At 71.4% G+C, this 112,699-nt stretch carries 100 protein-coding genes and 1 pseudogene (2 of these 101 cut by a window edge); 48 read left to right on the plus strand and 53 right to left on the minus strand.

What is annotated here, in order from left to right; translation table 11 throughout:
• The 4 genes in view from ACZ39I_RS07945 to ACZ39I_RS07960 are tightly spaced (at most 59 nt apart) and all read right to left on the minus strand, a layout consistent with a single transcriptional unit that may run on beyond the window.
• Positions 1–1,176, minus strand: the 5' portion of a protein-coding gene (locus ACZ39I_RS07945; RefSeq protein WP_467243598.1) for a benzaldehyde dehydrogenase. The gene continues 261 nt to the left of window position 1, outside the view; 1,176 of the gene's 1,437 nt are visible here — the first part of the coding sequence; it begins with the start codon at positions 1,174–1,176; its stop codon lies beyond the left edge, outside the window.
• Positions 1,177–1,206: 30 nt separating this feature from the next.
• Entirely contained in the window at positions 1,207–2,385 is a 1,179-nt protein-coding gene (locus tag ACZ39I_RS07950; protein ID WP_467243599.1) for a 4-hydroxybenzoate 3-monooxygenase, read from the minus strand.
• 16 nt (positions 2,386–2,401) lie between these two features.
• Complete coding sequence (locus ACZ39I_RS07955; protein ID WP_467243600.1) at positions 2,402–3,430, minus strand: LacI family DNA-binding transcriptional regulator; 1,029 nt, start codon at positions 3,428–3,430, stop codon at positions 2,402–2,404.
• Positions 3,431–3,489: 59 nt separating this feature from the next.
• Positions 3,490–4,170, minus strand: a complete 681-nt coding sequence (locus tag ACZ39I_RS07960) for a TetR/AcrR family transcriptional regulator (RefSeq protein ID WP_467243601.1) — start codon at positions 4,168–4,170, stop codon at positions 3,490–3,492.
• 100 nt (positions 4,171–4,270) lie between these two features.
• On the opposite strand from ACZ39I_RS07960, the gene ACZ39I_RS07965 reads away from it, so the two are divergent.
• Complete coding sequence (locus ACZ39I_RS07965; protein WP_467243602.1) at positions 4,271–4,834, plus strand: NAD(P)H-dependent oxidoreductase; 564 nt, start codon at positions 4,271–4,273, stop codon at positions 4,832–4,834.
• Between the two features lie 76 nt (positions 4,835–4,910).
• On the opposite strand, the gene ACZ39I_RS07970 is transcribed toward ACZ39I_RS07965, so the two are convergent.
• On the minus strand, positions 4,911–5,792 hold the full coding sequence (locus ACZ39I_RS07970; protein ID WP_467243603.1) for an LLM class F420-dependent oxidoreductase: 882 nt from the start codon (positions 5,790–5,792) through the stop codon (positions 4,911–4,913).
• Between the two features lie 109 nt (positions 5,793–5,901).
• Positions 5,902–6,870 carry a TerC family protein gene (locus ACZ39I_RS07975; protein ID WP_467243604.1) on the minus strand — a complete coding sequence of 323 codons (969 nt, stop codon included), beginning with the start codon at positions 6,868–6,870 and terminating at the stop codon, positions 5,902–5,904.
• 146 nt (positions 6,871–7,016) lie between these two features.
• On the opposite strand from ACZ39I_RS07975, the pseudogene ACZ39I_RS07980 reads away from it, so the two are divergent.
• Positions 7,017–7,800: pseudogene (locus ACZ39I_RS07980) on the plus strand (PucR family transcriptional regulator); the annotation flags it as partial.
• Between the two features lie 15 nt (positions 7,801–7,815).
• Here ACZ39I_RS07980 and ACZ39I_RS07985 read toward each other — a convergent pair.
• The gene (locus tag ACZ39I_RS07985; protein WP_467243605.1) at positions 7,816–8,169 is read right to left on the minus strand and encodes a hypothetical protein; all 354 of its coding nucleotides are present in this window, start codon (positions 8,167–8,169) and stop codon (positions 7,816–7,818) included.
• A 147-nt stretch (positions 8,170–8,316) separates the two neighbouring features.
• Here ACZ39I_RS07985 and ACZ39I_RS07990 point away from each other — a divergent pair, with 147 nt between their 5' ends.
• The 3 genes from ACZ39I_RS07990 to ACZ39I_RS08000 all read left to right on the plus strand — a co-directional run bounded on the left by ACZ39I_RS07990 (position 8,317) and on the right by ACZ39I_RS08000 (position 10,495).
• Positions 8,317–8,775 (plus strand): MarR family winged helix-turn-helix transcriptional regulator, encoded by a 459-nt coding sequence (locus ACZ39I_RS07990; protein WP_352384669.1) that lies wholly within the window; start codon positions 8,317–8,319, stop codon positions 8,773–8,775.
• 129 nt (positions 8,776–8,904) lie between these two features.
• On the plus strand, positions 8,905–9,171 hold the full coding sequence (locus ACZ39I_RS07995; protein WP_352384667.1) for a hypothetical protein: 267 nt from the start codon (positions 8,905–8,907) through the stop codon (positions 9,169–9,171).
• A 130-nt stretch (positions 9,172–9,301) separates the two neighbouring features.
• Positions 9,302–10,495 carry a CaiB/BaiF CoA transferase family protein gene (locus ACZ39I_RS08000; RefSeq protein ID WP_467243606.1) on the plus strand — a complete coding sequence of 398 codons (1,194 nt, stop codon included), beginning with the start codon at positions 9,302–9,304 and terminating at the stop codon, positions 10,493–10,495.
• An 18-nt stretch (positions 10,496–10,513) separates the two neighbouring features.
• Here ACZ39I_RS08000 and ACZ39I_RS08005 read toward each other — a convergent pair whose 3' ends face one another.
• Complete coding sequence (locus ACZ39I_RS08005; protein ID WP_467243607.1) at positions 10,514–11,221, minus strand: SDR family oxidoreductase; 708 nt, start codon at positions 11,219–11,221, stop codon at positions 10,514–10,516.
• Positions 11,222–11,324: 103 nt separating this feature from the next.
• Here ACZ39I_RS08005 and ACZ39I_RS08010 point away from each other — a divergent pair, with 103 nt between their 5' ends.
• Positions 11,325–12,170 carry a helix-turn-helix domain-containing protein gene (locus ACZ39I_RS08010; RefSeq protein ID WP_467243608.1) on the plus strand — a complete coding sequence of 282 codons (846 nt, stop codon included), beginning with the start codon at positions 11,325–11,327 and terminating at the stop codon, positions 12,168–12,170.
• A 35-nt stretch (positions 12,171–12,205) separates the two neighbouring features.
• Here ACZ39I_RS08010 and ACZ39I_RS08015 read toward each other — a convergent pair whose 3' ends face one another.
• The gene (locus ACZ39I_RS08015; protein ID WP_467243609.1) at positions 12,206–13,057 is read right to left on the minus strand and encodes a hypothetical protein; all 852 of its coding nucleotides are present in this window, start codon (positions 13,055–13,057) and stop codon (positions 12,206–12,208) included.
• Between the two features lie 217 nt (positions 13,058–13,274).
• Here ACZ39I_RS08015 and ACZ39I_RS08020 point away from each other — a divergent pair, with 217 nt between their 5' ends.
• Positions 13,275–13,952 carry a LuxR C-terminal-related transcriptional regulator gene (locus ACZ39I_RS08020; RefSeq protein WP_467243610.1) on the plus strand — a complete coding sequence of 226 codons (678 nt, stop codon included), beginning with the start codon at positions 13,275–13,277 and terminating at the stop codon, positions 13,950–13,952.
• A gap of 287 nt (positions 13,953–14,239) precedes the next feature.
• Here the strand turns inward: ACZ39I_RS08020 and ACZ39I_RS08025 are convergent, their stop codons facing one another.
• The 6 genes from ACZ39I_RS08025 to ACZ39I_RS08050 all read right to left on the minus strand — a co-directional run bounded on the left by ACZ39I_RS08025 (position 14,240) and on the right by ACZ39I_RS08050 (position 20,635).
• Entirely contained in the window at positions 14,240–15,346 is a 1,107-nt protein-coding gene (locus ACZ39I_RS08025; RefSeq protein WP_467243611.1) for an NAD(P)/FAD-dependent oxidoreductase, read from the minus strand.
• A gap of 148 nt (positions 15,347–15,494) precedes the next feature.
• Positions 15,495–15,902, minus strand: coding sequence for a DUF3224 domain-containing protein (locus ACZ39I_RS08030; protein ID WP_352384656.1), 408 nt, complete (start codon positions 15,900–15,902; stop codon positions 15,495–15,497).
• 50 nt (positions 15,903–15,952) lie between these two features.
• The gene (locus ACZ39I_RS08035; RefSeq protein ID WP_467243612.1) at positions 15,953–16,867 is read right to left on the minus strand and encodes a YceI family protein; all 915 of its coding nucleotides are present in this window, start codon (positions 16,865–16,867) and stop codon (positions 15,953–15,955) included.
• Between the two features lie 43 nt (positions 16,868–16,910).
• Positions 16,911–17,978, minus strand: coding sequence for a maleylacetate reductase (locus tag ACZ39I_RS08040; RefSeq protein WP_467243613.1), 1,068 nt, complete (start codon positions 17,976–17,978; stop codon positions 16,911–16,913).
• Positions 17,975–18,844, minus strand: a complete 870-nt coding sequence (locus tag ACZ39I_RS08045; protein WP_467243614.1) for an intradiol ring-cleavage dioxygenase — start codon at positions 18,842–18,844, stop codon at positions 17,975–17,977. Before ACZ39I_RS08045 ends, ACZ39I_RS08040 begins: the two co-directional genes overlap by 4 nt.
• Positions 18,845–18,895: 51 nt before the next feature.
• A complete protein-coding gene (locus ACZ39I_RS08050; protein WP_467243615.1) occupies positions 18,896–20,635 on the minus strand; it encodes an FAD-dependent oxidoreductase in 1,740 nt (579 codons plus the stop codon).
• Between the two features lie 169 nt (positions 20,636–20,804).
• Here ACZ39I_RS08050 and ACZ39I_RS08055 point away from each other — a divergent pair, with 169 nt between their 5' ends.
• Both ACZ39I_RS08055 and ACZ39I_RS08060 read left to right on the plus strand, forming a co-directional pair.
• Positions 20,805–22,517 (plus strand): helix-turn-helix domain-containing protein, encoded by a 1,713-nt coding sequence (locus ACZ39I_RS08055; RefSeq protein WP_467243616.1) that lies wholly within the window; start codon positions 20,805–20,807, stop codon positions 22,515–22,517.
• A gap of 96 nt (positions 22,518–22,613) precedes the next feature.
• Positions 22,614–23,735 (plus strand): PP2C family protein-serine/threonine phosphatase, encoded by a 1,122-nt coding sequence (locus ACZ39I_RS08060; RefSeq protein ID WP_467243617.1) that lies wholly within the window; start codon positions 22,614–22,616, stop codon positions 23,733–23,735.
• Between the two features lie 6 nt (positions 23,736–23,741).
• Here ACZ39I_RS08060 and ACZ39I_RS08065 read toward each other — a convergent pair whose 3' ends face one another.
• Positions 23,742–24,659 (minus strand): LLM class F420-dependent oxidoreductase, encoded by a 918-nt coding sequence (locus ACZ39I_RS08065; RefSeq protein WP_467243618.1) that lies wholly within the window; start codon positions 24,657–24,659, stop codon positions 23,742–23,744.
• 494 nt (positions 24,660–25,153) lie between these two features.
• Between ACZ39I_RS08065 and ACZ39I_RS08070 the strand changes: the two genes are divergently transcribed.
• From ACZ39I_RS08070 to ACZ39I_RS08080, 3 genes are all read left to right on the plus strand, one after another.
• Complete coding sequence (locus ACZ39I_RS08070) at positions 25,154–27,262, plus strand: sensor histidine kinase (protein WP_467243619.1); 2,109 nt, start codon at positions 25,154–25,156, stop codon at positions 27,260–27,262.
• Positions 27,263–27,327: 65 nt separating this feature from the next.
• Positions 27,328–27,831 carry a MarR family winged helix-turn-helix transcriptional regulator gene (locus ACZ39I_RS08075; RefSeq protein ID WP_467243620.1) on the plus strand — a complete coding sequence of 168 codons (504 nt, stop codon included), beginning with the start codon at positions 27,328–27,330 and terminating at the stop codon, positions 27,829–27,831.
• A gap of 44 nt (positions 27,832–27,875) precedes the next feature.
• On the plus strand, positions 27,876–28,229 hold the full coding sequence (locus ACZ39I_RS08080) for a VOC family protein (RefSeq protein WP_352384636.1): 354 nt from the start codon (positions 27,876–27,878) through the stop codon (positions 28,227–28,229).
• 18 nt (positions 28,230–28,247) lie between these two features.
• Here ACZ39I_RS08080 and ACZ39I_RS08085 read toward each other — a convergent pair whose 3' ends face one another.
• Both ACZ39I_RS08085 and ACZ39I_RS08090 read right to left on the minus strand, forming a co-directional pair.
• Positions 28,248–29,333 (minus strand): ABC transporter substrate-binding protein, encoded by a 1,086-nt coding sequence (locus ACZ39I_RS08085; protein WP_467243621.1) that lies wholly within the window; start codon positions 29,331–29,333, stop codon positions 28,248–28,250.
• An 83-nt stretch (positions 29,334–29,416) separates the two neighbouring features.
• Entirely contained in the window at positions 29,417–30,850 is a 1,434-nt protein-coding gene (locus ACZ39I_RS08090) for a GH1 family beta-glucosidase (RefSeq protein WP_467243622.1), read from the minus strand.
• 29 nt (positions 30,851–30,879) lie between these two features.
• Here ACZ39I_RS08090 and ACZ39I_RS08095 point away from each other — a divergent pair, with 29 nt between their 5' ends.
• Positions 30,880–31,404 (plus strand): beta-xylosidase family glycoside hydrolase, encoded by a 525-nt coding sequence (locus tag ACZ39I_RS08095; RefSeq protein WP_467243623.1) that lies wholly within the window; start codon positions 30,880–30,882, stop codon positions 31,402–31,404.
• On the opposite strand, the gene ACZ39I_RS08100 is transcribed toward ACZ39I_RS08095, so the two are convergent.
• From ACZ39I_RS08100 to ACZ39I_RS08120, 5 genes are all read right to left on the minus strand, one after another.
• On the minus strand, positions 31,395–32,366 hold the full coding sequence (locus ACZ39I_RS08100; protein WP_467243624.1) for an aldo/keto reductase: 972 nt from the start codon (positions 32,364–32,366) through the stop codon (positions 31,395–31,397). The two genes, ACZ39I_RS08095 and ACZ39I_RS08100, sit on opposite strands and share 10 nt — an antisense overlap.
• 67 nt (positions 32,367–32,433) lie before the next feature.
• On the minus strand, positions 32,434–33,450 hold the full coding sequence (locus tag ACZ39I_RS08105) for a LacI family DNA-binding transcriptional regulator (RefSeq protein ID WP_467243625.1): 1,017 nt from the start codon (positions 33,448–33,450) through the stop codon (positions 32,434–32,436).
• A 188-nt stretch (positions 33,451–33,638) separates the two neighbouring features.
• Entirely contained in the window at positions 33,639–35,297 is a 1,659-nt protein-coding gene (locus ACZ39I_RS08110; RefSeq protein ID WP_467243626.1) for an NAD-dependent malic enzyme, read from the minus strand.
• 118 nt (positions 35,298–35,415) lie between these two features.
• Positions 35,416–37,068, minus strand: coding sequence for an amidohydrolase (locus ACZ39I_RS08115; protein ID WP_467243627.1), 1,653 nt, complete (start codon positions 37,066–37,068; stop codon positions 35,416–35,418).
• Positions 37,069–37,089: 21 nt separating this feature from the next.
• A complete protein-coding gene (locus ACZ39I_RS08120) occupies positions 37,090–38,595 on the minus strand; it encodes an APC family permease (RefSeq protein ID WP_467243628.1) in 1,506 nt (501 codons plus the stop codon).
• A 164-nt stretch (positions 38,596–38,759) separates the two neighbouring features.
• Here ACZ39I_RS08120 and ACZ39I_RS08125 point away from each other — a divergent pair, with 164 nt between their 5' ends.
• The 3 genes from ACZ39I_RS08125 (at position 38,760) to ACZ39I_RS08135 (ending at position 41,946) form a co-directional block, all read left to right on the plus strand.
• Positions 38,760–39,482: a TetR/AcrR family transcriptional regulator gene (locus tag ACZ39I_RS08125; RefSeq protein WP_467243629.1), complete on the plus strand. Its 723-nt coding sequence runs from the start codon at positions 38,760–38,762 to the stop codon at positions 39,480–39,482.
• A 92-nt stretch (positions 39,483–39,574) separates the two neighbouring features.
• Complete coding sequence (locus ACZ39I_RS08130; protein ID WP_467243630.1) at positions 39,575–40,777, plus strand: hypothetical protein; 1,203 nt, start codon at positions 39,575–39,577, stop codon at positions 40,775–40,777.
• A 251-nt stretch (positions 40,778–41,028) separates the two neighbouring features.
• Positions 41,029–41,946: an SCO2400 family protein gene (locus ACZ39I_RS08135; protein ID WP_467243631.1), complete on the plus strand. Its 918-nt coding sequence runs from the start codon at positions 41,029–41,031 to the stop codon at positions 41,944–41,946.
• A 24-nt stretch (positions 41,947–41,970) separates the two neighbouring features.
• On the opposite strand, the gene ACZ39I_RS08140 is transcribed toward ACZ39I_RS08135, so the two are convergent.
• From ACZ39I_RS08140 to pgm, 3 genes are all read right to left on the minus strand, one after another.
• Positions 41,971–43,092, minus strand: coding sequence for an SGNH/GDSL hydrolase family protein (locus tag ACZ39I_RS08140; RefSeq protein ID WP_467243632.1), 1,122 nt, complete (start codon positions 43,090–43,092; stop codon positions 41,971–41,973).
• A gap of 292 nt (positions 43,093–43,384) precedes the next feature.
• Positions 43,385–44,284: an amidohydrolase family protein gene (locus ACZ39I_RS08145; RefSeq protein WP_467243633.1), complete on the minus strand. Its 900-nt coding sequence runs from the start codon at positions 44,282–44,284 to the stop codon at positions 43,385–43,387.
• Between the two features lie 5 nt (positions 44,285–44,289).
• A complete protein-coding gene (gene pgm / locus ACZ39I_RS08150; RefSeq protein ID WP_467243634.1) occupies positions 44,290–45,930 on the minus strand; it encodes a phosphoglucomutase (alpha-D-glucose-1,6-bisphosphate-dependent) in 1,641 nt (546 codons plus the stop codon).
• Between the two features lie 392 nt (positions 45,931–46,322).
• On the opposite strand from pgm, the gene ACZ39I_RS08155 reads away from it, so the two are divergent.
• Both ACZ39I_RS08155 and ACZ39I_RS08160 read left to right on the plus strand, forming a co-directional pair.
• The gene (locus tag ACZ39I_RS08155; RefSeq protein ID WP_467243635.1) at positions 46,323–46,589 is read left to right on the plus strand and encodes a hypothetical protein; all 267 of its coding nucleotides are present in this window, start codon (positions 46,323–46,325) and stop codon (positions 46,587–46,589) included.
• Positions 46,590–47,108: 519 nt separating this feature from the next.
• A complete protein-coding gene (locus ACZ39I_RS08160; protein WP_467243636.1) occupies positions 47,109–47,483 on the plus strand; it encodes an STAS domain-containing protein in 375 nt (124 codons plus the stop codon).
• A gap of 51 nt (positions 47,484–47,534) precedes the next feature.
• On the opposite strand, the gene ACZ39I_RS08165 is transcribed toward ACZ39I_RS08160, so the two are convergent.
• On the minus strand, positions 47,535–48,731 hold the full coding sequence (locus ACZ39I_RS08165) for a PP2C family protein-serine/threonine phosphatase (protein WP_467243637.1): 1,197 nt from the start codon (positions 48,729–48,731) through the stop codon (positions 47,535–47,537).
• A gap of 171 nt (positions 48,732–48,902) precedes the next feature.
• Between ACZ39I_RS08165 and ACZ39I_RS08170 the strand changes: the two genes are divergently transcribed.
• The 5 genes from ACZ39I_RS08170 to ACZ39I_RS08190 all read left to right on the plus strand — a co-directional run bounded on the left by ACZ39I_RS08170 (position 48,903) and on the right by ACZ39I_RS08190 (position 57,432).
• Positions 48,903–49,664, plus strand: coding sequence for a ZIP family metal transporter (locus ACZ39I_RS08170; RefSeq protein WP_467243638.1), 762 nt, complete (start codon positions 48,903–48,905; stop codon positions 49,662–49,664).
• Between the two features lie 214 nt (positions 49,665–49,878).
• Entirely contained in the window at positions 49,879–50,238 is a 360-nt protein-coding gene (locus ACZ39I_RS08175; protein ID WP_467243639.1) for a hypothetical protein, read from the plus strand.
• 99 nt (positions 50,239–50,337) lie between these two features.
• Positions 50,338–52,029 (plus strand): rhamnogalacturonan lyase B N-terminal domain-containing protein, encoded by a 1,692-nt coding sequence (locus tag ACZ39I_RS08180; protein WP_467243640.1) that lies wholly within the window; start codon positions 50,338–50,340, stop codon positions 52,027–52,029.
• A 120-nt stretch (positions 52,030–52,149) separates the two neighbouring features.
• Complete coding sequence (locus ACZ39I_RS08185; RefSeq protein WP_467243641.1) at positions 52,150–55,881, plus strand: nSTAND1 domain-containing NTPase; 3,732 nt, start codon at positions 52,150–52,152, stop codon at positions 55,879–55,881.
• 123 nt (positions 55,882–56,004) lie between these two features.
• Positions 56,005–57,432, plus strand: coding sequence for a polysaccharide deacetylase family protein (locus ACZ39I_RS08190; RefSeq protein ID WP_467243642.1), 1,428 nt, complete (start codon positions 56,005–56,007; stop codon positions 57,430–57,432).
• A 234-nt stretch (positions 57,433–57,666) separates the two neighbouring features.
• On the opposite strand, the gene ACZ39I_RS08195 is transcribed toward ACZ39I_RS08190, so the two are convergent.
• On the minus strand, positions 57,667–58,260 hold the full coding sequence (locus ACZ39I_RS08195; protein ID WP_467243643.1) for a dihydrofolate reductase family protein: 594 nt from the start codon (positions 58,258–58,260) through the stop codon (positions 57,667–57,669).
• 69 nt (positions 58,261–58,329) lie between these two features.
• Here ACZ39I_RS08195 and ACZ39I_RS08200 point away from each other — a divergent pair, with 69 nt between their 5' ends.
• On the plus strand, positions 58,330–58,908 hold the full coding sequence (locus tag ACZ39I_RS08200) for a TetR/AcrR family transcriptional regulator (RefSeq protein WP_467243644.1): 579 nt from the start codon (positions 58,330–58,332) through the stop codon (positions 58,906–58,908).
• 426 nt (positions 58,909–59,334) lie between these two features.
• Here ACZ39I_RS08200 and ACZ39I_RS08205 read toward each other — a convergent pair whose 3' ends face one another.
• The 3 genes from ACZ39I_RS08205 to ACZ39I_RS08215 form a co-directional block, all read right to left on the minus strand.
• Positions 59,335–60,201 (minus strand): alpha/beta fold hydrolase, encoded by an 867-nt coding sequence (locus tag ACZ39I_RS08205; protein WP_467243645.1) that lies wholly within the window; start codon positions 60,199–60,201, stop codon positions 59,335–59,337.
• A 163-nt stretch (positions 60,202–60,364) separates the two neighbouring features.
• A complete protein-coding gene (locus ACZ39I_RS08210) occupies positions 60,365–60,955 on the minus strand; it encodes a TetR/AcrR family transcriptional regulator (protein WP_467243646.1) in 591 nt (196 codons plus the stop codon).
• A 403-nt stretch (positions 60,956–61,358) separates the two neighbouring features.
• Positions 61,359–61,826 (minus strand): winged helix-turn-helix transcriptional regulator, encoded by a 468-nt coding sequence (locus ACZ39I_RS08215; protein WP_467243647.1) that lies wholly within the window; start codon positions 61,824–61,826, stop codon positions 61,359–61,361.
• Positions 61,827–61,931: 105 nt separating this feature from the next.
• Between ACZ39I_RS08215 and ACZ39I_RS08220 the strand changes: the two genes are divergently transcribed.
• Complete coding sequence (locus ACZ39I_RS08220; RefSeq protein ID WP_467243648.1) at positions 61,932–62,432, plus strand: PaaI family thioesterase; 501 nt, start codon at positions 61,932–61,934, stop codon at positions 62,430–62,432.
• Between the two features lie 167 nt (positions 62,433–62,599).
• Here the strand turns inward: ACZ39I_RS08220 and ACZ39I_RS08225 are convergent, their stop codons facing one another.
• Entirely contained in the window at positions 62,600–63,073 is a 474-nt protein-coding gene (locus tag ACZ39I_RS08225; RefSeq protein ID WP_467244357.1) for a winged helix-turn-helix transcriptional regulator, read from the minus strand.
• 140 nt (positions 63,074–63,213) lie between these two features.
• Here ACZ39I_RS08225 and ACZ39I_RS08230 point away from each other — a divergent pair, with 140 nt between their 5' ends.
• Positions 63,214–64,227, plus strand: a complete 1,014-nt coding sequence (locus ACZ39I_RS08230; protein WP_467243649.1) for an NADP-dependent oxidoreductase — start codon at positions 63,214–63,216, stop codon at positions 64,225–64,227.
• Between the two features lie 46 nt (positions 64,228–64,273).
• On the opposite strand, the gene ACZ39I_RS08235 is transcribed toward ACZ39I_RS08230, so the two are convergent.
• The gene (locus ACZ39I_RS08235; protein ID WP_467243650.1) at positions 64,274–65,290 is read right to left on the minus strand and encodes an enoyl-CoA hydratase/isomerase family protein; all 1,017 of its coding nucleotides are present in this window, start codon (positions 65,288–65,290) and stop codon (positions 64,274–64,276) included.
• A gap of 173 nt (positions 65,291–65,463) precedes the next feature.
• Between ACZ39I_RS08235 and ACZ39I_RS08240 the strand changes: the two genes are divergently transcribed.
• From ACZ39I_RS08240 to ACZ39I_RS08255, 4 genes are all read left to right on the plus strand, one after another.
• Entirely contained in the window at positions 65,464–67,767 is a 2,304-nt protein-coding gene (locus ACZ39I_RS08240) for a beta-L-arabinofuranosidase domain-containing protein (protein ID WP_467243651.1), read from the plus strand.
• 208 nt (positions 67,768–67,975) lie between these two features.
• A complete protein-coding gene (locus tag ACZ39I_RS08245; RefSeq protein WP_467243652.1) occupies positions 67,976–69,487 on the plus strand; it encodes a glycoside hydrolase family 43 protein in 1,512 nt (503 codons plus the stop codon).
• A gap of 38 nt (positions 69,488–69,525) precedes the next feature.
• Entirely contained in the window at positions 69,526–70,815 is a 1,290-nt protein-coding gene (locus ACZ39I_RS08250) for an SDR family NAD(P)-dependent oxidoreductase (protein WP_467243653.1), read from the plus strand.
• 87 nt (positions 70,816–70,902) lie between these two features.
• Positions 70,903–72,123 carry a metallophosphoesterase gene (locus ACZ39I_RS08255; RefSeq protein ID WP_467243654.1) on the plus strand — a complete coding sequence of 407 codons (1,221 nt, stop codon included), beginning with the start codon at positions 70,903–70,905 and terminating at the stop codon, positions 72,121–72,123.
• A 33-nt stretch (positions 72,124–72,156) separates the two neighbouring features.
• On the opposite strand, the gene ACZ39I_RS08260 is transcribed toward ACZ39I_RS08255, so the two are convergent.
• The 7 genes from ACZ39I_RS08260 to ACZ39I_RS08290 all read right to left on the minus strand — a co-directional run bounded on the left by ACZ39I_RS08260 (position 72,157) and on the right by ACZ39I_RS08290 (position 81,153).
• A complete protein-coding gene (locus tag ACZ39I_RS08260; protein WP_467243655.1) occupies positions 72,157–72,561 on the minus strand; it encodes an ATP-binding protein in 405 nt (134 codons plus the stop codon).
• 216 nt (positions 72,562–72,777) lie between these two features.
• On the minus strand, positions 72,778–73,788 hold the full coding sequence (gene ppk2, locus ACZ39I_RS08265; protein WP_467243656.1) for a polyphosphate kinase 2: 1,011 nt from the start codon (positions 73,786–73,788) through the stop codon (positions 72,778–72,780).
• A gap of 64 nt (positions 73,789–73,852) precedes the next feature.
• Positions 73,853–74,095, minus strand: a complete 243-nt coding sequence (locus ACZ39I_RS08270) for a DUF6411 family protein (protein WP_467243657.1) — start codon at positions 74,093–74,095, stop codon at positions 73,853–73,855.
• An 87-nt stretch (positions 74,096–74,182) separates the two neighbouring features.
• Positions 74,183–75,946 (minus strand): thiamine pyrophosphate-dependent enzyme, encoded by a 1,764-nt coding sequence (locus ACZ39I_RS08275; protein WP_467243658.1) that lies wholly within the window; start codon positions 75,944–75,946, stop codon positions 74,183–74,185.
• A gap of 17 nt (positions 75,947–75,963) precedes the next feature.
• On the minus strand, positions 75,964–77,547 hold the full coding sequence (locus ACZ39I_RS08280) for an FMN-binding glutamate synthase family protein (RefSeq protein ID WP_467243659.1): 1,584 nt from the start codon (positions 77,545–77,547) through the stop codon (positions 75,964–75,966).
• Between the two features lie 95 nt (positions 77,548–77,642).
• Positions 77,643–79,622 (minus strand): APC family permease, encoded by a 1,980-nt coding sequence (locus tag ACZ39I_RS08285; protein ID WP_467243660.1) that lies wholly within the window; start codon positions 79,620–79,622, stop codon positions 77,643–77,645.
• Between the two features lie 151 nt (positions 79,623–79,773).
• Positions 79,774–81,153 (minus strand): glycoside hydrolase family 43 protein, encoded by a 1,380-nt coding sequence (locus ACZ39I_RS08290; protein ID WP_467243661.1) that lies wholly within the window; start codon positions 81,151–81,153, stop codon positions 79,774–79,776.
• Between the two features lie 254 nt (positions 81,154–81,407).
• Between ACZ39I_RS08290 and ACZ39I_RS08295 the strand changes: the two genes are divergently transcribed.
• The 3 genes from ACZ39I_RS08295 (at position 81,408) to ACZ39I_RS08305 (ending at position 84,699) form a co-directional block, all read left to right on the plus strand.
• On the plus strand, positions 81,408–82,856 hold the full coding sequence (locus tag ACZ39I_RS08295) for an amidase (RefSeq protein WP_467243662.1): 1,449 nt from the start codon (positions 81,408–81,410) through the stop codon (positions 82,854–82,856).
• 2 nt (positions 82,857–82,858) lie between these two features.
• Positions 82,859–83,077: a hypothetical protein gene (locus ACZ39I_RS08300; RefSeq protein WP_467243663.1), complete on the plus strand. Its 219-nt coding sequence runs from the start codon at positions 82,859–82,861 to the stop codon at positions 83,075–83,077.
• A 131-nt stretch (positions 83,078–83,208) separates the two neighbouring features.
• A complete protein-coding gene (locus ACZ39I_RS08305; protein ID WP_467243664.1) occupies positions 83,209–84,699 on the plus strand; it encodes an SPFH domain-containing protein in 1,491 nt (496 codons plus the stop codon).
• A 51-nt stretch (positions 84,700–84,750) separates the two neighbouring features.
• Here the strand turns inward: ACZ39I_RS08305 and ACZ39I_RS08310 are convergent, their stop codons facing one another.
• Positions 84,751–85,179, minus strand: coding sequence for a hypothetical protein (locus ACZ39I_RS08310; protein ID WP_467243665.1), 429 nt, complete (start codon positions 85,177–85,179; stop codon positions 84,751–84,753).
• A 50-nt stretch (positions 85,180–85,229) separates the two neighbouring features.
• On the opposite strand from ACZ39I_RS08310, the gene ACZ39I_RS08315 reads away from it, so the two are divergent.
• Entirely contained in the window at positions 85,230–85,676 is a 447-nt protein-coding gene (locus tag ACZ39I_RS08315) for a type II toxin-antitoxin system PemK/MazF family toxin (RefSeq protein ID WP_352384534.1), read from the plus strand.
• A gap of 39 nt (positions 85,677–85,715) precedes the next feature.
• Here ACZ39I_RS08315 and ACZ39I_RS08320 read toward each other — a convergent pair whose 3' ends face one another.
• Positions 85,716–86,555, minus strand: a complete 840-nt coding sequence (locus tag ACZ39I_RS08320) for a TIGR02452 family protein (protein ID WP_467243666.1) — start codon at positions 86,553–86,555, stop codon at positions 85,716–85,718.
• 288 nt (positions 86,556–86,843) lie between these two features.
• Here ACZ39I_RS08320 and egtA point away from each other — a divergent pair, with 288 nt between their 5' ends.
• Genes egtA through egtD form a run of 4 tightly spaced genes read left to right on the plus strand, consistent with a single transcriptional unit; the run spans position 86,844 to position 91,199 of the window.
• Complete coding sequence (egtA, locus tag ACZ39I_RS08325) at positions 86,844–88,133, plus strand: ergothioneine biosynthesis glutamate--cysteine ligase EgtA (RefSeq protein ID WP_467243667.1); 1,290 nt, start codon at positions 86,844–86,846, stop codon at positions 88,131–88,133.
• Positions 88,130–89,461, plus strand: a complete 1,332-nt coding sequence (gene egtB, locus ACZ39I_RS08330; protein ID WP_467243668.1) for an ergothioneine biosynthesis protein EgtB — start codon at positions 88,130–88,132, stop codon at positions 89,459–89,461. The genes egtA and egtB overlap by 4 nt, the downstream gene beginning before the upstream one ends.
• Entirely contained in the window at positions 89,461–90,240 is a 780-nt protein-coding gene (gene egtC / locus ACZ39I_RS08335; protein WP_467243669.1) for an ergothioneine biosynthesis protein EgtC, read from the plus strand. The genes egtB and egtC overlap by 1 nt, the downstream gene beginning before the upstream one ends.
• Positions 90,237–91,199 (plus strand): L-histidine N(alpha)-methyltransferase, encoded by a 963-nt coding sequence (gene egtD, locus ACZ39I_RS08340; protein WP_467243670.1) that lies wholly within the window; start codon positions 90,237–90,239, stop codon positions 91,197–91,199. The genes egtC and egtD overlap by 4 nt, the downstream gene beginning before the upstream one ends.
• Before the next feature lie 39 nt (positions 91,200–91,238).
• On the opposite strand, the gene ACZ39I_RS08345 is transcribed toward egtD, so the two are convergent.
• A complete protein-coding gene (locus ACZ39I_RS08345; RefSeq protein ID WP_467243671.1) occupies positions 91,239–92,423 on the minus strand; it encodes a MalY/PatB family protein in 1,185 nt (394 codons plus the stop codon).
• A gap of 58 nt (positions 92,424–92,481) precedes the next feature.
• Here ACZ39I_RS08345 and ACZ39I_RS08350 point away from each other — a divergent pair, with 58 nt between their 5' ends.
• Positions 92,482–92,697, plus strand: coding sequence for a dodecin (locus ACZ39I_RS08350; protein WP_403654397.1), 216 nt, complete (start codon positions 92,482–92,484; stop codon positions 92,695–92,697).
• A gap of 8 nt (positions 92,698–92,705) precedes the next feature.
• On the opposite strand, the gene ACZ39I_RS08355 is transcribed toward ACZ39I_RS08350, so the two are convergent.
• On the minus strand, positions 92,706–93,197 hold the full coding sequence (locus ACZ39I_RS08355; RefSeq protein ID WP_467243672.1) for a phosphatase domain-containing protein: 492 nt from the start codon (positions 93,195–93,197) through the stop codon (positions 92,706–92,708).
• Positions 93,198–93,300: 103 nt separating this feature from the next.
• On the opposite strand from ACZ39I_RS08355, the gene ACZ39I_RS08360 reads away from it, so the two are divergent.
• The 3 genes from ACZ39I_RS08360 to rpmF all read left to right on the plus strand — a co-directional run bounded on the left by ACZ39I_RS08360 (position 93,301) and on the right by rpmF (position 95,206).
• Entirely contained in the window at positions 93,301–94,500 is a 1,200-nt protein-coding gene (locus ACZ39I_RS08360; protein ID WP_467243673.1) for a right-handed parallel beta-helix repeat-containing protein, read from the plus strand.
• 52 nt (positions 94,501–94,552) lie between these two features.
• Entirely contained in the window at positions 94,553–94,963 is a 411-nt protein-coding gene (locus ACZ39I_RS08365; RefSeq protein ID WP_467243674.1) for a (2Fe-2S) ferredoxin domain-containing protein, read from the plus strand.
• A gap of 72 nt (positions 94,964–95,035) precedes the next feature.
• Positions 95,036–95,206, plus strand: a complete 171-nt coding sequence (rpmF, locus tag ACZ39I_RS08370; RefSeq protein ID WP_467243675.1) for a 50S ribosomal protein L32 — start codon at positions 95,036–95,038, stop codon at positions 95,204–95,206.
• 35 nt (positions 95,207–95,241) lie between these two features.
• Here the strand turns inward: rpmF and ACZ39I_RS08375 are convergent, their stop codons facing one another.
• A complete protein-coding gene (locus ACZ39I_RS08375; protein ID WP_467243676.1) occupies positions 95,242–95,913 on the minus strand; it encodes a nucleotidyltransferase domain-containing protein in 672 nt (223 codons plus the stop codon).
• 84 nt (positions 95,914–95,997) lie between these two features.
• Here ACZ39I_RS08375 and ACZ39I_RS08380 point away from each other — a divergent pair, with 84 nt between their 5' ends.
• Together ACZ39I_RS08380 and ACZ39I_RS08385 are read left to right on the plus strand one after the other, a co-directional pair.
• On the plus strand, positions 95,998–96,996 hold the full coding sequence (locus ACZ39I_RS08380) for an LLM class flavin-dependent oxidoreductase (protein ID WP_467243677.1): 999 nt from the start codon (positions 95,998–96,000) through the stop codon (positions 96,994–96,996).
• 10 nt (positions 96,997–97,006) lie between these two features.
• Complete coding sequence (locus tag ACZ39I_RS08385; RefSeq protein WP_467243678.1) at positions 97,007–99,355, plus strand: ATP-binding cassette domain-containing protein; 2,349 nt, start codon at positions 97,007–97,009, stop codon at positions 99,353–99,355.
• Positions 99,356–99,435: 80 nt separating this feature from the next.
• On the opposite strand, the gene ACZ39I_RS08390 is transcribed toward ACZ39I_RS08385, so the two are convergent.
• The 5 genes from ACZ39I_RS08390 to ACZ39I_RS08410 all read right to left on the minus strand — a co-directional run bounded on the left by ACZ39I_RS08390 (position 99,436) and on the right by ACZ39I_RS08410 (position 104,662).
• Entirely contained in the window at positions 99,436–100,239 is an 804-nt protein-coding gene (locus tag ACZ39I_RS08390; RefSeq protein ID WP_467243679.1) for a lysophospholipid acyltransferase family protein, read from the minus strand.
• Positions 100,239–101,009, minus strand: coding sequence for a GNAT family N-acetyltransferase (locus tag ACZ39I_RS08395; RefSeq protein ID WP_467243680.1), 771 nt, complete (start codon positions 101,007–101,009; stop codon positions 100,239–100,241). The genes ACZ39I_RS08390 and ACZ39I_RS08395 overlap by 1 nt, the downstream gene beginning before the upstream one ends.
• A gap of 286 nt (positions 101,010–101,295) precedes the next feature.
• Complete coding sequence (locus ACZ39I_RS08400) at positions 101,296–102,045, minus strand: succinate dehydrogenase/fumarate reductase iron-sulfur subunit (RefSeq protein ID WP_467243681.1); 750 nt, start codon at positions 102,043–102,045, stop codon at positions 101,296–101,298.
• Positions 102,042–103,988, minus strand: coding sequence for a fumarate reductase/succinate dehydrogenase flavoprotein subunit (locus ACZ39I_RS08405; RefSeq protein WP_467243682.1), 1,947 nt, complete (start codon positions 103,986–103,988; stop codon positions 102,042–102,044). Before ACZ39I_RS08405 ends, ACZ39I_RS08400 begins: the two co-directional genes overlap by 4 nt.
• A 2-nt stretch (positions 103,989–103,990) precedes the next feature.
• Complete coding sequence (locus tag ACZ39I_RS08410; protein ID WP_467244358.1) at positions 103,991–104,662, minus strand: succinate dehydrogenase; 672 nt, start codon at positions 104,660–104,662, stop codon at positions 103,991–103,993.
• A 119-nt stretch (positions 104,663–104,781) separates the two neighbouring features.
• On the opposite strand from ACZ39I_RS08410, the gene ACZ39I_RS08415 reads away from it, so the two are divergent.
• Together ACZ39I_RS08415 and ACZ39I_RS08420 are read left to right on the plus strand one after the other, a co-directional pair.
• Positions 104,782–105,669 (plus strand): LysR family transcriptional regulator, encoded by an 888-nt coding sequence (locus ACZ39I_RS08415; RefSeq protein WP_467243683.1) that lies wholly within the window; start codon positions 104,782–104,784, stop codon positions 105,667–105,669.
• 41 nt (positions 105,670–105,710) lie between these two features.
• Positions 105,711–106,940, plus strand: coding sequence for an outer membrane protein assembly factor BamB family protein (locus ACZ39I_RS08420; protein ID WP_467243684.1), 1,230 nt, complete (start codon positions 105,711–105,713; stop codon positions 106,938–106,940).
• 12 nt (positions 106,941–106,952) lie between these two features.
• On the opposite strand, the gene ACZ39I_RS08425 is transcribed toward ACZ39I_RS08420, so the two are convergent.
• The 3 genes from ACZ39I_RS08425 to ACZ39I_RS08435 all read right to left on the minus strand — a co-directional run bounded on the left by ACZ39I_RS08425 (position 106,953) and on the right by ACZ39I_RS08435 (position 111,168).
• Complete coding sequence (locus tag ACZ39I_RS08425; protein ID WP_403654369.1) at positions 106,953–109,097, minus strand: putative bifunctional diguanylate cyclase/phosphodiesterase; 2,145 nt, start codon at positions 109,095–109,097, stop codon at positions 106,953–106,955.
• The gene (locus tag ACZ39I_RS08430) at positions 109,094–109,915 is read right to left on the minus strand and encodes an SAM-dependent methyltransferase (RefSeq protein ID WP_403654367.1); all 822 of its coding nucleotides are present in this window, start codon (positions 109,913–109,915) and stop codon (positions 109,094–109,096) included. Before ACZ39I_RS08430 ends, ACZ39I_RS08425 begins: the two co-directional genes overlap by 4 nt.
• A gap of 284 nt (positions 109,916–110,199) precedes the next feature.
• Positions 110,200–111,168, minus strand: coding sequence for an SCO0930 family lipoprotein (locus tag ACZ39I_RS08435; protein ID WP_467243685.1), 969 nt, complete (start codon positions 111,166–111,168; stop codon positions 110,200–110,202).
• 714 nt (positions 111,169–111,882) lie between these two features.
• Between ACZ39I_RS08435 and ACZ39I_RS08440 the strand changes: the two genes are divergently transcribed.
• Both ACZ39I_RS08440 and ACZ39I_RS08445 read left to right on the plus strand, forming a co-directional pair.
• Positions 111,883–112,098, plus strand: coding sequence for a hypothetical protein (locus tag ACZ39I_RS08440; protein ID WP_451477055.1), 216 nt, complete (start codon positions 111,883–111,885; stop codon positions 112,096–112,098).
• Between the two features lie 21 nt (positions 112,099–112,119).
• On the plus strand, positions 112,120–112,699 hold the 5' portion of the coding sequence (locus tag ACZ39I_RS08445) for a bestrophin-like domain (protein ID WP_467243686.1). It continues 185 nt past the right edge of the window; the window shows 580 of its 765 coding nt (coding positions 1–580); it begins with the start codon at positions 112,120–112,122; its stop codon lies beyond the right edge, outside the window.

Genomic DNA, 112,699 nt, shown 5'->3' on the forward strand with positions numbered 1-112,699 from the left:
CGCGGCCGCCTCGTCGACCGAGCTGAAGGACCGTACGGGCGCGACGGGTCCGAAGACCTCCTCGGCGTAGGCGGGTGTGCTGTCGTCGAGGCCCGCGAGGACCGTCGGGCGGTACAAGAGCCTGTCGTGCGTGCCGCCGGCGGCCAGCTTGGCGCCCTGCGCGGTGCTGGCCTCGACCAGGCCGTGCACCTTGGCGAGTTGGTTGTCGTCGATGATCGGTCCGAGGTGGACCTGTTCGCGGTTCGGGTCGCCGACGGCGAGCGAGTCGGCCTTGGCGGCCAGGCGCTCCACGTACTCCTCGTACAGTGACGCGTGGACCAGGTGCCGGCCCGTCGTCATGCAGATCTGGCCCTGGTGGAAGAAGGATCCCCAGGCCGCCGTGGAGATGACGGCCTCGATGTCGGCGTCCTCCAGGACGATCAGGGCGGAGTTGCCGCCCAGTTCCAGGTGGGCGCGCTTGAGGTGGCGTCCGGCCGCCTCGCCGACCGCTCGGCCCGCCGCGGTCGAGCCGGTGAAGGAGATGACGGGGATCCGCGGGTCGGCGACCAGGGCCTGCCCGACGTCCGGGCCGCCGGGCAGGACATGGAACAGTCCCTCGGGCAGCCCGGCCTCGGCGAAGACCGCGGCGAGCGAGAGGCCGCCGCAGACCGCGGTGCGCGGGTCGGGCTTGAGGATCACGGCGTTGCCGAGGGCGAGGGCCGGGGCGACCGAGCGGATCGAGAGGATCAGCGGGGCGTTGAAGGGCGAGATCACGCCCACCACGCCGACCGGGATCCGGCGCGTGTAGGACAGCCGGGGCGCTTCGCTGGGCAGGACCTGGCCCGCGGGGCGGGAGGCGAGGGCGGCTGCCTCGTAGCACTCCTGAGCGGCCACGTGCAGTTCGAAGTCGGCCTTGCCGGGGATGGACCCGGACTCCCGGACGAGCCATCCGCGCAGTTCGTCGGCGTGCGCGGCGAACAGGTCACCGGCCTTGCGCAGTACCCCGGCGCGGACGAAGTGCGGGAGCCTGGCCCACTCGGCCTGGGCGGCGCGGGCTGCCTCGGCGGAACGCTCCACGTCGGCGCCGGTGGCCAGGCCGACGGTGGCGAGCGTGTCGCCGGTGGCGGGTTCGGTGACCGCGTACTCGGGTCCTGAAAGGGGGTGGGGCTGCCAGCTCTTGGGGTCGAGCAACGACATGACGGCTCTCCGTTCGATCACCGGTGGGACTCACACGGGGAGCGGTAGTCCCGTGTAGTTCGCGGCCAGTTCGGCGGCCGCATGGCGGGATGCGGTGATGCGGCGCAGCCGTGCGAGCTGCATCCGGCTCTCGAAGGCATCCCCATTTGGTTGAGCATGCAACATCCTAGTCATGTCATCCGAGAACCGGGTGGCCTGCCACACACGAGAAAGACACAACTCCGAATAATTGTCGATCAGTTGTGTCGATCCTGTGCGGTGCAGACCGATCAGGGCCCGGGCCAGGAGGGACACGTCCGACACGGCGAGGTTGAGGCCCTTCGCTCCGGTCGGCGGCACGATGTGCGCGGCGTCGCCGGCTAGCAGAAGACGGCCGTGCCGCATCGGTTCGTGGACGTAACTGCGCATGGGCGTCACGGACTTGGCGGTGATCGGACCTCTCGCGAGGGTCCAGTCGGCGTCGATCGCGAAGCGGGCGGCGAGCTCGTCCCAGATCCGCTCGTCGGGCCAGTCGTCCGGGTCGGTGCCGTTGGGGACCTGGAGGTAGAGCCGGGAGACCGCGAGCGAGCGCATGCTGTGCAGGGCGAAGCCCCGCTCCCCGCGGGCGTAGATCAACTCTTCGCAGGACGGGGCGACATCGGCCATGATCCCGAGCCAGGAGTACGGGTGGTCGCGCTCGTACGTCCGGCTCGTCGCCGTCGGGAACGCCCCGCGCGAGATGCCGTGGAAGCCGTCGCAGCCGGCGACCCAGTCGCAGGTCAGGGTCTGTTCGCGGCCCTCGTGCCGGAACCGCACCACCGGGGTGTCGCTCCCCGGCTTCTCGACCGCCAGGGCCTCCGCCCCGAACAACAGTGGCGGCCCCTCGGCCAGGTGGAGCGCGACGAGGTCCTTCACGATCTCGGTCTGGGCGTAGACGGTGACCGTGCGGCCGCCGGTGAGGACGGGGAAGTCGAGGTGGTGCCGCTCCCCGGCGAACCGCAGCTCGATGCCCTGGTGGACCAGTCCCTCCGCGTCCAGCCGCGCGGCGGCGCCGGCCGCGCGCAGGGCGTCGACCGTGCCCTGCTCCAGCATCCCGGCGCGCTGGCGGTGCTCGACGTACTCCCGCGTCCTGCTCTCCAGGACCACGCAGTCGATGCCGGCCAGGTGCAGCAGGCGGGCGAGGAGCAGTCCGGCGGGGCCGCCGCCGATGATCCCGACCGTGGTGCGCATGGCAGACCCTTCCGCGTCAGCTGGAGTCGCGGTGCACGACCGTGGCCCCCAGCACCGTGTGCGTCTCGGTCGCGGCGCCCGGTTCGCGCACCGCGCGGTCGACCAGTTCGGCGAGGTCACGGCCGGACGGGAGCTCGAGGTGGACCGTGCTCAGCCGGGGCCGCAGCAGCCGGCCGAGGAGCAGGTCGTCGGCGCCGATCACCGCCGTGTCCTCCGGGATGCGCACACCCTCGTCCTGGAGGGCACGCATTAACAGCATCGCGTACTCGTCGTTGTAAGCGAACACGGCGTCGAGGTCGAGTTCCCGCCAGCGGGCGGCGAGGCCGGCCGCGGCCTGCTCCTCGTAGGCGAGGGACAGCTCCGTCAAGGTGGCGTCCGTGCCGTCCAGAGCCCTGCGCACCCCGGCCAGACGGGGCAGCGAGAAGGCATCCAGGCCGGCCTCGGCGGGCACCACGACCCCGATGCGGCGCCGGCCGCGGGCGTACAGGTGGGCGGCGGCGCTGTGGCCGACGCCCGCGTGGTCCATGAGCAGGGCGTGGGCCCCCTCGACCGCCTCGGGACCGAGGGTGACCACCGCGCGGGCACCGGAGCGCCGCAGCAGGGCCACGCCCTGCGGGCCGAGCCCCGCGCCGGGCACCAGGACGGCGACCGGGCGCAGCTCGGCCCAGGCACGCGCCGCCTCGTCGCCCTGGAGGCCGACGCTGCCGTACTGCACGACGGTGTAGTCGAGTCGACCCAGGGCCCACTGGAGATCGCTGATGAACTGGCTGTAGAGCGGGCCGACCGGAATCGCCGGGGCGGGCATCAGGACCATCCGGCTGTGGCCGGCGCGCAGGCTGCGGGCGGCGGCGTGCGGGACGTAGCCGAGTTCCTTGGCGGCCGCGTGGACACGGCGGCGCGTGGGCTCGCTGATCCGGACGGCGCTGGTGTTGTTGAGGACGTAGGAGACGGTCGCACGCGAGACGCCGGCCAGGCGGGCCACATCGGCGCTCGTGGGAACCGGGCGCCTGACGGAGGACGCGGACGTGTTCTGTATTTGCACCATGACGACCGTCATCTTTGCAGAAGCTGTGAAGGTGCTCACATGGGGGTTGCCGCTTTCGCTCAGCGCGAGGCGTCGGTGCCGGTCACCCGGGAGACGAGGTCGTTCCAGCCGGCCTCCAGGCGCTCCAGCGGCATTCCGCACTGCCGGGTGAGGTGGTGGATGAGGGCCGGGTCGAGATACCCCATCAGCGTGTGGGCCAGGAGGTCGCAGTCGGCGTCCGGGAGGATCTGCCGCAGCAGCACGGTGGCGTGCATGTGCAGCGCCCGGGTCGACGGGTGGGAATGGCGGCGGGTGGGCTCCGCCTGCGCGGCCAGCTGCAGGTCCAGCTGTTCGGCGGAGCGGTACAGCACGGCCACGCCGAGCGCCCGCAGCCGGTCCGCCGGAGGGGCGCCGGGACCCAGCGGCGGCGGGCCGCCGAGGAAGTCCGCCTGGAGCGAGCGCTCGGAGTGGTCCAGCAGTGCCATGAGCAGTCCGGTGCGGTCGCCGAAGCGGCGGAAGACCGTGCCCTTGCCGACGCCGGCCGCCGTGGCCACCGCCTCCATGGTGACTCCCGTCACCCCGTGCTCCGCGATCAGCCGGGCCGCGGCCTCCAGCAGACGGGCGCGGTTGCGGGCCGCGTCGGCGCGCAGGCAGGGCTCGTCGAGGGCGGAACCGACCTCCAGAAGCTGCGGCTCGTCGAAGGGCTCCTGAGGCGTCGGGAACGGGGGCAGGGTCGCGGACATGAAGCCAGCGTAAAGCATCGGGAAGAAAACTGGACCTCGGTCCGGTTAGGGTGTTAGAACATAAACGGACCCCGGTCCGGAAGATTGCCGCAGTGTTTCAGCATCCTTGGAGTTACGCATGTCTGTTCGCATTCTCGCGCTCGTCGGATCCCTCCGCGCCGGTTCGACCAACCGCCAGCTCGCCGAGGCGGCCGTCAAGCACGCCCCCGAGGGCGCGGAGGTCGTGCTCTTCGAGGGCCTCGGCGACATTCCCTTCTACAACGAGGACATCGACGTGGAGGGCAGCGTCCCCGCGGCCGCCGCCAAGCTGCGTGAGGCCGCGCATGCCTCCGACGCGTTCCTGTTCTTCTCCCCCGAGTACAACGGCACCATCCCGGCGGTGCTGAAGAACGCCATCGACTGGCTGTCGCGCCCCTTCGGCGCCGGCGCCTTCGGCGGCAAGCCGGTCGCCGTGGTCGGTACCGCGTACGGCCAGTTCGGCGGCGTGTGGGCGCAGGACGAGACCCGCAAGTCGGTGGGCATCGCCGGCGGCAAGGTGCTCGAGGACGTCAAGCTGTCCATCCCGGGTTCGCTGGTGCGCTTCGCCGAGACCCACCCGGCCGACGACGCCGAGGTCGCCGCGCAGCTGGCCGAGGTCGTCGCGCAGCTGCACAGCAACACGGGTGAGACCGCCGCGGCCTGACCTGCCGCGCGGTAAAGGGGCCGGAGTTCTTGAACTCCGGCCCCTTTACCGTGTCCGCCGGCCCGCGGCACCGGCCCTAGTCCAGTTCCGCGAGCCGCTGTACGGCGGGTGCCGTGAAGCGTTCGATCCACTCGGCGGGGGCGCCGGTGCGCGGGGCGAGGATGACCGTGTCGATACCGAGCTTGGTGTAGCCGGTGATGTCCCGGGTGAAGGCGTCCAGGTCGCCGCCGTCGGCTCCGTCCGGCGTGTAGGTCATCGTCCTGCGGATCTCGTCGTAGTCACGCCCCTCGGTGTCGCAGTGCCGGCGCAGCACGTCGAGCTTGTGCGTGACCTCCTCGGGCGAGGTGGCGAAGAGGTTGCAGGCGTCGCCGTAGCGGGCGACCAGGCGGAGCGTCTTCTTCTCGCCGCTGCCGCCGATCATGATCTCGGGGCGCGGAGTGCTGACCGGGGCCGGTACGCACAGGGTTTCGGCGAGCCGGTAGTGGGTGCCCTCGAAGGGGCCGTTCGCCGCCGGGTCCCACATCTGGAGGCAGATCCGCAGGGTCTCCTCCAGCCGCTCGAAGCGCTCCGCGAGGGGCGGGAACGGCACGCCGAGCCCTTCGTGCTCCCGGTCGTACCAGGCGGCCCCGATGCCGAGGGCGGCCCGGCCGCCGGAGAGCACGTCGAGCGTGGTGGCGATCTTGGCGAGCAGGCCGGGATGACGGTACGTCACTCCGGTCACCAGCGCGCCGAGCCGGACCGTCTCGGTGTGGGCCGCGAGGAAGCTCAGGGTCGTGTACGCCTCCAGCATGGGGTCCTCGGCGCCGCCGTTGAACTCCATCTGGAAGTAGTGGTCCATCACCGACAGCCAGCTCACCCCGGCCGCCTCCGCCGCGGCACCCGCGGCGGCGAGCTCGGCACCGAGGGCGGGTGCGCCCGCCGGGTGGTTGAACCGGTTGATGTGCACGCCCACACGCATGGCCGTCTCCGTTCACGGGACCTTCATCGACCCTGCCGACGCTAGAGCTTGAAGTGCTCTCGAAGTCAAGGGCGGATTGGTTCGAGAGACGCGCGGGGCTGGGTTCCCGTCACGCCACGGGTTCCGCCTCCGCCTGCTCCTGCTTCTTCGCGGCGCGCAGGCTCGTCAGGGTGGTGACCGCCAGGACGAGGACGATGAAGCCGAGGGAGAAGGGGATGCCGATCTCGGGGACGTGGACCCCCGACTCGTGCAGGGCGTGCAGCACCAGCTTGACGCCGATGAAGCCCAGGATGATCGACAGGCCGTAGCTGAGGTGGACCAGCTTCTTCAGCAGGCCGCCGATGAGGAAGTACAGCTGGCGCAGGCCCATCAGGGCGAAGGCGTTGGCGGTGAAGACGATGTACGGGTCCTGGGTGAGGCCGTAGATCGCGGGGATCGAGTCGAGCGCGAACAGCACGTCGGTCGAGCCGATGGCGAGCATCACGACCAGCATCGGGGTCATGACCCGCTTGCCGTTCTGCTCGATCCACAGCTTGGTGCCGTGATAGCGGTCCGCCACGCCGAAACGCTTCTCCACCATCTTCAGCAGCTTGTTCTCCTCGTACTCCTCGTCATGTGCGTCCTTGCGGGCGTCCTGGACGAGCTTCCAGGCGGTCCAGATCAGGAAGGCGCCGAAGAGGTAGAACACCCAGGAGAACGCGGAGATGATCGCCGCTCCGGCCGCGATGAACCCGGCGCGCAGCACGAGCGCCATCACCACGCCGACCATCAGCACCCGCTGCTGGTACTGCGAGGGCACCGCGAACTTCCCCATGATCAGGACGAACACGAAGAGGTTGTCGACACTCAGGGACTTCTCGGTGACGTATCCCGCGAAGAACTCGCCCGTGGGCTTCCCCCCGCCGAAGAGGAACAGCCCGAGTCCGAAGAGACAGGCCAGCACGACCCAGACGACGGTCCAGATGCCGGCCTCCTTGACCGACACGTCGTGGGGTCTGCGGCCGATGAAGAAGTCGGCGCCGACCAGGACGCACAGGGCGACGACGGTCAGCAGCCAGACGGTGAGCGAGACGTTCACTGGTTCTCCTGTGCATGGGGGGCACCGACAGCGTTGCCATCACAGGGGATCCTTTCCACCTACAAAAGGTGAACAACAGGTCACGCGATGGCAAGGAACCGCAGGTCACGCCGGAACACGGCAGAATCTCCACGCTCGCCACCCGCGTGCCGGCCGGCGTGCCTGCGCGGCTGGTCGATGCCGAGCGGCGGGTGCAGGTGCGGGTCGAGGCCGCTGGGACGCGCCGGGACTCCGGGACGGCGCCGAAACCCCGGCTGGCCCTACGCCGCCCTGACCCCCGGCGGGGACGCCGCGCTCTGACTGGAACGGGCCGGGCGGCGACCCAGTGTGGTCGACGCGGTGATCCTGGAGCGGGCCGCGGGGGCCGTACGGCTCGTGCTGGACCGTAAGCGGGGACGCGCGCCCGCCGATGATCCCGCGCTGGTCGAGGCCGTGCTGGTTGCCGCCGCCCCCGAGGCCGCCCGGCTGCACGCGGCACGCGGCACGCGGGCTCGGACTGCCGCGGCCACCGCTCGTGCGCTGGCCCCGCTCGACGGGCGGCCCCGGGTCGTGGCCGGGCGGGCGGACGCCGAACTGCCCGCCGGGCGGGTCGAGGTGGGCCCCGCCGTGCCCGTGCTCGATCTGCCGCGGTCCTGGGCGGGCGCCCGCACCGCGCTGCGGTTCACCGCGGAGGGCACGGCTCGGGACCCTGACCGACGGTCGTCCACGCCGACGAACTGGGCGGCGTCGCGCTGCCGGCCGGCCTCGTCGCACCGGGCGCGGAGCCGCCGCTCGACGTCCAGGTGTCTCGACGACCAGCCTGCGGGCGGTTGTCACCGAGATCAACGTCCACCCCACGCTGAGCATCTGCTGGGCCGGCCGCTGCGCACACCTCAGGGGCGACTGCGGCTGCAACTGGCCCTCGCGATGCGGCACTTGGCACGGCCGTAATGGAGAGTCAGGGAGTCAGCGGAACTCGTGCACGACTTCGATCCGGCCGACGATGTGCGCGTTGAAGTCGTCCAGCTCCTCGGCCGGGACCCACAGTTCGAGGATCGTGCGGCCGCCCGCCTGCTGGACGGGATAACGGCTCAGGAAGTCCGTCTCGACCTCGAAGCGGGTCACGAAGCCGGCGCCGTCGTGCTTGACGTTCCAGTCCCTGGCGATCCTGATCGCGTAGTCCTCGTTGAGGACCGGGTAGAAGATCGGCTGCTCGGGCAGCCTCGGTGGCCAGGCGCGCCAGTCGAGTTCCCGGACCAGGTCGAGTTCCTTGGGGCCGGTCGGGCGCCAGAGGGTCGTGGTGGAGGGCCGGGTGGTCATCGGAGACGCTCTCTGGGGGGCGGACGCGTACGGGGCAGGCGATAGTTGCGCGCGCACTATAGAAGCAGACGCTGAAAGTTTCAGCGATGCAATATCCTGGGCCCATCCGTATCGGACGTCCGTATCGGGACGGAGGAAGCAGGCCCCATGACCGCCACAGACCCCGCGCTGACCGCCCTCGCCCAGGGGTGGTGCGCGCTCTCCCTGCTGCACGGGCGGATCGAGGCGCACATCGAGAAGGCCCTGCAGTCCGCCCACGACCTCAGTGTGCGTGAGTACTCCCTGCTCGACGTCCTGGGCCGCCAGCACGACGGCGAGGGCGGGCACCTGCAGATGAAGCAGGTCGCCGACGCCGTCGTCCTCAGCCAGAGCGCCACCACCCGCCTGGTCACCCGTCTGGAGGACCGCGGCCTGCTCGCCCGCTACCTCTGTCCCACCGACCGCCGCGGCATCTACACCGACGTCACCGACGCCGGCCGCACCCTCCTCGAACAAGCCCGCCCCACCAACGAGAAGGCTCTGCGCGAGGCCCTCGATCAGGCTGCCGCCAACCCCGAACTCGCTCCCTTGGTAAGAGCTCTGGAAGCCCACGGCGTACCGGCCTGAGCCATTCCCCGCTCATCGGCCCGGCCCGACTGCGTCTCCCGGGAATTGTCGACAGCCGCCATGGGCAAGGTCTTCAGGGACCAGCGGTGAAGGAACGCGACACATTCCGCGCAGAGAACGGAGACCAGCGTGACGGCGAGCCAGGCCACCACCCCCGACGAAGACATGTCACTCACTCGGATAGAGCGTCTCGACGAGGAGATCATCGCGCTGCTGGCGCGCCGTCGTGAGATGGCTCAGGAGCTCCCCGCCCCGGCCAGGGCCCGCGCCGTCGACCCGGGCTTCGTGGAGGCCGTACGGGAGATCACCGACCGCTACCGCCAGGAACTCGGCGGGGCCGGAGAACTCGTCGCACGCGCGGTCATGGTGCTCTGCCACCCGGGCCGCGAGAACTGAGCGCCGGGCCGAAAGGGCCGTAGAAAGGGGCTCGGGCGACCTCGGCGGGACGTCGTGGGGTGGCGAACGCACAGGTCGCAGGGGCCGGCCGTCGTTGACACCCTCTCGGATCGGGCCGTACAAAGGCCGCATGAGCGTGCCGCAGCTACCCCTGTCCGGGATCACGGTGGTCAGCCTGGAGCAGGCGGTGGCCGCGCCCTACGCGACCCGCCAACTCGCCGATCTCGGCGCCCGGGTGATCAAGGTGGAGCGACCGGGCGAGGGTGACTTCGCCCGTCGCTACGACACGACCGTGCACGGCCACTCCAGCTATTTCGTGTGGCTCAACCGGTCCAAGGAGTCGCTCACCCTGGACCTGAAGGACCCGCGCGGCCTCGAGATCCTCAACCAACTCCTCGACGGCGCCGACGTGTTCGTCCAGAACCTCGCTCCGGGCGCGGCCGACCGGCTGGGCCTCGGCGTGGACGTCCTCGCCGAGCGCCGGCCGCGGCTGATCCCGTGCACGATCTCCGGGTACGGCACGGACGGGCCGTGGGCCGACCGGAAGTCGTACGACCTGCTGGTGCAGTGCCAGACGGGCCTCGTGTCGTTGACCGGGACCGCCGAGGAGACCGCGCGGGTCGGAATCTCCGTCGCCGACATCGCGGCCGGGATGTACGCCTACAGCGGCATCCTGACCGCCCTGTACACCCGCGCCACCACCGGCAGGGCCCACCCGGTGGAGGTGTCCCTGTTCGAGGCACTGGCCGAGTGGATGAGCCAGCCGGCCAACTACACGCGCTACGGCGGCAGCCAGCCACCGCGTCTGGGCACCCAGCACGCCACGATCGCCCCGTACGGCGCCTTCACGGCGGCCGACGGCAACGACGTGCTCTTCTCCATCCAGAACGAACGCGAGTGGACGGTTCTGTGCGCCGATTTCCTGCGGCGGCCCGAGCTGGCCGGGGACCCGCGCTTCGCCACCGGCTCGGCCCGGGTCGCCCACCGCGAGGAGATCAACGCCGTGGTCGCCGAGCGGATCGCACGCTTCGAGGCCGCGCAGGTCCTGAAGGACCTGGAGGGCATCGGTATCGCGTGTGCCGGGGTCAATGACGTCGCCGCGTTCCTCGACCACCCGGTCCTGGCCGCCCGCGGCCGCTGGCACGAGGTCGCCGTCCCCGGCGGGGCCACGGTGGAGGCGCTGCTGCCCCCGGCCGACCTGGCGGGGCTGCCCGCCCGCATGGACCCGGTGCCGGGGGTGGGCGAGCACACCGAGGCGATCCTCACGCAGCTCGGCCGTACCGGCGAGGACATCGCGGCGCTGCGTGCGGACGGAGTCGTCTGACTCCCGCTTCACCCGGGTTCACCAAGGCAGCGGGCCCTTGGCGTCGAAGTAGCCGCCGGTCGGGCCGTCCGGGGCGACCTGTGCCATACGGACGATGATCTCGGCGCCCTCCGCCACGGTCTGCGTGCCCGTGTTGCCGTTCAGGTCGGTCTTGGTGAAACCGGGCTCCACGGCGTTGATCCGCATGGCCGGGAACGCCTTCGCGTACTGCACGGTGAGCATGTTGATCGCGGCCTTGGACGTCGGGTAGGCGATACCCGGATAGAAGTGCGCGGGGCTGTCCGGGTCGGAGAGGTGGGTCAGCGAGCCCAGTCCGCTGCTGACGTTGACCACGACGGGGGCGGCCGAGCGCTGGAGCAGCGGCAGGAAGGCGTGCAGGACGCGGACGACGCCGAAGACGTTCGTCTCGAAGGTGGTGCGCATGTGGTCGGCGGTCACGGTCTCCGCGACCGGCACGCTGTTGTCCTCGGTCCGGGCCTCGATGCCGGCGTTGTTGATCAGGACGTCCAGGCCGCCCGCGGCCTGAAGGGTCTTGGCCGCGGCCTCGACGGATGCGTCGTCGGTGACGTCGAGCTGGACGAACCGTGCCCCGAGCGCGTCGGCGGCACGCCGGCCGCGCTCGACGTCACGGGCGCCGACATGGACGGTGTGCCCCGCGGCGACGAGTCGGCGGGCGGTCTCGAAACCGAGACCCTTGTTCGCTCCGGTGATGAGTGTTGTCGTCATGCCGACCAGGTTGCTGGAGCGCGGCGGGGTCAGCCAGAAGACCCTTCTTCCTGGGACCGGCGGTACCAGGCACGTCGGCGGCCGGCGGTGTTCACTGAGGAGCATGGCGGCAACAGAACTGGGACAGGCGCTGCGGCGCTGGCGCGACCGGGTCGCCCCGGACGCGGCGGGGCTCTCCTCGGGGGGCCATCGGCGGGCGGCCGGGCTGCGGCGCGAGGAGCTGGCCCTGCTGGCCGGCATCTCGGTCGACTACGTCACGCGTCTCGAACAGGGGCGCGCGGCCAACCCGTCCGTGCAGGTGGTCGAGGCGTTGGCCCGGGCACTGCGGCTCTCGGCGGACGAGCGGACGTACCTGTTCGGTCTCGCGGGACTGGTACCGCCGGGCCCTGAGGTCGTGCCCGCTTTCATCACGCCCAGCGTGCAGCGGCTGCTGGACCGGCTGGTGGACACTCCCGTCGCGGTCTCCGACGCGGCCATGACGCTGCTGCTGGCCAATCCGATGTACGCGGCCCTGATGGGCGATCCGTCCGTCCTGCGCGGTTTCGAACGCAACGGCGTGTGGCGCAACTTCACGGGCATGCCGACCCGGGTACGGCACACCCCGGAGGAACGGCGTGACTTCGAGGCGGGCATGGTCGCCGAACTGCGCGCGGCCACCGCCCGCTATCCCGCGGACCGTCAACTCATAACCCTCATCGCTGAGTTGCGTACGAGGAGCGAGAGGTTCGCCGAGTTGTGGGACGCGGGGGCGGTGGGCCGTCTCGCCGCCTCGCACAAGACGATCGAGCATCCGCAGGTCGGCCCGCTCACGCTCGACTGCGACCTGCTCCGGGTGGAGGAGAACGACCTCCACATCCTCGTGTACTCGGCCGAGCCGGGCACCGAGGCCGCCGAGAAGCTGCGGCTGATCTCGGTGCTCGGCACGCAGAACCTGGTGGAGAGCGGCTAGCGGAGCTCTGCTTCCCCGTCGGCCGCCCCCTGCCCTCAGTAGCCGTACCGGCTCTTCAGGTGGCGCCAGAAGTCGCGCAGCATCCACTTGTCGAAGTCGGTGATCCGGGTCGCGCTGCCCGCGTTCATCAGGAAGCAGCACTGGCCGGTCGGGGTCCAGTCGTAGAAGTCGTCGAGGCCGAAGGTGTGGCCGACCTCGTGGAGGTAGATGTGGATGTCCTCCTGGGCGAGGGCCCCGGTGAAGTACTCCTGGCCGACACGCTGGCCCCAGTCCCCGCCCGCGCCGCCCTGGAAGCCCTTGGTGAGCCAGAGCGACTGGTCGTAGTGGCGGGTCACACCGCCGGGGCATTTCGCGTAGTTGCCGTCCTGGTGGAAGAAACGGCCGCAGTCGGGGGCGCACTGCGGGGCGCCGCCGTCGTCGAGGTTCCCGGCGTAGATGTCGACCGAGTTGTCGGTCCACTGCAGGGTCGAGCGGTTCTTCACCGCCCAGCCGACGATGTTGACGGGCACGGTGGTGTACGGCCAGGCGTTGGTGCCGGTGCCGTTGTCGAGCATGGCCGCCATCCACTTGCCGAACTGCTTCTTCAGCGCGGCGTGGACCTGGTCGCGGAGGGCGGCGCTGACGGGGGCGTCGGACTCCCACCGGACGCAGTAGTTGACGCTTCCCCTGTTGGCCATGACCTGGTCCCAGCCGTAGTTGCGGAAGCCGTAGAGGTCGGAGTAGGTCGACTCGACGTGGTTCCACACCTCGCCCAGGGGTTGCACGAGACCTGCGGGCGGGTTCCAGTTGTCCGCCGCCTGTGCGGGGGGCGCCGTGACAGCGGGGGTGGCGAGTACCGCGAGCAGGGCGGCGAGGACGGTGACGAGACGCGCGATGCGGGTGCGCATGGAGTGAACTCCCTTCGTGGGGGCCGGGATTCACTGTGAGGGTCGCCGCCGGGCCGCCCTGGGTTGCCCCTGACCGCGGCCGGAAAACGCGGCCGGGATGTGAGCCACCCCACAATCGATACGCTCCCGTATCGATTGCTCGGGAGTTACGCTGATTCCCACGAGAACGAAACCGTTTCGTTCAGCAGTTGTCCGCTGGACGAGAATGGAGCACGCCATGACCAGCGTCCTCATCGCCACCGGCCAGTCCCTTCAGCGGGTCGGCCTCCGCATGCTCCTCGACTCCCAGTCCGATCTGACCGTCGTCGGCGAGGCGGCGCGCGGGCCGGAGGCGGTCCGGCTGAGTGCGCTGGTCCGGCCGGACGTCGTCCTGCTGGACGGCCGCAGCACCGGCGCGGACACCGTCGAGTCCGTCCGCCGTCTCGCCCACGCGCCGGACGGGCACGCCCCGCATGTCCTGCTGCTCACCAGCGGTGACGACGCCTACCCCTACGGCGCCCTGCGCGCCGGAGCGGCCGGACACCTTCCGGAGGACGCCACCGCGGACGAACTGGTCGCGGCCGTCCGGGTGGTGGCCGCCGGTGACGTCGTCGTCTCCCCCGGACTGACCCGCGCGCTCATCGACGCCGTCCGCAGCCGGAGCGCCGTCGAGGACTCCGTCCCGGGCAACCGGCTGGACACCCTCACCGGACGCGAACGCGATGTGCTCACCGCGGTGGCCTCCGGGGACTCCAACGCCGAGATCGCCGACCGGCTCTCCATCGCCCCGACCACCGTGAAGTCGCACGTCAGCAACATCCTCACCAAGATCGGCGCCCGCGGCCGGGTCCAGGCGGTGGTCTTCGCCTACGAGTCGGGCCTGGTCCGGCCCACGCAGCACGTACTGCACGCGTGAAGAGGCCCGCCTGACGGACCTCCTCTGCGGACAGGTCCGCGACGTCCACCGCGTGCCGCCGGTCCCGGCCGGCAGCGCGCGGCGAAACGTCCCGGCCGCGGGGAACCATGACCACTGCTGCTCCCGCGCCGGGCGACCCCGCTCTTCCGGTTCAGCGCCCGCCGAGGCGCACCACCTCCGCTGCGCCACTCCGTGGCGAAACGACACCGACGGCCACCCGAATCTCGTCGCGCACGGCCGCCGTCGGCCCGCTCATGCTGAACCTGGTCCGAGGCGGCCGTCGTCGATCAGGCCGCCGTATAGCCGAGTTGGCGTCGCATGTAGGGCGTCATGAGGGTCTTCGCCTTGGCCAGGGTGCTGGTGCGGCTGCCGAGCACCGCCGTCTCACCGCCCGGCACGGGCAGCATGGTCACCCCGTCGGCCGGGCCGAAGGGCACGATCAGCGGGGTGCGGTGGAAGGGCCGGTAGAAGCGGGGCTCCTTGCGGTGCCGGCCCGAACTGTGCAGGTGGGCCCGGATGTTCCAGGCGGCGAGGTCGGCCTGGGCGAGCGCCGCCGGGGTGATCTTGAGCTCGGTGGCGTCGTTGACGTCGCCCACCGCGAAGACGTCCAACTGCCCCTCGGCCCGCAGTGACCGGTCGACCTTCACATGCCCGGAGGGGGTCAGCCAGTCGCCGTGTCCGCCCAGGCGCAGCCAGAGCGTGTTGGGAGTGGTGCCGGTCGCCCAGAAGGAGAGGTCCGCGGTGATGACCTCGCCGCGGGCGTCCCGGTAGGTACCGAAGTCGTTGCCCGGGGACATGAAGGAGTCGAGCCGTACCTCCACGTCGTGCGCCTCCAGCCACTCGAGCGCCTTGCGTCCGGCCCGTTCGCTGCCCGTGCTGGCGAGCAGTGCGGGACCCGCGTGCGCGAGGGTGACCCGGGCGTCCGGCCGGGCCAGCCGGATCTCGGCGCTGAGTTCGACGCCGGAGGGTCCGCCGCCGACGACGAGGACGTGCTCGGCGAAGGCGATCTTCTGCTGGTGCTCGGCGAAGGACTTCATCGCCTCCTCGGTGGTGGTCCCGGCGAAGCGGGCCGGTTCCGGGTAGTCGGCGCCGGTCGCGATCACCACCACGTCGTAGGGCAGCCGCGTGCCGTTGGCCAGCACCACTTGCCGCTCGGCGGTGTCGATGCGGACCACCTTGCCCACGACGACCTGGCCGTGGCGCAGCAGCCGGTCGTACGGGATGAAGGGGGTCGCGCTCCACTCCCTGCGAACTCCCGCCCGCAGGGAGGAAATGCGGTGGAAGAAGACCTCCTTGCGGTCCACCAGCGTGACCCGGGCTGTCGTGTCCAGCCGTTTCGCCAGGCGGACGCCCGCATAGCCGCCGCCGATCACCACTACGTCGCCGTCACTCACGCCGAGACTCCTGAACCGTGGGGGGAGGAGTGCCATGACGGACGAGCCGCTCCCCCGGGCACTCGGATGCCGGTGAGCGTAACGCTTGAAACATAAAGTTACCGTGGGGTCCTGTGTGCTTTCCGTGAAGTTCTCGCCGGACCGGTCGTCAGCCGAGTTCGTAGTCGAGCCAGATCCGGTGGGTGCCGTCGGCGTCGACCGCGAGGCCCCCGGTGCCGGTGATCCCCGCCAGCTCCCCGGTGCCGCTGGAGGGGACGATGGTGAAGAACTCCGCGGTGCGGTCGCTGCCGGAGGTGGTCGCCGAGTGCGCGAAGTTGAAGGCGCCGGACCGGTCGTGCACCGAGCCCTCGAAGGACTCCATGGCCACATACGTGCCGACGCCGGACTCCTGGTCGTACGCGGCGGTGAACAGGGTCGCCGAGCGGCCGGCGATCTCGCCCTCGAAGTGCTTCTCCAGCGTCGCGACACCGACCGGGAGCCCGGTGGCCACGGCCGGCTCGGGCTTCAGCTCGGTCGGGACGAACGCCTTCACGCTGAATGTTCCGTCTGCTCTCATGGGCCGACGGTACCGGCCGGGTCTGACAATGCCCGGCCGGCCGCTCGCGGCTACTCCGGCGGGGTCGGCGTGTCGTGGGTGCGGTACATCGCCTGGACGTCCAGTTCCAGCTGGACCGTGGGGCCGACGACGGCGATGCCCCGGGCCAGCATGGACCGCCAGTTCAACGTGTAGTCCTCGCGGTGCAGCTCGGCCGTCGCGAGGGCCGCGCAGCGCAGTTCCTCGCCGTAGCCGCCGTTGACCGTGCCCAGGTAGGTCGTGTCGAGGGCGACCGAGCGGCTCACGCCGTGCATGGTCAGGGAGCCCTGCAGGGTCCATTTGCTGCCGCCCCGGTAGGCGAAGCGGCTGCTGACGAAGTCGATGTGGGGGAAGCGTTCCACGTCGAGGAAGTCACCGGAACGCAGGTGGTTGTCGCGGGTGGTGTTGCCCGTCGTGATGCTGGAGGCGTCGATGCGGACCTGGACCCGGGACTGGGACATGTCCTGGGCGACCTGGATGCCGCCCTCGAAACGCTCGAAGCGGCCGTGCACATGGGCCATCCCGACGTGCTTGGCGATGAAGCGGATCGCGGTGTGCGGCGGGTCGAACAACCAGACGCCGGGCGTGGGCAGTTGGAGCGCCTGGGCCGGCTGGAGCCAGACCCGCTCGGCGGGCCCCGCACCGCTCGGCCCGACCTCGACCGTCTCGCGGTGCGGCTGGAGTCCCTCGGCCGCGGCCATCAGGCTGTAGCGGCCGGGCGGCAGTACGGCGACGAAGTAGCCGTAGGGATCGGTCGTGCCGCGCGCGGCGACCCGGTGCGTGTCCAGGGCGGTGACGGTGACGTCGGCGCCCGCCATGGGCGAGCCCATCGGGTCGACGACCTCACGGGCCACGGCGCCGGCGCCTTCGGGGAGGGGGACGGAGAGGCCCGCCGCCTCGGCAAGGGCAGCCTTGGACCGCCGGCGCCGAAGGAGTGCGAGGGCCATGATGTTCACCTTTCTTCGGGGACTTGCTGTACTGCTGCGGGCCTCACGGCCGACGGCCCTCATGGGCCGCCCGGAGCACCGCCCGCACACCGTCCGCCGTCACGGGACGGGGGTTGGCGTACGGCTGCCCCGCCACCTGTGCGGCCGCCTGAGCCAGGTCGGTCTCCTGGAGACCGAGTTCGGCGAGGGAACGCGGAGCGCCCAGGCGTCCGGCCAGGTCCCACAGGGCTCCTGGCGGGTCATCGGCGTCGAGTGCCCGGCCCAGCGCGATCAACGCATCGGGAGCGGCCGGAGCGTTGTACGCGAGCGCGTACGGCAGGACGACCGTGTGCGTCTCGGCGTGCGGCAGGCCGAAGGTGCCGCCCAGGACGTGGCAGAGCTTGTGGTGCAGGCCCATCGTCGTGGCCCCGAGGCAGGTGCCGCACAGCCACGCGCCGTACAGGGCCCGGCCCCGTGCGTCCAGGTCCTGCGGATTCGCGGCGAGCGCCGGCAGCGCCTCGGCCATCGCCCGTACGCCGTCCTGGGCCATCAGGGCGATCAGCGGCGAGGTGTCCGGAGCGTAGAGCGCCTCCACCGCGTGCGCGAGGGCGTTGATGCCGCTGGTCACGGTCAGCGGCACCGGCAGGGAGAGGGTCAGCTCGGGGTCGTAGACGACGCTGCGGGGCTGGACACTCTGGTCGCGGCCGGTGCGCTTGGCCCCGCCCTCGGTCAGGCCCCAGACGGGGGTCATCTCGGAACCCGAGTAGGTCGACGGCACGGCGATCAGCGGCAGTCCGGTGCGCAGGGCGATCGCCTTGCCGAGGCCGATGGACGAGCCGCCGCCGACCGCGACGACGCCGTCGGCCCCGGCCGCGCGTGCCACCGCCACGGCCCGGTCGGCGTCCTCGACGGGTACGTGCATACGGGCCTCGGCGTGCAGCCCCGCGCAGGAGTCGCCGAGGGCGTCCGCCACGGCCCGCGCGACGGCCTCGCCCCGGCTGCCGCACACCACCAACAGCCGCCGCAGACCCAGCTGTTCGGCCTCCGCAGGGGTCGCGGTCACGGCCGCCCCGGGCCGGAAGACGACCCGCCCGGGCCGGCTCTCGTAGGTGAAGTCGCCCGGGAACGTCATGCGGTGGGCTCCAGTACGAGGTCGAAGCAGGCGTGCCGGAAGGGGTTCGGGATGCCGAACTCCGCGGCCAGGGACGGGTCGTCGGTCGTCGCGAAGTCCTGCACCAGACTCTGTTTCACGGCGAAGACGGCGTCGGAGTCGAGGTAGTCGCTGCCCGCGACGAAGATGTGGGTGGTGACGGGGGTATGGCCCTCGGCTGCGGCGATGAAGTGGATGTGCGCGGGCCGGTAGGGGTGCCGGCCGGTCGCGCGGAGCAGGTCCCCGACCGGGCCGTCGGTGGGGATCGGGTACGGCGCCGGGACGCAGGTGCGGAACCAGAAGCGGCCCTCGGCGTCGGTGGTGAACAGTCCGCGTCCGTTGCCCGCGGGCTGCACGTCGGGCTGCTGGACGTCGTAGAAGCCCCGGTCGTCGGCCTGCCAGACGTCGAGGACGGCGCCGGGCAGCGGGGTGCCGTCCGCCGACAGCACCCGGCCGCTGACCACGCACGGCTCGGCGCCGCCCACCAGGTCGATGTCGTCGCCGAGTTCCCGCACGGGTGACTCGGTCATGTGGAAGGGGCCGAGCACGGTGGACTCGGTGGCGCCCTGTACGCGGTCGCCGTTGAGTGTCTCGACCAGCATGGAGACGCCGAGGACGTCCGAGAGGAGGATGAACTCCTGGCGGGTGTCGGTGCACTTCTGCCCGGTCGCCGTGAGGAAGGTGATCGCCTTCTCCCACTCCTGCTGGGTGAGGCGGGTCTCGCGCACGAAGTCGTGCAGATGGCCGATCAGACCGGCGAGGAGTTCGCGCAGGCGTGGATCGGTGGTCGCGTGGAGGCCGGCGAGGGCCTCCTCGGTGACGCTGCTTCCGATCGCGTCGGTGGTCATGCCGGCTCCTCGTTCTCGACGGCGTTCCGCTTCTGCCATGGTCGCGCGTTCTCAGGCGTGACCGAGGATCCGCCGCAGCGCGTCCGTGAGCAGCGCTTGGGCGTCCGGGGCCGCGGTGGCGTGCCGGAAGGCCACGAAGCCGTCCGGCCGTACGAGCAGGGCGCCGGCGTCGGAGATCTCGCTCAGGCGTGCCCAGTCGCCGTACGGGTCCTCGTACTGCTGCCCGGGACCGACGACCACGGTGGCGATCTCGATGTCCTGTGCCTCGGCGGCCCGGATCCAGCCTTCGCCGCCGATGCCGGTCAGCAGGGTGAAGCGGCCCTTTCCCACGGTGTCGAGGGTGGAGAGGGCGCGGGTGCCGGAGGTGATCCAGGCGTGCGGGACGCGGGCGCCGGGGCGGGAGGTGGGCTGGTGGTGGAGCTCGGGGTCGCGGGGGAAGGTCTCCGCGGGGGAGCCGTCGGGGACGATGGCGTCCGAGGCGTAGCGCTGGTTGAGGTCGACGCCGTGCGCGTTGAACTCGTACACCTTGAAGGCGATGGCCTCGCGGAGCCGGGCCCGCTGCTTCTCGGCGGCCTCGGTGGCGTCCTTGCGGGCGGCGATGTTGGCCCACAGCTGTTCGGGGGTCTGCGGGGAGAGTCCGTCGAGGGCCTCGAAGATCGGGGCGGTCTCGCCGATGGACCGGTTGGCCCGGGTGACGACCTGCTTGCCGATCGGGGCGCGTTCGGCGGTGTAGGTGTCGAGGAGCTTCGGGGCGGCGGTGCCGTCGAGGACGAGTTTCAGCTTCCAGGCGAGGTTGTAGGAGTCCTGGATGGAGGTGTTGGAGCCGAGGCCGTTGGACGGCGGGTGGCGGTGGGTGGCGTCTCCTGCGCAGAACACCCGGCCGTGGGAGTAGGTCTCGGCGTACATCTCGTTGACGGTCCATGCCGAGGACGACGTGATCGTCACGGGGATCTCGTCGTCGCCGACCAGCCGGCGGACCACGGACTCGGCGTACTCCGTGGTCAGGTCTGGGGCGCCCGCCGTGACGTCGTACCCCCACACGATCATCCACTCGTTCCACGGCCGTACGCAGCGCACCAGGCCCGCACCGATGCCGCCGACGGTGGCGCCCGGGGCGAGGACCCAGTAGAGGGTGGCGGGCCGGTGGGCTGTGTACCTGGTCAGATCCGCCTCGAAGACGATGTTGATGCTGCCGGCCACGCCCATCCGGCCGCCCATCGGAAGCCCCGCGTCCTCGGCAACCTTGGAGCGGCCGCCGTCCGCGCCGATCAGGTACTTGGCGCGGATCTCGTACGTGTCCCCGCGCAGCCGGTCCCGCACGGTGACCGTCACGCCGTCGGCGTCCTGGCTGTGCGAGAGGTACTCGGTCTGGAAGCGCAGGCCGGTGCCGCGGGCGACGGCCGCGTCGACGAGGACCGGCTCCATGAGGTGCTGCGGCATGTCACACATGCGGGTGGGGCTGGCGAGTTCGTGGGCGGCCTGGACGAGCGGATCGTTGCCCCACGAGCGCACCCGGCCCAGTTCCTCGCCGGCGAGGCTCGTGCAGAAGGTGGTGTTGCCCATCAGGTGCTGCGGGGTCGCCCGCGCGACGACGTCCTGCTCGACGCCCAGGTCGCGCAGCACCTCCATCGTGCGCTGGTTGGTGATGTGCGCGCGGGGGGTGTCGGCGAGGCTCGCGTAGCGGGTGACGACGATGTTCGGCACGCCGTAGGTGCTCAGGGCGAGCGCGGCCGAGGCTCCGGCCGGGCCGCTGCCTACGATCAGGACGTCGGTCTCGACGACGGTGGACACGGCACGCTCCTGGCGGGGCTCACGGACTGCGGACAGTCTCGATCATGGCCCGGTGCGGCGATGTGCGGGTGTCTCGAAATGAGACATCCGCACCGGCCTTCATGAGACGCCACCCGCCGCGCGGGGCAGTCGTTGCTCGTTCAACTGAACCCGCTACGGTGGAGGGGTCGTGACCACCACAGAGCCCTCCCCCGCAGTCCACGCCCTTCCGCCGCTGCGCGTGGCGCGCGAGCGCTTCCTGGCCGGGCGCCCGCTGCCCGACGGTGTGCCGGAGGAGGTTCTCGCGGCGTGGCGGCGGGCCCGCTTCTTCGGCGTACCGCACGACTTGAAGGAGCCCCCCGCCGATCCGCCCCGGCCGGCCGAGTCGGCGCTGCTCGGCGCCGCCCGTCCGGTGCTCGAACGGATCGCCCCCGCGCTGGACGCCGGCCACCACGTCCTCCTCCTCACCGACGCGCGGCTGCGCGTGCTGTGGACGTCCGGGAACACCGGCGGGTTCGCCCCCTGCCCGGGGCTGTCGGAGCAGGAGGTCGGGCACAACAGCGCGGCCCTCGCCCTGCGCGGCCGGTGCCGTGCCGAGGTGCACGGGCCCGAGCACTTCCTCGACGTGTGGCAGGACGTGTCGGCGGTCAGCGTCCCGGTCCTCGCGCCGAACAGCGGACAGGCACTCGGCACGGTCACCGTCGCCTCCCACCTGTGCGGCGGGCGCCGGCCGCACCCGCAGGCGGCGCTCGCCGAGGCCGCCGCCGCCGCGATCGAGGCCGAACTGCCGGCGCGGGCGGGACGACCCGAACAGGTCCTCCTGGACGCCTACGCGCGAGCGTCACGAGGAGAGGGCCCTGCGGTGGCCGCGCTGGACGGCCGCAACCGCCTGATCAGCGCGGCGGCGGAGCGGCTCGCGACTCCGGAGGTGCTTCGGGCTCTTGAGCGTGCGGCGATGACGGCACGGCACACGGATGCGCCGGTGGCCGCCGAGTTGCCCGAAGGAGCAGGGTGCGGGGCCCGGATCGACCTGGTGCGTCAGGAGGGCGCGGTCGTGGGGATCGTGGCCGTCCTGGAACCGCGGGAGGAGGGCCCACCGAGGCCCCGGCCACGCCCGCTGTCCCGTCTGGCCGGCTCTTCCCCGCCGTGGGCGTACGCCGTGCAGCGCGCCGCCGAGCTGGTCCGCTCCCCCGAGCCCGTGCTGCTGACCGGTGAACGGGGCACGGGGAAGACCGCGCTGGCCAGGGAGCTGCTGGGGACGGGCGGCCTCCAGCTGGTCGACGCGGCGGAAGAGGGCGCGCTCCAAGGGGACTTGGCGGCCTGGGCCGCGGGGAGCCCCCTGGTCCTCCGGCACGCCGAGCGGCTGACGCAGTCCGCCGTGGCCACGCTCAACTCCCTGCTCGACACGCACCCGGACACCCGGCTGCTGGTGACCCACACCCCCGGAACCGCGCCCGGCCCCTGCCTGCAGCGGCTCCTCGACAAGCTGGCCGCCCGCACGGTCGTCCTGCCGCCGCTGCGGGAACGCACCGAGGACATCAGGGAGTTGCTGTCGGCCCTCGCGCCGCGTCCGGCACCGGGAGCTCCTCCGCTGACCTGGACCCTGGATGCCCTGAGCGTGCTCGAACAGCATCCGTGGCCCGGGAACGTCACCGAACTCGCCCACGTCGTCCAGTCCCTGGCGGAGCACCGACGCGTTCGGGGCCCGGTCCGCCGGGCCGAACTGCCGGACACCGTGCGGCAGGGACCACCTGTTCGTCCGCTCAGCCCGATGGAACACGCCGAACGCACCACGATCCTCAAGACTTTGCACCGCCACGGCGGCAACAAGTCCCGCGCGGCGGCGGCACTCGGCATCGGGCGGGCGACGCTGTATCGCAAACTGCGGGAGTACGAGGGCTGAGGAGCCGAGGGTGAGCGCTGATCGGCGGGGCGCCGCTCCAGGCCGGCGGGTGCCTGCATACCGTAGAGGCAGATCACCATCTGCCCGGGAGCGCGCATGACCGGTAGCCGCCGCAAGAGACCCGGCGACACCTTCGACACCATCGAGCCTCCGGGCGACGCCCGGCTGGTCGCCGCCGTGGTGACCGTGACCGGCCTGGTTGAGTTCCTCGGCGCGCTGTCCGGGTCCGAGGTGTGGCTTCTGGGGCTCCTGGTGTTCCTGCCGGGTGCCGCCTCGGCGCTGGGCACGGTGCGGCAGACGGCGTTCGTCGCCGTGTGGACCACGCTCGTCGTCACGGCCAGCGTGCTGCTGCGGGACCGCAACGCGGGCCACTGGTTCGACCGGCTGCTGCTGGTCCTGTTCACCCTGGTCCTGGCGGCGACCTCCGTCTACGGATGCCACCGCCGGATCAAACGCGAGCACGCGATGCTGCGGCTGCGTTCCACCGCCGCGGCCATGCAGCGGCACATCCTGCACCCCCTCCCCCTGCTGACCGACGACGTGCTGGTCAACGGCGTGTACGAGCCACTCCAGGAGGAACGCCTCGTCGGCGGGGACATCTACGATGTCGTCGACTCGCCCTTCGGCACCCGGGTGCTGATCGGGGACGTCCAGGGCAAGGGGCTCGCCGCCGTGGGCACCGCGTTCGCCGTCATCGGCGCCTTCCGGGAGGCGGCCTACCGCGAGCCCACCCTCACCGCGCTCGTGGACGCCCTGGACGCCACCGTCGTACGGCACAACTCCTACGCCCTGCACACCGGCGACGACGAACGCTTCGTCACCGCGCTCATCGTCTGCGTCGACGCGGACACCGAGGTGCAGGCCGTGAACTGCGGACACGTGCTGCCGCATGTGCTCCACGAGGGGTCCGTGCGCACTCCCGAACTCGAGCCCGGGGTCCCGCTGGGCCTGGCCGAACTCGCCCACGAGCCCACGACCGTGGGCTGGTTCGACTTCCCCGAGGGCGCGACGCTGCTGCTGAGCACCGACGGCCTGACGGAGACCCGCTCCGCGGACGGCGCCTTCTACCCGGTCGACGAGCGCCTGACGAAGTACGTCGGCCTCTCCCCCACCGAGCTGCCGCAGGCCCTGCACGACGACGCCCGCGCGTTCGCCGGCCGCGGCGGCCCGCACGACGACGTGGCCGTCCTGACGGTCCGCCGCTCCCTGCGCCCCTGAGGCCGCTCAGCCGTCCGCCAGTTCCCCCAGCAGCTTCCAGGTGCGGCGCTGGTCCTCGTCGCCGCCCAGGTCCGTCGCGGTGAACACCACCTCCGTGGCCCCCGCGTCACGGTAGCGGCGCACTTCGGCGGCGACGGTCTCCTCGTCGCCGATGACGGCCAGGTCCGCGGCCCGGGTGGCGCCGGAGAGGCCGAGGACGCGCTGGTAGGAGGGGAACTGCTCGTAGAACGCGAGCGTCTCGGTCGCCGTCCGCCGAACGGCCTCGACGTCGGCGGTGACCACGCCCGGCACGAAGGCCACGATCCGCGGTGCCGGGCGGCCCGCCGACTCGGCCGCGGCGGTGACGGCCGGGACGATGTGCTCGGCGAGAGCGCGCGGGCCGGCGAGCAACGGCAGGATGCCGTCGGCGAGTTCACCGGAGGCACGCAGGGCCTGCGGCGCCATGGCGGCGACCAGGATCGGCACCGGTGGTTCGGCGCCCGGCACCGTGGCCGGCAGCGGGGTCGTGGCGGTCAGCAGCTCGCCGTGGAAGTCGGCGCTGCCGGTCTCCACGAGCAGGCGCAGGGCGGTGAGGAACTCCCGCAGCCGGGCGATGGGGCGCTCGTACGGGATGCCGAACCCGGTCTCGGTGAAGTGCTTGGTGCCGAGCGCGAGTCCGAGGTGATAGCGGCCGCCGGTGGCGGCCTGGGCCGTGAGCGCCTGACTGGCGACGAGCAGGGGATGGCGGCCGAAGACGGGGATCGCGGAGGTGCCGACCTGGAGTCCGGGCACCTCGCGGCCGACGACGGCGGCCAGCGAGGGAGAGTCGTACCCGAAGGTCTGCCCGAACCACACGGAACGCAGTCCGGCCTCGTGGGCCTCCCGCGCGAGCTGCACCGTGGGGTCGATCCGATGATGGAGAGGAAGAGCCAGTCCAAGGGTCATACCTGAAGCAACTGCCGTGCCCTGCACGGGAATTCCTCTCCGCAGTGTGTCCGAGGCCGAGCCTGGCCGCCGGAGCCCGTGGACCCCGGTGCGGATCCACAGGTCGGCGAGGTGTACATCAGCGGCGGCCAGTCCTACGCCTACACGACGGCGTCCCAGGACCGCATGAACGTCTCCGGCCACACCGACAACAGGGTGGTCTCCGTCTCCGTCTCCGTCGACGGAGCGAACGGTGACTGGTGGTACCTGGACCTCGCGGCGCCGACCGGCAAGACGCTGACGCCCGGGACGTACACGGGAGCCACCCGGGCGGCCTATGTGCAGAAGCAGGACAGGACAGCGCAGGAATCTGTGACACTGGCCGACACCGCTCGCCTTCACCGGTTCGCTCGGCAGGCGGATCCGAACAAGTGGGGCCGAACTGAACACCCACCCCTGTGCGCCACGTTGTTAGGAGTGCAGGACGCGAGGCGAACCAGAACCGTGAGGCCATCTTGTCGAACGCACCGACCGCCACCCGCCGGGGCTGGGGAACCCGCAACTGGCGCGTGGCCAGGAAACTCCAGGCCATCCTCCTCATCCCGGTCATCGTGGCCCTTGTCCTCGGCGGTATCCGGGTCAAGCGCTCCATCGACACCTGGCAGGACGCCGACGACGCGGTCCGCGTGGCGGAACTGGTCCAGGCGGCCAACAAGTACGCCAGCGACGCCATCGACGAACGCGATGTGTCGGTGATCCCCCTGGTCAAGGGCGACCGGACATCGACGGTGGTCACGAAGGCCCGCGCGATCACCGACGCGGACGCCGAGAGGTTCAACGAGGCGGTGGAGCGGATGCCGCGGACCGCCGGACTGCTGCGCCGGGTCGAACTCGTGCGCATCGGCGAGAAGCAGCTCGCGTCCGTGCGCGCGAACGCCTTCACCTCCCGGCTGACCGGCGTGCAGACCGAGGAGAGCTACCACGCCGTCCAGCACCCGCTGATGGAACTCTCCAACGAGCTGGGCTTCGGCAGCAGCAACCAGGCGAGCTTCGGCCGCACCCTCTACGCCGCGTCCCTCACCCAGGCCGCCGAGTCCCTGATCCGGGCGATCGGCACCCACCTCCTCGTCGAGGACCGCGCCAAGCTCGCCCCGGGCGAACTGCAGGCCCAGCTCGGCTCGTTCAGTTCCTACGTCTATCTGGAACAGGTCGCGCTCCAGGAGTACGCCGGCGCCGGCACCGCCGACGACATGACCCGGCTGCGCAAGGCGCTGTCCGACGCGGAGAAGCGGGGCAAGGAGCAGGCCGAGCAGGCGCAGACGCAGGCCGAGGCGGCGGGGAAGACCTTCGTGGCCGCGCCGGGCCTGGCGAAGATGGCCGGCGAGATCGCCTCGGGCAAGTCGGCGGAGCAGCTCGCCGCCGAGGGCATCACGCCCGAGGCGTTCTTCGCCGCCTCCACCCTCAGCTTCGACGCGTACCGCGGTGTCGAGGTGCACCTCACCGACAGCGCGCTGGCGGACGCCCACAGCATCGCCGACGACGCCCGCAACGACGCCGTCATCAACGCCGTGCTGGTGCTGACCGCGGTCCTCGTCGCCTTCCTGCTGGCCGCCTGGGTGGCCCGGACGATGAGCACGAGCATGCGCCGGCTGAGCGCCTCGGCCCACGAGATCGCCGGGCAGCGGCTCCCCGCCCTGCTCACCCAGCTCACCCGGGCCATCCCCGGCCGGGTCGACGCCCAGGTGGTGCCGATACCGATCACCACCACGGACGAGATCGGCGAGGTCGCCCGCGCCTTCGACCACGTGCACCGCGAGGCGGTCCGGCTCGCCGCCGAACAGGCCCTGCTGCGCGCCAACATCAACACGATCTTCAGCAACCTGGCGCGTCGCAACCAGTCGCTGATCGAGCGTCAACTCGCCCTGATCACCAGTCTGGAGGGCAAGGAGGCGGACCCCGACCAGCTGGAGAACCTCTTCAAGATGGACCACCTCGCCACCCGCGTGCGCCGCAACGGCGAGAACCTCCTGGTGCTCGGCGGTGAGACCCCCGCCCAGCAGTGGGACCAGCCGCTGCCCCTGGTCGACGTGATCCGCGCCGCGGCCTCGGAGGTCGAGCAGTACGAGCGGGTCGAGCTGGCGGGCGTCCCGGAGGCCGAGATCCACGGCCGCGCCGTGACCGACCTGGTGCACATGCTGGCCGAACTCGTGGAGAACGCGACGACGTTCTCCTCACCGCAGTCCCGGGTCCGGGTCACCGCGGCGCGGCTGCCCGACGGCCGGATCATGGTCGAGATCCACGACCGGGGCATCGGGCTGCCGCCGGAGGAGCTGGCCGACATCAACCACACCCTGGCCGACCCGCCCACCGTGGACGCGGCGATCTCCCAGCGCATGGGCCTGTACGTGGTCGGCCGGCTCGCGGACCGGCACGGCATCCGCGTCCAGCTCCGCCCGTCCGAGGAGGGCCAGGGCACGACGGCACTGGCGATGCTCCCGGACACGATCACCTACCGAGGAACACCGGCGGAGTCCGACATCGACACCATGGCGCTGGCGACCTTCACGGACCCCGGCTTCCCCGAGACCACCGCCCGCGGTTACGAGGCCTGGAACGACAGGTAGACGTCCGGCACCGCGACCGCGATCGGGCGCGATAGGTTCCCCCTGCAGGAACATACGGAGGTGCCGTGGGCGAGCAGGACGCTCAGAGGGAGATCACGACCGCCAAGGAGGCGGCCGACGACGCGCTGGTCCTGGCGTTCGGGCGGCTGCAGGGCGCCGCGAACCGGCTGGAGTACATCCTGGGCCGGCGGATAGAGGAGGAGTGCGGGATCAGCCACCTGATGTACGAGGTGCTGCTGATCCTGGGCCGGGCGGGCGAGCCGGGGCTGTCGATGCGGGCGATCGGCCAGGAGCAGGTGCTCAGCACGGGCGGGGCGACGCGGCTGGTGGACCGGATGGAGGCGGCGGGGCTGGTGCGGCGCGTCACGGACCCGGACGACCGGCGCGGACGCCTGGTCAATCTGACGCCCCTGGGCGAGGAGACCGCCGTACGCGCTTCCCGGCTGCACGTGGAGAACATCAAGCGGTACTTCCTGGAGCCCCTGCCCGCCGCCCACCGGGAACGCTTCGCGGAGGATCTGCGCATTCTCAGCCACGCGGCCCGGGACTCCCTGCCCCTGCTGCCCTGAGTCCCCCGAGGCAGGCGGCACGCGCTCCTGGCAGGATGGCCGGCATGGAACGTGTGCTGGGAATCGGCGGATACTTCCTCAGGTCGGACGACCCCGTGGCCCTGAGCGCGTGGTACCGCGACTGCCTGGGCCTGGAGGCCGACGAGAACGGACTGTGGCGGCAGGAGGCCGGGCCCACGGTGTTCGCGACGTTCGAGTCCGGGACCGCCTACTTCGGGTCCCGCGCGCAGCAGACCATGCTCAACTTCCGGGTCCGCGACCTGGACGCCATGCTCGCGCAACTGCGCGCCGCCGGAGCGGACGTGGCCGAGGAGACCCAGGACATGGAGGGCGTCGGCCGATTCGGCTGGGTCACCGACCCGGAGGGTAACCGCATCGAGCTGTGGCAGCCCGCCTGACCGGCCGAAACCCCGGTCTCAGCCGGTGTGCCGGATCCGGAAGCGGCCGGGTTCCGACGGATCCCGGTCGACGATCCGGACCGGTGCCCGGTCCCACTGCCAGACGCTGACGCCGGGCACGCGGGAGAACCGGATCGGCCCGCGGGTGCCTTCGACCGCCACGCGCGGCCAGGCCCCGGCGATGCCCGCCCGATCCGTCCCGTGCGAGCGCAGCACGTCGGCGAGGACGGCGATCGTGTCGAAGCCCACGAAGGAGGGCGCCGCACCCAACCGCTCGCGGAGGGCGGTCTCCACCCGCGTACCGAGTGGGCCGAGGTGCTCGGGCAGATAGCGCAGGAACGGGATTCCGGCGCCGTCGCCGCCCAGCAGGGCCGCCCATTCGGCGAACTCGGGTTGCCCGGCCGGAGCGCCGATCATGCACTCGGCGAGGCGCTGGTCACGGCGGACGGATCCGACGATCGACACGGCCGGCTCGGGGAAGCCGGCCAGGAGCAGGAGGGCCGTCGCCCGCCGGTCCACGAGCCGGTCGCACACGTCCTCGGAGGTGAGTGCCCGGGCGTCGAGTTCGATGACGGTTCCGCCGCGCGGAGCGAGGTGGTCGCGCAGGATGCGGGTCCCCGCCGCCCAGTAGAGGCTCGGTTCGCTCGCCACGGCGATCCGGCGGTGACCCGCTCCGAGGAGGAACTCCGCGTAGACCTGCCAGCCGTGGGACTGCGGCGGGGGCAGCCGCGCGACCCATTCCGTCGGCTGTTCGGTCAGCGTGTCGAGAACTGCCGACGAGCAGAGGAACGGCAGGCGGAGGGCGTCGGCCCTGGTGGCGGCGGCGCGGGCGACGACGCTGTGATGCTCACCCGCCACGGCGGCCACGCCCAGCCGAGCCAGTTCGTCCACGGCCGCCGCTGCCCGCTGCGGATCAGCCGCGGTGTCCCTCACCAGCAGCTCGAGTGGCCTTCCGCCGATCCCGCCGGTGTCATTGACGTCATCGACGGCCAGCTCCAGGCCGGCGAGCAGGTGCCGGCCCGCCTCGACCCACCCGGGCCGGGTCAGGGGAACGAGCGCGCCGATCCGGACCGGCCGTGTCGCCGGACGCGCCTGGGTGGTCATGCCGGACATTGCACCCGCCCCTCTCCCCCGCAGGCAACCCCATTGACGGTCCCCGCTCCACCCGGCCGTCCGCCCCGTCCGGGCTACTCCGTGGTTCCGGGGGGCGGGATGACGCCCGTCGTCGTCAGTTCCCGGTACCACAGGGCGCTGTCCTTCAGCGTGCGGCGCTGGGTCTCGTAGTCGACGTGGACGATGCCGAAGCGCTTCGAATAGCCGTATCCCCACTCGAAGTTGTCCATCAGCGACCACACGAAGTACCCGCGCAGATCGACGCCGGCGGCGAGCGCCCGGTGGGCGGCGACGAAGTGCCGGTGGAGGTAGTCGACGCGCTCCGGGTCGTGGACGGCAAGGCTGCCGTCCGGGCGGGTGGTGAGGTGGTCCTCGAAGGCCGCCCCGTTCTCGGTGACGACCAGGGGCTGGTCCGGGAAGCGGGCGTGCAGGTCCAGGAGGAGTTCTTCGAGTCCGTCGGGGTCGATGTTCCAGCCCATGGCGGTGTGCGGGCCCTCCTGCGCGACGAACTCGACCTGCGGGGAGCCGGGCCAGGGCGAGCCGCCCATGTCCTTGTGACCGTCGTTGTTCTGACGTGCCGTCGTGCCGTCCCACAGGCGAACCCGGGTGGTGGCGTAGTAGTTGACGCCGAGCAGGTCCAGGGGCTGCCGGATCAGGGCGAGGTCACCGTCCTCGACGAACGACCAGTCCGTGACGCCCGCGGTGTCCTGAATGAGGTCCCGCGGGTAGTGGCCACGCAGCAGGGGTTCGGTGAAGGCGCGGTTGGCCAGCGCGTCGATGCGGCGTACGGCTTCCTCGGCACCGTCCCCCTCGCCGCGCAGGACATGGAAGTTGAGGGTGACCGAGTACTGCGGGTCGTTGGTGGTGACCTCCCTGAGCTGCTGAACCGCCAGCCCGTGGGCGAGGTTGAGGTGGTGGACCGCGGTCAGCGCCGCGGCGCCGTCGCTGCGGCCGGGGGCGTGGGCTCCGGCGCCGTAGCCGAGGTAGGCGGAGCACCACGGCTCGTTCAGCGTGGTCCAGATCGCGACCCGGTCACCGAGGGCCTCGCCGACGACACGGGCGTACTCGGCGAAGGCGAAGGCGGTCTCGCGGTTCGTCCAGCCACCCTCGTCCTCGAGGGCCTGCGGCAGGTCCCAGTGGTACAGGGTCGCGACGGGGGCGATGTCCCGCTGGAGCAGGCCGTCGACCAGCCGGCTGTAGAAGTCCAGCCCCTTGGGGTTGGCCGGGCCCCGGCCGGTGGGCTGGATGCGCGGCCAGGCGATGGAGAACCGGTAGGCCTTGAGGCCCAGGGACGCCATGAGGTCGAGGTCCTCGTCGAGGCGGTGGTAGTGGTCGGCGGCCACGTCACCGGTGTCACCGTTCCACGTCTTGCCCGGCGTGTGGGAGTAGGTGTCCCAGATGGAGGGACCGCGCCCGTCCTCGTCGGCGGCGCCCTCGATCTGGTAGGCGGCGGTCGCGGAGCCTAGGAGGAAGTGCGCGGGGAAGGACAGGGGCTGGGCTGTCGACATGCGGGTCGCTTTCCGGTGAGGGCCAGGGGATGGGGGCGGTGCCCGGGAACCACGGTGATGTTAACGTTAACAAGCTGTCAAGACCTCCGCCCCGGCCAATCCCGCTACCCCCCGTCTGCCTCGGAGTACGCCCGCGTTCTCGCCCCCGCGTCCGTTTCGCCGCCGCGCCGACGCAGGAGGCGGGGCTGGTCGTGTTCCAGAACCACCGGTGGCACGCCACCACCGCCGGCACCGACGGAGCGCGACAGGTCGTCCTCACCGCGGTGGAGGCGGGCACCGCCACCCGTCTCGGCGCCGTCGCCGTGACCGACGCCGAGGTCGTCCTCGCGGTGGAGAGCGACGAGTCCGGCTACACCTTCCACGCCGGGAACAGCACCGTGGGCGGCATCGAGCGGCCCTTCTTCAGCACGGAACGCGCCGGCGGGTTCGTCGGCGTCCACATCGGCCTGTACGGCGTGGGCGACGCGGAGGTGGGCAACGCGGGCGAGGCCCTTGTGCGGTGGTTCGAGTACGGGCCCCGCCCTGCCGTCGGCGCGGGAACGGATCAGCTGTAGAAGTTCTTCGCCCAGCGGTGCCCGGCCAGCAGGGACAGCTCTCGCGGGGTGAGCGGCGGGGCGTCCGCGATCGCCGCGTTGCGTTCGACGTTCGTCAGGGACCGCATCCCCACGACGACCGTGGAGACCGCCGGCCCCGCGAGAGCGAACCGCAGGGCGGCGGACGGGAGTTCGTCGACTCCGATGCCCAGGTCGGCGAGGATGGCGTCGACGCGCTGCTCGACCTGGGCGGGCCGGTCCTCCCTGAAGTACCAGTTGCGCCAGTCCCCTTCGGGGAAGGTGACTCCCTTGCGGATCGATCCGGTGAGGGCGCCTTCGTCGAGGGCGACACGGACGATCACGCCGACGCCGTACTCCTCGCAGGCCGGCAACAGGGCGTCAGCGGGGGTCTGTTCGAAGACGTTGTAGATGACCTGGACGGTGTCCAGGACGCCGGTGCGCAGCACGCGGAGGACGTTCTCGGGCTGGTGGTCCTTGACGGAGATCCCGAAGAACCTGATCTTGCCCTCCTGCTTGAGGGCGTCCACCGTCTCCAACAGGTCGCCCTGGCCGGTCCATTCGTCCTCCCAGGTGTGCAGCTGGAGGAGGTCGACGTGGTCGCGGCCGAGTTCGCGCAGGCTGGTCTCCAGACTCTCGCGCAGATGGGAGCCGGGGAACACCTCCATGGGGTCAAGACCGCTGGGCGCCAGCGAGACGGGCACCTTGGGCCCGGCCTTCGTCGCCACATGGACGCCGTCGCCACCGCCCGGCAGTTCCTTGAGCGCGCGGCCGACGACGCGCTCGCTTCGGTCGTAGGCCCGGGCGGTGTCTATGAAGGTGACGCCCAGGTCGAGAGCGCGGTGCAGGGCGCGTACGGCGGAGTCGTCGTCGGCGCCGACCCAGGCTCCCTGGCCCAGTCCCCAGGCGCCGTAGCCGATCTCCGACACGGTCAGTCCGGTGCGGCCGAGTTCGCGGTAACGCATGTGCTGTCGTACTCCCTGGGTGAGGCCCTTGGCGCAGGGCGGCGGAACGTCGAACGGAAGTCGCGCTTCAGGAATCCGCGCGGGGTAGGGCCGTGCTGTGCCGTACGACGAGTCGCGGCGTGATCTTCTGCCGCTGCGCCGGTTCCCCGTCCACCCTGCGCACCAACAGCTCGATGGCGCTCCGGCCGAGGTGGGCGAAGTCCTGGCGGACCGTGGTCAGGGCGGGTACCAGGTACCCGGCGCCCTTCATGTCGTCGAAGCCGACGACCGACACGTCGTGCGGCACCTTCACACCTCGTTCGGCGAAGGCGGCCAGCACACCCATGGCCATCTGGTCGTTCCCCGCGAAGACGGCGGTGGGCAGGCCGCCGTCGGCGTCGCACAGTTCGTGGGCCAGGCGGAACCCGCTCTCCGCGCCGAAGTCGCCCTCCAGCAGGGGTCCTTCGGCTGCGGCGGCGGTGAGTTCGGCCCGCCAGCCCTCGACCCGGGCCCGGGCGTCGAAGGTGCGCAGCGCGCCCGTGAGGTGGGCGATGTCCCGGTGCCCGAGGTCGAGGAGGTGCCGGACCGCGAGCCGGGCGCCGAGTTCCTGGTCGACCTCGACGAAGCTCAGCTCGGGGTCGGGCACGTTGCCGGACATCACCACCGCCACCGGCACCCCGAGGGCAAGGCCGGACAGCGCCTCCACCGTCTCGGGCCGGTCCGCGACGACCGCGATCGCCTCGACGGACTGGTCGGTGAGCCGTTGCAGGGTCTCCATGAGGTCAGCGGTGGTGCTCTCGCCCTGCCGACTGGCCAGGCTCACCCAGTAACCGGCCTGCTTGGCGGTGGTCTCCACGCCGAGGAGGATGCGGGGCAGTTCGAACAGTTCCGACCCGACGATCACCACGCCGATCGTCGAGGAGCGACGGCTCTTGAGGGCCCTGGCGACGCTGTTGCGGCGGTATCCCAGCTTCTGGATCGCCGCCTCGACCCGGGCCCGGGTCTCCGGCCTGACCGACGGATGGTCGTTGACGACACGGGAGACGGTGATGTGCGAGACGCCGGCCTCCCGGGCCACATCCATCATGCCCGGCGGCCGGTCCATGTCACCCGTCCTCTGCCCTCGACCCCAGCAGGCGGCCCACGCCCACCGGCGATACTGCCACAGGCGCCGGGCCGCCTCTTCGCCTCAGGAGGGGTACGGCGCCCTCGGGCCGGTGCGCGGCGCCACCGCGCTCCGGCCCGGTCGTCCGGCACGCCTCGGCGCCCGGCCTGTGGGTGAGCCGGTGAGTCTCAGGACGTGTACCGCGGGGTCCACTGGGCCTTCGCGATCGCTTCGCGCAACTCCGCCTCCGTCGCCTCCGGGGCGACGCCGTCCTCGACGGCGGCCTGGGCCACGGCGAGCGCGATCTCGCGGGCCGCGTCCCGCATGCTCCCCAGCGGGGGCAACAGCGGGGTGGCGCCGTCGGTGCCGGCCCGTACCGCGCAGTCGCCCACGGCCCGGGCCGCGGCCACCATCATGCGGTCGGTGACCCGGGTGGCCCGGCAGGCGGTGACCGCCAGGCCGACCGCGGGGAAGACGTAGACGTTGTTGGCCTGCGCGACCGGCACCTCGCGGCCGTCCACCTTCAGCGGCGGGAAGGGCGATCCGGCGGCGATCAGGGCCCTGCCGCCGGTCCAGCGGGCGAGGTCGGCGGGGTCGGCCTCGGCGTTCGAGGTGGGGTTGGACAGGGGCAGGATCACCGGCCGGTCGCAGGACTCGGCCATCGTCCGCACGATCTCTTCGGTGAAGGCGCCGTGCGCGGTGGACAGCCCGATCAGCACGGTCGGCTTCACCTCGCCGACGACCCGGGCAAGGTCGGGCGCGTCCCCGCCCCACTGTCGTACCTCTTCGTCGTCGCGGGCGTAGACGCGCTGCTCGGGGGTGAGGTCGGTGCGGGAGCTCACCAGCAGGCCGTCGATGTCGACGAACCAGAACCGGTCGGCCGCGTCCTGTTCGGAGAGGCCCTCCTCCACCAGTGCGGTGCGGATCATGTCGGCGACCCCGATCGCCGCCGATCCGGCGCCCAGGACCACGATCCGGTGGTCGGTCAGGGCCGTCCCGGCGACCTTGGTGGCTGTGCTCAGCGCGCCGAGTGCCACGGCCGCGGTGCCCTGGATGTCGTCGTTGAAGGTGAGCAGCCGGTCCTGGTAGCGGGTGAGGATGGGGCGGGCGTGGGCGGTGGCGAAGTCCTCCCACTGGAGCAGGGTGCCGGGGAGCTCGGCCTCCACGGCGGAGACGAACGCCTCGATCAGCTCGTCGTAGGCGTCGCCCGTGACGCGGTGCTGCCTGCGGCCGAGGTAGTGCTCGCCCGCGAGCAGTTCCTCGTTGTCGGTGCCGACGTCGAGGAGGATCGGCAGGGTGCGGGCGGGGTGGATGCCGCCGATGGCGGTGTAGAGGCTGAGCTTGCCGATCGGGATGCCCATGCCGCCGACGCCCTGGTCGCCAAGACCCAGGATGCGCTGGCCGTCGGTGACGACGATGACGTCGACCTCGCCGCCCGGCCGGTTGCGCAGGATCTCCCGGAAGCGGTGCCGGTCCTCGTAGGTCAGGAACAGACCGCGGGGCCTGCGGTAGATCTCGCTGAAGCGCCGGCAGGCCTCACCGACCGTCGGGGTGTAGACGACCGGCAGCATCTCCTCCATGTGCCGGGTGAGCAGGCCGTAGAAGAGCACCTCGTTGGTGTCCTGGAGCTGGCGCAGGTAGATGTGCCGGTTCAGCGGCTTGTCGTAGCCGAGGAACGCCTCGTACGCCCGGTCCGCCTGCTCCTGAAGCGTCTCCGTCGCCGGTGGCAGCAGCCCGTCCAGGCCGAGGTCGGCGCGTTCCTCGGGACTGAAGGCGGTCCCCTTGTTGAGCAGGGGGTCGGCGAGCAGGGCGGTTCCCCGGACACGGTCGGGGCTGGGTGTTGCCATGGTGTTCCTCGGTTCGAAGGACAGCAGGGACGGTTTCGGCGTGCACAACTCCCCCGTCCGCATCCCTACTGCCCCGTCCCCGGGCGACGGAATCACCCGGTGTCACCCGATGGGCGGCTCAGGCGTCCCCCGCCGCGTGGACGCGCTGCCCTTCGACGAAGGTCTGCAGGACACGCGTGGCGGCGATCTCCTCGGGCGGGCCCGCGAAGGGGTCGCGGTCGAGGACGACCAGGTCGGCCGACTTCCCCACGGTGATGGTGCCGGTGATGTCGTCGAGGTGGTTCACGTAGGCGCTGCCCGCCGTGTACGCGGCGATGGCGGCGCCCAGGTCGAGGCGCTGCCCCGGGAGGAACTCCGGGGTGCCCTCGGGGGCGTCGGGGGCGATCCGGTTGACGGCGACATGGATGGCCTGGAAGGGGTCGGGGCTGCTGACGGGCCAGTCGCTGCCGGCGGCCAGGGTGGTGCCGGCGCGCAGCAGGTCGCCGAAGGGGTACTGCCGTGCGCCGCGTTCGTCGCCGAGGAAGGGCAGGGTCAGTTCGTCCATCTGGGGTTCGTGGGCGGCCCACAGCATCTGGAGGTTGGCGCTCGCGCCCAGGGCACGGAACCGGGGGATGTCGTACGGGTGCACGACCTGGAGGTGGGCCAGGTGGTGCCGGGTGTCGCGCCATCCGTTGGCCGTGCGGGCCGACTCCACGGCGTCCAGGGCCTCGCGCACCGCGCGGTCGCCGAGGGCGTGGAAGTGGACCTGGAAGCCGGACGCGTCGAGTTCGGTGACGTATTTCTTCAGGTCGTCCGGCTCGACGAAGCTGATGCCGCTGTTGTCCGAGGCGCAGCCGCAGCCGGTCAGATAGGGGTCGAGCATCGCGGCGGTGTGGTTCTCCGCGATGCCGTCCTGCATGACCTTCACGGTGCCGGCCCTGAACCGTCCCCGGTTCAACTCCTCGCGTCGGGCCACGAGTTCGGGGATCTGTTCGGCGCCCCGCTCGCGGTCCCACCACAGGGCGCCGACGACCCGGGCGGTGAGCAGGCCCCGGTCGAGGGCCGCGAGGTAGGAGGGCGCCGGGTCGGTCAAGTTGGCGTACGCGCCGACGATGGCGTCCTGCCAGGCGGTGACACCGTGGGAGTGCAGCACGGCCTGCGCCCGCAGCAGGGCCGTGAGTTGGGCCTCCGCGGTGGGGTCCGGAACCAGCCTTCCGACCAGGTGGACCGCGCCCTCCTGGAGCATGCCGGTGGGGTTGCCGTCGGCGTCGCGTTCGATCCGGCCGTCGGCGGGGTCCGGGGTACGGGCGTCGATGCCCGCGCGTTGCAGGGCGCGGCTGTTGACCCAGGCGCCGTGGTGGTCACGGTTGGGCAGGAAGACGGGGCGGTCGGGGACCACCGCGTCGAGGGCTGCTGCCGTGGGCGCCCCACCGGGGAACGCCTCCAGGGACCAGCCGCCGCCGGTGATCCACTCGACGTCTTGGTGCTGATCGGCGTACGCCTTGATCCGGCGCAGGTACTCGGCAGGGTCGACGGTATCGGCGAGGTGGCACAGGCCGAGCTCGAGGCCGGCGCCCTGCGGGTGGACATGGGCGTCCTGGAAGCCCGGCAGGAGCAACTTCCCTGCCAGGTCGACGACTTCGGTGCGCGGGCCGATCAGCTCGTGCACCTCGTCGTGGCCCACGGCGGCGATCCGCCCGTCACGCACGGCCACGGCGGTGGCGCGGCTGCGGGCGGCATCGACGGTGTGCACGGGACCGCCGGTGAGGACGAGGTCCGCGGTGTGTGACATGGGGGTGAACTCCAGGAAGGGTCAGACCGCCGTGCGGTCCATCGGCAGGGTCAGGGACTCGGCGTCGGTGCCGCGCCCGGTGCTGAAGTACGGCGAGTGCCGCACGTACTTGGCGACGGCGGCCATGGCGAGGCCGGCGAGGACGATCGCGGCGGGCAGCGAGAACATGAACCAGCCGTTGTCCGGGCTGAGTTCGAAGTGGTCGCTCATGGTCAGGTACGAGTATCCGAGGTAGCCGCCGAGGCCGAGCAGGATCAGGCCGGACACGGCGGGCACGCCGATGGCGAGCAGTGCCTCCCGCGGCCCGTCGTGACGCGCGGAACGGAAGCGCACGGCGCAGGCGAGCGCGGTGAGGCCGTAGTAGAGGGCGACGATCAGACCGATGGCGTTGACCGCGGCCAGCAGCATGTCGCTCAGCTTGGGGATCGCGACGGCGAGCAGGGCGACCACCGCGGCGATGGCCATCACGACGACCGTGCCGGCGGCGGGGGTGCCGTAGCGCGGGTGGAGGCGGGTCCACACCGGTCCCATCGTGCGGTCGCGGCTCATGGCGAACAGGCCGCGTGCCGTGGGGATCAGGGTGGCCTGCACGGAGGCGACCGCGGAGAACATCAGCGCGACGAGGGGGAGGGTGGCCCAGGGTTCGGCGGCCAGTTTCTCGCCGAGGTACGGCAGGGCCTGGGGGCCGTTGCGGACGAGTTCGGCCAGGCTCATCTCCCGCTGGAAGGCGACCGAGGCGAAGAGGAACAGTCCGAGCATCGCGAAGAGGGCGATGAGGCCGCCGCGGGCCGCGTCGCCGGGGCTCTTCGTCTCCTCGTTGACGCTGAAGGCCGCGTCCCAGCCCCAGAAGAAGAACACCGCGAGGACCATGCCCTGGGCGAAGGTGGTGCCGCTGGAGATCTCGAAGGGGTTGAACCAGGACAGCGAGAGCGCGTGGTCGCCGGTGATCAGGGCCCAGCCGCAGAAGGCCAGCAGGACCGTGTACTCGAAGACCAGGAGGGCGAACTGGAAGCGGGTGGCGGCCCGCACCCCGGTGACGGCGAGCGCGGTGAGGGCGAGGAGGATCACCAGTCCGACGGCGGTGGTGACACCGGTGGACGTCGGGTCGAGAACGATGCCGGCGAGGCTGTGCAGCCCGGCCTTGTTGGCGAAGGCCAGGACCACCGAGCCCATGATCGCGCTGGTGTAGGCGCAGAAGATGACGGAGCCGACCAGGGTGACCCAGCCGGTCAGGAAGCCGGGCCAGGGACCGAGGGACTTGCCCACCCAGACGTAGCCGTTGCCGCAGTTCGGCTCCGAGCGGTTCAGGCGGGCGTAGGCGGTGGCGATGCCGAGGACCGGCAGGAAGGCCAGGAGCAACAGGGCCGGGGCCTGGAGACCCACGATGGTCGCGATCGTGCCCATGCCGATGGCGATGCTGGTGGTGGCCGCGGTGCTGGACGCGGCGATGGCCACGCCGTCGACGACGCCGAGGGAACGGCGCAGATCCGGGCTCGGAGCGGAGGAGAGGGGAGGTGCGGAGGCCATGGAGGGCTCCTCGGGGACGGGAGACGGGGAAGAGCCGCGCGGTGAGGTGATGGAACAGCCGATGTCCACATTGGGTCAACCCTGTTGACGTAAGGCGGCCGGGGTCGTTCACTGAGGGCCCGGGTCGTTCTTTCATGGAGGGCCCCGGCGAGAGGATCCCGGTCATGTCCAGCCGTGTCCCGGAGGAACGTCGACGTCGGCGGCCCACCCGCTCCGGAGTCCTGCTGTCCGAGGGCCTGATCGTCGAGACGGCGCTGCGGCTGATCGGCGAGCACGGTTCCGAGGCGCTGAGCGTGCGCCGGCTCGGCTCGGCGCTGGGCTGCGACCCGACCGCCCTGTACCGCTACTTCCACGACACCGACGACCTGGTGCTCGCCATCGCGGACCGGATCATCGGCGACGCGATGGCGGGGTTCGTCCCCGGGGACGACTGGGTGGCCTCGCTGCGCGAGATGGCTCTGCGGGTCCGTGCCGGATACCTCGCCCATCCGCGGGCGGCCGCCCTGGCCGCGCACCGGGTGACCCGGCGCAGCAGCGAGATCCGGGCGGTGGACACGGGGATCGGCCTGCTGCTGTCCGCGGGCTTCGCGCCGGCCGCCGCCGCCCGCCTGTACCTGGCCTTCATCGACACCGTGCTCAGCCACGCGGCCACGGACGCGGCGTTCCAGGCACTGCCCCGGCAGCAGCGCGAGGCCGACCGGCGGGCGTGGCGGGAGGTCTACCAGGACCTGGACCCGGTGACGTACCCGGCGCTCACCGCGGTACGCCGCGAGCTGCCGGGGATGGCGGACAGCTCATTCGAGGAGGCGGTGGACCTGCTCCTCGAGGCGCTGGCGGCGCGCGCGCCGACGCGGTCGACGTCCACGGGGGGTTCGTCAGCCGGATGAGTTTTTCCGTACGTTCCCTGGGGCGGCGGTTGGCTGGAGTGGCTGGACGGTAGCAACGCCAAGTTCGCACACCTGTCCATAGGGGGGACTCCATGATGAGACACAGACGATTAGGTGCCCGCCCCACGGTCGCGGCGCTCGCGCTCGCACTGCTCGGACTCGGTTCGGGCCCGGCGCTCGCCCACCCCGCGAAGCCGTCCTCACGGCACTACACCGCCGTCGACCTGGGCACGCTCGACGGCACCTACAGCTCGGGGTTCGCCCTCGACCGTGACACGGTGGTCGGCAGCTCCACACGAGCCGGCGACGACTTCAACTCGCACGCCTTCGCCTACGACCGGTCCACACACGTCATGACCGACCTCGGCACGCTCGGGGGACCGGAGAGCCTCGCCCTCGGCGTCGAAGGCCGCTATGTGATCGGCGATTCCTCGCTGGCGGGCGGCGACGTCCACGACCTGCGCACCCACCGCACGCAGAGCATCGGCACCTTCGGCGGCGGCGACAGCCATGTCACCGCCATCAGCGGCGGCTTGGTGGTGGGAAGCGCCAGGACACCCGGCAACCAGAACACCCACGCCTTCGCGTACGATCCCCGCACCCGCGTCCTGACCGAACTCGACTCTCCGGTCGGCCCGGACGGGACCAGCACCGCGGCCGGGACCTCCGAGGGCCGGTACGTCGCGGGGACCTGGGACTACCCCGACACGCCGTTCGAGGGCGGCCATGCCTACGTCCACGACCTGCGCACCCGGGCCTGGACCGATCTGAGCGCCTACGACAACGGCGTCTCCAGCAAGGTCACCTCGATCACCGGCCACACGGTCGTCGGCACCTTCCAGCCGAAGCCGGACGGCTCCTCCGGGACTCCTCCGGAACGCGGCTTCGCGTACGACATCCGCAGTGGCCTCTGGTCCGACCTCGGCCCCGAGATGTCCTACGGCCCGGTCGTCACCGGGCACACCGTCCTGGCGATCACGCGCCCGGGTGCGTACGCCTACGACCTCCGCTCCAGGACCCTGTCGGCCTTCGGCCCCGGACCGGGACGGACCTACATCAACGGCGTGGCCGGAAAGTTCGCCGCCGGCGACACCAATCCCGGCTCCTTCGCCTACGTCTACCGGGTCGACACCGGCGAGTTCACGCTCCTGCCCGCCGTCGGAGGCGTCCATTCCACGGCGTCCGACGTCGACCGGCAGGGTGCCGCGGTCGGCAACAGCGCGACGGCGTCCGGCGATCCCGCGAGCCCTGACGGCGTGTACCACGCCACCCTCTGGACGCTCCGGCTCGACTGACCTTCGGAGGGCGTCCAACGCGGGCCGATGTGCCGTGCGGCACATCGGCCCGCGTTGGACGCCACCCTGCGGCCGGGGCCGCATGCCAGACAAGTGGCTCGAATACGACGTACGTCCCGCGCGCCCACCGCACCCCTCGGACATCTGCGCAGGAGCATCACACAGGCTGCACACCGCCTTTCGAAAGCCTCGCTACTTTTGCCTCGGCTCGATCCTCCGTGCGAACGAGACCGGCCACGGCCATCGGGCCGATGGTGCAGTCGACTCAGGAAGACCAGATGGACTACTGCTCCTCGTGCCGTCGGCATCTCAACGGCGCCCTGGCGTGTCCCGGATGCGGCGCCTACGCCCCGGACATCGCTCCCCCCTCCCACCTCCTCGCGACGACGGGCACGGCGTCAGCGGCGTGGGACGAAGCACCCAAGTGGCACGACGCGGGCCTCCCCGAGGAGCCGGCGACCGGCACCGACCCGGACGTCCCGTCCGAGGACGTGGCGGACGCTCCCGTCGTGGCGGAGGGGCGGGCGGCACGTCGGCGCCAGCGCGCCCGCTGGAAGAAGAACCAGCGCAAGGCCGTGGTCGCGACCGCCGTCGCCCTCGTCGGTGGCGGCCTGACCGTCACCGCGATGAGCCAGCAGTCCAACACCCGCAACCAGGCGGCCGCCTCGCCGGACAACCGGTCCATGGGTGTGGCGGAGCTGCCCACCTCGGACGACGCCCTCCCGGGGTCGAAGTCCGCCACGGCACAGCAGGCGTCGACGTCCACCCCCGCCACGAAGGTCGGCTCGCACCGGCGGACCGTCGACTCGGCGTCCACCACGACCCGGTCGTCGGTCCACACCGACTCCGCCACCTCCCCCACGCCCACGGCGACGACCGCCTCGCGGTCGCAGTCCCAGGGCACGCTCTCGACGTCGGCCGCGGCCGGCACCGACACCGGCGGCGCGAGCGGTACGACCACGACGACCACGGGCACGACCGGCACAACCGGTACGACGACGGGTCAGACCTCCACCTCGTCCACCTCCGGCACGACGACCACGACCACGAACACGGGCACCGGCGCGAGCACGAGTGGCGACAGCTCGACGACCGCGCAGACGGGCACCTCGTCGTCCGCGACCGATCCCTCGGGACTGTGCGTGCTCAACCTGCTCTGCATCAGCTGAACACCGGGCCTGCCCGTCAGTCCGCTACCAGGCCAGCGGAAGCGTGGCGAGGTGGTCGTCGAGCAGGCCCGAGATGATGCGGTCGTCCCGCACGGAGGGGTGCCAGTCGCAGCCGAGGTGATCCAGGGCGGTGTCGGCGTAGTACCAGTGACCGACCCGCGCATCGCCCCGCGCGTTGCGGGTGCGGGCGATCCTTTCGACGGTCTCGGCGAAGGGGGTGGAGCCCAGACCCGTGGCGCTGACGACGAGGAACGTCCTGGGGCCGTAGCGGGCGCGCAGCTTGTCGAGGAAGCCGTGGTAGGCGGACTCGTAGGCGCTGACGAGTTCGGCCTCCGTGCTCCAGCGCTCCCCCGGGTTCAGGGGTGTGGAGAAGTCGTTGAGGCCCAGCCCGATGACGACGACCTGCGGCCGCCAGTCGGCCGGCTTCTCCCAGACGTCGCCCGCCACGCTCAGCAGGGCGCGGTCGTAGTAGGTGCGGAAGTCGGTGCCGGGGCTGCTGCCGTTGTAGTTGCGGACCATGCCACGGCCGGAGAAGGCGTTGATCTGGTAGTCGGCGCCGAGGTGCCGGGCGGTGAGGGCGCCGAAGGAGAGGTCGGAGTCGGTGTTCCGGTCGACTCCCCCGTTGCCCGAACAGTCACGGGTGCCGGAGAGGTTGCCGTAGCCCGCGGTGTAGGAGTCTCCGATGAACTCGATCTGCCTGCGCCGGGCCGGAGGCGGGGCGAGGATCGCGCCGCCCGCAGCGGCGACGAAGCCGCCGAACCTGCCCTCGCTCCAGGGACTTTCGGTGCGTTTGACGAGGCGCACGCGGTGTTCCGTGTCGGAGAGTCCCCTGACCCAGGCGGTGGTCCGGCCCGGGGTCACGAGGGTGGCCGCGGTCCTGCCGTCCACCTGGACGTCGTAGTCGTTGACGGAGTCGTCGAGGAGGACGCCGACGCCGGTGCCGCGGAACCGGGCCTCGAAGTAGATGCCGGGCCAGCTGTAGCGCACGAACCCGTCGGCGGCGGCTTTGACCCGGCCCACCGTGTGGAACCGGGCCGAGGCGGCGCCGGACGCCCGCGAGGGGGCGGCGACGGCGGCGACCAGGCCGGCGGCGGTGGCGGTCACCAGGGTTCTGCGGGATAAGCGACGGGGCGAAGGGGGCTGCATCTGGCCATCCTTGGCTGGTGGGCGCGGTCGGGGCGGGGTGTGGTGCCCGCCCCGGAATGCTCAGTACGGCCAGTACTGCCTGTACGACCCGTACGGCACGGGAGCGCTCCCACACCCCTGGCGTTGTTCAAGGTGACCCGCACCACACGTGTCCGTCAACCCCTCCTGCATGAGTCCGGATCTTCGGGGTAGCAGAGTCGATGCTTACCCGGGGGAAGGGCCGTCGCACCTGGGGAGGTCGAGGCGGCCCTTCTCCCACCCCTTTGCCCTCGGCCCGTGACCGGCAGCGCCGTCACAGGTCGAAGAGGCTTCTCGCGTTGTCGTGGCACACGGCACGCAGCCACTGCGGTCCGAGGTCCAGGCGTTCCAGGGCGTGGAGCTGGTGCAGGTAGGGGTAGGGAATGCTGGGGAAGTCGGAGCCGAGCAGGATGCGGTCGCCGAGCGCGGCGAGCCGGGGCAGGGCCGGGCGCGGGAACGGCGCGAGGCGCTCGGTGAAGTCGGTGAACGCCATCGTCGTGTCCAGCCGCACCTGGTCGTACCGCTCGGCCAGGTCGAGGAACTCCTCGTACTCGGGCATGCCCATGTGCGCGACGATCAGCCGCAGCCTCGGGTGGCGGGCCAGCACCCGCGCGACGGGCTCGGGGCCGGTGTGCTTGCCGGGCGCGGGTCCCGAGCCGCAGTGGATCACCACGGGGATGCCCGCCTCGGCCAGCACCCCCCAGGCCCCGTCGAGGAGTTCGTCGGCCGGGTCGTACCCGCCCACCTGGACGTGCGCCTTGAAGACCCGCGCCCCTGCCTCGACGGCCTCGCGAACGTATGACTCGACGTCCGGCTCGGGGTGGAGGGTGGCGGTGTGCAGACAGTCGGGCGTGCGGCGGGCGAAGTCGGCCGCCCATCCGTTCAGCCACCTGGCCATACCGGGTTTGTGCGGGTAGAGCATCGCGGTGAAGGCCCTGACCCCGAACTCCCGCAGCAGGGCCGTTCTCTCCGCCTCCTCCCTCCGGTACGTGATCGGCCACTCCAGTCCGCCGGTCAGCGTCCCGACACCGTCGAAGTACTCCCAGACCTTGTGCAGGACCCGCTCGGGCATGAAGTGGGTGTGGACGTCGATCAGGCCCGGCAGACCGAGGCCGCGCCAGAAACGGCGGATCTCGCCGGCCTCCGCCTCCGGCGCCGCCTCGCGATCGTCCATGCCGGTCAGGCGCCCAGCGCCGACAGCACCACGGACCTGGCCTCCTCCTGAACCCGGCTCAGATGGTCGGGCCCGAGGAACGACTCCCCGTAGATCTTGTAGACGTCCTCGGTGCCGGAGGGGCGGGCCGCGAACCAGGCGTTGGCGGTGGCCACCTTGATGCCGCCGAGGGCGGCGCCGTTGCCGGGTGCCTCGGTGAGGACCTGGGTGACCGGCTCTCCGGCAAGGGTGTCGGCGGTGACCTGGCGCGGGGACAGCTTGGCGAGCAGGGCCTTCTCCTCGCGGGAGGCCGGTGCGTCGACGCGCGCGTAGGCGGGGGAGCCGAAGCGGTCGGTGAGCGCGGCGTAGTGCTGCGAGGGGCTCTTGCCGGTGACCGCCGTGATCTCGGAGGCGAGCAGGGCCAGGATGATGCCGTCCTTGTCGGTGGTCCACACCGAACCGTCGCGGCGCAGGAAGGACGCGCCGGCCGACTCCTCACCACCGAAGCCGATCGTGCCGTCGGAGAGGCCGTCCACGAACCACTTGAAGCCGACGGGTACCTCGACCAGCGTCCGGCCGAGGTCCGCGGCGACCCGGTCGATCATGCTGGACGACACCAGGGTCTTGCCGATCCCGGCCCCCGCGGGCCACTGCTCCCGGTGCGAGAACAGGTACGAGATGGCCACGGCCAGGTAGTGGTTCGGGTTCATCAGGCCCGCGTCCGGTGTGACGATGCCGTGCCGGTCGGCGTCGGCGTCGTTGCCGGTGGCGATGTCGAACCGGTCGCGCTGCTCGATGAGCGAGGCCATGGCGTAGGGCGACGAGCAGTCCATGCGGATCTTGCCGTCCCAGTCGAGCGTCATGAAGCGCCAGGTGGGATCGGTGAGCGGATTGACCACCGTCAGGTCGAGTCGGTGCTGTTCGGCGATACGGCCCCAGTAGGCGACGGCGGCACCGCCCAGCGGGTCGGCACCGATGCGCACCCCGGCGGACCGGATCGCCTCCAGGTCCAGCACGTTCGGCAGGTCGGCCACGTAGGCGCCGAGGAAGTCGTGGCGGCCGGTGCCGGGGGCGGCCAGGGCGCGGGCGTAGGGGATGCGCCGTACGTCCTTCAGGCCGCCGGTGATGATCTCGTTGGCGCGGTCCTGGATCCAGGAGGTCGCCTCGGATCCGGCGGGGCCGCCGTTGGGCGGGTTGTACTTGAAGCCGCCGTCGGCGGGCGGGTTGTGCGAGGGGGTGACGACGACTCCGTCGGCGAGTGCCGAGGTCCGCTGCCGGTTGTGGGTCAGGATGGCGTGCGAGACGGCGGGGGTGGGGGTGTAGCCGTCGGCCTGGTCGATGAGGACGGTCACGCCGTTGGCCGCGAACACCTCCAGGGCCGTGATGCGGGCGGGCTCGGACAGGGCGTGGGTGTCGGCGCCGAGGAAGAGCGGGCCGTCGGTGCCCTGGGCGGCGCGGTACTCGCAGATGGCCTGGCTGGTGGCGGCGATGTGGTCCTCGTTGAAGGCCGCCGCGAAGGACGAACCGCGGTGTCCCGAGGTGCCGAAGGCCACCCGCTGGCCCGGTTCGGCCGGGTCGGGGTGGAGCGTGTAGTACGCCGTGACCAGACGGGCCACGTCGATGAGGTCTTCGGGCCCGGCGACCTGCCCCGCTCGCGCGTTCTGCATTTCCCCGCTCCTCCGCAAGGGTCGACCGTTGGGTACGGGGCCCATTCTCCCCTGCCGGGGGGTCGGGGACGCATGTGGGGCGCGGTTGTGTCCGCACAACTGCCCGCGAAGTGGCTGGCGGCGGGGGTTCGATGGCACCCATGATGCGTAGCAGCACCTCATCCACCGCCGCCGCCGTCGCCACTGTGGTCGCCTGCGCGTCCGCCGTTCTCGTGTCGTGTTCCTCGAACTCCTCCGACGGGTCCACGTCCGAGGGCCGGCCCGGCAGGTCCGGATCCGGGTCGGCCTCCGGCCCCGCGGAGACGTCCACGCCGTCGTCCACTCCGTCGCCCTCGCCGACCGGGCCGTGTGCCGACGGCACGTGTGAGATCAGGGTCGCGGTGGGAGACGCCGTGAGCGTGCCGGAGGCGTACGGCCTCGGGCCGATCAGGGTGACGGCGATCGCGGGCGGCAAGGTCGACATGGTCGCCCGGCTGACCGGGTCCGGCTACAGCGTCTCGGGCTGTTCCGGGGGCGGCGGCGTTTCGTCGGAGGGCGGGGGCGGTGTCACGTTCAGCTGTGCGGAGGGGCCCGCCGCGACCATCAACAACGCCATGAGCCTGAAGGTCGTCGACGTCCTCGACGCGGCCGCCGTCCTGCGCATCGAACCCGCCGGGTGACGTACGGCCCGCCCTCGCGCCAGGTCCGTTCCCGCGTCCTTGCTCAACGCCCGCGTGGAGTGTCCCGCGCGGAAGGCAAGGGGCGGGGCGCGCCTCGGCCGGACCCGGCCCGGTGCCGACGCGGCCGGTGCGCCGGCCGGTCAGCAGGACGAGGGCCAGAGCTCCCTCGTCGGCGGTCCGGGCGAGGACGGCCGAGGTCAGGTACACCGGGAGGGGCGAGGAGCCTCTGGGCGGGGTGCCGGTCATGCCTTTCATGGGGGATCGCAGACCTCGGGGTGAGTCGACCTGGTGGGCAGCGGCGGTCCAGGGGTGAGGAGCCAGAGGGTGCCCGGAAAGCGTTCCCGTGGAGCGGCGGTCGAAAATCACCGGGCGCCGCCGGTGCGTCCGGCGCCTCCCGCCAGGGCGAGACCGACCGACCGGCGAGGTTCGGCACAGACGCCCCGGTGCGACCGGCCCGGACGGTGCGGCACAATCGTCCGCGGACGCTGCCCCCCAGCAGCCGAGTTCAGATGAGGAACCGTGACCGACATATCGCCAACAGGCCGACCCGGACAGCTGTCCGTCGCGCACTCCACGGTCGACGGCATCCGCGTGGTGGCCCTGCACGGAGACATCGACCACGACGTCAAGGACGAACTGAGCACGGCCCTGCTGCCCGAGGACGGCCCTGACGACGGTCCGCCACCTCGGGTCGTGGCGGACCTCAGCGGCGTGACCTTCCTGGACTCCACCGGCATCAACGTCTTCGTCCATGTCCACCACCAGGTCAGCGCGGCTCACGGATGGCTGCGCCTGGCGGCCCCCCGGCAGTCGGTGCTACGCGTTCTCGAACTTGTCGGCCTGGACACCGTCATCGCCTGCCATCCCACGCTCGAGCAGGCCCTGAACCCCTGACTCCCTGACCTCCGCGTTCACGGCCGACGCGAATGCCCGGACCGCTGCGGATCAGCGCTGTGGGTCCGGTCTGGTTCCGGCCGGGCTGCGGCGATCGCCGTGCCAGTCCAGTATCAGGACCGTGGCGTCGTCTCTGAGGCTGCCGTGGCAGGCATCGAGGACCGCGGCGGTCAGGGCCCGGACGGCTTCTCTCGGATGCAGCGCGCCGGTGTCGTGGATCACCGAGGCCAGGTCGGCCGTCGCGGCACCGCGCTCCAGCATGCCGTCGGTGAGCAGGATCAGCCGGTCCCCGGGACGCAGGTGCAGTTCCTGGAGCTGGTAGGAGGCGGGTGTGGCCACCCCGAACGGCAGATTGACGGCGAGCTTGATCTCTTCGACGACGCCGTCACGCAGCCGCAGCGGCCAGGGATGGCCGGCGTTGACCAGTTCGCACAGGCCCGTTTCCAGGTCGACGCAGAGCAACTGCCCGGTGGCCAGCCCGCGGCCGTGGCTCAGCAGGGCCTGATGGGCGTCGTCGGCCTGCTCCAGGGCGTCACAGCCGCTGCGCCGGGACCGCCGCAGCGCACCGACCAGCAGGGTGGCCAGCAGCGCGGAGTTCGTGTCGTGACCCATCGCGTCGGTGATGGACAGGTGCAGGGTGTCGCGGTCGAGGGTGTAGTCGTAGGTGTCGCCACCGATGTCGTCGGCCGGCACCAGCCCGGCGGCGAGGGTGAACTGGTCCGCCTCGCAGCAGGGCGCCGAGGGCAGCAGCTGGTGCTGGATCTCGGCGGCCAGGCTGGTCTCGGTGGTGCGCCGGCCCAGGTGGTACAGGTCGGTGAAGCGCCCGTCCGTGACGATGATGTAGGCGAGCGCGTGCGCCGCCTCGCGGACCTGCCCCAGCACGGTGTCGTCCGCGGACTGCAGGGTCACCTCCAGTACGCCGATGCAGTCGCCGCGGTTGGTGACCGGCGTGATGACGCGCCGTCCGCCCTGGCCGTCCGGTTCGACATGCTGGCGCTGAGTGCGCAGCACGCTGTCGTAGACGCTGCCCTGCAGGTCTATCGGCTCGGCAGGATCCGAGCCGTCATCGGCGCCGGCGGCGGCGAGCCGCACCAGCCGCTGACCGATGAGGTCGACGAAGAGGAACGACACCCGCTCCGCACCGAACCGCTTCTGCAAGTCGCGGGCCACCACGTCGACGGACTCACTGGGCGGGGCCGCTTCCGCAGCGGCCAGCAACTCGCCCAGTTCCAGATCTCCACCCTCCACAACAACCTCCCATCGGTTGCCGCAACTTCTTCCCCGCATCTGAGCGCCTTCACCTGATACCGGCATCTCGCCTGGTCAAAGCTGCCGGGACGGCTGGCACAGGGTGTCGTTGTCCGCACAACCGTGCTGGTCATCTGTTGATCCACATCCATAACGGGTAGACGCGTCGGCATGGCTGAAGTGGTACAGGCTGGACTGTGGGGGCTGGTGGCGGGCTCGGCGCTGCTGCTCGGTGCCGCGCTGGGGTACGGGCTGCGGGTGCCGCAGAAGGTGATCGCGACCGTGATGGCATTCGGTGCCGGGGTGCTGTTGTCGGCGGTCTCCTTCGAGCTGGTCGGGGAGGCGTACGACGAGGCGGGGCTCACTCCCGCGGTCGTCGGCACCCTCGTCGGCGCCCTGGCCTACACCGCGGGCAACGTGTGGCTGGCCCGCCGGGGAGCCCGGCACCGCAAGCGCTCCGGTCACGCGCAGTCGGCGGTGCAGCCCTCGGAGGCCCAGCAGGGCGGCTCGGGGACGGCGCTCGCGCTCGGCGCGCTGCTCGACGGAGTGCCGGAGTCCGCGGTGATCGGTGTCAGCCTGCTCGACGGCGGCGCAGTCAGCCTGGTGACCGTGGCGGCGGTGTTCATCAGCAACGTGCCCGAGGGACTGTCCAGTTCGGCGGGGATGAAGAAGGCCGGCCGCACCAAGGGGTACGTCTTCGGCGTCTGGGCCGCGATCGCCGCCGCGAGCACCGTCTCGGCCGTCCTCGGCTACACCGTGGTCGGCTCCCTCTCCACCGCGTGGATCGCCGCGGTGACCGCCGTGGCGGCCGGCGCGATCCTCGCCATGGTCGCCGACACGATGATCCCCGAGGCGTTCGAGGACGCCCACCTGGCCATCGGACTGATCACTGTGAGCGGCTTCCTGGTCTCCTTCGCCCTTTCACACGTCTGACCGGTGGATCGGGCGCGTCTCTGGTTTCCACCGGTCGCTCATCAGGCGACACTCCCTTTTTTTCAGTGCTGGTCAGGGCCTACTGAACAACTCCCCGCCCTTGCAGAGTCGGTGCGACCTGCGGACGACGCACCGATGACGGGGAAAGGGACCTTCCTTTGCGGCACCAGCACCGACGAACCACGAGGAGACCGACCGGGCACGCCAGGACCTGGTGCGGCATCGCCGCCGTCCTGGCCCTGACCGGCCTGACCACGTCCGCGGCGGTCACCTCCGCCGCACCGATCACGTCACGGGCACCGCGAAGGCGGGCGCCCGGATCACCGTCCCGCTGTCCCTGCAAGGCCCGGCGGCGGCCAAGGGGCACCTGAGGTCGCTGAGCGCGAAGGTGTCGTACGACGGCGGGCGCACCTGGAAGCCGGTCACCCTGCACGGCACGGCGAGCGGCAAGCCTTACCTGGCCCTTACCAACCCGAAGCGGCCCGGCACCGTCTCCTTCAGGGCAGACCTCGCCGACACCGCCGGCAACACCTACACCGGCACGATCCGCAACGCCTACCGCACCGTCCGGTAACCGGAAGGCGCACCCGGCGGTGGCGGACCGGGTCCGGTCCGGCCGCCACCGCCGCGCACACCCCAGCCCGTCAGTCTCTTGCTCACGAACGGAACCACCATGGCCGCACACGGTCACCGACGTCCGACCCGCCGCGACGTCCTGCTCAGAACCGCCGCCGGCGGACTCGTCCTCGGCGGGGGCGCCGCGGTCGCCGGCCCCCTGCTCGCCAGCGCCGACGCGGCGCCCAGCGCCTTCGGGTACCGCGACGACGGTCGGGCCTACGTCATCACCACTGGCGCCGACCTGGTCTTCAAGGTCGACCACCGCAACGGCGACCTGACCTCCCTGGTCCACAAGGGCACCGAGTACCAGGGCTACGGCAACCGCAACTCCCACGTCGAGACGGGGCTCGGCGCCTCGTCCGTGAGCATCCGCAAGACCGGCGACACGATCCTGGTCACCGTCGTGCACGGCACGATGCACCACTACTACGCAGCCCGACGGGGCGAGAACAACGTCTACATGTGGACGAACAAGGCGGACACCTCCATCACCGCCACCCGCTACATCGTCCGCGTCAGGCCGGGCCTGTTCCCCAACAACAACCCCGACACCTGGGACGCGCGCACCGACGCCCTGATCGAGGCCCAGGACATCCGCCGCAAGCCGAACGGCACCACCCGCTCCAAGCACTACTCCAACCAGCGCGTCATCGACTACGACCACGTCGGCTGGAGCGACGGCAGGACCGGCATGTGGATGGTGCGCAGCAACCACGAGAAGGCCTCCGGCGGCCCCTTCTACCGCTCGCTCATGCGCCACCACTACGAGGACGGCGCCGGGCTGTACGAGATCCTGTACTACGGCGAGAACCAGACCGAGCCGATGCGCTTCGGCCTCCAGGGCCCCTACGTCCTCGCCTTCACCGACGGCGGCGCACCCGCCCGCTCCCTCTCCCACGACGTCATCGACACCTCCTGGGTCGACGGTCTGGGCCTGGTCGGCTGGGTCGGCCGCGCCGGTCGCGGACGGGTCGCCGGCGTGGGCATCAGCGGCCGGAGCGACGGCCACGCCTCCACCGTGGGCTTCGCGAACGCCGCCGCCCAGTACTGGGCGAAGGCCGACGCGGCCACCGGGCACTTCCTCTCCCCGTACATGCTTCCGGGCACCTACACGCTCACCGTGTACAAGGACGAACTCGCCGTCCACACCGAGTCCGTCACCGTCACGGCCGGGAGGACGACGGCCCTGCACACACTGAAGGTCACCGCCGACCCGAGCCGGAACCCCGCGATCTGGCGCATCGGCGACTGGACCGGCACCCCCGGCGGCTTCAAGAACGCCTCCCTCATGACCACCATGCACCCCTCCGACGCGCGGGCGAGGCCCTGGGCCACCGGTGTCCACACGGTGGGCTCCTCCGCCGCGGCGGACTTCCCCTGCTACCAGTGGGCGGACATCAACAACAAACTGAAGATCCGCTTCCGGCTGACGCAGCAGCAGCTGGCCTCCGGCCACACCCTCAACATCGGCATCACCACCGCGTTCGCCAACGGCAGGCCCCGGATCAAGGTCAACGACTGGGTCTCCGCCGTACCCCAGCCCGCCAAGGAACCCACGACCCGCTCCCTGACCGTCGGCTCCTACCGGGGCACCAACCACACCTACAGCTACGCCATCCCGGCAAGCGCCTGGGCCGGGTCCGCCGACGCCTACCAGGAGCTGACGATCGACATCGTCAGCGGCTCCGGCGGCACCGCCTACCTCAGCCCCGGGGTCTCCTACGACGCCATCGAGCTGGTGCCCTGAGCTGGGCGTTCCCGCGTGGTGGACCGGGATTGCCTACGGATGACTGAAAACGTAGGTTGAGCTCCGTTTTGTGTTCCCGGGTTGTTCGAGAGTTGTTCGCGGGTTGAAAGGTGCCACCAGGTGGGCCGACGAGAAAAACCGGTCGACCCCGGTGCCGGTCCGGTCCAGCGCCTCGCGCACGACCTGCGCCTGCTGAGGGAGAAGGCCGGCAAGCCGCCGTACCGGGAGATGGCCGAGCGGGCCGGCTACTCCACGACCGCGCTGTCGCAGGCCGCGGCCGGCGACCAGCTGCCGACACTGGCGGTGGTGCGCGCGTACGCCGAGGCGCTCGACGCCGACCCGGACGAATGGGCGGCCCGCTGGCGGGAGGCGGACACCGAGCTGCGGGCACCCACGGCCGACGAGCGGGCGCCGTACCGTGGGCTGGCCCGCTTCGAACCGGCTGACAGCGACCTGTTCTTCGGCCGGGCGGAACTGGTCCGCGAGTTGCTGCACCTGGCGCACGCGCACCGGTTCGCGGCGGTGTTCGGGCCCTCCGGCAGCGGCAAGTCCTCGCTTCTGCGGGCCGGCCTCATTCCGTTGCTGCGGGAAGACAGGGGGACCGGCCGCCCGGCCGTGGTCCGGGTTCTCACCCCCGGCGAGCGGCCCGCCCACACGCACCGGCAGGCGCTCGTTCCCCAGGACGGCGAGCTGGACACCTGGGTGATCGTCGATCAGTTCGAGGAGTTGTTCACGCTCTGCCACGACCGGGAGGAGCGGGACGGCTTCCTGGACCTGTTGCTCGGCGCGCGTGAGCCGGAGAGCCGGCTGCGGGTGGTGGTCGCCGTACGCGGTGACTTCTACGGTCACTGTGCCGAGCACCGGGAGCTGGCGGAGGCGGTCGCTCAGGCGAACCTGCTGGTCGGGCCGATGAACGCGGACGAGCTGCGGGAGGTCGTCACCGGCCCGGCGACCGCGGCGGGGCTCAACGTGGAGCGGGTGCTGACCGCACGGATCGCCGAGGAGGTCGGCGACCGGCCGGGCGCGCTGCCGATGCTCTCGCACGCCCTGCTGGAGACATGGCGTCGCCGCCGGGGCCGCACGCTGACGCTGGCCGCGTACGAGGAGACGGGTGGTGTGCGCGGGGCGATCGCCGCCACGGCCGAGCAGGTCTACGGCGACCTGGACGAGGGCCGGACCCGTACCGCCCGGCGCATCCTGCTGCGGCTCATCGCCCCGGGCGACCGTACGGCCGACACGCGCCGCCCGGCATCGCGGTCCGAGTTGGGACCGGGTGCGCCGGACGTCCTGGAGCGTCTGGCCGCCGCCCGCCTCGTCACCCTGGACGGCGACACCGTGGAACTCGCCCACGAGGCCCTGATCACCGGCTGGCCGCGGCTCGCCGGCTGGATCGAGGAGAGCCGGGAGCGGCTGCGCGCCCAGCGGATCCTCGGGGAGGCCGCCCGCGCCTGGGAGGAGCTGGACCGTGATCCCGGCGCGCTGTACCGGGGGGCACGACTGGACCGCGCCGAGGAGCTGTTCGGCAGGCAGCGGCAGGCGGAGGAGAACGACGACCTCACCCGGCTGGAGCGGGCCTTCCTGACCGCCTCGGCCGCGGCCCGTGCCGCCGAGCGGGACGCCGGGACGCGCGCCGCCCGCCGCACCCGGGCCCTCGCCATCGGTCTGTGCGTGTTCCTCGTGCTCGCGCTGACCGCGGGACTCGTCGCCTGGCAGCGCGATCGGGTGAGCGAGGAGGAGTCCGCCAAGGCCGCAGCCCGGCGTCTGGCCACCGTCGCCGAGAGCCTGCGCGCCACCGATCCCCGTACCGCGTCCCTGCTCGGCGCCGCCGCGTGGCGGATCGCGCCGCTGACCGAGTCCCGCTCGGCCTTGCTGGGCGCGCTCGCCCAGCCCGAACGGGACGCCTTCACCGACCCGCAGGCCGGCGAGGACGTCCGGCGCTTCCTCACCGACCGGGGCCGCACCCTGCTCAGGGCCGACGGCAGCCGTGTCACGGCGTGGAGTGTGGCCGGGCACCGTCGCGCGGGCGCCTACCGCCTGCCGAACGGCACCGAGGCGTCGGACGTCGGCCCCGACGGGCACTTCCTCGTCCTGACCGGGGCGGCCGACGGCACCCTGTGGGACCTCCCCAAGGAGAGGTCCGCCGCCGATCTGGGCGATACGGAGATCGGGGCGACCACGCCGGCCGGAGACGCGTACCTCGCCCAGCCGATCGACGGGCCCGGCCAGGTGCAGGTCCGGCGGACGGGCGACGGCAGGGTCCTCTTCACCACCGGCGTCTCGCGCACCGTCACCACGTCGGCCCTCGGCCCCGGCGGCCGCCTGGCCGCGCTCTGTCCCGCCCAGGGCCCGCCGCAGGTGTGGGACACCGTCCGCGGCAGGCAGCTGTCCGGGGAGTGGGACAAGGCGGACGCCCTGGTCTGCGGCACCGGCACGGGAGCCGACGGCGGGGAGCGGCTGCTGCGCCTCAGCGCGGACGGCAGCCGGCTGGCCGTGGCCCACGGCACAGCGGCCACCGTCTGGAACGTCCGCAGTGGGCGCGTCGTCGCCGACTTCGCCAGCGGCGGCACCACGGGCTTCGCCCAGGCCGACCTCTCCCCGGACGGAGAGTTCCTCGCCACGACCGACGACCGGGAAATCGCCGTATGGCGGCTGGCGTCGGGGGGCGGGCAGATCTTCCACCGGCCGCTGGCCGGCGCGGAGGTCAGCGGGCTGACATGGACCCCGGACCACGGCCGCCGGACCCTGCGCTACCTCGACCGCGCCACCGTCCACACCCTCGACCTCACCGACCGCCTCGCCGCCCCCTGGCAGAGCACCCCGGCCGACGCCACGCTCCTCGACCCGGACGGCACCACCCTCGCCACCGTCACCCGGTCCGGGCACGGCTACCGCCTCGACCTGCGTTCCACCGGCAGCGGCGCGGTCCTCGCGCGGAGCACGCTCGGTCCCCTGCCGGACGACACCGGCGACGGCACCCCGCTGTCGGCCTTCAGCCCGGACGGCCGGACGCTCGCCGTCGCCGACACCACCTCCTCGGGCGGCTCCCTGCGGCTGCGGTTCACCGTGTGGGACGTACGGGCCCATACGGTCCGTACGAGCTTCACCACCTCCGGAGCGGCCGACCGCCCGGTCTCCGCGCTCGCCCTGGGCACCGGCGGGCGCACGTTGCTGGCCGTACGTTCCGCGGGCGACGGCGAGGCGGCGGAGGTCTGGGACACCCGGACCCACCGCGGCCCGCGGACCCTGCACGGCCTCTTCGGGCAGGCCGTGGCCGTGCGGCCGGACGGCCGGCTCCTCGTCGGCGAACTGGACCAGTACGCCGACCTGACCTCCGGCAAGGTCACCGGATGGGCTCTCGCCGACGGCCGTCAGGTCACCGCCCTCGCCTTCAGCCGTGACGGCAGCCGCCTCGCCGTCGGCGACACGACCGGGCACGTGACGCTCTGGGACGCCGACCTGCGGCACGCCACGGGTGTCCTGACCGGCACCGCCGACACCGCTCCGCCCAGCCTGACCGAGGCCGTGGGCGCACTGGCTTTCTCCGCCGACGGCAGCACCCTCGCCGTGGGGGGAGCCAACGGCACCCTCCGCCTGTGGGACACCGCGGGCCAGCGGCTCCTCGGCGGCGACCTGCCCACGGCCGGGGACGAGATCCGCTCCCTCGCCTTCGGACGCGACGACGGCACGGTCTACGCCACCGGCCCCGACGTGCTCCTGCAACGCCACCCCATCGCCCCCGACGCGGCCGTCCGCGCCATCTGCGAACGCGCCGGGGGCGGACTGACCCGGGCGCAGTGGCGGCGGTACGTCCCCGACGCGCCGTACCGGCAGGTCTGCCCGGCAGCGCACTGAATTGTTCACGGTGACTCGGGGGCTCGCTGAAAAACAGCGCTGGCCAGAACGATCGGAGATCACAACGGCCGTCGCGTCACTCGGACGCGGCGGCCGCTCCTCCTCTCCCCAGGTTCTGGTCACATGCGCTCTCGCACCCTGCTCCCCGCCCTCCTGCTGCTCGGCTCGCTCACCTCGGCCTGTGCGCACGGCACGTCCGAACCGCCGGTCACGGACGGCGCACGGCCCGGCTCGTCGCCGTCCCCGGTCCGGACGGTCGACCCGTCGAAGATCAAGGGCCTGGAGATCGTCGACGACAGCAGCGAGAACAGCTCCTGCCCCTTCGCCACCAGCTACCCGGACGTGCCGGGCGCGGAGGCGATGACGGCCACGATGAAGAAGGACGTGGAGCGTCGCCTGGCAATCTTCCGCTCCGGGGCGTGCTCGGACGGCTCGGACAGCGCGGAGGGCGGCGAGCTCAACATCAGCCACCAGTTCATGGTGGCCTCCGGTGATGTGCTCGGCGTCCGCCTCACCACGCAGGACCACAGTGCCGCCTCGGACGGGCAGTCCGCGGCGACGTACTGGTACGACGGCAGGGCGGGCGCGTCCCGCACGGCCCTCGGACTCGTCGCCGACGGCTCCCGGGACGCCTTCGTCGCCGCGCTGAAGGATCAGCTCAGGGGCCGGGAGGGCGTGGATGCCGCCACCCTGGACGGCACGCTCTCCGACCCTGAGGCCCGGGCAGCCGCCCTGGACGACATGGGCTTCACCGCCGACGGCGCACTGCGGGTGAACCTCGACCGCGGCGAGGTGGGCGCCCCGCCCGCCGGGGCCTACACGGTCACCCTCCCCGAGGCGACGATCACGCCGTGGCTGTCCGGGTTCGGCAAGCGCGCCCAGCGGCAGACCGTGAGCCCCAGCCCTTCCCTCGACCTGGGCGCGCCCCACGTCCCCGCCCCGGCCGTCCCCACCCAGACCGCCTCCGGTGACGACGACACCGACTGCAAGAAGGTCAAGTGCATCGCCCTGACCTTCGACGACGGACCCGCCGCCCCGGAGACCGCGACCCTGCTGACCTACCTCGCCCAGTACCGGGCACGCGCCACGTTCTTCACCGTCGGCCAGAACGTCGCCGCCCACCCCGACCTCGTGCGCGCCGAGGCGAAGGCCGGCCACGAGGTCGGCAACCACTCCTGGAACCATCCCGACCTCACCCGGCTCACGCGCGAGCAGATCGCCTCCCAGCTGGACCGCACCAGCGCCGCCGTCAAGGCCGCCACCGGCACGACCCCCACCCTGTTCCGTCCTCCCTACGGCGCGATCAGCCCCGTGGTCCGGGCCGCCACCCGCCTCTCCCCCGTGCTGTGGGACGTGGACACCGAGGACTGGAAGTACCGCGACCCCACCAAGGTCGCCCGGACCGTCATCACCCAGGCCCACCCCGACGACGTCGTCCTGCTGCACGACATCCACCCCACGTCGGTCGCAGCCGTCCCCGAGATCCTGCGCACCCTCACCGCCCGCGGCTACCACTTCGTCACCGTCAGCCACCTGCGCGCCACGATGTGACGCGGAGGGGTGGGGAGGGCTGGGTCGGGGGCGGCGCGTCGCGGGGAGTCCATGGCCATCTCCCCCTCCGCAGGGTGGCATCCGACGTCGGTACCACGACCCGCCCCGCGCCCCTCTACAGCCTGTTCGGGTCCGAGCAGGGCCTCGCGCCACTCCGGCCGCCCATGCCTTCGACCTGCTGCGCACCGGAATGGAGCAGCTGCTCGCACCCCCGAGCTGCTGAATCGAAACCGCCTAGCGCCGGGTGAGGCGGGTGAGGGTGACCCCGTTGGGGAACGCGGTGCGCTCGGCGACGTCGAAGGCGGTGGGGTCGAAGGCACCGTCGACCACCGGGATTCCGGTGCCGGCGACGACCGGATACGTCTTGATCAGCAGCTCGTCCATCTCGGGCAGTAGGGTGCCCGCGAGCTGACCGCCCCCGCAGAGCCAGATGTCCAGGCCGGTGCCCACCTCGCCCTTGAGCTCGCGGACGAGGGAAAGCGGGTCGCTCGGTACGACGGTGACGGCTGGGTCGGTGTCCGGCTTGAGGGTGCTGGAAACGACGTACTGTCGCAGGTGTGCGTACGGGCTGGTGATCCCGTTGTCGAGGGCGGGACGGTAGGTACCGAGACCCATGACGACGGTGTCGAAACGCCGGTTGGGCGCGTCGGCAACGCCGACGGCCGCGCGGTAGGCGGTCGGGACGGTCTCCGGGTACAGCGCGTTCATCCAGCTCGAGTAGGCGGCGGCCTGCTGCTCGTCGCCCTGCGGGAAGAAGTCGAACTCGCCGCCGGGGCCGGCGATGCGGCCGTCGAGCGAGACGCCGACGTAGTACACGAGCTTTCGCATAACGATCCCCCGCACGTAGTACTCTACTTGAAGTGGTGTAACCGTAGTACTACACATGGAGTGGTGTCAATGGTGAGACGGAACGACCAGCGACGTGCGGCCCTCGTGGACTCGGCGATCGAGGTGTTGGCCCGGGAAGGCGCACGCGGGCTGACTTTCCGAGCTGTGGATGCCGAGGCAGCAGTGCCCGCCGGCACGGCGTCCAACTACTTCGCCAACCGCGACGACCTGCTCACTCACGCCGGCGCCCGGGTCTACGAGCGCCTCCAGCCTGACGAGGCCACGATCGCTCGCCAGCAGGCGGCCGGCCGCGACCGGGAAACCTATGCGGAGCTGATGCGGGAACTCGTCGGCCGCATCGCCTCCTTCCGCACCGGTTACCTCGCGCTGCTGGAACTCCGCCTTGAAGCCACCCGCCGCCCCGAACTACGCAAGGTCCTCACGCAACGAGTGCGGGCCGACGTCGACGCCAACGTCGCCTATCACGAGGCCTCCGGTCTCCCGGGCGACGCCACGGCGGTCAAGCTGCTCATCCTGACGCTGAACTGGCTGATCGTTGAGCAGCTCACGCTGCCGGACGTCTTCACGGAGGCAGAGCGTGAACAACTGGTGACGGCCGCCGTGGAGCGCATCGTGGCAGCGGAATAGACGGCGCGGCCCCAGCGTGGCCCCAGCCGGCTGCGGAGGAAGCGGGCTGGATGGGACCGGTACTGGAAGACGCCGCTGTGTCCGGCGTCGGGCAGATCGGCAGGCGGGCGTTCGGGATCCGGCGGGCCATGTCGGCCGAGTTGCCGCTCGCGACCATGAGGTCGTGATCACCGTTGGCGCCGAAGACCGGCTGGGTGATCACCGAGAGGTCGGCGGGTGCGTGCAGGCCGGCCGTGCGGATGGCCTTCACGTACGCCCCAGCCGCGACCTTGTTGATCTCCGGGGGCCTGCACGGCCGCCCGGATGAAGGCGACGGCGTCGATGATCCTCGGGTCCCAGTCGTCAAGAACAGCCATCAGGTGGTGCAGGAACACCACCGGAACACGGCTGGTCGGACCGAGCTCGCGCGCGAGGGGGCGACGCCCACTACCGCTCAAGAAAGTCCAGGGCTTCCGACACGAACTGCTCGTGGAACTGGAAGATGCCTCCGTGGCCGGCGTCGGGATAGACGACCAGATCGGCGTTGGGCAGTCGCCTGGCCAGCTCGAACGAGTTCTTCGTCGGCACCATCCTGTCGTTGTCGCCGTTGGCGACGAGTACGGGCTGATGGATGACGGAGAGATCCTGCGGCTGCGCGAGCCCCCAGCGGTGGATGGCCTTGAGCTGGGCGAAGTACGCCGGGAGAGAGATCGCCTTGTCCCGGTCGTGAGTGCGCTCCTTGAGCCGGGCCAGGAACTGCTTCCCGGCTCGACGTCCACCTGCGGTGCGGGTGAAGAAGAGGAACTGCTTCGGGTCCTGCAGGGTGAGCAGGCCCCGGACGGTGTCGAGGTGGGACAGCCGGGTCACGTTCTTGATGCCCTCGCCGCCCGCGGGGCCGGTACCCGTGAGGATCAGCCTGCGGACGAGCCGCGGTTCCTCCTGCGCGACCACCTGGGCGATCATGCCGCCCATCGAGAAGCCGTGGATGTCGACCTGTTCGAACCCGAGCCCCCGGATGAAGGTGACGGCATCCCTCGCCATCTCCTCGATGGTTCTCGGTGTCGTGCCACTGGAGGCGCCGACACCTCTGTTGTCGAAGGTGATGACCCGACGCCTCGCGGCGATGCCGTCGACGACCCGGGGGTCCCAGTTGTCGAGGACCGCGGCAAGGTGGGTGATGAAGACCAAGGGGACGCCGACCTTCGGGCCGAGGTCGCGATAGGCGAAGGTCACTCCCCCGGCGGTGAGGGTGCGGGCGGGAGCCTTCGTGTACGACGTCACCACGTCGCCTCGTACTTCTTGTGCGTCGTTCATGACTGTGCCCTCCTGCATGTGGGGTTCTGCACTGCGGCTGCAGTCAGTTCGGCCGACGACAAAAGCCTCGTAGAGGTCGACGACTTTTAAAGTATGACCGTAATTTCATGTAGTCGCAAGACATGCGTCTCACCTGCGTCGCACACCACAATGATCCGCCGCGTCAGACGCGCTGCCCGGCATCCAGTAGGGCGAGGGCGTTGTTCACGCCCTGTTCGAGGAGTTCTTCGGCGAGCCGACTGTCGGTCAAGGCGCGGGACAACTGCAGCGTTCCAGCCATCAGACCGAGGAGGCTGAGCGCCTTCACACGGGCGGAGGAAGGGTTTTCGGGCGCGATGCGGGCGGCAATGCCCTCGACGAGGATCAGCACCCCGTCGGTGTACGCCTGCCTGGTCGCGTCGGCGCAGCGCCCGATCTCGTCGAGCAGAGCGGCGTTGGGACAGCCGTCGCCAAGCCTTGCGCGGTGCTGGGGCGAAAGGTAACCCCGCACGATCTGCTCGAGTCCGGCACGGCCAGGCGCGGCCTGCTCGACAACACTCTCGGCCTGCGCCTTCAACTGGTCGGCGATCGCCGTGGTGACGAGGTCTTCCTTCGATGCGAAGTGGGCGTAGAAGGCCCCGTTGGTCAGCCCCGCGTCCTTCATGAGGGTCGAGACCCCGGAGCCGTCGATACCGTCCTGCTTGAAACGGCGGCCCGCCGTCTCGATGATCCGCCGCCTCGTCTCCGACTTGTGCTCTTTTCCGTACCGCACCACAGCGCACGCTCCCTCGCCGCCCCAGAGGGCCGATTGCCCTTTACCGACTGCGCCAGTGTATGGTATTGCGAACGTAATCCAAAGAAGGGGCGTTTCCGCTCGGGACTGCAGCTGAGCGAAGAGCGTCGCGACGTCGCCACCTTGAACATGCGAACCTCCAACACCTCGATCGGTCGGCCGGCGCGGCGGCGAAGTCGGGGACCGCGTCGGGCAACGGGGTCAGCACCGCGCGGGCCGGCGAGGAACGCCGCCCGGCCACCTCAGCCGGTTTTGAAGGCGTCGCCGCGCCCGCACAAGCGGGGGACACCCGGCGTCGACATCCGCCGGTCCCGATACCCGTCCCCGCAAAGGAACCGCGGCTGACGCCCACCGCCGCCTCGCCCGCCACCGCGAGATCGACGGTTCACGACCGGAGGCGGGCGCCTGTTCCCAGCCGGGCGGTGACGTCGCGGGCGGTGAGAGCCGAGTGATCCGCGGAGCACTCGACGACCACGCGGACGGGGGCGTCGCACTCGGTGTGGCGTACGTCCAGAACGGGGCCCTCGGGGCCGAGGGCGTAGGTCTCGCCCCACTGGGTCAGCGCCATGAGGACGGGCCAGAGGTCCCAGCCCTTGCGGGTCAGGCGGTATTCGTTGCGGGATCGGCTGCCGGGATCCTGGTAGGGGACGGTCCTGAGGATGCCGGCCGAGGTCAGCTTGCGGAGTCGGTCGCTGAGGACGGCCTCCGACAGCCCGATGTGACGGTGGAAGTCGTCGAAGCGGCGGACACCGTTGACGGCGTCACGCAGGATCAGCAGCGTCCATTTCTCCCCGATCACGTCGAGCGTGCGCTGGACGGGGCAGTTCTCCGTGCTCGCCTCAAGCCACTCCATCCCGTCATCGTAGAGGACCTGACTTCGTCATTGACAGTCAGTGGACCGCACATCTAGCTTCATTTGACAAAGTCAGCTGACAGTCAGAGCGAAGGGCGCCGGACCGTGGGGCGAACGCGTACGTATCAATGGGACGATCCCGCGATCGCGGCGGAGGCCGCCGGGCGCATGGCCGGCATCGACTTCCTGCGTGAGCTGATGGCGGGGCGGCTGCCGGCGCCGCCGATCAACCACACCGTCGACTTCACCCTGGACGAGGTGGAACCCGGCAGGGCGGTCTTCTCGCTGACACCGGGCGAGGAGCACTACAACCCGATCGGCAGCATGCACGGCGGTGTCTTCGCCACGCTGCTCGACTCGGCGGCGGGCTGCGCCGTCCAGACCACGCTCCCGCAGGGCATGGCGTACACATCGCTCGACCTGACCGTGAAGTTCCTGCGGCGGGTCACCGTGGACACGGGCCCGGTGCGCGCCATCGGCACGGTCATCAGCAAGGGCCGCCAAACGGCCCTCGCCCAGGCGCAGTTGGTCGACGCCATGGACCGCCTCCTCGCCCACGCCACCAGCAGCTGCATGCTCTTCCCGGTCCCCGCGCCCCGGGCGTGACTCCCGCACCTTGCCCGCCGAGCTCCGGCACGCGCGCGTCCGCGGCACGGACAAGTGCCCCGGGCGCTGCCCGGACGGAGTGAGCACGCGCCGACAGACGCGGCCCGTGGGCTTCTCGCGCAACCCGCGCGGAGCTCACTCCACGCTGGACCCGCTCCGCGCCGGGCTCATTCCGCGGGCCTCAGACGAAATGCGGGGCCGGGAACGCTTTCGATGTCTTCCGCCGGCACGGCGTGGCCGCGTTCGCAGCGGATCTGGGTGTCGACGTGCGCGCCGCATCCGCGGTGCCGTGTCAGTATGGCCGGACCTTCGGGGTCGGCGCGGTAGCGGTCGCCCCACTGCAGGAGCCCCATCACGGCCGGGACCAGATCCACGCCCTTGGGTGTGATCACGTACTTCGGCCGGCTCCGCGAACCCGGCTCCTTGTAGGTCTCGGTGGCCAGGATCCCTTCCTCGACAAGCATCCGGAGCCGGGCAGCGAGAAGATTGCGGGGACAGCCGAGGACACGTTCGAAGTCGCCGAAGCGGGACGAGCCGTACCAGACCTCGCGCAGGATCAGGATCGTCCACTTCTCCCCCACGACCTCAAGGGTCCGGGCGATCGAGCAGTTCGACGTGTCCCGGTCGAGACGGGCATGCATGCCGGCGTCCTCGGGAGCTGCGGTCCTCGTATCCATGGGGGTGATTCTAACTTCACCTGAGTTTACTTTTCTATACTCAGAACGTAGCGTCATGACCAGCACACAGGCGACCGAGAAGATCACATGGAAAGGCGGCCGGCATGAAGGCATTCGTCGTCGAGAAGTACGGCAAGGACGGCGTGCGCGCCGCCGAGGTACCCGAGCCCCGCGTCGGAGACCGCGATGTTCTGGTCAGAGTGAGTGCCGCGAGCGTCAACCCGCTGGACAAGATGATCCGCAACGGGGAGTTCAAGCAGCTCATCAAGCACAAGCCTCCGTTCGTGCTCGGCCACGATGTGGCCGGCGTCGTGACCCGGGTCGGCTCCGCCGTACACGGCATCGAAGTCGGCGACGAGGTCTACGCCCGTCCGCGCGACCAGCGGATCGGAGGCTTCGCGGAATACATTGCGATCGACGTGGACGACGTCGCGCCCAAGCCCGCCTCCCTCACCCTCCAGGAGGCAGCCGCGGTGCCGCTGGTGGCCCTGGCCGCCTGGCAGGTTCTTGTCGACCGCGCCCACGTGGAGCCGGGTCAGAAGGTGCTCGTCCACGCCGGTGCCGGTGGTCTCGGCTCGACAGTCATCCAGCTCGCCAAGCACCTCGGCGCCACCGTGGCGACGACCGCGAGCACCGATTCCGAGAAGCTGGTCAGGAGCCTCGGCGCCGACGTCGTCGTCGACTACACCAAGGAGGACTTCTCCAAGGTGCTGTCCGGCTACGACCTGGTGCTGGACTCCGTGGGCGGAGCGAACCTCGAGAAGTCGCTGACCGTGCTCAAGCCCGGCGGCCTGGCCATCAGTGTCGTCGGCCCGCCGGACGCGGGCTTCGCCGAGCAACTCGGGGCTCCCTCCTTCCTGGGCCTGGTCATGAGCGTGCTCAGTCGCAGGATCCACAGGCAGGCGAAGGCGCTGGGCGTGCGCTACCAGTTCTTCTTCATGCAGGCCAACGGCTCCCAACTGCGCGAGCTCGGCGCTCTCTACGACAGCGGGAAGCTCCGCCCGGTCATCGACAGCACCTTCCCCTTCGACCGGACGCTGGAGGCGATGGCGCACGTCGAGCAGGGCCGCACCAAGGCCGGCAAGGTCGTTGTCTCGATGGTGCCCGGCAACGACTGACCGCCGGCGCCCGGCATCGACTGAGACCCTGCCGACGGCAGGGCCCCTACGAGCCGTACGGCAGCGTCCCCGCGTCGAGCGACGGCCGTTGCCAGCGCGGTGCGCGGTCCTTGTCGACCAGGGCCGCGCGGACACCCTCCAGGAAGTCCGGCGTGCGGATGACGGTCCGCCCCAGGGCGAGTTCCGCGTCGAGGCACTCGCGCAACGTGCGCTGCCTGCCCCGGGCCAGCAGGGCGTGAGTGATCTCCAGACTCTGCGGTGAGGCGGACTCCAGGGCGACCGACGTGGCCGCCGCCCACGGGGTGTCGAGGTGGCGCAGACGTTTCTCGATCTCGCCGAGGGTCGGCGCACCGAACACCCGGTCCACGTCTTCGCGCACTTCCGCCAGCCTGCTCTGCGCCACCGGGGAACGGCCGGCGAGGCGGTTCAGGACCACGCCCACGGGGTCGCCGGGACGGTCGGCCAGAGCGTCGCCGACCGCGTCGATGCGGTGAGTGGGGACGAAGTGCGTGGCCAGGCCCGTGTAGAGGGCGTCGGCCGCGTCGAGCCGGTGCCCGGTCAGTCCCAGGTACATGCCGATCGCTCCGGGCAGCCGTGGCAGGAAGTAACTGGCCCCGACGTCCGGGAAGAAGCCGATCCCGGTCTCGGGCATCGCCAGCGCCGCGCGCTCGGTGACGACCCGGAAGCCGCCGTGGACGGACAGGCCGAGGCCGCCGCCCATGCACAGGCCGTCGATGAGCGACACGACTGGCACGGGGTACTCGGCGATGCGGGCGTTGAGCCGGTACTCGGTGGCGAAGAACCGCTCACTGGCCTCGGCGTCCCCGGCGAGGCTGTGCTCGCGGATCGCGCGGATGTCTCCGCCGGCGCAGAACGCCTTCGGGCCGGTACCGGCGAGCACCACAGCGGACAGCGGTGCGTGTTCCCACCCGGCGAGGACACGGTCGATGGCGACGACCATGTCTGTCGTCAGGGCGTTGAGTGCCTTGGGCCGGTTCAACAGGATGCGGCCGACGCCCCGGTGGACGTCGGCGAGAATCTCGGCCTCAACGGTGTCGGTCATCGGTCGTCATCCCGTTTCCGCGCGAATCCGGCTGTTCGTATGGGCAAGTGGGCACCTCAAGATCCTGACACAGGACCCGGAGCGCTCCACGAACTCGTCGGCGGCCAAGGCGTCGGCGGACGGGCCGAGGCAGCATCGCGATTTTTGATCTCGGGAAGGGACAACGAGCACCCATGCAGTCACTCCCCCGCAGCGCGGTACGCCTTCTCCCCGGCCCGTTCCTGGACGCGCAGGCCACCGCTCTCGACTACCTGCTGTCCCTCGACACCGACCGGCTCCTCGCACCCCTGCGCCGCGAGGCGGGCCTGCCGGCGGTCGCCGAGTCCTACGGCAACTGGGAGAACTCCGGTCTCGACGGCCACACCCTCGGGCACGCACTGTCGGGTGCGGCTCTCATGAGCGCGGTGACCGACGATCCCCGGCCGAGGGCCATGGTGGAGCGGCTGGTTCAGGGCGTCGTCGAGTGCCAGGACGCCCTGGGCACCGGCTACGTCGGCGGCGTTCCCGACGGCGTTCGGCTGTGGCGGCGGGTGGCCGCGGGACAGGTGGACCCGGACTCGTTCGTCCTCGGTGGCGCCTGGGTGCCGTGGTACAACCTGCACAAGCTCTTCGCCGGCCTGCTGGACGCCCACCGGCACGCCGGCTCGGACCTGGCCCTGACCGCCGTACGACGGCTGGCCGACTGGTGGGACCGGGTGGCGGCGGGGATGGACGACGACACCCACGAAGCCATGCTCCGCACGGAGTTCGGTGGGATGTGCGAGGCGTTGGCGGACCTCGCCGACGTCACCGGCACGGACCGGTACGCCGCCCTGGCACGGCGCTTCCTCGACCGGTCCCTGCTGCAGCCCTTGCGCGAGCACCGAGACGTCCTCGACGGGATGCACGCCAACACCCAGATCGCCAAGGCCGTCGGGTACCAGCGGCTCGGGGAGGTCGTCGACGATCCCGGCTTGCGGGACGCCGCCCGGTTCTTCTGGCGGACCATGACGCGGCACCGGACGTTCTCCTTCGGCGGCAACTCCGTACGCGAACACCTGCATCCCCGAGACGACTTCGGCTCCGCCCTGGAATCGCCCGAGGGCCCGGAGACCTGCAACACCTACAACATGCTCAAGCTGAGTCGCGCTCTGTTCCTCGAAGAGCCGGACGCGGAGGTGCTCGACCACTACGAGCGCGCGACGGTCAACCACATCCTGTCGTCCCTGCACCCCAAGGGCGGGCTGGTGTATTTCACGCCCGTGCGACCCGGCCACTACCGCGTGGTGTCGACGCCCCAGAACTGCTTCTGGTGCTGCGTCGGCACCGGGCTGGAGAACCACGCGAAATACGGGGAGTTGGTGTACACCGCCGAGGACGGCGACCTGTTCGTCAATCTCTTCATCGCCTCCCGGCTCAGCCTGCCCGAGCGGAACCTGGTGCTCGAGCAGAGCACGACGGCCCCCTACGACAGCGAGGTGCGACTCGCGGTCCGCAGCGCTCCCGCCATCCCCGTGGCGATCCACCTACGCGTCCCCGGCTGGCACGAGGGGCCGCCGCAGGTCCGTGTCAACGGCGCACCGGCCGAGGGAGGACCCGCCCCGCTCACGACGCGCCGCGGGGAAGACGGACGGCCCCTGACCTACGTGCGTCTGGAGCGGCAGTGGCGGGCAGGGGACACGATCACCATGCGCCTTCGCCCGCGTGTCAGCGCGGAACTGCTCCCCGACGGCTCGCCGTGGGTGTCGTTCCGCTACGGGCCCACCGTGCTCGCGGCCGAGGGCGACCGGGGTGACCTGGTCGGGCACTTCGCCGACGACTCCCGGATGGGACATGTGGCCGGCGGCCCGCTGCGCCCCCTGGAGCACCTGCCCGTCGTGCTCGCCCGCAGCACCTCCGAGCTGACGGCCGGTGTGCGCCGACTCGCCCCGGACCGGCCGGCGTTCGCCCTGGAGCACGTGGACGCACGACCTGGTGAGTCCGTCGTCCTCGTCCCGTTCGCCGGCATCCATGAATCCCGCTACGTCCTCTACTTCCCCGTGGCGGAACCGGAACGGCTCCGGGAGCGGCGGGCGGAGCTGCGCAAGGCCGACGAGGCGGCACTGACCCTGTACGACCGCACGGTCGACGCCGTTGCCGCGGGCGAGCAACAGCCGGAGAGCGACCACCGGTTCGAGGGGCAGGACACCTGGTCGGAGCTCACCGACGGGGTGAGGTGGCGGGCCGCCACCGGATGGTGGTCCTACCGCCTGACCGACCACGCCGGCGCCGCCACCGGCCTGCAGGTGATCCTCCTTCCCTCAGCCGGAGCCGGGCCGACCCGCGTCCTGGTCGACGGGCAGGTGCTGAACACGCTCACGCCCGAGGCCGAGGCCGAGGAAGTCTGCCGAGTGCTCCCGCTCCCCGCGGATCGTCCCGCCGGGCCCGTCGAGGTGCGCTTCGAAGCGGTCGGTCCGGCGGCCACCGTCCGGCTGCGCGAAGTGCGCCTCGTGCGCTGACCTGGCTGTCGAAGCGCATCGACGCTCGCTGCCGCCTCTGCCCACGATCAATCTTCCCTGATTAAGAAACTTTTGCTCTGTCATTGCTCTTGTTTCGCGAGAAACACGTCCGTTAACTTCCCCTGCAAGTGAAGCGCTTCGACACTGCGCACCGAGCCGAACGCTCGCTGAGCGCCCGGCCGTTCACTCGACGAAAGGACGACCGAGGGTGCCCCCTCAGACCCCTCCCGCCCGCGCCGCCAACCCCGTGCTCCCGGGGTTCCACCCCGACCCGAGCATCTGCCGTGTCGGCGACGACTACTACCTCGCCTGCTCGAGCTTCGAGTACTTCCCCGGCGTACCCCTCTTCCACAGCCGTGACCTGGTGCACTGGCGGCAGATCGGCAACGCGCTGGACCGGCCGGAGCAGTTGCGTCTGCCCGCTTCCATGGCGTCCTCCGGCGGCATCTACGCCCCCACACTGCGCCACCACGACGGCCGTTTCTGGCTGATCGTCACCAACTGCAGCGAGGGCGGCGGCAACCTCGTCGTCACGGCCACCGACCCCGCCGGCCCCTGGTCGGACCCGCTCCCTGCGCCGGGCGTGCCCGGGATCGATCCCGACCTGGCCTGGGACGAGGACGGCACCTGCTGGTGCACGGTCGCCGGGGTGTCGCAGGTCCGCCTCGACCCGGCCACCGGTGAGACGTACGGAACCCCCCGCAAGCTCTGGTCCGGCGGCCCCGGCGCGAAGGCTCCGGAGGCGCCACACCTGTACCGGATCGGCGACTACTGGTACCTGCTCATCGCCGAGGGCGGCACCGAGCGCGGCCACGGCGTGTCGATCGCCCGCGGCCGCACGCCCCAGGGTCCGTTCGAGGCGTGCCCCGCCAACCCGGTCCTCACCCACCGCGGCACCGACCACCCCGTGCAGAACACCGGCCACGCGGACCTGGTCCAGGCGCCCGACGGCTCCTGGTGGATGGTCTTCCTCGGCGTACGGCCACGCGGCGGCACCCCCGGCTGGCACGTGCTCGGCCGGGAGACCTTCCTGGCGCCGGTGACCTGGGAGGACGGCTGGCCGGTCGTCGGCGAGGTCACCCTGGAGCCGCCCGAGCTCCCCTGGCCGCTCTCCCCAGGGCCCGCCGAGGAACGGCGCGACGACTTCGAACTCAGCGAGCTCGGGCCGGCCTGGATATCCGTGCGGGACCGCGACCCCGAGCTCTGCACCACCAAGGAGCGCCCCGGATGGCTGACGCTCCGCGCCCGGGGCGGCTCCCTGGACGAGCCCGACGTGGTGTTCACCGGCCGGCGCCAGCAACACCTCACCTGCCGGGCACGCACCCTCGTCGACCCGGAGCAGGGCCGCGGCGGCCTCGCCGTCCGGCTGGACGAACGGCACCACTACGCGATCGAGGCGTCCGGGACGGACGTACGGGTGATCGCGCGCGTCGGCTCCCTGCGCACGGTCGTGGCCGAGGGATCCGCACCCGCCGGGCCACTGGTCGTCGCCGTCACGATCAGCGACCCACCGCCTCCGCACGGACCGTGCACCGGACCCGACGTCGTCTCCCTCGGCATCGAACAACCCGACGGCACCTTCACCGAGTTCGCGTCCCTCGACGGCCGCTATCTGTCGACCGAGGTCGCCGGCGGCTTCACCGGCCGGGTCATCGGCATGTACGCCGCCGAAGGCACCGTCCACTTCGACTGGTTCGACTACGAGCCCCTCGAAGGCTGAACCGACCCGAGGGCACGACCGACCGAGAGGGACGACATATGAAGGACACCGGGCAACCCGCCCACCACCGGGGCCGTTTGGCCTCCTTGCTCCTGGTGCTCGCCGTCATGTTGGGACTGTCCGGCGGCACCTCGGCCGCCACGACCGACGGGACGGCGCAGCCGACCACCGGAGTTCCGGCCCGTGCCATGGACGCCGTCGCCGCGATGCAGCCCAGCTGGAACCTGGGCAACACCCTGGACGCCATTCCGGACGAGACGTCCTGGGGCAACCCCAAGGCCACCGGGGAACTGTTCGACACCGTCCGCCATGAGGGCTTCCGCAGCGTCCGCATCCCGGTGACCTGGTCCGACCACCAGTCCGCGACCGCCCCCTACACCGTCGACGCCGCGTACCTGAGCCGCGTCAAGCAGGTCGTCGACGAGGCGCTCGACGCGGGCCTGTACGTCGTGGTCAACGTCCACCACGACTCGTGGCAGTGGATCAACAAGATGCCCGCCGACCACGACGGAGTACTGGCCCGCTTCGACGCCACCTGGGCCCAGATCTCCGGGACGTTCCGCGACGAGCCGCGCACCCTGCTCTTCGAGAGCGTCAACGAGCCGCAGTTCGAGAGCGCCACGGCCGAGCAGAAGACCGCGCTTCTGCGCGAGCTCAACACCTCCTTCCACCAGGTGGTCAGGTCCTCGGGCGGCGGGAACACCGACCGCCTGCTCGTGTTGCCCACCGAGACCGGCACCCCCGGCCAGACCCTCATGGACGACTTGTTCACCACGATCAAGTCGCTCAGCGAGGGCATCACCGCCGCCGCATTCCCCGCGGACGTCCTCGACCGCGACGCGCTCACGCAGGCACTCAAGGACGCCGCCGCACGGTTCGGCGGGATCGACGTCCTGGAGTACTCCCCGGTGGGGACGTTCGCCTCCACCGCTCTGACCACTCCGGCCGAGACCGAGCCGTCCCATGTGCAGCACGAGATCGAGTTCCAGCTCTACGGCGCCATCACCGCCACCAAGGCGGTGCTGCCGGCGATGCGGGAGGCCGGCGCGGGCACGCTGCTCTACACCACCGGAGCGGGCTCCATCGATCCCGTCCCCCAGGTCGGGAACGTCAACGCGGCTGCCGCCGCGCTGCGCAACTGGGCGATCAACCTCCACAAGGAGCTGGACGGCACCGGCGTCCAGGCCGCCCACGTCGGCATCGACGTATCGATCGGTACGCCGGCCGTCCCCGGCTTCCCGACGGCACAGCCGGAAGAGATCTCCCCCGTCTACTGGGAGCTGCACACCACCAGGCGCGACCAGGCCGAACTCGTCTTCAGTCGCTGACGCCGCACATCCAGGTCACGAAAAGGGAAGCGGCGTTCGATCGTACGATGGGGTGCCCTACGGCAGTCTGGTGAGAGAGAGCACTCCGTGACCGACACCAGCAACACCCGGCCCGCCGACAGGGAAGCGCAAGCTCCGCGGCAGAGCCGGCTGCTCCGCCTGATGCGCTACCTCCCCATGATCGCCCCCGTCCTGCTGTGGGCCGTGCCCTGCTGGGTGCTGCTGTACACCGGCCAGCACTGGCCGGTGCCCGTGACCCTGGTCGGCACCGCCCTGTTCGTTCTCGGTCTCGCCGGTATGCCGCTCGCGATGGCGCGCGGCCATGGCCGGCGCCAGCAGGACCGTGCGGCGATACTCGGCGACACCCTGCTGGGCGCCAGTTGGGTCCTGTTCACCTGGTCCGTGCTGCTCGGCGTCTTCCTGCGGCTCGCACTGACCGTGGCCGGCGTCGGCGAGAGTCAGGACCGGGCCCGAACCGTCGCCTGGGCCGTCCTCGGCGTGACCGCCCTCCTGCTCGTCTGGGGCTACACCGAAGCCCGCCGTGTGCCACGGGTGCGCCGGCTCGACGTACAACTCCCGCGGCTGGGCGCCGGGTTGGACGGCCTGCGCGTCGTCCTCATCACCGACACCCACTACGGCCCGCTCGATCGCGCCCGCTGGTCGGCACGGGTGTGCGAGACGGTGAACACGCTGGAAGCGGACGTGGTCTGCCACACCGGCGACATCGCGGACGGCACGGCCGAACGGCGCCGCGCGCAGGCCACCCCGCTCGGAACCGTGCAAGCCACCCGGGCCCGTGTCTACGTCACCGGCAACCACGAGTACTACAGCGAGGCGCAGGGCTGGGTCGACCTGATGGACGAGCTGGGCTGGGAGCCGCTGCGCAACCGCCATCTGCTGCTCGAACGCGGAGGCGACACCCTCGTGGTCGCCGGCGTGGACGACGTCACCGCCGAGTCCTCGGGCCTGGCAGGTCACCGCGCCCACCTCGCCGGAGCCCTGAACGGCGCCGACCCCGACCTGCCCGTCCTGCTTCTGGCCCACCAGCCAAAGTTCGTCGACCGGGCGGCGGCCGCCGGCATCGACCTCCAGCTCTCCGGCCACACCCACGGCGGCCAGATCTGGCCCTTCCACCACCTGGTCCGCATCGACCAGCCCGCCCTCGCCGGCCTCAGCCGCCACGGCGCCCGCACCCTGCTCTACACCAGCCGCGGCACCGGCTTCTGGGGCCCGCCGTTCCGCGTCTTCGCCCCCAGCGAGATCACCCTGCTCGTGCTCCGTTCCCCTGACCTGGCCCCTGCGCCGTAGCACCGGGCGGGCCGGCACGACCGCCGGGTGCGCTCAGGGAGTGAGGCCGAGTTCGACCCAGACTGTCTTGCCGGGGTTGCGCGGCGTGACGCCCCAGCGAAGGGCGATTCGTTCGAGGAGCTGGAGGCCGAAGCCACCGGGCTCGGTGTTCCGGGTGGCGCTTCTGCGGGGCCGGCGGTCGCTCTGATCACTGACCGCGATGCGCAACAGTCGGCCGTTCCAGGTGAGCCGGACCAGAGGTGGGCCGGTGCCGTGGCGGATGGCGTTCGTGATCAGCTCCGAGACGAGCAGTTCGGTGGTCTGGATCATCGAGTGCCGGCGCAGCGGTCCGCCGAAGCCTTCCACGCAGTCGCGGGCCCAGCGCCGGGCGGCGGCAATACTCGCCGTGACCGCGGGGAAACGAGACTCGCAGGTCAGGGGTGTCGGTTCGCCGTTCACCAGGTTCCTCCAACCGGGGCGCCCTGTGCCGCTGGTCGGTCGCCGGTGGCCGACTGACGCGGTGCACGGTCGACGCCGACCGTCTGCCGGGTACCCACGCCCGTCCGGTGAACCGCTCCTGTCGCACGAACCGACCGTTTGGCTCTCCGGCTCCCCGTATGCACACGACGGCGAGCTCGGCACGGCATCACCGCACGCGAAGCCCGACGCCGTGGCTCAGCGCTGCTCGTCGTCCGCCCTGGCCGGGTGGTTGCCGGGACCGTGACCGGACCCGGTCAGGGGGGTCGGGGAGAGGTCGGTGGGTTCCTCACCGGCCTCCAGCAGCGTGTTCGCGGCGCCCACGATCAGTGGGTCGGGCTTGCCCACGGCCGCGTGATCCTTGGTCGGATAGTCGCAGCGGTCCAGGAGGCTGCGCATCGCCTCCAGCCGGCCGCGGCGTTTGTCGTTGTTCTTCACCACGGTCCAGGGGGCGTGGGGGGTGTCCGTCGCCCGGAACATGTCGACCTTGGCCGCGGTGTACTCGTCCCACAGGTCGAGCGAGGCGAGATCCGTCGGGGAGAGCTTCCAGCGGCGTACGGGGTCGACCGTGCGGATCGCGAAGCGGGTCCGCTGCTCGGCCTGGGACACCGAGAACCAGAATTTCACCAACAGGATGCCGTCCCGGGTCAGCATCTCCTCGAACAGCGGGGCCTGCTCCAGGAAGGTGCGGTACTCCGCCTCGGTGCAAAAGCCCATCACCCGCTCGACGCCGGCCCGGTTGTACCAGGACCGGTCGAAGAAGACGATCTCGCCGCGGGACGGCAGATGCGCCACATAGCGCTGGAAGTACCACTGCCCCGCTTCCCTCTCGGTCGGCTTCTCCAGCGCCACGACGCGGGCGCCTCGCGGGTTGAGCCGCTCGGTGAACCGCTGGATCGTGCCGCCTTTGCCGGCCGCGTCACGGCCCTCGCAGAGCACGACCACCCGCTGGCCGGTCTCCTTCACCCAGCGCTGCATCTTCAGCAGCTCGACCTGCAGAACGCGCTTGGTCCTCTCGTACTCGGACCTCTTGACCTTCCGGTCGTACGGGTAGTTCTCCAGCCACGTGTCCACCGGGCTTCCGTCCGCGTCCAGGAGGATCGGTTTCTCCGGCCGGCGTTCGTCCACACGGAGGCCGTCGAGCAGGTCCGCCTCGACCCGGGCCCCGTCGTCCTCGTCCGGCCGGGTCTTGTCGTCGTGCTCCGACATCACCAATCTCCTGAATCATCCTCGTGTGCCGCCACCGGGCGGCCGTTGCGACGGACGGCACTCCTCAGAACGGAAGGCGGCCTCGCGCCCGGCGGCCGGCGGAGCCGCTGCGGCCGACCGCGCGGGAGCTGGAGCTGAAGGGTTTGCTCAGCAGCCGCCCGAAGACTCCGGGCGCCTTGGACCCGGCCCGCGAGCCGGCCCCGAGACCACGCTGGGCACCGTTCTGCGGATGCCGGGAGAGGCGCGGCAGGAAGAAGGCCAGCACGGCCAGGAGGACACATGCGGCGATGACAACGGCGATGACCATCAAGGGCTCCGGGGTCGGTGGGATTCTTCGCTCTTCTCCGCTTCTGCTGGACCGCGTGCCCCGTCCACCCGCAATCACGCCGCCGTCTCAGCGCGCGCTGTCGTCTCCATGGCTGCGCACGATCTCCTTGACCTTGGCCACGGCGAACCCCCAGCCCTGCTCGACGGTCGGCTTGGCCGGCACCGCGATCTCGTCCGGGTTGGTGAGTACGTCGAGCAGGACAGGCCCGGGGGTGGCGAAGGCGCGGCGTACGGCCTTCTCCAGGTCGGCGGGGTCGGTCACCCGGATTCCGGGGATGCCCATGGCGGTGGCTACGGCGGCGAAGTCGGGGTTGTCCAGGACGGTGCCGAACTCCGGCAGCCCGACCTGTTCCTGTTCGAGTTTGACCATGCCCAGGCGGCGGTTGTCGAAGACGACGAGCTTCACGGGGAGCTGGTGCGTCTTCAGTGTCATGAGGTCGCCGAGGAGCATGCTCAGCCCGCCGTCCCCGCAGAAGGCCACGACCTGCCGCTCGCGGTCCAGGCACTGGGCGCCGAGCGCCTGCGGCATCGCGTTGGCCATGGAGCCGAGGTTGTAGGAGCCGATGAGCCGCCGCTCGTCCCGCATCTCGACGAACCGCGAGAGCCACACCGTCGCCATGCCCGTGTCGGAGGTGAAGACGGCGTCGTCGTCGGCGAGCCGGTCCACCACGGCCGCCAGCGCCTCCGGCCGGATGTCGTGGGTGCGGTTGTCGAGGGAGGAACGCACCCGGCCGAGCAGGCCCCTGTCGTGTGCCGGGTCGGCCAGCCGTGCCTGGCCCTCGCGCCACTGCTCGAAGCGCTCACGTGCCTTCTCCAGGTGCGAGCGGTCCCGCGCACCGTCCGTCCCGGCGGGCGCGGCGGCGAGATGGGTGAGGAGGTCGCGGACGGTCACGCCGGTGTCGCCGACGAGACCGACGTCGACCGGCACGCGCCGCCCGATGTGGGCGGGCTCGGTGTCCACCTGGATGACGGTCTTCCCCTCCGGATACCAGTCCCGGTAGGGGAAGTCGGTCCCCAGGAGCAGCAGGGTGTCCGCGTCCTGCAGGGCCGACGCGGCGGCCGGGTTGCCAATCAGACCGGTCTGGCCGACCTGGAACGGATTGGTGTCGCCCTCGAAGCCCTCCTTGGCCTTGAGCGTGAGCACCATGGGTGCGGCCAGCCGGTCGGCGAGGGCCAGCACGTCCTCGCGCGCGCCGCGTGCGCCCCGTCCGACGAGCAGCGTGACCTGCTCGGAGCGGTCCAGGAGTTCGGCGGCCTGCCGTACGGCGGATTCCTCGGGCCGGCTGAGCGGGGCGTTCAGGGAGAAGCGGGCCGGGCGGTCCGAGGTCACTTCGCGCTCGCCCAGGTCGCCGGGCACGGTCAGGACGGCGACCCCCTTGCGGCCGAGGGCGTGACGCACCGCCGTCTCGAGCATCTGCGGCAGCTGGTCGGGAGAGGTGATGGTCGCGCGGAAGACGGCCACATCGCTGAAGAGCGCGTCGTTGTCGACTTCCTGGAAGTAGTCGGTGCCGAGTTCGGCGAGCGGTACCTGCCCGGCGATCGCCAGGACGGGGGTGTGGCTCTTGGCCGCGTCGTACAGTCCGTTGAGCAGGTGGACGGAACCGGGTCCGACCGTGCCCATGCAGACACCGAGGGTGTCCGACAGCTGCGACTGGGCGCTCGCGGCGAACGCCGCCGCCTCCTCGTGCCGGCAACCCACCCACTCCAGGTTCTCGGTGGTGCGAATGGCGTCCGTCAGGGGGTTCAGCGCGTCTCCCACGACGCCGAACACCTGGTGCACGCCGAGTTCGCTCAGTGCGTCCACGATGACGCGGGCGACGGTGCGGGCCACGTGAGTCCTCCGGTTTTTCAGACGGTGAATCGGTCGGGATCGGCGGCGGTCCAGTCGGCCGCCCAGGCGGCAGGCGGCTCGGCGAGCAACTGCCCCGGTTCGAGCCACTCGTACAGCTCCTCGTAGGAGCGCTCGGTGTACGGATCGATGCGCCGGCGCAGCATGTGCGGACGCAGGTCGGCGGGATCGGTGACGCCCATGGACGCCATGAGCTGCAGGGCGCTGGCCACGGTCGCCTCCTGGAAGCGCTGGACGCGCGGCGTCTTGTCACGGACGTCGAGGGCGCGGGCGCGTCGGGGGTCCTGGGTCGTCACCCCGGTGGGGCAGGTGTTGGTGTGGCAGCGCTGGGCCTGGATGCAGCCGACGGCGAACATCATCGCCCGCGCCGCGTTGCCGTAGTCGGCGCCCTGCACCAGACGTTTCACCAGATCGGTGCCCGTGGCGATCTTGCCGCTCGCCCCGATCCTGATCCGGTCGCGCAGGCCCGCGCCGACGAGGGCGTTGTGCACGGTGAGCAGGCCCTCGGTCAGCGGGGTTCCCACGTGGTCGGCGAACTCCAGAGGAGCGGCTCCGGTGCCGCCCTCGCCTCCGTCCACGATGATGAAGTCGGGGGCCGTGCCCTCCGCCAGCATGGCCTTGCACACGGCGAGGAACTGTTCGCGCGAGCCCACGCACAGTTTGAATCCGGTCGGCTTGCCACCGGTGAGCTCGCGCATCCGGGCGATGAAGCGGACGAGTTCGCGCGGGGTGGAGAACACCTTGTGGTACGGCGGCGAGATCACCGTCCGCCCCTCGGGCACGTCCCGTACCTTCGCTATCTCGGCGTTGACCTTCGCCCCCGGCAGGACTCCGCCGATGCCCGGTTTGGCGCCCTGCGAGAGCTTCAGGGACACACACTTGACGTGATCGTGGGCGGCCTTGTCGGCGAACTCGGCGGGGTCGAAGTCGCCGTCCGGGGTACGGCAGCCGAAGTAGCCGGTGCCGATCTCCCAGACCAGGTCCCCACCCGGCTTCAGGTGGTACTCCGACAGGCCGCCCTCCCCCGTGTCGTGGGCGAAACCCCCGGCCGCCGCGCCGCCGTTGAGGGCGAGGATCGCGTTGGAGGACAGCGAGCCGAAGCTCATCGCCGACACGTTCAGCAGGGCCATGTCGTAGGGGCGGGCGCAGTCGGGTCCGCCGATCCGCACCCGCGGAGGCGTCGTCGGCACCGGGCACGGCGCCATCGACGGCACCAGGAACTCGTAGCCGGGCAGATAGACGTCCCGTTCGGTGCCGTACGGCTGCTCGGCGTCGGTGCCCTTCGCTCGCTCGTAGACGATGGTGCGGACATCCCGGTCGAAGGGGCGCCCGTCGAAGTTCCGCTCAATGAAGTACTGCTGCAACTCCGGGCGGATCCGCTCCAGAAGGAAGCGGGCGTGGCCCAGGACGGGATAGTTGCGCAGCACCGAATGCCGGCGCTGCAACAGGTCCGCCGCACCCAGCAGACCCAGCAGGGTGAGCGGTACGGCAGCCGCCCACCACCAGGGTGAGAGACCTACCGCGGCAACAACCGCCACCATGCCGGAGGCCAGAGCGAGGACGACGATCGCAATGCGTTTCACTCCTCGCTCATTGCCGTGCGCCAGCTGTCCAGTCCTGCCCTTTCGTCAAGAAACCTGCAAGACAGGACCTACTGGCTTCGTTTCCGACCGTGGTGTCAGCCTGCGACGTGGATGCCGGGGCGGCGGGTGGGGTCGGGCTGGTGCCGGCGGATGATCTCGCGGGTGACGGGGGCCGTGTCTCCGCGTCCGAGGAGGAAGTAGCGGAACATGTGGGTCAGAGGGCTTCCCTCCGCCCAGGCGAAGTAGCAGTGCGGCTGGACGCCGGTGGTGTCGTGGAGGGTGAGAAGGATCGCGGCTATGGCGTTCGGAGCCGCGGGCGCTTCGGCTCGCAGGATTCGGTGCCCGTCGACTTCGACGCCGTGGACGGTGAGGGTTTCGCTGAAGTCGGAGGGGTCGACGACGTCGATCTCCAGGAACAGGATGTCGGCGAGGCCGGGCACCGGGTTGATGGCACGCTGTTCGCGTTCCTTGTCGGCGTACTCGGCGCCGTCCCCGGCCTCGCGGCGGTTGGCGACGATGTTGATGGCGTTGTCGTGGGCGAGGGTGTCCCTGATGAACTGGCGGGCGGACTCGTCGAACACGATTTTGTCCGCGCGCAGTTCGGTGGTGCGTGAGATGCGGGAGACCAGCGAGATGATGATGATGCCGACGATGAACATCGCGGAGATGGTGATGCCGTCCGGCTTGTCGACGATGTTGGCCACCAGCGCGTAGAGCAGCACCGCGGTGAGCGCGGCGAATCCCACGCACAGGGTGCGTTGGCGGCGGCGCAGCGCGGAGACGGTGACGGCGAAGGCCCCGGAGACCATCATGGCGAGGATGCCGGTGGCGTAGGCGCCGGCCTGGGCGTCGATGTCGGCGTCGAAGGCGATGGTGATGACGACGCACAGAACCGTGTAGACCAGGACGACGGGGCGCACCGCGCGACCCCATTCGGGGGCCATGCCGTAGCCGGGGAGATAACGCGGGACGATGTTGACCAGTCCGGCCATCGCGGAGGCGCCCGCGAACCAGAGGATCAGAATGGTGCTTACGTCGTAGGCGGTGCCGAAGGCTTCTCCGACGTGTTCGTGGGCCAGCCAGGCCAGAGCCCGGCCGTTGGCCGCACCGCCCGCCTCGAACTCCTTGTGCGGGATGAGGACGGTGGTCACGAAACTGGCGGCGAGCAGGTAGACGCTCATGATGAGCGCGGCCGTGGTGAGCAGTCTGCGAGCGTTGCGGACGCGGGACTTGAGCCGCTGCTCGGCGGTCTCGCCCTCGGCGGAGATGAGCGGCATCATGCTCACTCCGGTCTCGAAACCGGACAGCCCCAGCACCAGCAGCGGGAAGGCCAGCAGCGCGGGCTCGGCCAGGTCACCGAACCCGCGGCCTTCGGTGAGTGCGCCGGTCCAGGTCGAGAAGGCGTCCGGGCTGGTGAACACATCCACCAGGCCGACGCCGATGGTCACCGCGTTGAGCGCGAGGAAGACGGCGACCAGAGGGATGGCCACGCTCACCGCTTCGCTGAACCCGAGCAGGAAGACCCCGCCGAGGAGCACGAGGAGCGCCACGGTGATGACGACCTCATGTCCTTGCAGAGCATGCGGGGCGTAGGAACTCTCCACCAGATGTACGGAGGCGTCGGCCGCGGAGAGGGTGATGGTGATGATCCACGAGGTCACCACGAACCCGAGCAGGACCAGGACGAACAGTTTGCCCCGCCAGAAGGGCAGCAGGTCCTCGAGCATCGCCACCGATCCGGCCCCGTGCGGACTCTCGCCGGCCACCCGCCGGTACATCGGCAGCATCCCCACCAGGGTCAGCAGCACGAGCAGAAGCGTGGCCAGCGGCGAGACCGCACCGGCCGCGAGCGCGGCGATCGCCGGCACGTAGGCCAGGCTGGAGAAGTAGTCGACGCCGGTCAGGCACATCACCTTCCACCAGGCATGAGCCTCCCCGGCGCCTGCCTCCGCCGCCGGGTTGACCGCCTGCACCCGGTGTCGCAGCAACCACTGTCCCAGAGCGCCACTTCGGCGCCCCGTCGTGTCGGGATCCTCCACCACGTCCACAGCGGCCAGATCGTCCACGTCGGTCATGTCCCCCCACACCCTTCAGCCCGCCCAGCGTGCCGGGCCCCACAGCCCGCAACGATCACCGAGTATGCGGCCTCGGGCAACCTTCTCCCTACCGGGGGGGGGAGCCAACAGACTGTGCCGTGCCGCTGACCCAGGCCGGCAGCGGTGCAGCTCAGCCCCAAGCCGCCACCGGCACGAACGAACTGTCCTGCCGGAACAGGTCCGTCCCCGCCGTCCGCTCCAGCCGGAGCTGGTAGTTGTAGTGGCGCAGGTAGTACCCGGGATAGTTGTACGACTCCCAGCGGATCGCGCCCGAGGACGTGCCCGTGCGGGCGATGAACGTCGCGTCCTTGGCGAAGGTCGACGTGCCGTCGTTGGCGTCGAAGCGGGCGCGGAAGTCCCAGTGGCGCAGGTAGTTGCCGGAGGAGTCGCGGAAGGAGTAGCCGCCCGAGTCGGCGAGGCCCGCGACGACCGTGAAGGTGGACGCCGTCTTCTCGGCAGCCGTGCTGGAGCCGGTCACCACCGGGAGGTTGAGCAGTGAGGACTGGTTCTGCCAGTACCGCGTGGTGTAGTTGGCCGACTGGAAGGAACGTGTGACGTTCTTGGCGAGCGAGGGGCCGCCGGAGACCGTCTCCTTGATGACCGTGAAGTGGCGGGCGGTGCCGGAGACCACCGGCAGCGCGGTCGGGGCCGACCAGGTCGCGAAGGTGTTGTAGCTGTCGCTGTAGTAGTAGTTCCCGTCGCCGTAGCCGTCGAAGAAGATCCGCCAGCCGCCGTTGTCGAGTTGGATCACGGACGGGCCCTCGCGGTAGCTGCCCCAGCCGGCCCAGTCGCCGGTCCTGGAGATCGTGTAGGGGCCGGTCAGGGACGACGCCGTCGCGTACTCGATGTACTTCGTCGTCTCGTTCTTCGTGAAGGCGTGGTAGGTCGAGCCGCTCTTCACGATGTACGTGTCGATGTGGTTGGCGCCGATCCCGGCCAGGGCGACCGGTGAACTCCAGGCCGTCAGGGCGGAGTTGGTCGCCTTCAGGCGGTACGGCGTGAAGATCCACTCGTCGCTGGTGAGCGAGCAGGACACGATGACGTTCACGCTGCCGTCGCTGTCGACGAACCACTCCGGTGCCCACGCGCGGGACAGATTGGCGAGGGGGACCGTGTAGTCGTACAGGAAGGTCCAGTTGGCCCGGTCGGAGCTGCGCGCGAAGCCGATCGTGGTGCTGACGTCCTGCCAGGTGTGGGTCGTGTACGTGAGGTAGTAGTAGCCGTCGGTGTGCTTGAAGACGCTCGCGTCGCGGATCCTGTTGCTGGGAGGCGTGTAGGCGGAGGACTTGAGCAGCCGGAAGTCGGTGGCGTCGTCGGACTGGTAGACGTTCACGGTGCCGTCGTTGCTGTTGAGGAACGGCACGATCGTGTAGCGGGTCGCGGAACCGCTCGGCGGGGCGGCGGCGAAGGCCGCGCCGGGCAGTTCACCCAGCAGGACGGCGGAGGCGGGCAGGGCCGCCATCGCGCGCAGCAGGGTGCGGCGGGACGGCGTGTGGGGTCGTGTGGTCACGGCGGCTCTCCCTGGGGCAAGGACACAACGCGGCTCGAAATGTCCGACATACCGAACGAGGTTCGGGAAGTCGATCAGAAGGTAGGGCTGTGACCCGAACGCGTCAATGCTTTGCGCATGAGCTGGTGAGCGCTGTGAGATGGCTGTGGCGCCTGCCGGACAGCCGCTGCCGCCGGGGATACGTTCCGGCGAAGCGCTTTCCGACGTTACCGTTCGGTAGGCAACGTCGTCCCGGAGTCCCGGAGGTGCCCCGTATGACGTACGACCGTTCCGCAGGCCTGGTGGAGACCGCCCGCGCGCTGGCCGACGGCACGATCACCTCCCGGGCGCTCGTCGAGCAGGCCCTGGCGCGGATCGAGGCCTCCCAGGGTTCGCTCAACGCCTTCCGGGTCGTCCGGACGCGGGCCGCCCTCGCCGAGGCGGAGGCCGCGGACGCCCAACTGGCCGCCGGTGTACGGAAACCACTGCTCGGTGTGCCCGTCGCGGTCAAGGACGACATGGACGTGGCCGGTGAACCCACCGCGTTCGGCTGCCAGGGGAAGTTCCCGGCGGTCGCCCGGGACGGTGAGGCGGTACGGCGGCTGCGCGCGGCCGGGGCCGTGATCGTCGGCAAGACCAACACCTGCGAGTTCGGGCAGTGGCCGTTCACCGAGGGCCCGGCCTTCGGCGCGACCCGCAATCCATGGAGCCCGGAGCACACGCCGGGCGGCTCGTCCGGCGGGTCCGCCGCGGCCGTCGCCGCAGGTCTGGTGCCCGCCGCGCTCGGCTCGGACGGGGCCGGTTCGGTACGGATCCCCGCCTCCTGGACCCACCTCGTCGGCATCAAGCCGCAACGCGGCCGCATCTCGACCTGGCCACGCGGCGAGTCCTTCCAGGGCATCACGGTCAACGGCACGCTGGCCCGCACGGTCGCCGACGCGGCCCTCCTGCTCGACACGGCCGCCGGCAACCATCCCCTGGACCCGCATCGCCCGCCCGCCGTCGACGCCTCCGCGGCGGTCGGCCGGGACCCCGGCCGGCTGCGTATCGCGCTCGCCCTGAAGCCGCCGTTCACCGCGCTGCCCGCCCGGCTCCAACCGGAGGTACGGGCGCGGGTCGTCGAACTCGCCGAGAAGCTGAGCGCGTTGGGGCATCTGGTCGAGGAGGCCGATCCGCCGTACGGACAGATCGGGCTCACCTTCATCCCGCGCGCCACGGCCGGGATCGCCGAACGGGTCCGCGAGGCGCCCTTCCCCACGCTCCTGGACCGCCGCACCCAGGCCGCGGCCCGGCTCGGCGGACTGCTCGGCGGAGTCCCGCTCAGGGCGGCGCGGCGCGCGGAGGCGGTCCTGCACCGCCGTATCGGCGGCTTCTTCACCTCGTACGACGTCGTCCTCGCCCCGACCACGGCCGCTCCCCCGCCGCGCATCGGGGCGATGCTGGAGCTGGGCGGGCTGGCCACCGACCGGGCGATGATCGCGGCCTGTCCGTACGCCTGGCCGTGGAACGTCCTCGGGTGGCCCGGGGTCAACGTGCCCACCGGGTTCGTCGACGGCGGCCTGCCCGTCGGCGCCCAGTTGCTCGGACCCGCGAACAGTGAACCGCTTCTCCTGTCGCTGGCGGCGCAGTTGGAGGACGCGCTGCGCTGGCACGAGACGTGGCCGCCCAAGGAGGCGGCCGTGGATTCCCCGGCCGTCCGACCGCGTTCCGCCCGTACCCTGTGACCATGGACGATGCGTCGATGGTCGGGCTCATGGGGCGGGTCACGGGGACGATCGGGCCGGGGCTCGTCGGCGAGGTGATCGTCCGGGTGCGGGGCGGCGCCGAGCACTTCCTCGCCCACCCGGCCACCGCCACGGACCGGATCGAGCGGGGCACGGTGGTGATGGTGGTGGAGTACCTGCCGCCGAGGACGGTCTACGTGCAGTCGGCGTACGACAGTTGAGCCTGCTCACGCGCAGGTGAGAGGCGTGTATCAAGGTTTCGACAAGGATCCGCCGGCGTCTTCACCGCGGCCTCGGACAGGCGCACACTCCCTTCGTTCGGTGCCGAAAGGGCACCATGCAAAGGGGGCGTATGCCGATGATTGTCGGCGTCGTTGCGGGGGTGGCCGTAGCCGCCATCGCCGTTCTGATCGGTCTGTTCAAGCTGATGTGGCGTGTCGCGGAACCCAACGAGGCACTGGTCATCTCCGGGTCCAATCACAAGACCGAGGGTCTTGAGGCGGGCATGGGATTCCGCATCGTCACCGGGCGCGGCACGCTGGTGCTGCCCGGTGTGCAGGCGGTGCGCAAGATGTCGCTCGACCTGAACGAGACCGAACTGCATGTGGACTGCGTGACCCACCAGGGCATTCCGCTCAAGGTGCGGGGCGTGGTCATCTTCAAGGTGGGCGACGACTTCGTGTCGATCGCCAACGCGGCCCGTCGCTTCCTCGACCAGCAGAAGCTGATGTCGGAGCGCGTGCACAACGTGTTCGCCGGTCATCTTCGGTCCATCGTGGGCGGGTTGACGGTCGAGGACATGATCCGAGACCGGGAGAAACTCACCGGGCAGACCCGGGCGGCCTGTGGCACGGAGATGGAGAAGCTGGGTCTGATCGTGGACTCGCTGCAGATCCACGAGATCGAGGACCCGACCGGGTACATGCAGAACCTGGCCATGCCGCACGCGGCCGCCGTCCAGCGGGACGCGAGGATCGCGCAGGCGGAGGCGAACCGGCTGGCCACCGAGGCCGAGCAGCAGGCGTACGCCCGGATGGCGCAGGCCACCCGGGACAGCGAGATCCTCCAGGCCGGTTACCAGGCCGAACGGGACAAGGCGGGTGCCAAGGCACGCCAGGCCGGTCCGCTCGCCGACGCCGCGGCCCGCCAGGAGGTCGTGGTCCAGGAGACCCGGATCGCCGAACTGGAGGCGAACCGGCGGGAACAGCAGCTCCAGGCGGACGTCCGCAAGCCGGCGGACGCCAAGGCCTACGAGAAGCGCACGCTCGCCGAGGCCGAGCGCGACGCGCGGATCTCCGCGGCCGAGGCCAAGGCGAAGGAGACCGAACTCGCCGCCGCGGCCGAGGCCACCCAGGTCAAGACGGCCGCGATGGCCGAGGCGGAGGCGACCAAGGCCCGCGGTACGGCCATGGCAGCGTCGACCCGGGCCACCGGTGAGGCCGAGGCCGCGTCGGCTCAGGCCAAGGGTCTCGCGGAGGCCGAGGCGGCCAGGGCGAAGGGTCTCGCGGAGGCGGAGGCCATCAAGGCCCGCGCCGCCGCCCTCGCCGAGAACCAGGAGGCGGTCGTCGCCCAGCAACTGGCCGAGAACTGGCCGGAGATCGTCAGGGCCGGTGCGTCCGCGTTCGGCAACGCCGACAACATGGTGATCCTCAACGGCGCCGACGGCATGGCGGACATGTTCGCCAAGGCGCTCACCATGGGCGGCACCGGTCTGGGTCTGGCACGTCAGCTGCTGGCCTCGATGAACCAGAACGGGCAGAGCGTCAACGGCGCTTCGCTCAACGGGGTGGCGTCGCCACCCTCCCAGAAGGTGCCGGTCCAGAAGGTGCCCGTCCAGGAGTAACGGGCAGGCCGGCCGGGGTCCTTGCGGAAAGGGGCCCCGGCCGGCCTGTGTTCACAGCGCCGACAGCGTGACGCCCAGGCCGAGCAGCGCGACGACCTTGGCCACCTCGAAGGCGATGTAGAGGAGGTGTCCGCGCGAGCGGGGCAGGTCCTCGCCGGCCAGGACGCGGTCGGAGCGGCGGTTCAAGCGGGGTCGGATGACCGCCAGTTGGACGATGAGCACGGCCACCGCTGCCGCGGTCCAGGCGATGACGCGCCCCGGTGCGTCCCCGGCGGCGACCGCGACGACCACCGCGGCGGCCAGGACACACTCCACGAGGTTCAGGGCCCGGAAGACCAGGCGCCCGATCCCCAGACCGATCCGGACACTCACGTCCGGGGCGCGGAACTTCAGCGGCGCCTCCAGGAAGGAGATCGCCAGCACCATCCCGAGCCACACGAAGGTGACCGCGCTCGCGGTCGCGGCCGACGTTGCGTTCATCCGATCGACCGTACCCCCCGCCCCCGTTCGGGACGCCTTAAGGTGCCCCCGTGACTGCGTTTACCGATGAGAACGTCCCCGGCCGCTTCGGCGCCACCGCCACCGCCGAGACCGACCCGCGCCAGGTCGGCCGGGTGCGCACCGAGTACTCCCCCGCGCACGACGGCGACCCCGATCCCGGGGAGATCGTGTGGACCTGGGTGCCCTTCGAGGAGAACGACGGACGCGGCAAGGACCGACCCGTGCTCGTGGTCGCCCGGGAGGCGGCCGGCACCTTCCTCGCCGTACAGCTGTCGAGCAAGCGGCACGACGGGGACCGGGAGTGGGTGCCGATCGGCAGCGGGCCCTGGGACCGGACCGGACGGGACTCCTGGGTGGATGTCGACCGTGTCCTGCGGCTGCACGAGGAGGGCATGCGCAGGGAGGCGTGCGCGCTGGACCGGGGACGGTTCAACCTGGTCAGGCAGCGGCTGCACGAGCGGTACGGCTGGACCTGACGGCCAACACCTTCCGAGGGCTACGGCCGGCCCTGACGGCTAACCCTTTTGGACCAACCGACCTGGCCACTCCGTCGCGAACGTCCGTTCGAACGCCGCTCGCACCACCGCGTCCCGCGTCCGGTCCAGCACCCCGAACACCACATGCTCGAAGGCACCGGAGAACTGTCCGCCGGGCCCGAGGAGCGTCCGGAACGCCCCCGCCACCTGCGCGGGGTCGTTCTGGAAGACGCCGCAGCCCCAGGCGCCCAGCACCAGCCGTCGGTAGCCCTGCCCCACGGCCACCGACAGGACCTGCTCGGCCCGTGCCGCGAGGGCCCGCGGCAGCTCGGCGACCCGCTCGGGCGCCGTCCGCCGCACCACCCCGGCGTTCGGGGCGGCGGCCGTCAGGAACCCCACGAGGTACGCCGACTCCAGCAGACGGCCGTCATCGTCCCGGAAGACCGGGACGGCCGGCGAGTGGATGACGCGGTCCGTGTAGAACGGGTCGCGGTGGGCCCGGTGATGGTCGTAGAACGCGCGGGCCCGCAACTGGCACGTGTAGAGCGCGGACGCGCGGCACAGGGCCTCTTCCTGGGCCTGGGCGCCGTTCAGATAACCGCCGCCCGGATTGCGGGCCGAGGCGAAGTTCAGCACGGCCGTCCGCCCGCCCAGCCGACGGGCCGCTTCGAGGCTGCTCTCGCCCGTGACCTCCACGCACGTCTCCACGGTGGTGAAGCCGGGCGCCCGCACGAGTTCCGGTCCGTACATCCGCGTCCCCGCTCGCGCCGCCTCGATCTCGGCGGCCACGGAGACCTCGCGTCCGTCCGGTGCGCGATAGTGCCCCGCCGCGACGATCCGTTCCGTCTCCCGCGCGATCCCGCGCAGGCGCGCGCTCATGGCGCCACCCCCGTAAGCGCCATGACCGCTCGCCGCGCGGCCTCCCCCGTCGTGCCCATGCAGGAATGGTCGGTGATGCGGGGGATGCGGTGCAAACGAGTTTTCGACGCCGGGTACAACCGGAAAACACCTTGAAAACCCTGGGAAACAGAGATCCACAGCCCCTAATGCGAGGAAGTCCCCCCTTGTGCGGAACGACTTGAGGGTCTTGGGTGGAACGAGCGTTGCCGGCCCGACCCACCTGATCCCCGGACCGGTGGCATGGTGGAATCTCAGGAGGATCCCGACATGTCCGACTCACCAAGCGACTGTACGAAGCCCCGTACGTCGCTCCCCGAAGCAGAGCTCGAGGCCCTGGTCCGCGGCATCTGCTTCAAGACCGGCCCGCCCCGCCGTATCGGGGTGGAAGTGGAATGGCTCGTCCATGAGCTGCGCAGCCCGCGGCTCCCCGTCACATCCGAACGACTCGCGGCGGCCTACGCCGCACTGCGGACCGTGCCCCTGACGTCGGCGCTCACCGTCGAACCCGGCGGCCAGCTGGAGCTGAGCTCGCAGCCCGCCGACTCCCTGATGGAGTGCATCGGTACCGTCTCCGCCGACCTCGCCGCCGTCCGGACGGCTCTCGCAGAGCACGGACTCGGCCTCGTCGGCCTCGGCCACGACCCCTGGCATCCGCCCCGCCGATACCTGCGGGAACCGCGCTACGACGCCATGGAGACCTGCCTCGACCGCACCGGACCGGCCGGCCGCGCCATGATGTGCACCTCGGCCTCCGTGCAGGTGTGCGTGGACGCCGGCCACGAGGAGCCCGGCCCGCTGGGCCTGGGACGCCGCTGGTGGCTGGCGCACCAGCTGGGCCCCGTCCTGGTGGCCGCCTTCGCCAACTCCCCGCTCGCCGGGTCCGAACCCACCGGCTGGCTCTCGACCCGCCAGCTGCGGTGGACCGAGATCGGCAAGGACCGGGCGGGCGGCCCCGACCTGGACGCCGACCCTCGCGACGCCTGGGCCCGGCACGTCCTGGACGCGCCCGTGATGTGCATACGGCGGGACAGCGGCCCCTGGGACGTCCCGGAGGGGCTCTCCTTCCGGGAGTGGGCCAGGTCGGGGGCGCCCAGGCCACCGACCCGGGAGGATCTCGACTACCACATATCGACCCTGTTCCCGCCGGTCAGACCGCGCGGTCATCTCGAACTGCGCATGATGGACGCCCAGCCCGGCGAGGACGGCTGGATCGTCCCGCTCGCCGTGACGACGGCGCTCTTCGACGACCCGGAGACCGCCGAGACCGCCTACCGCGTGGTGAAGCCGCTGGCCGAGCGCACCGCGTCGCTGCCCGCGCCGCACAATCCGCTGTGGATCGACGCGGCCCGGCACGGCCTGGCCGACCCGGAGCTGCACGAGGCGGCGGTCGCGTGCTTCTCGGCGGCCCTGGAGGCCCTGCCCCGGCTCGGCGCCACCACCGAGGTCACGGACGCCGTGGGGGCGTTCGTGCACCGCTATGTGAACCGGGGCCGCTGCCCCGCCGACGATCTGCTGGACCGCACGCACGGTTCGCTCGGGAGGGAAATCCGCACATGACCGACCCCACCGCCGACCTGTCCGCCGATCCCGAGACCTTCCGCGAGCGGGCCGTGACGACCCTGGTCACCGCCAGGGACCGTACGACACTCCTCACCAGCTGCGTCGAGGACCCCGACCTGACCGCCCAGCACTCGCCGCTGATGTCGCCGCTCGTGTGGGACCTCGCCCACATCGGCAACCAGGAGGAGCAGTGGCTGCTGCGGACCGTCGCCGGGCAGGAGGCGATACGGCCCGAGATCGACGGCATCTACGACGCCTTCGAGCACCCGCGCTCCGAGCGCCCCACCCTGCCCCTGCTGTCGCCCGGCGAGTCCCGGCGCTACGCCGCGGAGGTGCGCGGGCGGGTCCTGGACGTCCTGGAGGGCACCGCGCTGCACGGAACCCGGCTCACCGAGGCCGGGTTCGCCTTCGGGATGATCGCCCAGCACGAACAGCAGCACGACGAGACGATGCTGATCACCCATCAGCTCCGCACGGGACCGCCGGCCCTGACCGCCCCGGACCCGGAACCCGCTCCGCTGTTCACCGGCCCGGCCGAAGTCCTCGTCCCCGGTGGCCCGTTCACCATGGGCACCTCCGACGAGCCGTGGGCCCTGGACAATGAACGCCCCGCGCACCGGCGCGAGGTGGACGCCTTCTATATCGACACCACTCCGGTGACAAACGCCGAGTACCAGGCGTTCATCGAGGACGGCGGTTACGACACCGAGCGCTGGTGGGCCCCGGCCGGGTGGGCGCACATCCGCCGGCACTCCATCCACGCCCCGCTGTTCTGGAGCCGCGACGGCAAGCAGTGGCTGCGCCGGCGCTTCGGCGTCACCGAGGTCGTGCCGCCCGACGAGCCGGTGGTCCACGTGTGCTGGTACGAGGCCGACGCCTACGCCCGCTGGGCCGGGCGGCGGCTGCCCACCGAGGCGGAGTGGGAGAAGGCGGCCCGCCACGACCCGGCCGGTGACCGCTCGACGCGCTACCCGTGGGGCGACGCCGACCCGGCACCCGAGCACGCGAACCTGGGTCAGCGGCACCTGCGCCCCGCCCCCGCCGGCAGCTATCCGGAGGGCGAGTCACCGCTCGGCGTAAGGCAGTTGATCGGTGACGTGTGGGAGTGGACGGCGAGCGACTTCGAGCCCTACCCCGGGTTCCAGGCGTTCCCGTACAAGGAGTACTCGGAGGTGTTCTTCGGCCCCGACCACAAGGTGTTGCGCGGCGGTTCGTTCGCCGTGGACGCGGTGGCCTGCCGGGGCACCTTCCGCAACTGGGACTATCCGATCCGGCGGCAGATCTTCTCCGGCTTCCGCACGGCCCGTTCCTCCGGAGCCGTCTGATGTGCCGGCATCTGGCCTACCTGGGACCCGAGGAGCCGCTCGGCCGGCTCCTCGTGGAGCCCCCGCACAGCCTGTACCACCAGTCCTGGGCGCCCAGGCGGCAGCGGTACGGCACCGTCAACGCCGATGGTTTCGGGGTGGGTTGGTACGCCGAGGGCGACCCGGCCCCGGCGCGGTACCGGCGGGCGGGGCCCATCTGGGCCGACCTGTCCTTCGCCGATCTGGCCCGGGTCGTGAGGAGCCGGGCGGTCCTGGCCGCCGTACGGGACGCGACCCTGGCGGGAGCCGACGCCGAGGCCGCCGCGGCGCCGTACGCCGCGGGTCCCTGGCTGTTCAGCCACAACGGCGCGGTCAAGGGCTGGCCGGGTTCCCTGGCCCCCCTGACCTCCTCGCTCCCTCCGGCGGATCTGCTGTCGATGGAGGCCCGCAACGACTCGGCGTTCGTGTGGGCCCTGGTCCTGAACCGGCTGCGCGGCGGCGACGAGGAGGGCCAGGCGCTGGCCGACACCGTCCTGGAGGTCGCCGAGGCGGCCCCCGGCTCCCGGCTCAACCTGCTGCTGACCAACGGGGAGTCCATCGCGGCGACCGCCTGGGGCGACACCCTCTGGTACCTCCGACGCCCCGGCGCCGGCACGGTCGTGGCCTCCGAGCCGTACGACGACGATCCGCACTGGCAGGAGGTCCCGGACCGCACGCTGCTCGCGGCGAGCCGCACCGACATCCTGCTCACCCCGCTCAAGGAACCGTCCGTGGAACCATCCGAGGAGCCCCGCACGTGAGTCCGTTCCTGCTGACCCGCACCCTGCCCGAGGACGCCACCGAGGCCGCCCTGCGCGCCGATGTCCTCAAGGGCCTGACGCACACGCCCAAGACGCTGCCGCCGAAGTGGTTCTACGACGCCCACGGCAGCGAACTCTTCGAGCAGATCACCGAGTTGCCCGAGTACTACCCGACCCGCGCCGAACGGGAGATCCTCGTCGCGCGCTCCGGCGAGATCGCGCAGGCCACCGGCGCCCGCACCCTGGTCGAACTGGGCTCCGGCTCCTCGGAGAAGACCCGGTACCTGCTCGACGCGCTGACCGGGCTGCACACCTACGTCCCGGTCGACGTCAGCGAGAGCGCGCTCACCCAGGCCGGGCACGCGCTCATCACCCAGCGGCCGGAGCTGAGCGTGCACGCGCTGATCGCCGACTTCACGGCCGGTCTGTCCCTGCCGGGGACACCGGGCCCGCGTCTGGTGGCCTTCCTCGGCGGCACGATCGGCAACCTACTGCCGGTCGAGCGCGCCGCGTTCCTCGCCTCCGTCCGCTCGCTGCTCTCCCCCGGTGACGCGCTGCTGCTCGGCACGGATCTGGTCAAGGACGAGAACGTGCTGGTCAAGGCGTACGACGACGCGGCCGGGGTGACGGCCGCGTTCAACAAGAACGTCCTGACCGTCGTCAACCGCGAGCTGGGCGCCGACTTCGATCCCGGCGCCTTCGACCACGTGGCCCTGTGGGACTCCGGGAACGAGTGGATCGAGATGCGGCTGCGTTCCCGTACGGACCAGACCGTGAAGGTCCCGGCGCTCGACCTGGCCGTCGACTTCGCGGCGGGCGAGGAGCTGCACACCGAGATCTCGGCGAAGTTCCGCAAGGAGGGCGTCCGCAGTGAACTGGCCGCCGTAGGGCTGGAGTTGGCCCACTGGTGGACGGACAGCGAGGGCCGGTTCGCGCTGTCGCTGAGCGTCGTGCGGTAGCGCGGACCCGCGGGGGCCGGTTCGCGCCGGCCCCCGCGGTCAGTCGAGGGCGGCGGCCATCCGCCGTACCGCCTCGGTGATCAGCTCGGGCGAGGTCGCGAGGTTCATCCGGACGAAGCCGGCGCCCCCGGTGCCGAACGGGACGCCGGAGTTCAGGGCGACCCGCCCGCGCTCCAGGAAGACGGCCGCCGGGTCGTCGCCCAGATCCAGCGCACGGCAGTCCAGCCAGGCGAGGTAGGTGGCCTGGGCCGGCTCGTGGCGCACGGCGGGCAGCGACTCGGTGAGCAGTTCGGCCAGCAGCCGGCGGTTGTCGTCGAGGCCGGTGAGCAGGGCGTCGAGCCAGGCGCCGCCGTCCCGGAGCGCGGCGGTGTGGGCGATGACGCCGACGTGGCTGGGGCCGTGACCGACCTCTTCGGGAAGGCGCGCGAGGTCGTCGGCCGCGTCGGGCCCGGCGACGGCCACGGCGGCCTTGAGTCCGGCCAGGTTCCACGCCTTTGACGCCGACATCAGCGACAGCCCGCTTCCCGCGCCGGGAACGCTCAGGTAGGGCACGAACGTCGCGCCCGCCAGCGTGAGCGGGGCATGGATCTCGTCGGCCACGACCCGCACCCCGTAGGTCCGCGCCAGCGCCGCCACCTCCGCCAGTTCCGCGGCCGAGTGCACGGCGCCGGTCGGGTTGTGCGGGCTGCACAGCAGATACGCGGGCCGGGCCGCGTCCTTCCGGACCCGCCCGAAGGCGTCCTCCAGGACCGCGAAATCGATCCGGCCGTCCCCACCCAGCGGAGCCTCGACGACCCGCCGGTCCATGTTCCCGACGAACTGGTAGAAGGGCGGGTACACGGGCGAGTTGACGACCACCGGATCACCCGGTCCGGACACCAGCTTCAGCATCTCGACGATGCCCAGCATCACGTCCGGGACGATCGCCGTACGCTCCACGGCGATCCCGTCCCAGCCCCACCGCTCGCTCGCGAAGCCGGCCAGCGCCTCGGCGTACGCCGTCCCGGCCGGGTACCCGGTGTCGCCCAGCGCCACGGCGTCCCGGACGGCCCGCGCAACCGGTTCGGCCAGCGGGACGTCCATCTCGGCGACCCACAGCGGCAGCACGTCCTCGGGGTACGTCCGCCATTTCATGCTCGTACGACGCCGGAGCTGCTCCAGGGTGAGCCGGCGCAGGGGGTTCACGGCAGTGGGCGCGGGGATGTCACGGGGCAGACCGTCCATGGGCCAAAGATAGGCCGGACGGCTCGCGCTCCACGGCTGCCTGGGGCACGGTGGAACCATGACGAACCACACCTACCGGGTGACCGAGATCGTCGGCACCTCGCCGGACGGCGTCGACCAGGCGATCCGCAACGGCATCACCCGCGCCTCGCAGACCCTCCGTCATCTCGACTGGTTCGAGGTGACCCAAGTGCGGGGCCAGATCGAGGACGGGCAGGTCCTGCACTGGCAGGTGGGACTGAAGGTCGGTTTCCGCCTGGACGAGTCGGACTGACACGGCTCTCAGGTCCGCCCCTCCCGCTCCTGCGCCACCTCCAGCGTCGCGGAAGGGGCGGTCCAGCGTGCCTGTACGACGGTGAATCCGGCCCGTCGGGCGTCCTCGCAGACCAACTCGTCGTCGTCCACCAGGACCCGGATCTCCCGGGTTCGGGCGAGCCGCTTCAGGATCTCCAGTTTGGTGCGCCGGGCGGGCCGCCGGTCGTCGTTGCGTCGCATGTGCACGCGTCCCTCGGGCAGCCCCTGCGCGGTGAGCCATGCGAGCGTGTCGCGTCGGCAGCGCTCGGGCCGACCGGTGAGGTAGACGACCTCGCACTCCTCGGCGCTCTCCAGCACCAGTGCGATGCCCTCAGGAAGCGGCGGGTCCTCGGGCGCGGCCGCGAAGAAGCCGTCCCAGTCGCGCGGCCTGCGCTCCAGGAACCGCTGCCGGTGGGCCGTGTCGGCCAGGGTGTTGTCCAGGTCGAACACGGCGAGCGGGCGCTTGCTGCTGTCGGTCACCTCACCCACCCTAGGGCCCTCTGACGGATCCTGGCCCGGCAACCTTCCCGCCCCGGGCGGCCACTGACCGAGGAGAGAACAGTCGGTCGAGGCGGGAGACTCCATGCGTGTGAACACGGCGATCTGGACGGCGGTACTGGTGGGCGCGGCCCTGGCCTTACCCGTGACCGAGGCATCCGCGGCGCCGACGACCCTGATCGTGGCGACGAACGGCAACGACACCGCCCCGGGCACGCTCGCCCAGCCGCTGCGGACCGTCCAGCGGGCCGTGGACCTGGCGAAGCCCGGCGACACCATCGCCGTCCGCGGCGGGACGTACGCCCTCACGGACAACATCACCATCGCCACCTCGGGCACCGCGTCCCAGCCCATCTCACTGGGCGCCTACCAGGGCGAGCGGGTGGTGATCGACGGTGAGCAGCTGGCCGCGAGCCACACCCCGGTCGGCGGCAGCATCCCGCGGGCCGAACGCGGGGCGATCCACCAGGAGGCGTCCTACTGGCGGATCTCGGACCTGGAGATCGTGAACGGCCCGTACGGGGTCTACTGCGACGGCTGCAACGGCAATGTCTTCGCCCGTCTGAAGACCCACGACAACTACGAGTCGGGTTTCCAGCTCCACGGCGCCTCCGGCAACAACCAGATCCTGAACCTGGACAGTTACGCCAACCGCGACCCGCGCAAGAACGGCGAGAGCGCGGACGGCCTTGCCATCAAGGAGGGTTCGGGCACCGGCAACGTCGTGCGGGGCGCCCGGCTGTGGAACAACGTCGACGACGGCTTCGACGACTGGAAGTTCACCTCGCCGGTCGTCATCGAGAACACCATCACCTACGGCAACGGGTTCAACCGCTGGAACTTCCCCGACTTCGCGGGTGACGGCAACGGTTTCAAGCTGGGCGGCGGCAGTCCGGCTCCGGCGGTGGCGCACACCGTGCGCAACTCGGTCGCCTTCAAGAACGCCGCCCACGGCATCACGGACAACGGCAACACCGGTGCCCTCGTCCTGACCCGCAACTCGACGTGGGCCAACGGCGGCACCGGCTTCGACGCCGACGTCTCGGGCGGCAAGGCCAAGCTGACCGCGAACCTGTCCGTCGCCGACTCGAAGGCGGCCGCACTCGGCTCGGCGACCGTCTCCAGCGGCAACTCCTGGGATCTGGGCGGCACGTGGAACGCGTCCTCGGTACTCAGCACGGACCCGACGCCCCTCACGGGCGCGCGCGGGGCCGACGGTTCACTGCCGTCGGCGCCGTCGTTCCTGGTGCCGCGGAGCGGGGCCGCCGTAGGAGCGAGGTTCTGATCCGGCCGACCCGGTGGCACGGGGCGCGAGGCGTATGGATCATGCTTCTCCCATGCCCTCGACGCCCCGTACGTTCCTGACCGGCTCCGGCCCCTGCACCCTCGTCGTCTGCCGGGGCTGCTGCTGCGGCGACGCCCGCAAGCACCCCGGCACCGACCACACCTGGCAGCTGGAACTGCTGCGGGCCGGCGCCGCCGAGCACGGCTTCCAGGTCCGTACGACCGACTGTCTGGGCCCCTGCGACCAGGCCAACGTCATCGTCGTACGGCCCTCGGCGGCCGGGCGCAGGGCGGGTGGCCGGGCCGCTTGGATCGGGTTCGTCATGGACGACGAGGGCACCGAGGAGGTCGTGCGGTGGGCGGCGGCGGGCGGGCCGGGGGTCGCCGAGCCGCCGCCGACGCTGGAGCTGCAGTTCATCGAGCCGCCGAGGGAGGCCCGGGTGCGCTCCCGGCGCCGCCGCTGACTGTTAATGGGATCCATTTTCATGTAGCGTCCTCGGTGCCCATCCACCGAGGCCACCGAAGAGGTTCCCGTCATGGCTGTCCCGAAGCGGAAGATGTCCCGCAGCAACACCCGCCACCGCCGCGCGCAGTGGAAGGCCACCACCACCCAACTGGTGCCCGTCACGATCGCCGGCGTCGCCCATCTCGTCCCCCAGCACCTGGTCAAGGCGTACGAGCGCGGCCTGCTGCGCCCCGAGGACTGAGGGCCCGGGGCAGCCGGTTCAGCTGAAGCCCCCGCTCACGCCGCCGTGTCGTAGAACTCCGCGCGGACGCGGCGCAGCCACGCCTCGGCCGGTGCCTCGTCGGGCCGGTCCGGCAGCGCGCTGCGGGACTCGCCGAACGCGGTCTCGTAGTGGGCGAGCAGTGACCGGGCCGAGGCCGGGTCGGCGGCGACGGCGTCCCCGAAGCGGTGGTACTCCTCGGGGTCCTCGACCCGCACCGAGAGCCGTCCGGTGGTGTACAGCTCCAGGCCCTGGTGGCAGAGCCGTTTCAGGTGCCGGGCGTGCTTGGCGGTGCGGTGGTCGCCGGCCCGGCTCTCCAGTTTCCTGAACTGCTGGGCGGCGTACCCGAGATAGGCGTCCCGGACCCGCCGGGCGCTCAGGAAGGACCCCCGGACGGCGATGAGTTCGTCGCCCAGCGGGGTGCGCACCTCGTAGAGCTCGTCCGGCAGCCACACCAGTTCCATGACGGTCGGATTGCCGCCGAGGGCGAGCCGGCACCACTTCGCCGCCTCGTGCAAGGTGCGGTCCGGCGCCGTGGTGACGTGGGACTCCTTCGGCGTGTGCAGGCCGAACAGGGTCTCGGTGGGCGCGGCGAACATGCCGAGCCGGTCCACGTCGGAGCCCTCGCGGGCCAGTCCGTACGCGGTCGAGCCGACGATGCCGGAGAGCAGGATGTTCTGAACGGTCACCCGGCCCATTGTGCTGACCTGCGGCGACCGCGGTCATCCGGTTTTCGGCGGGAATACCGCATCCGGGCGGGCGTTGAACCCTGTGTGAGTTCCCTGACCGCCGCCACCCGCTTCTCCGTCCTCGACCGCTCCCGCACCCGCGAGGGCGGCACGAACGCGCAGGCGCTCCAGGACACCGTCCGGCTGGCGCGGGAGCTGGAAGGACTCGGCTACCACCGTTTCTGGGTCTCGGAGCACCATGGCGTGCCGGGGGTCGCGGGCTCCGCGCCGACGGTGCTGGCGGCCGCCGTGGCCGCGGCCACTGACACGATCCGGGTCGGCACCGGTGGTGTGATGCTGCCGAACCACCAACCCCTGGTCGTCGCCGAGCAGTTCGGGGTGCTGGAGTCCCTCTTCCCCGGCCGGATCGACATGGGCCTGGGCCGCTCGGTCGGCTTCACCGGCGGCGTGCGCAAGGCGCTGGGCCGCGACAAGGACGACGCCGACGACTTCGCCGTACAGCTGGAGGAACTGCTGGGCTGGTTCCGCGGCACCTCCCCGACCGGGGTGCACGCCCGCCCCGCCGAGGGCCTGACCGTGCCGCCCTTCGTGCTGGCCATGGGCGAGGGGGCCGCGATCGCGGCCCGCGCGGGCCTGCCGATGGTCATCGGCGACCTCCGGAACCGGGAGAAGATGCAGCGCGGCATCGACCACTACCGCGCCCATTTCCGGCCCTCTCCATGGGCCGGGGAGCCGTACGTCGTCATCTCCGGGACGGTCGCGGTGGCCGCCACCCCTGAGGAGGCGCGGCGCCTGCTGATCCCGGAGGCCTGGTCGATGGCGTACTCCCGGACCCACGGCACCTTCCCGCCCCTGCCGCCCGCCGAGCGCGTCGAGACACTTCCGATGACGGACAGGGAGCGGGGCCTGTACGAGTCCGGGCTCGCCGGTCACATCGCGGGTACCGAGGAGCAGGTCGCCGACGAGCTGGAGACGGTCCTGAAGGAGACGGGGGCGCAGGAGGTGCTGGTCACGACCAGTACGTACGACCGCGAGGCCCTGCTGGACTCCTATCGGCGGCTGGCGGCGATCACCTCCGGTTAGAGTCGTTCCCATGTCCGACCCGACCGGCTCCCACGACCCGTACGTCCGCGTCCGCGGTGCCCGGGAGCACAATCTCCAGGGCGTGGACGTCGACGTCCCACGGGATGTGCTGGCCGTGTTCACGGGGGTGTCCGGGTCGGGGAAGTCGTCGCTGGCGTTCGGGACGATCTACGCGGAGGCGCAGCGGCGGTACTTCGAGTCGGTGGCGCCGTACGCGCGCCGACTGATCCACCAGGTGGGGGCGCCGAAGGTCGGGGAGATCACCGGGCTGCCGCCCGCGGTCTCGCTGGAACAGCGGCGCTCGGCACCGACGTCCCGTTCGTCCGTCGGCACGGTCACCAACCTCTCGAACTCGCTGCGCATGCTGTTCTCCCGGGCCGGTGACTACCCGCCCGGCGCCGGGCGGCTCGACTCGGACTCCTTCTCCCCCAATACGGCGGTCGGCGCCTGCCCGGAGTGCCATGGCCTGGGCCGCGTCCACCGTACGACCGAGCAGTCGCTGGTGCCCGACCCGTCGCTGTCGATCCGGGAGGGCGCCATCGCCGCGTGGCCCGGTGCCTGGCAGGGCAAGAACCTGCGGGACATCCTCGACGCGCTCGGCCACGACGTGGACCGGCCGTGGCGTGAACTGCCCGCCGAAGAGCGCGAGTGGATCCTGTTCACCGACGAGCAACCGGTGGTCACGGTGCACCCGGTGCGGGACGCGGACCGTATCCAACGCCCGTACCAGGGCACGTACATGAGCGCCCGCCGCTATGTCCTGAAGACGTTCGCGGACTCCAAGAGCCAGACGCTGAAGGCGAAGGCGGAACGCTTCCTGGTCGCCGCCCCGTGCCCCGTCTGCGGCGGCAGCAGGCTGCGTCCGGAGGCGATGGCGGTCACCTTCGCGGGCCGCACGATCGCCGACCTCGCGGCCCTGCCGCTGACCGAGCTGGCCGCCTCGCTGGTCGCCCACGGGGAGACCGCCCGCGTCCTCACCGACGACCTCAAGTCCCGTATCGCGCCCGTCGTCGAGCTCGGCCTCGGTTATCTGAGCCTGGACCGCGCGACCCCCACCCTGTCCGCGGGCGAACTCCAACGGCTGCGCCTCGCCACCCAGTTGAGGTCCGGACTGTTCGGAGTGGTGTACGTCCTCGACGAACCCTCCGCCGGACTGCACCCCGCGGACACCGAGGCGCTGCTCACGGTGCTGGCGCGGCTGAAGGCGGCCGGCAACTCGGTGTTCGTGGTGGAGCACGACCTGGCCGTCATGCGGGGCGCGGACTGGCTCGTGGACGTCGGGCCGGGGGCGGGTGAGCACGGCGGGCGGGTGCTGCACAGCGGTCCGGTGGCGGAGCTGGCGAAGGCCGAGGAGTCCGCGACCGCCCGGTACCTGTTCGATCGCTCCCCCACCCCCAAGCGTCAAGTGCGCTCGCCGAGGGGGCAGTTGAAGGTCGGCCCGGTCAACCGGCACAACCTGCGCGGGGTGACGGCCGAGTTCCCGCTCGGTGTGTTCACCGCGGTGACCGGGGTGTCGGGCTCGGGCAAGTCCACGCTGGTCGGTGAGATCACCGAGGAACTGGAGGGGGTGGGACGTCTGGTCTCGGTCGACCAGAAGCCGATCGGCCGCACCCCGCGCTCCAACCTCGCCACCTACACGGGCCTGTTCGACGTGGTGCGCAAGGTCTTCGCCGCCACCGACGAGGCCCGTGAACGCCGCTACGGGGTGGGCCGTTTCTCCTTCAACGTGGCGGGAGGGCGCTGTGAGACCTGCCAGGGCGAAGGGTTCGTCAGCGTCGAGCTGCTCTTCCTGCCGAGCACCTACGCGCCCTGCCCGGACTGCGGCGGGGCCCGCTACAACCCCGCGACACTCGAAGTGACGTACCGGGGACGGAACATCGCCCAGGTGCTCGACCTGACGGTGGAGGCGGCGGTGGACTTCTTCGCGGACACCCCGCTCGTCGCCCGCAGTCTCACCACCCTGCTCGACATCGGCCTCGGCTACCTCCACCTCGGCCAGCCCGCCACCGAACTCTCCGGCGGCGAAGCCCAGCGCATCAAGCTCGCGAACGAGCTCCAGCGCGCCCGCCGCGCCCACACCCTCTACCTCCTCGACGAACCCACCACCGGTCTCCACCCGGCCGACGTCGAGGTCCTCATGCGCCAACTCCACGGCCTCGTGGACGCCGGACACACGGTGATCGTCGTCGAGCACGACATGTCGGTGGTGGCGGGCGCGGACTGGGTGATCGACCTGGGCCCCGGCGGCGGTGACGAGGGTGGCCGCATCACGGGGACCGGCGTGCCGGAAGACGTCGCCGCGGCGGAGGGCAGCGCCACGGCACCGTACCTGGCCAGGACGCTGGGCGCCGGCACCTGAGTCCGGGAGCCCCGGCGCGCAGCCGCAACTCCGTCGCGGGCGGGCCGACTCCGTCGGGCGGCACGACGGCTGTTGCCCGGTCAGCCGGTCGCATGCTCGCCGGTGCGCCCGTCGCACGCGAGCGACTGTGCCACCCGGGCCAGGGAACGGCGGTCGGGGTGGCTGCCCGGGGTGATCGGGGCCGGAACCTCCACCTCGGCCGTCAGCCCGCGTGCCGACACCACCCGCCATACCGATGCCGGCAGTGAGTCGTCACCGATGTAGGCGGCGGCCGTGCTGGGCCCGCCGCCGGCGAGCCGGTACCGCAGGCTCACCGGCTGGACGGGCACCCCGGCGTCGAGGGCCGCCTGGAACACCGCGCGGCGGAAGTGACCCTGGGCGCGGCCGCACCAGGTGCTTCCCTCGGGGAAGACGGCGACCGCCGCACCCTCGCGCAGCGCGTCGGCGATCCGGGCGACCGTTCCCGGGAGGGCACGCAGCCGGTCCCGCTCGATGAACAGCGCGCCGCTGCGGGCCGTCAGCCGACCCGCCACCGGCCACCGGCGGATCTCGGACTTCGCGAGCATCCGGGCCGGGCGTACGGCGGCCAGCAGCGGGATGTCCAGCCAGGAGATGTGGTTCGCGACCAGCAGCACTCCGCCCACGGGTGTGGTGGCGCCGGACACGCGGATCCGGACGCCCGAGGCCCGCACCACAGCCCGGCACCACCACCTGACCACTCCGGCCGGGATCCACCGGCCGGCCGGCAGCAGCGCGATCCCGGCGAGCAGGACCGCCGTGACCGCGAGGAGCCGCAGCACGGCACGGGGTACGGCCGTGGCGGCCCCCGTCCGCTCCAGACACGCCCCGGGGGTGCAGGGCGCGCTGGGCAGCCAGACGCTCATCAGGCCGGGACGAGCGAGAGGAAGTGCCGCAGATAGCGGGCGTTGACCTGGCGCATCGACAGCAGCACGTACAGGTCGGCGACCCCGAACTCCGGGTCGTGGGCGGGCGGTCCGCACACCCAGGCGCCCAGGCGCAGGTAGCCGCGCAGCAGCGGGGGCAGCTCGGTGCGGGCCGCGGGCGTGTTCTCCGCGGGCTCCCAGGGCAGCAGGGGCCGCACCCGGAACTCCTCGGGAGCCAGGTACTTGGTGCGCACCCGGTTCCACGTGCCGGCCGCGAGCGCGCCGCCGTCGGCGAGCGGGATCGAGCAGCAGCCCGCCAGCCAGTCGTGGCCGCGGTCCACCATGTAGCGGGCGATCCCGGCCCAGATGAGACCGATGACGGCCCCGTCGCGGTGCTCGGGGTGCACGCAGGAGCGGCCGACCTCGACGAGTCCCGGGCGGATCGCGTCGAGCGGCGCGAGGTCGAACTCGCCCTCCGAGTACAGGCGTCCGGCCACCGCGGCACGCTCCGGAGGCAGCAGCCGGTAGGTGCCGACGACCTGTCCGGTCACGGTGTCGCGGACGAGCAGGTGGTCGCAGTGGGCGTCGAAGCCGTCCAGGTCGAGGCCGGGTTCCGGGGTGGCCAGGAGGGCACCCATCTCCCCGGCGAACACGTCGTGCCGCAGCCGCTGCGCGGCCCGTACGTCGTCCTCGTCGCGGGCCAGGGTGACGGTGTAGCGGGCCGGGGCAGCGCTCTGCGGGGGACGGTCCAGGGTGGAAACGCCGGTCATGGCACTCTCCAGGTCACGGGCGGAGGCGGCGAGCGGTGCCGCTGTCCCAGTTCTCCCGACGCCGGTTGGCGTGTACGTGACGGGTTCCGAGAGCGCGGATGTGCGGACGCTGAACGGCTCGGGCAAGGTGTCCGGGACCTGCGACTCCGTCGTCCGGCCGGTGTCCCGCCGGTGGCCGGAGGGAGGTCGGCCTGACCGATGAGGCGTTCTCCACGTGACCTTGGCGGGGCCGGATTTGAGCACCACGTCCGGCCCCGCCCGTCCGCACCTTGTCGGCGAACGTCTCTCAGCGCCGGGCGGCCTTCCGGGTCGCCCGCAGCCACTCCTTGTTCATGCTGGTGATGGAGACCAGCGGAATGCCCTTGGGGCAGGCCGTCGCGCACTCGCCCGCGAGCGTGCAGCCGCCGAAGCCCTCCGCGTCCATCTGCTCGACCATGTCGAGGACCCTGGTCTCCCGCTCCGGCGCCCCCTGCGGCAGCACGTTCAGATGGTTCACCTTGGCCGAGGTGAACAGCATCGCCGCCCCGTTGGGACAGGCGGCGACACATGCCCCGCAGCCGATGCACTCGGCGTGCTCGAAGGCGAAGTCGGCGTCGGGCTTGGGCACCGGCGTGGCGTGCGCCTCCGGTGCCGATCCGGTGGGCGCCGTGATGTATCCCCCGACCTGGATGATCCGGTCGAAGGCCGACCGGTCCACGACCAGGTCCTTGATCACCGGGAACGCGGACGCCCGCCACGGCTCGACGTCGATCGTGTCACCGTCCGAGAAGGACCGCATGTGCAGCTGACAGGTGGTGGTCCGCTCGGGCCCGTGGGCGTCGCCGTTGATGACGAGCGAGCACGCGCCGCAGATGCCCTCGCGGCAGTCGTGGTCGAAGGCCACCGGGTCCTCACCGCGCAGGATGAGTTCCTCGTTGAGGGTGTCCAGCATCTCCAGGAAGGACATGTCGGACGAGATGCCGTCCACCTCGTACGTGGACATCGCGCCGTCGGCGTCGGCGTTCTTCTGTCGCCAGACGCGCAGGGTGAGCTTCATGCGTAGCTCCGCTGGGTGGGGTGGACGTACTCGAAGACCAGGTCTTCCCTGTGCAGGACGGGAGCCTCGCCGGTGCCGGTGAACTCCCAGGCCGCCGCGTAGGCGAACTCGTCGTCCCGGCGGGCGGCTTCGCCGTCGGGTGTCTGGGACTCCTCACGGAAGTGCCCGCCGCAGGACTCGGCGCGGTGCAGGGCGTCGAGGCACATCAGCTCGGCGAGTTCCAGGTAGTCGACGACACGGTTCGCCTTCTCCAGCGACTGGTTGAACTCCTCGCCGGTGCCCGGGACCTTGATCCGCCGCCAGAACTCCTCGCGGATCTGCGGGATGCGCTCCAGCGCCTTGCGCAGACCGGAGTCGGTGCGCGCCATCCCGCAGAACTCCCACATGAGTTCGCCGACCTCGCGGTGGAAGGAGTCCGGCGTGCGGTCGCCGTCGACGGCGAGGAGCAGGTTGAGCCGGTCCTCGGTCTCCGCCAGCACCTCCTGCACGGCGGGGTGTTCGCCGGTCACCGCGTCCTGGTGCGGGTTGCGGGCGAGGTAGTCGTTGATGGTCGCCGGCAGCACGAAGTAGCCGTCGGCCAGGCCCTGCATCAGCGCGGAGGCGCCGAGGCGGTTGGCCCCGTGGTCGGAGAAGTTGGCCTCGCCGATCGCGAACAGGCCGGGGATCGTGGTCTGGAGGTCGTAGTCGACCCACAGGCCGCCCATCGTGTAGTGCACGGCGGGGTAGATCCGCATCGGCACCTCGTACGGATCCTCGTCGGTGATCCGCTGGTACATGTCGAAGAGGTTGCCGTACTTCGCCTCCACGGCCCCCCGGCCCATGCGCTGGATGGCGTCGGCGAAGTCGAGGTACACGCCCTGTCCGCCCGGCCCCACTCCCCTGCCCTCGTCGCAGACGTTCTTCGCGGCGCGGGAGGCGATGTCGCGCGGGACCAGGTTGCCGAAGGACGGGTAGATGCGCTCCAGGTAGTAGTCGCGCTCGTCCTCGGGGATCCGGTTCGGCGGACGGGTGTCGCCCTTGGCCTTCGGCACCCAGATCCGGCCGTCGTTGCGCAGCGACTCGCTCATCAGCGTGAGCTTGGACTGGTGGTCGCCGGTGCGCGGGATGCAGGTCGGATGGATCTGCGTGAAGCAGGGGTTGGCGAAGTGGGCGCCGCGCCGGTGGGCCCGCCAGATGGCGGTGGCGTTGGAGTTCATGGCGTTCGTCGACAGGTAGAAGACGTTGCCGTAGCCCCCGGAGGCCAGCACCACCGCGTCGGCGAAGTACGTGTCGATGCGGCCGGTGACGAGGTCGCGGGCCACGATCCCGCGGGCCCGTCCGTCGACGACGATCAGGTCGAGCATCTCGGTGCGCGGGCGCATCTCGATGTTCCCTGCCGCGATCTGCCTCGACAGCGCCTGATACGCGCCCAGCAGGAGCTGCTGACCCGTCTGGCCGCGGGCGTAGAAGGTCCGGGAGACCTGCACCCCGCCGAAGGAGCGGGTGTCGAGCAGACCGCCGTACTCCCGCGCGAAGGGCACGCCCTGCGCCACGCACTGGTCGATGATCTCCACCGAGATCTGTGCCAGGCGGTGGACGTTGGACTCGCGCGCCCTGAAGTCGCCGCCCTTGACGGTGTCGTAGAAGAGGCGGTGGATCGAGTCGCCGTCGTTGCGGTAGTTCTTGGCCGCGTTGATGCCGCCCTGAGCGGCGATGGAGTGGGCGCGGCGCGGGGAGTCCTGATAGCAGAACTGGACGACGTGATAACCCTGTTCGGCGAGGGTCGCGCCCGCGGAGCCGCCCGCGAGGCCGGTACCCACGACGATCACCGTGTGCTTGCGGCGGTTGGCGGGGTTGACCAGCTTGGCCTCGAAACGGCGCTTGTCCCAGCGCTCGGCCACCGGCCCTGCCGGAGCCCTGGTGTCGACGACCGGTTCGCCGGTCACGTAGTCGGTGTACGTCATGTTCAGCTCACCACTCCGGTCATGACACCCACGGGCACGGCGATGAAGCCGGCCGTGAGCAGCAGTGCGAGGACATTGGCGACGGCCTTGAGGGCACGGTCGCGGGTGCGGCTGCCGACGCCGAGGGTCTGCGCGGCACTCCAGAAGCCGTGCCGGACGTGCAGGCCGAGGGCGAGCATCGCGACGATGTAGATGACGTTGCCGTACCAGGTGGAGAAGGTGTCCACGACGTTCTGGTACGGGTGGCCCTCCTGGAAGCCGCCGGAGTGCACGGTGCCGGTCGTCAGGTCCAGGATGTGCCACACGATGAACAGGCCCAGGATGATGCCGCCCCAGCGCATGGTGCGCGTCGCGTAGCTCGCCCGCGGCTTCTTGTGGACGTACTTGCTGGGCCGCGCCCGGATGTCGCGGCGGCTGAGCTGGTACGCCGAGACGGCGTGCGCGACGACGGCGGCCACCAGCACGATCCGGATGAGCCAGAGCGTCCACTCGTAGTGCATGAACGGTTCGCCGACCGTGCGCAGCCAGTGCGCGTAGTGGTTGAACTCGCCCGCCCCGAAGAAGATCTTCAGGTTCCCGATCATGTGGACGACCAGGTACAGCAGCATGATCAGGCCGCTCACGGCCATCACGGTCTTCTTGCCGACGGAGCTGTCCCACACGGTGCGTGCCATGGACGGCCGTCGGTCCGTCCGCGTTGCCAGAGCCATGGCCACGACGCTAGGCCGGAACAGCCCCATCGGTCCAAGACATGGTCCGGCTTGATTCGATAGGGAGCGGCTATCGTGCGGGGATGCAGTTCCAGCAGCTCCAGTACTTCGTGGCGGTCGCCGAGACCCGGCACTTCACCCGCGCCGCCGAGGCGGTCCATGTCGCCCAGCCCTCCCTGTCACAGCAGATCAGAGCCCTGGAACGGGAGCTCGGGGCGGACCTCTTCCTGCGGGCGCGCGGCAACATCACCCTCACCGACGCGGGTGAGGCCCTGCTGCCGCTGGCCCGTCGCATCCTGGCCGACGCGGACACGGCCCGGCACGAGGTGCAGGAGCTGGTGCAGCTGCGCAGCGGCCGGGTCCGGCTGGGCGCGACCCCGAGCCTGTGCACCGGCCTGCTGCCGGACGTGCTGCGCGCCTTCCACGACCGCTATCCCGGCATCCGGCTGATGATCGAGGAGGGCGGCTCCCACGATCTCGTACGGCTGCTCGCGCGCGGCGCCCTCGACCTGGCGCTGGTGGTCCTCCCGCTGCCGTCGCCGTCCCCGGCGCTGACGACGGTGGAGCTGCTGCGCGAGGACCTGGTCGTCGTGTCCTCGCCGGAGGCGCCGGCCCCGGGCGGCCCGGGCCGCCGTACCGTCCGCGTCGCCGACCTGGAGAGCGAGCCCCTGGTGATGTTCCGGCACGGCTACGACCTGCGCGAACTGACCGTGGCAGCGTGCCGCGCCGAGGGCTTCGAGCCGGACTTCGCGGTGGAGGGCGGGGAGATGGACGCGGTGCTGGGCTTCGTGCGGGCGGGCCTGGGCGTGGCCGTCGTACCGCGCATGGTCGCCACGCGCTCCGGGCGTGGGCTGCGGGTCACCCCGCTCGCCCGGCCGGGGCTGCACCGGACGATCGCGCTGGCCCACCGCAGCGATGTGGCTCCGCCGCGGGCAGCACGGGAGTTGCAGCGGATGCTCCTGGCGCGCTGAGCGGCCGTAGCATGGGGTTTTCTCGGACGGGGTGGGCGGGGATGAAGCGGCAGATCGTTGCGGTGGGCGCAGTACTGCTGGTGCTGGTGGGGTGCGCGGGGAACACCGCGTCCGGCGGACCGCAGAGTCCGGTGGTCTCCTCGCCGTCCGGTGCCTCCGGACCGACGGTGCAGACGACCTCGAGGTCCGTCTCGGGCCCGTGGCGCGCGTGGACGGCGCCCCTCTCCGGCCGGGAGGCCCACGGCAGTTGCGGCGCGACGGCGCACCAGGTGGTGTGCGCGACCGACTCCGGCGGATTCGTGGGGCGTTCGCGGGCCGACGGCCGTAACACCTGGGCCGTGGCCGCGAGCGACCGCGGCAAGAGCGCCGGACTCGTCGTCGACGCGGCCGACGAACGCGCCGTGACCGCGGTCGCGGGCAGGCTCCACGCGGCGAACCTGCGCACGGGTCGGCAGGCGTGGACCCATCGGTTGCCCACCGGCAGCGCCTACACCTCCCTCGGCGCGGCGGGCGGTGTCGTGTACACCCTCGCAACGTCGGACCCCACGTCAAGGACCGCCGTACTGGACGCCCTTCGCGCATCCGACGGCAGGCCCCTGTGGCACCGGACCGTCGCCTGGAGCACGGGCGAACCCCTGGCCGCCTTCCGGGGCCGCGTCTACACGGCCGACGGCACCCGGGTCACCGCCCGCGACGCCCGCACCGGCAACACCGTGGCGACCAGCCCCACGGGCGTCGAGTGCCCGCACCTCGTCACCGGCGGCCACTACCTGGTCTGCACCGGCAGCCCGTTCTCCGCCGGGGACACCTTCCCGCCCATGCGGCGCCTGGACCCGGCGGCGCTGAGGCCGCTGCCGACCCCGAGGAACACGATCGACAAGCCCGTACGCGGGGTGATCTCCGACGACGGGGTCCTGGTGCTGTACGAGGCCGGCGCCGAGGACACGAGCGCGGGCAACTGGAACGCGTACGACCTCGAGCACAACCGCACACTGTGGACCGCGTACGCCACCGAGGCGGACGCCACCGTGGCCGGCGGCCGGTTCGTGACCTTCACCCCCGGCAACGACGCCACGCGGGGCCGCGTGCTCACGATCGACCTGCACGCAGGTCCGCAGGGGACCGGAGCCGCCGCGCCCCGCATGTCCGCGGCGTACGCGCAGACCAGAGACGGCGAACACCCCGTGCTCATCACGCCGGGCGGGAACACGGGCCACGTCGTCGTCATGGCCCACACCCACGGCTCCCTGCGCTCGCTGCCGCTGCCCTAGGCCGGGCGGGACTCAGCCCGCCGCGTCCACCAGGGCCAGCTGGTGCAGCCGCTCCGGCGGGCCCGGGCGGGCGTAGTACCAGCCCTGGGCCGTGTCGCAGCCCAGTATCCGCAACTGCTCGGCCTGGGCCCCGGTTTCGACGCCCTCGACCGTCACCGCCAGGTTCAGGCCGTGGGCGAGCGAGACGATCCCCTCGACGATCTTGAGGTCGACCGGGTCGGCGGGGAACTGCTGCATGCTCCGGGTGAAGGAGCGGTCCAGCTTGAGGACGCTGACCGGGAGACGGCGCAGGTTCGCCAGGTTCGAGTAGCCGGTACCGAAGTCGTCCAGGGCGATGTCGACGCCCATCTCGGCGAGTTGGCGCAGCGGCTTGAGCAGGTCGTCGTCGGCGCCGATGAGGGCCGACTCGGTGACTTCGAGGCAGAGCGCGTCCGGGTCGACGCCGGCGCGCTCCAGGATGTCCACGGTGTCCTGGACCAGGCCCGGGTGGGTCAGCTGGCAGGGCGAGAGGTTGACGTTGATGCGGAGCGGGCCGCCCGCCGTGTTCTCGCCGTACCGTTCTCGCCACTCGCGGGCCTGCCGCACCGACTGCTCCAGGACCCAACGGCCGAGCGGCACGATCAGTCCCGTGTGCTCGGCGAGCGGGATGAACCGGTCGGGGCCGAGGACGCCGTGCTGCGGGTGCAGCCAGCGCACCAGCGCCTCGGCGCCCCGCACACTGCCGTCACCGAGGTGCACCAGCGGCTGGTACTCGATGAAGAACTCGCCCCGCTCCAGGGCCGCGGGCAGCTGCGTGGTCAGTCCGTGCCGGGTGATGGCGCGGGCGTCGGCCTCCGGATCGGCCAGCTCGAAGCGGTTGCCGCCCGCCGACTTGGCCCGGTACATCGTGATGTCGGCGCTGCGCAGCACCTCCGCGGGGCCCCGCTCGCCCGCCGGACCCTCGACGATGCCGATGCTGCCGCGCACGGTCAGCTCCCGGCCGTCGATACGGACCGGGGCGAGCAGCACGTTCATGATGCGGGCCGCGAGGTCGTCGACCTCGCTCTCGGTGTCCGGGCCGGTGGTCAGCGCCACGAACTCGTCACCGCCGAGGCGGGCGACCATCTCGCCCGGCGCGGTCGCGCAGGACTGGAGCCGGTCGGCGACCTCGACGAGCAGCCGGTCGCCGGCCGCGTGGCCGAGGCTGTCGTTGATGGTCTTGAAGCCGTCGAGGTCGAGGTAGCACAGGCCGAACCGCTGGCCCTCGCCGGCGCTGAGGGCCTTCTCCAGGCGCTCGAAGAACAGGGTGCGGTTGGGCAGCCCGGTGAGGGCGTCGTGCGTGGCCTCGTAGCGCAGCCGGAGGTTGAGCAGCCGGCGCTCGGTGGTGTCCTCCATGAGGGCTAGCTGGTACTGCGGGGCGCCGTCGGCGTCGCGCAGCAGGGAGACCGTCAGGTTGGTCCACAGGACCGTTCCGTCCGGGCGGTAGAAGGCCTTTTCGAGGTGGTAGTGCTCGCGCTCGCCGCGGACGAGTTCGTCGTAGAGCTTCCAGGTCTGCGGCGCGTCCTCGGGGTGGGTCCACTCCTGGACCTTGCGACCGCGCATCGTCGGGTCGGTGAGGCCGAACATGCGCAGCAGCGCGCCGTTGACCTGGAGGACGTTGCCGTCCAGGTCGGCGATGCCGATTCCTATGGCCGCGCCCTCGAACACCGCCCGGAATCGCGCCTCGGTCGCGTGCAGCGCCTGTGCCACCGCGCCCTGCGCCTGCAGGGCGGCCTGTGCGATGGCCTCCTGCTCGGCCAGCGTCCGCTCGCGCAGCGCCTGGGCGAACCCGGCGGCCATGGCGTGCTGCAGACGGGCGGAACGGGACCGCAGGTCCTCGCGGTCACCGTCGCCGCCGCAGTAGAGCACCAGATAGGCGTCGACGCAGTCCAGGGAGCGGCTCAGCGCCTCCGGGTCCGTGCAGTGCGCGTCGACGAGGGCGGCGCCGATCGCCCGGCCCTCGTCCGTGTCGACGGTCCTGGCCGCGAGTGCCCCGCTCAACCGGCGGGCCAGCGGCAGCAGTTGTTCCTCGAACTCCGGCCGGGTCGCGGACGTCGAGGTCACCGGGAACACGGCCCGGCTCCAGATCGTCGCGAACCGGCGCAGTCTGTCCTCCGGCCCGTCCGGCTCGGCGATCACGCGGAACGCCCCACGCCGGCGAACCCCGCGAAGGCCCACGGATCCTCGTCGTCGGGGTTCCAGGTCGCCGAATCGGGCCGCCACCGCGGCGGCGACACCAGTCCCGGTTCCACCATGTCGTACCCCTCGAAGAACCGCGCGATCTCCTCGCGCGAGCGCATGATCAGCGGGTTGCGAATGTCCTTGTACACGTCCACCGCGCCTTCGGCCCGCTCCGGCGGAAGCGGCATGCCCTCGTACGAGGCGTGCGTGAGCACCAGCAGGCTGCCGGGCGCGAGCGCGTCGCGCAGTTCGGCCACCGCTCCGTACGGGTCGTCCGCGTCTTCCACGAAGTGCAGTATGGCAACGAGAAGCAGCGCCACCGGACGGTTCAGGTCGATCAGGCCCTGGACCTCGGCGTTCGAAAGGATCTCCTGGGGCTTACGGAGGTCCGCCGCGACGACGCCGGCGTCCGGGTTGCCCTCCAGGACCGCCTGGCTGTGCGCGACGGCCACCGGGTCGTGGTCGACGTAGACGACCCGGGCGCCGGGGCGGGCACTCTGGGCCACCTCGTGGACGTTGCCGAAGGTCGGAATGCCGGAACCGATGTCCAGGAACTGGGTGACGCCCTCCTCGGCGGCGAACCGCACCGCCCGCCGCAGGAACGCCCGGTTCGCCTGCATGGTCTTCGGCAGCCCCGGCGCGTGCTCCATGGCCCTGCGGGCGGCCTCCCGGTCGGCCTCGAAGTTGTGCGAACCGCCCAGGTAGAAGTCGTAGATACGCGCGACGCTCGGCACCGAGATGTCGATGTTCCGGGGAGCCCAGGCGGGACGCTCCATGTATCTCTCCAAGGCGTAGGCGATCCGGTGTTCGAGCTGAGGCTACTGATCGCCCGCCAATGGAGCGAGCGGAAACGGAAATTGACCGTCCGTTCCCGGTCACTGCCTGCGGCACGTGCCGCTCGGAAGCGGCTGCCGATTCTTCACGAAACGTAGGCGCCGCGCTCCGGAGAGTTCCGGAACGGGCGCCGAATCGCGGGGAGTTGCGGGAAATGACGGCAAACCGGTCCGACCCCTCCGTGCGGCGCGGAGGGGTCGGACCGGTGGATCGGGTGGGGCCGGTGTCACTTGTCGGAGACGCCGACCATCTTTCCGTCGGGGCGGACGGCGTACCAGGTGCCGCCGACGCCCTGGCCGTTGGTGTCGCCGGGCTTCTTGTCGGCCGCGAAGGTGTAGATCGGCGAGCAGTTGACCGTCTGCTGCTTGACGCCGTCGGAACGGGTGAAGCTCATCAGGCCCTTCTTCTGGACGCCCTTGGTGTCGTTCGCCGACACGGGCGACACGACCGGCCACTTCTCCAGGCAGGCTCCGTTGCAGTTGGAGACCGGCTCGGGCCAGGCCTTGTCCTTGGCGAAGCGGTAGACCGTCATGCCGTTCTTGTCGACCACGATCTCGCCGAGGCTCGGGTCGTTGCGCGTGGACAGTCCGGGCAGGCTGGCGACCGACGCCTTCTTGCCCGTGGGTGCCAGCGCGTACCACTTGCCGCCGACGCCCTGGCCCGTCAGATCGCCGGCCTTGGTGTCCTTGGCATAGCGGTAGGCGGGCCAGCCGCCGATGGTCAGCTGCTTGCTGCCGTCGGCGCGGGTCACCTCACCGAGCAGCGCCTTGTCGATACCGGCACCGGCCGAGGCATCGTCCGCGGGCACCGGCGGCCAGGCCGTGGCACAGTCGCCGTTGCAGTTCGACTTCGGCGGCTCGGCGGTGTCCTCGTCGAAGCGGTAGAGGGTGAGACCGGTGGCATCGGCCAACACGTCCCCGAGCTCGGCGTTCGCGGACACCTGCAACTTGCCGGCGGAGGCCGACTGGGCTCCCAGATTGCCCTGGCCGATCGCGGTCGAGCTCGCGGTGGGGCTGGCGCTGGTACCGGTCCCGAGACCGGAGCCGACACCGCCGTAGCCGCCCGCCGCGGCGGTGGCTCCGACGTTCTGGCTGCCCACCGACGAGCCGCCGCTTTCCTGACCGCACGCCGTCGTCAATGCCAGCACCGCCGCGGCGCTTGCCACGAGTGAGGCGCTCCGCCAGGAGGTCTTCATCGTCAACTCCCCAAAATTCAAAAGGGTGTTGCAGCGCCCTGCTGCGCCGCCGCACGACAATGGGTACGCACCGGAGCAGGGGTTGTGTTCAACCGTCCCGCATATTTCTTTTCGGACGCTGTGACCACACCCGCCTCGGACCGCACAGACATACGCCCCATCGGACGGACGAACGCCCAGGATTCAAACATCGGGCGATCTTTTATCCCTCCTTCGGAGCAATCTCTTCGCGCCCGCGCGTGAGACGGTGCGCCAGGCCTCATGATCTGCGTCGTGCATCGACCCGAATCGCCCCAATCCGCCATCGGCATACGTGTGTTGGCCCTGGTGGCCTTGACGTGGGCGCTCATCGGCCCCACGGCCGGGGTCGCCGAGGCGGATGCCTGCGCCTACGCCTCGGTCGGTCCCGACGGCGCGGAGGTGGTGGCGGTCGCCGGAAGCCTCACGTGGCCCACCCCCCCGCCCTGCCCGAAACCGAAACCCACGCCCACCCCGAAACCCACGCCCACCCCGACCCCCACACCCCCAGAGCCCCCTTGCACTCCGACACCCACACCCTCCCCCGACCCCACACCGAAGCCGCCGCCTGCGCCGAAGCCCCCGAAGCCGAGGCCCACCCCGACGCCGAAGCCGCCGCCTCCACCACCCCCGCCGCCCGCACCGGTGCCGCAGCCGGCGCCGCCCCGGGCGCGGCCGACACCGCCCCCCGCACCCGTGCCGACCCCGACTCCCACTCCCACCCCGACCCCGACGCGGACGCCGCCGCCCAGTCCGGCACCGGGCCCCTCCGCGCCCGCGGTGACCTACCCGGCGTACCACCACGCGAAGGCCCCCGACCGGCCCACGCACAGCACGACCTCGCCCGTGATCTACGTCCTGCTCATCACCGCGCCCGCGGTGGTCGCCGTGGCCGCGCTGCGGCCCCGCTAGTGCCGATCCTGGAGGCATCCCTTGCCGGAATGGCTTGTTCTCATCCTCGCGATGCTGGCCGCGTGCGCGGTGGTGGTCGTCATCACGCTCATCCGCCACAAGGCGGCGCCCGTGGACGAGGATCCCAGCGAGACCCCGGACGTCATCGAGTACATGACGATGTGGATCGGGGTGGTGTACGCCATCGTCCTGGGTCTGGCCATCGCGGGCGTGTGGGAGGCCCGCAGTGCCGCCCAGGACCACGTCCAGACGGAGGCCCAGGCGCTGCACGAGATCTCGGAGCGGGTGCAGGTCTATCCGTCCGACGTCCGTGACCGCATTCGAGCCGATGTCAACGCCTATGTCGGACACGTCGCCACGACGGAGTGGAAGGAGATGGCCGACCACGGCCGTATGACCGAGCGGGGCACCGAGCTCCTCGACCGGATCCGTACGGACGTCACCTCCTACGAGCCGAAGAGCGACTTCGAGGCCCAGGCCTACCAGCCGCTCGTCGACCAGGTGGCCGCCGTGGACCAGGCCCGCAACGCCCGCGCGGACTCGGTCGAGCCCACCATGCCCGGGGTGGTCTGGTTCGGTCTGCTGGGCGGAGCCGTCGTCA

The organism is Streptomyces sp. NPDC024687 (assembly GCF_055559055.1).

What these genes read in the sequence shown, in the direction of transcription:
- ACZ39I_RS07990 (WP_352384669.1), top strand. Translation starts at nt 8,317, where the DNA reads ATGACCGCCACAGACCCCGCGCTGACCGCCCTCGCCCAGGGGTGGTGC.
- ACZ39I_RS08030 (WP_352384656.1), bottom strand. Translation starts at nt 15,902, where the DNA reads ATGAGAGCAGACGGAACATTCAGCGTGAAGGCGTTCGTCCCGACCGAG.
- ACZ39I_RS08135 (WP_467243631.1), top strand. Translation starts at nt 41,029, where the DNA reads ATGGTGCAGTCGACTCAGGAAGACCAGATGGACTACTGCTCCTCGTGC.
- ACZ39I_RS08080 (WP_352384636.1), top strand. Translation starts at nt 27,876, where the DNA reads ATGGAACGTGTGCTGGGAATCGGCGGATACTTCCTCAGGTCGGACGAC.
- ACZ39I_RS08215 (WP_467243647.1), bottom strand. Translation starts at nt 61,826, where the DNA reads ATGGAGTGGCTTGAGGCGAGCACGGAGAACTGCCCCGTCCAGCGCACG.
- ACZ39I_RS08430 (WP_403654367.1), bottom strand. Translation starts at nt 109,915, where the DNA reads ATGGAGCGTCCCGCCTGGGCTCCCCGGAACATCGACATCTCGGTGCCG.
- ACZ39I_RS08045 (WP_467243614.1), bottom strand. Translation starts at nt 18,844, where the DNA reads ATGACCACCGACGCGATCGGAAGCAGCGTCACCGAGGAGGCCCTCGCC.
- ACZ39I_RS08310 (WP_467243665.1), bottom strand. Translation starts at nt 85,179, where the DNA reads ATGAACGCAACGTCGGCCGCGACCGCGAGCGCGGTCACCTTCGTGTGG.
- ACZ39I_RS08010 (WP_467243608.1), top strand. Translation starts at nt 11,325, where the DNA reads ATGGCGGCAACAGAACTGGGACAGGCGCTGCGGCGCTGGCGCGACCGG.
- ACZ39I_RS07970 (WP_467243603.1), bottom strand. Translation starts at nt 5,792, where the DNA reads ATGCGTGTGGGCGTGCACATCAACCGGTTCAACCACCCGGCGGGCGCA.
- ACZ39I_RS08035 (WP_467243612.1), bottom strand. Translation starts at nt 16,867, where the DNA reads ATGGCCCTCGCACTCCTTCGGCGCCGGCGGTCCAAGGCTGCCCTTGCC.
- ACZ39I_RS08130 (WP_467243630.1), top strand. Translation starts at nt 39,575, where the DNA reads ATGATGAGACACAGACGATTAGGTGCCCGCCCCACGGTCGCGGCGCTC.
- rpmF (WP_467243675.1), top strand. Translation starts at nt 95,036, where the DNA reads ATGGCTGTCCCGAAGCGGAAGATGTCCCGCAGCAACACCCGCCACCGC.
- ACZ39I_RS08040 (WP_467243613.1), bottom strand. Translation starts at nt 17,978, where the DNA reads ATGACGTTCCCGGGCGACTTCACCTACGAGAGCCGGCCCGGGCGGGTC.
- ACZ39I_RS08060 (WP_467243617.1), top strand. Translation starts at nt 22,614, where the DNA reads ATGACCGGTAGCCGCCGCAAGAGACCCGGCGACACCTTCGACACCATC.
- ACZ39I_RS08095 (WP_467243623.1), top strand. Translation starts at nt 30,880, where the DNA reads ATGGGGGCGGTGCCCGGGAACCACGGTGATGTTAACGTTAACAAGCTG.
- ACZ39I_RS08085 (WP_467243621.1), bottom strand. Translation starts at nt 29,333, where the DNA reads ATGACCACCCAGGCGCGTCCGGCGACACGGCCGGTCCGGATCGGCGCG.
- ACZ39I_RS07950 (WP_467243599.1), bottom strand. Translation starts at nt 2,385, where the DNA reads ATGCGCACCACGGTCGGGATCATCGGCGGCGGCCCCGCCGGACTGCTC.
- ACZ39I_RS07960 (WP_467243601.1), bottom strand. Translation starts at nt 4,170, where the DNA reads ATGCTTTACGCTGGCTTCATGTCCGCGACCCTGCCCCCGTTCCCGACG.
- ACZ39I_RS08300 (WP_467243663.1), top strand. Translation starts at nt 82,859, where the DNA reads ATGGACGATGCGTCGATGGTCGGGCTCATGGGGCGGGTCACGGGGACG.
- ACZ39I_RS08205 (WP_467243645.1), bottom strand. Translation starts at nt 60,201, where the DNA reads ATGAACGACGCACAAGAAGTACGAGGCGACGTGGTGACGTCGTACACG.
- ACZ39I_RS08395 (WP_467243680.1), bottom strand. Translation starts at nt 101,009, where the DNA reads ATGACCGGCGTTTCCACCCTGGACCGTCCCCCGCAGAGCGCTGCCCCG.
- ACZ39I_RS08270 (WP_467243657.1), bottom strand. Translation starts at nt 74,095, where the DNA reads ATGGTCATCGCCGTTGTCATCGCCGCATGTGTCCTCCTGGCCGTGCTG.
- ACZ39I_RS08360 (WP_467243673.1), top strand. Translation starts at nt 93,301, where the DNA reads ATGCGTGTGAACACGGCGATCTGGACGGCGGTACTGGTGGGCGCGGCC.
- ACZ39I_RS07955 (WP_467243600.1), bottom strand. Translation starts at nt 3,430, where the DNA reads ATGGTGCAAATACAGAACACGTCCGCGTCCTCCGTCAGGCGCCCGGTT.
- egtB (WP_467243668.1), top strand. Translation starts at nt 88,130, where the DNA reads ATGACCGACCCCACCGCCGACCTGTCCGCCGATCCCGAGACCTTCCGC.
- ACZ39I_RS08295 (WP_467243662.1), top strand. Translation starts at nt 81,408, where the DNA reads ATGACGTACGACCGTTCCGCAGGCCTGGTGGAGACCGCCCGCGCGCTG.
- ACZ39I_RS07965 (WP_467243602.1), top strand. Translation starts at nt 4,271, where the DNA reads ATGTCTGTTCGCATTCTCGCGCTCGTCGGATCCCTCCGCGCCGGTTCG.
- ACZ39I_RS08180 (WP_467243640.1), top strand. Translation starts at nt 50,338, where the DNA reads ATGGCCGCACACGGTCACCGACGTCCGACCCGCCGCGACGTCCTGCTC.
- ACZ39I_RS08000 (WP_467243606.1), top strand. Translation starts at nt 9,302, where the DNA reads ATGAGCGTGCCGCAGCTACCCCTGTCCGGGATCACGGTGGTCAGCCTG.
- ACZ39I_RS08100 (WP_467243624.1), bottom strand. Translation starts at nt 32,366, where the DNA reads ATGCGTTACCGCGAACTCGGCCGCACCGGACTGACCGTGTCGGAGATC.
- ACZ39I_RS08090 (WP_467243622.1), bottom strand. Translation starts at nt 30,850, where the DNA reads ATGTCGACAGCCCAGCCCCTGTCCTTCCCCGCGCACTTCCTCCTAGGC.
- ACZ39I_RS08225 (WP_467244357.1), bottom strand. Translation starts at nt 63,073, where the DNA reads ATGCATGCCCGTCTCGACCGGGACACGTCGAACTGCTCGATCGCCCGG.
- ACZ39I_RS08420 (WP_467243684.1), top strand. Translation starts at nt 105,711, where the DNA reads ATGAAGCGGCAGATCGTTGCGGTGGGCGCAGTACTGCTGGTGCTGGTG.
- ACZ39I_RS08140 (WP_467243632.1), bottom strand. Translation starts at nt 43,092, where the DNA reads ATGCAGCCCCCTTCGCCCCGTCGCTTATCCCGCAGAACCCTGGTGACC.
- ACZ39I_RS08015 (WP_467243609.1), bottom strand. Translation starts at nt 13,057, where the DNA reads ATGCGCACCCGCATCGCGCGTCTCGTCACCGTCCTCGCCGCCCTGCTC.
- ACZ39I_RS08415 (WP_467243683.1), top strand. Translation starts at nt 104,782, where the DNA reads ATGCAGTTCCAGCAGCTCCAGTACTTCGTGGCGGTCGCCGAGACCCGG.
- ACZ39I_RS07985 (WP_467243605.1), bottom strand. Translation starts at nt 8,169, where the DNA reads ATGACCACCCGGCCCTCCACCACGACCCTCTGGCGCCCGACCGGCCCC.
- ACZ39I_RS08435 (WP_467243685.1), bottom strand. Translation starts at nt 111,168, where the DNA reads ATGAAGACCTCCTGGCGGAGCGCCTCACTCGTGGCAAGCGCCGCGGCG.
- ACZ39I_RS08240 (WP_467243651.1), top strand. Translation starts at nt 65,464, where the DNA reads ATGCAGTCACTCCCCCGCAGCGCGGTACGCCTTCTCCCCGGCCCGTTC.
- ACZ39I_RS08390 (WP_467243679.1), bottom strand. Translation starts at nt 100,239, where the DNA reads ATGAGCGTCTGGCTGCCCAGCGCGCCCTGCACCCCCGGGGCGTGTCTG.
- ACZ39I_RS08190 (WP_467243642.1), top strand. Translation starts at nt 56,005, where the DNA reads ATGCGCTCTCGCACCCTGCTCCCCGCCCTCCTGCTGCTCGGCTCGCTC.
- ACZ39I_RS08385 (WP_467243678.1), top strand. Translation starts at nt 97,007, where the DNA reads ATGTCCGACCCGACCGGCTCCCACGACCCGTACGTCCGCGTCCGCGGT.
- egtA (WP_467243667.1), top strand. Translation starts at nt 86,844, where the DNA reads ATGTCCGACTCACCAAGCGACTGTACGAAGCCCCGTACGTCGCTCCCC.
- egtC (WP_467243669.1), top strand. Translation starts at nt 89,461, where the DNA reads ATGTGCCGGCATCTGGCCTACCTGGGACCCGAGGAGCCGCTCGGCCGG.
- ACZ39I_RS08200 (WP_467243644.1), top strand. Translation starts at nt 58,330, where the DNA reads ATGGTGAGACGGAACGACCAGCGACGTGCGGCCCTCGTGGACTCGGCG.
- ACZ39I_RS08230 (WP_467243649.1), top strand. Translation starts at nt 63,214, where the DNA reads ATGAAGGCATTCGTCGTCGAGAAGTACGGCAAGGACGGCGTGCGCGCC.
- ACZ39I_RS08235 (WP_467243650.1), bottom strand. Translation starts at nt 65,290, where the DNA reads ATGACCGACACCGTTGAGGCCGAGATTCTCGCCGACGTCCACCGGGGC.
- ACZ39I_RS08405 (WP_467243682.1), bottom strand. Translation starts at nt 103,988, where the DNA reads ATGACGTACACCGACTACGTGACCGGCGAACCGGTCGTCGACACCAGG.
- ACZ39I_RS08145 (WP_467243633.1), bottom strand. Translation starts at nt 44,284, where the DNA reads ATGGACGATCGCGAGGCGGCGCCGGAGGCGGAGGCCGGCGAGATCCGC.
- ACZ39I_RS08005 (WP_467243607.1), bottom strand. Translation starts at nt 11,221, where the DNA reads ATGACGACAACACTCATCACCGGAGCGAACAAGGGTCTCGGTTTCGAG.
- ACZ39I_RS08345 (WP_467243671.1), bottom strand. Translation starts at nt 92,423, where the DNA reads ATGGACGGTCTGCCCCGTGACATCCCCGCGCCCACTGCCGTGAACCCC.
- ACZ39I_RS08350 (WP_403654397.1), top strand. Translation starts at nt 92,482, where the DNA reads ATGACGAACCACACCTACCGGGTGACCGAGATCGTCGGCACCTCGCCG.
- ACZ39I_RS08065 (WP_467243618.1), bottom strand. Translation starts at nt 24,659, where the DNA reads ATGACCCTTGGACTGGCTCTTCCTCTCCATCATCGGATCGACCCCACG.
- ACZ39I_RS08110 (WP_467243626.1), bottom strand. Translation starts at nt 35,297, where the DNA reads ATGGCAACACCCAGCCCCGACCGTGTCCGGGGAACCGCCCTGCTCGCC.
- ACZ39I_RS08365 (WP_467243674.1), top strand. Translation starts at nt 94,553, where the DNA reads ATGCCCTCGACGCCCCGTACGTTCCTGACCGGCTCCGGCCCCTGCACC.
- ACZ39I_RS08120 (WP_467243628.1), bottom strand. Translation starts at nt 38,595, where the DNA reads ATGGCCTCCGCACCTCCCCTCTCCTCCGCTCCGAGCCCGGATCTGCGC.
- ACZ39I_RS08285 (WP_467243660.1), bottom strand. Translation starts at nt 79,622, where the DNA reads ATGACCGACGTGGACGATCTGGCCGCTGTGGACGTGGTGGAGGATCCC.
- ACZ39I_RS08320 (WP_467243666.1), bottom strand. Translation starts at nt 86,555, where the DNA reads ATGAGCGCGCGCCTGCGCGGGATCGCGCGGGAGACGGAACGGATCGTC.
- ACZ39I_RS08400 (WP_467243681.1), bottom strand. Translation starts at nt 102,045, where the DNA reads ATGAAGCTCACCCTGCGCGTCTGGCGACAGAAGAACGCCGACGCCGAC.
- ACZ39I_RS08020 (WP_467243610.1), top strand. Translation starts at nt 13,275, where the DNA reads ATGACCAGCGTCCTCATCGCCACCGGCCAGTCCCTTCAGCGGGTCGGC.
- ACZ39I_RS08125 (WP_467243629.1), top strand. Translation starts at nt 38,760, where the DNA reads ATGTCCAGCCGTGTCCCGGAGGAACGTCGACGTCGGCGGCCCACCCGC.
- ACZ39I_RS08195 (WP_467243643.1), bottom strand. Translation starts at nt 58,260, where the DNA reads ATGCGAAAGCTCGTGTACTACGTCGGCGTCTCGCTCGACGGCCGCATC.
- ACZ39I_RS08115 (WP_467243627.1), bottom strand. Translation starts at nt 37,068, where the DNA reads ATGTCACACACCGCGGACCTCGTCCTCACCGGCGGTCCCGTGCACACC.
- ppk2 (WP_467243656.1), bottom strand. Translation starts at nt 73,788, where the DNA reads ATGTCGGAGCACGACGACAAGACCCGGCCGGACGAGGACGACGGGGCC.
- ACZ39I_RS08170 (WP_467243638.1), top strand. Translation starts at nt 48,903, where the DNA reads ATGGCTGAAGTGGTACAGGCTGGACTGTGGGGGCTGGTGGCGGGCTCG.
- ACZ39I_RS08305 (WP_467243664.1), top strand. Translation starts at nt 83,209, where the DNA reads ATGCCGATGATTGTCGGCGTCGTTGCGGGGGTGGCCGTAGCCGCCATC.
- ACZ39I_RS08410 (WP_467244358.1), bottom strand. Translation starts at nt 104,662, where the DNA reads ATGGCACGCACCGTGTGGGACAGCTCCGTCGGCAAGAAGACCGTGATG.
- pgm (WP_467243634.1), bottom strand. Translation starts at nt 45,930, where the DNA reads ATGCAGAACGCGCGAGCGGGGCAGGTCGCCGGGCCCGAAGACCTCATC.
- ACZ39I_RS08105 (WP_467243625.1), bottom strand. Translation starts at nt 33,450, where the DNA reads ATGGACCGGCCGCCGGGCATGATGGATGTGGCCCGGGAGGCCGGCGTC.
- ACZ39I_RS08250 (WP_467243653.1), top strand. Translation starts at nt 69,526, where the DNA reads ATGAAGGACACCGGGCAACCCGCCCACCACCGGGGCCGTTTGGCCTCC.